The organism is Streptococcus azizii, assembly GCF_001984715.1.
In the GTDB taxonomy this organism is placed as follows: Bacteria; Bacillota; Bacilli; order Lactobacillales; family Streptococcaceae; genus Streptococcus; species Streptococcus azizii.
The window spans coordinates 57,672-173,014 of sequence record NZ_MSPR01000003.1 but is presented as its reverse complement, the minus strand read 5'-3'; the positions used below and the strand labels follow the sequence as shown (position 1 = coordinate 173,014).

Here is a 115,343-nt window from a genome sequence, read left to right as displayed (position 1 = left end):
CATCAGGGTACGCAACCCTTCATCTACGACAAAGACTACATTTCCACCGCGACCACCATCACCGCCCCACGGACCTCCATTGGGGACGTATTTCTCCCGACGAAAGGCGACCATACCATCGCCCCCTTTACCAGCTTTGACCTTAATCTTTGCTGTATCTAAAAACATACTCATCTTTTTACCTATTTCTTCTTTCCGTCTATTTGTTTATACAATCTTTTCGTTTACTTTTAGTACTTGCACCACTAGTCTGGGAGATTGAAACAGTTCGGTGAACTGTTTCAACTGGTCACCCAGAAACACGAAAGTGACCACAGGAGTTCGGTGAACTGTTTCAGCCTGAGCCTATAAATCCGAGAGCGAAGTAGGCAAGGTTGAGATGAAACGAGTGCAACTCGTGTCAATCGCGAGAGGCTCCTTCATCAGTCATTAGACTGTTGAAGGGTTGGAAATCATACTGACGATAGTCAGTAACCATCATAAAATACAGCCCAGCGAGTTTCCATAATCTTTCAGATTATGGAAACTAAAATAGAGAAACGGAGCTTCAAATTACTACTTTTTAATGACAGGTAGTAGGCTGAAAACCTCCACAGGAGTTTTTTACGGGCTTTGTATCTTAGTCTACTGTTAATTTTTATTGAGTATTCGTCAATGACAGCTGTGACATACACTAAATGACTGTATCATAAAAGAAGGGCTAGAGGAATCCTCCCAGCCCCACTGATTACATAATGGCACTGATAGCTGGCAGAATCAATCCAGCTAAGGTTGCCAAAACCATCACCACTACAATGATAAGGGTTATTTTCTCAAATGTATTTTTCTTATGTTTCTCTTCACCAAAGGCCATGACTTCTCCTTTTATACCTGTCTTTTCAATTTCCTTCCCATTCTATCATGAATGGCAGAAATTTTCAACGCTTACCTTCCCCATCCAGTTTTTCTTTTACATTCTGAGCGACTTTATAAGGGATGCCTGCTTCGGCAATCTCTTGCACACTGGATTTTTGGATGGTGGTTAGCGATTTAAAATGCTTCAAGAGGACTTGCTTCCGTTTAGGACCTAGACCTTCAATCCCATCTAACTTGGACGAGAAAGAATTTTTCGACCGCACTTGGCGGTGGAAGGTGATGGCAAAGCGATGCACCTCGTCTTGAATCCGTTGCAAAAGGAAAAATTCCTGTGAATTGCGCGAAAGAGAGACAAGTCGCAAGGGATTGCCATAGAGCAAATCGTGGGTCTGGTGCCTATCGTTTTTTTGTAGCCCCGCAATGGGGATGCTCATGCCAAGCTCTTCTTCAATCACTTCCTTCGCCACTTTGACCTGCCCCTGACCACCATCAATGATAATCAGGTCTGGCGGGGTTAACCCCTCTTTTTGAACACGACGATAGCGACGATAGAGCACTTCTCTCATCGAGGCATAATCATCTGGTCCTTCTACTGTCTTTATCTTATATTTGCGGTATTCGTTTTTATTTGGAACACCATTTTCAAAGACAACCATTGCTGATACAGGGCTAGTCCCCATGATATTAGAATTATCGAAAGCCTCAATCCGAACAGGTGTCGCAATCCCTAATAGCTGACCGATATTCTCAATAGCTCCCTGTGTCTTTTCTAGATTCTTCTCTAGCAAATGGAATTTCTGCTGCAAACTGACACGCGCATTCTTAGTGGCTAGTTGCACGAGCTGCTTTTTCTCCCCCCGCTGGGGTTTGACAATCTTAGCGTCGACCAAGCTCTTGACCGCCTCATCGTCAATATCCTGCGGAATCAGCACTTCTTTGGGAATGAGATGCTGTTGATTGCGATAAAATTGTCCCAGATAGGTCAAGAAGTCCTCTTCTGCTTCACTGTAATATGGAAACAAATTAACAGTACGCTCAATCAGTTTTCCTTGACGGACAAAAAAGACTTGTACACACATCCAACCTTTTTCGACATAGTAGCCAAATACGTCACGATCCTGCAAATCCTTCGCCATGACCCGTTGTTTGGTCCGAAGAGTGGAAATCGATTGCAAGAGATCGCGATACTCAGCCGCCTTTTCAAATTCCAGATTGCTGGCAGCTGTCTGCATTTTTTCCTGTAGCTGGCGAACAATCTTATCATCATTTCCCGTCAAAAATTGGCTGACTTCGGTTGCCATTTGAGCATAATCCTTACGACTGGGCATCTGTTCACCATGGGCCAGACATTGTCCCAAATGGTAATACAAACAGTATTTATTTTCAGGTAATTTACATTTCCGAAACGGGTAGAGACGCTCCAGAAGTTTCAAGGTCTGGTTAGCAGCACCGACATCTGGATAGGGTCCGAAGTATTGCCCGCCGTCCTTACGAACCTGACGAGTAATCATCAGCCGTGGATGGCGTTCGTTGCTAATCTTGATAAAGGGGTAGGACTTGTCGTCCTTGAGCATGATATTGTATCGTGGCTTATTTTCTTGAATTAAATTAATCTCTAGGAGCAGGGCCTCAATGTTGGATTCTGTCACAATAAACTCAAAATCAGCAATTTCTGACACCAGAGCCGTCGTCTTGGTATCATGACTTCCACGGAAATAAGAGCGGACACGATTGCGGAGGTTTTTGGCTTTTCCAACGTAGATAATAGTCCCGTACTGGTTCTTATGCAGGTAGCACCCAGGGCTATCCGGAAGTAACTCTAGTTTGTGTCTTATCAAATCATTCATCATCCCTATTGTAACAAAAAAAAGTAGGACTAGCCCACTTTTTTGTCGAGAAGAAACTCCCCCTACTCTTTTCACCAAAAACTCCTTTCAAGCGCCATGCTACAGTGATTTGCCATGCTCACCAGTGACGAACATGGTAAAGGTGGCTGTCACGATTTCTTCCTGCTCTTGATTGGTCACCGTCACATCAACCACCTTGGTCGTGCGTCCATCATGGACACATCTACCGTCAATCACAAGGGTATCCCCTAGCTTTCCTGACTTCAGATAGTTGATACTGGATTGGAGGGTCACAGCATCATACCCTGTCGAAAGCGCTACTAGACCACTGATCTGATCACATAGGGTAAAGAGATAACCTCCGTGGGCAAAGCCGTAATAATTCAAGGACTTATCGACCACCTCAGTCGTCACGACGACATGACCCTTTTCAGATGATAGCATTTCAAAATTTTCAAAAACACGAATTTCATGCAGAGATTTATCTTTCATTTTTCTCCTACTATTCCTTTTTCTGCAGTAAGTCTAGCAACTCTTGATAGTTTCTTACTTCATAGGTTGGCTGGATAGGGGTGTGATTCGCCTGAGAGGCTGGATTGTACCAGACTGTGTCTATTCCTGCATCATTACCCCCTTTTACGTCGGCCGTCAGACTATCCCCAATCATCAACGCCCGCTCTTTTGTAAAACCTACAATCCGATTTGCGATTTTCTCATAAAAGAGAGTCTCCGGTTTTTTCGTCCCCATTTGCTCCGAAATGAATACTTCCTTGAAAAAGGAGCGAATCGGTGAATGGAGCAGACGATTCTCCTGAATATAGGTCACACCATTGGTCGCTCCATACAGCTCATAGCCTAACGCTAGTAGCTGCTGCAATAACTCACCTGCCCCAACAAATGCTTGCCCCTGTTGGCTGAGGTATTTCTGGTAAAGGAGGGCCATCTTTTGTCCATCCACTGCCCGTCCAAAATGTGCAAAAGCACGCACAAAGCGCGTATTGATGAGCTCAGTCTTGCTGAGTTTCCCCTGCTCTAACTCCTTCCACATAGACTGGTTCAGCGGTTTATAGTAAGCCTTGAAGGCCTCCCTATTCTCGACACCCGTGACTGCTAACAACTGCGTCAAGGCATGCTCCTCAGCCGCGGCAAAATCTAGCAGAGTATGGTCTAAGTCGAATAAAAGATATTTATAATACAATCTGGTCTTTTCCTTTCTGGGGAGCAACATTTTATACAGTCTTTCAACTTTAAAATAGTAATTACAGTATGCTAAAACTACGGCATATAATATAGATTTTAGAAAATAAATTATTTCCTTTGTTCAAAAGGTCTCATCTGGTAGTATTAGACTGACTTGCCCTCTCTTCTATCAAATCCTTTTCTAGATAGAATAATCTTCAACAGCTCTTAAATCCGGTAGGCAATCGGCGATAAGGCATGTCAACAACCTCATTCTTATCACCTAAAACCTCTTTAATAAAATACAACAGTTCTGCCACATCTTCCGGACGTTCACTTGAATGATAGAAACCATTTTTTGCATTCCAAGGTCCAAAAGGCTTCCCATTCAATCGTGTACGTCTTCCCATTGGAAAAAAATCTAGAATGTTTTGGGGCAACTCGAGTGACGATTTGCCAAAATATTTGAATCTATCAGAAATTATAACAGCTTCCTTCAGATTTTTTTGATGATCGCACCCCCGATCAATGTAGCAGGTATCAAGACGGTTATGCGATTTTTCTGATTGTAAATAATCCCTCATTAAATTGACTTGCATAATTTTTGCCACGAAAATCAAATGATTGTACTTTGGTGTGATAAAACTTCCTTGCTCATCACGCCATCTCTTACCATCCTTTGAATGTCCCGCCACTGCCATAATATAGGCATCTATCTCACTAGCATTGATCTGATGAGCCCAATTCTTCTTTAGATGGCGGCGCAGTTGGAGCATACAGCCACCTTCTGTCAATAATTCTGGGGTCGCTTCATAATCTTTTGTAAAAACACACGGATTAGTACCATAGTCATGTGTCATACGATAACAGTAAATGATTGTCTGTTTCTTCATAAAATCTACCTTTCTTTTGGATATGAAATAGAAAACACAGAACATTATCTCTAGCTTACCTGTTATAAGGCTACCTGTGCCTTACTCGTCAATCATGGTGACTGAGTAACTTCACTCCCTCTTATCATCTGTTCATTCCACTATTTTAACCGGTAGTTAGTTGACTCTACTCCAACCTCTCCCAGTTGGAGTGGGAAGCCTGAACCCACAAACCATCGTGAGGAAACACATGTTTGCGGGTTCTTTTTTATCCCTCAAGAATCGCACGAGCTACTCAAAAATTTCTATGGCGACAACTATCAATTTTAGCAAATCTTTCAAGACAACTGGCACATCTGGCTGATTTTACGAAAACAGGTCAACTGCTACTATCTCATAATTAGCTTAGGCATTGGCATACATAGTATGCTGAGAAGAGAACCTACATCATGATTCGTCACACTTTCCAAGATAGCGTAAGACGGCAACGATAGCTGCTTCTGTACCTGTCCTGAGAGTGGGTTGAATGGCAGGTGCGAATTTGGGATTGTGATTAGCATAGATTTCCTGATCTTCTGTAAATCCTCCAAATCCCCAATAGAGGTAGGGAATATTGAGCGCGCGCGGAATATAGGAAAAATCTTCCGAAGCAGTCATGGGCTGGTAGGCCACTACTCTGTCCTTCCCTAGATAGGTTTCAAAAGCCTCTGTCACCTCAGCAGTAATCTGAGGATCATTATCTGTCAAAGGATAGCGGTCAAACACGTCTATTTTAGGTGTTTTTGTACAACCACCAGCCTGACATTCTGCATGGACAATGCGCTTAATACTGTCTAACACTTGTTGCTGGACCGCTTCATTATAGGCCCTGATATTCACTTGTAAAACTGCCGAATCTGGAATGATGTTGGCTTTCAAGCCTGACTGAAAACTCCCAACAGATACTACCGCAAATTGAAAGGGATCTACTTCTCGAGAAACGATAGTTTGCAATTTCATGACAATAGATGAGCCAATCACGAGCGGATCAATACTCAAGTGGGGCATCGATCCATGCGCCCCTTGACCATAAATCGTGATTTTTAGAGAGGCTGCACTGGACAAAAAAGGTCCAGATAAGGTCCCAATTTTCCCTGCCTTAGGTTCTGTTAGGACATGTTGAGCCAAGGCCAATTCTGGGCGGGGAATTTTCTCAAATAAGCCATCTTCTATCATGGCTTTGGCTCCCGCGGCGATCTCCTCACCTGGTTGGAAGAGAGCGATATACGTTCCTTGCCATTGGTCTGTATGCCTTGCTAAGGCCCAGGCGGCTCCTAAGCCAGCGACTATGTGCATATCATGACCACAGGCGTGCATGACCGGAACTGTGTGACCGTCCCTATCCTCCATCACCACCTGAGAAGCATAGTCCAAGCCAGTCTCCTCCTTGATAGGCAGTCCATCTATATCTGCCCGAAAAAGAATCGTCGGCCCCTTTCCATTTTCAAGGACACCGACAACGCCACCACCAATCAGTTGCGTCTGATAGCCATAACCTTGTAAAATGTCGAAAATAAATTGTGTAGTTTGTGTTTCCTGCATCGATAGTTCTGGGTGGCTATGAAGATACTGGTAGGTTTCTTCTTGCCATTCTTGAATCTGATCCAACGATTGTAACACTTGGTGAATAGACATACATTTTCCTCCTTAATGCCCTATCATTCGCATTCGCGATACGCTACAAACCCTCAACGCCTGCCCTTGTTTCCCCACCTGACCTCACTGTAGTGCTTCTCTCGATTTACTCAGAGGAGCGTTTCACTCGTCAAGACTCCTATTTTTGCGTTGCTCTTAACGTTCTCACATCCTTCTCACAAACGCTCTTTCAACTTCTCCACAAAGAGATAGGCGGCAGGACAGATAAGGGTATTTTTGATGGTTAATTGGTTGATTTGATAAATTTTCTTGCGGTCTGTATGGGGAAATTCACGACAAGCCTTAGGACGAACATCGTAAATACTACAGAGATTATCCTCTCCTAGAAAGGGACAGGGCATGCTCTGAAATACCTTATCTCCGTCCTCGTCAACCTTAAGATAAAGCCCTTCAAAAACAGGCAACTTCATGCGAAAATGTTTCGCAATGCGAGTGATGTCTGCCTCGGTAAATAAGGGGCCTAAACTCCTGCAACAATTCGCACAAGCCGTACAGTCAATCTCCTCAAAAACCTCCCTATGCACCTGCTGGACAATCTTATCCAAATCTTTGGGGGCTCTTTTCTTTAATACAGCTAAAAATTTACGGTGTTCCCCCTGTTTTTGCTGGGCTAATTGCTTGTAATGTTCAATATCCATTCTCATCTGACTCCTGCTCCTCATTATACCACAAACTACATGACCAAAAATATGCTAGAAAAACTACCCTCTCTAAGATTTTTACCATAGGGTCTGCATCAGAGTTTGATGTTTAAAGAGTATTACGTTATGGTAACTTGACCACCTCTATCTTATCTCCACCTAGTAAAATGAGGTATTTTTCGACCTTTTCGACTGGATAAGTCTGTTTCAGTGCATCGGCATAGAGCTGCATTTGACCGCGATAGCGCTCGGCTAACTGACTTGGGTGCTGATACTGATCCGTCTTGTAATCAAAGAGAACAATGCGGTCTGGATAGCGGATATAACCATCAATAATACCACGTAGAACATACTGTTCTTTGGCATGCTGATCCATTTGTAAAACAGCAAAGGGTTGCTCACGACGGACCAGCTTATTTTGTGCTAGTATCTCCTGACCGAGCGGTGTTTGGAAGAAGGCAACGATCTTACTGACATCTACCTTTTTCTTAACAGCTTCTTCTGCCCTCACTTCTACAAGACTAGCAGCCACTTTATCCTCGGTAATCGGCGATACAAGAGGCAGGCGCTGCATCAATTCATGTACTGCTGAACCGATCTGAGCAGGTGTCACCTTCGTCTTGCCACTAAAATCAGGCAGGGAAAATTTCCTTTTGGGAGTATAGGTCTCCATAATTTCAAGACCGTCATCTGCTAAAATCGGCTCATAAAGTTTTTTTATCTGACTCGGCGTCCGAACGCTCGGTAAATTGATAGCTGCACGGTAGTTGCGATTCAGTTTCTCAACAGCCGATAATTGCTCCAGAGCCGCCACAATATCCTCAGACTGACGATTCTCCCTCCTATCATCTGCTGGCAGGTGCGACGGTACAGCCAACTGCCCTATCTGCTCTGGGGTCAAGTCTTCTGCTTCTACAAACGTCTTTTTGAAATACAAGTCCTGTCCTTGAAAGGCTTCTTCAATGGCCAAAACCCAATCCTGAAAATTCGTCATGGATTCCCGTGTAGATTGAGCTAGTACGCCCAAACGAGATTTGCCATCATATTTACTGGCTAATGTTTTCTGGCTGCCTTTTCCGACCAAGTACAGTTTTTGTTCGGCCCGGGTCATGGCAACATAGAGCAAACGCATCTGTTCAGATAGGCTCAAGCGTTTTAATTCTTCTTGATTCAGCTGATAGGGTAGGGTGTTCATCTGAACCCGTACATGGGGTAAGGGAGTGTCAAACCGCTCTTTCATATCGGCCAGATACTGGGCTCCAATCCCGTTTTCTCTACTAAGGACAATCGGGCTGTTGCTTTCCTGACGACTAAAATCCTTATCCATATTCAGGATAAAAACATACTTAAATTCCAAGCCCTTACTCTTATGGATGGTCATGAGCTGAACGGCATCTTGCGGAAGGGCAAGCTCTACATCTGCCAAATCGTTGTCACTAGCGATTAGCTTATCCATCATCGTGATGAAACGCGCTAGGCCCTTAAAGCCCGTCTTTTCAAACTGATTCGCCCGCAAACCAAGAGCATAGAGATTCGCTTGCCGCTTCTCACCATTAGGGAGGGCCCCAACATAATCATAATAAAATTTCTCATTAAAAATCTTCCAAATCAAGTCATAGATAGAGTGGGTCTTGGCATAGAGTCTCCAGTTGACCAGATAGGTCTCAATATGGGCCAATTTCTGCTTTAAAGCTGTAGAAATCAATTTGGGATTGTTCCCCTTAGCCTGCAAAGCCTGCTGAAATTTCTGATAGAAATAGGCCGAATCATCCTGCAAGGCAATCCGTGTCAGTTCATCTTCTGTTAAGTGAAACATCGGCGATTTCAACAGTGCCATCAAGGAGTAGTCATGGAGGGGATTGTTAATAGCCCGCAGGGTGTCCAGCATTACCATGACTTCCAAGGACTTGAGATAGTGTGCTTCGCCACCGTCAGACACCAAGGGGATACCGTGCTGTTCAAAGCTGGTCAAAATCCGCTCATTGCGGGTCCGTGAAGACACGAGTAAGGTAATATCTGAAAAGGCAACCTGTTCTTCATTGTGCAAGCGGATAATTTCCTTGGCAACTAGCTCTACCTCGCCTACACTGACCTCCCCCTGCTCTAACTTTTCTTGCTCATCACTATCCGTATTGTAGATCAAATACTCCATCTGATGATGGGGTTGGCGGATCTTCTGGCGGTCACTGCCTGCGACCAGACGATGGGTCTCATCATAGGTAATCTGCCCCACCGCCTTGTCCATAAGGCGGGTAAAAATGGCATTGGTCGCATCCAGAACCTCACACTGACTGCGGAAGTTTTCTTTGAGAAGAATCAATTTTCCGGCGGTAGGATCGTCCTGATAGCGTTCAAACTTCTCTTGAAAGATGGAGGGATCCGCCTGACGAAAACGGTAGATGGACTGCTTAATATCTCCTACCATAAAGCGATTATGCCCATTTGAGAGCAAGTCCAACATCCGCTCCTGAATGTGGTTGTTGTCCTGGTATTCATCGACCATCACCTCATGATAGGTCGATTGGTAGAGACTACGAATTTCTGGATAATCTGTCAATAGCTGAATAGCAAAATGGCTAATATCCGTAAATTCATAGCTATTTTCCTGCCGCTTCCTCTGAAGGTATTGCTCCGAAAAATCAAGGATAAAGTCCCTCAAAAGATGGAGGAGAGGCACTATCTGAGGCTGGTAGGAAAGGACTGTTTCCAGATGTTTTAGATTGGTCAAGCGCGCCTGTAAGTCTTTAAAGACAGGATATTTTTCGCCTGCCACAGTGACTTCTGCACCAGATGGTAGAATCTCCACGAGCCGTGCAATGACTTCTGGTAATTGCTCTATCCTCCTGCTTCTATCACATGCTTCCAGCAATTCCCTCAACTGACTGATAATGGCTAAATGCTTGGTATAATTAGCCGTAGGCTTTCCAGCCTTCGTTTCTTTTTTATAGTCCGGTAGATCCGTCAGGTCTTGGAGGTCATTTGCAGACCGTTCCATACTATCTAGCAGTCCCTCAAGGGTCGAAGCTGGAAGGCTGGCAAGGCTCGTGAATTGCTCATATCCCTTCAAAAAGGTCGTTTGGAGCCACTTCTTAGGATGACTAGTCGATTGGCTAAAGGTGTGAGACTGATAGACAACCTCCCGAAAGCCCTTCACATCCTTACGATGACTAGAAAAATTACGCACTAATTGTTGGAAACGTATCCGATCCTTCCCATTCATATAGTCGCTAAATAAGTCAGAAAACACTTCTTGCTTGAGCAAGTCCTGCTCATTTTTATCCTGTAATATCCGAAAGGTCGGTGCAATCCCTAAAAGGTAACCATGCGCCACCACCAGCTGTTGGCTAAAGGCATCCATGGTTCCAATAGCAGCATTCGGGAGATTGGTCAACTGTTGTGATAAATGCCGTCTTAGATCCTCATCTTGGCTATCAAGAATCGCCTTGGTCAAGCGTCGTTCGATCCGCTCTCTTAGCTCACCTGCGGCCTTAACCGTGAAGGTCGAGATAAAAAGTTGATCAACCCCAATCCCTCGCTTTATCTTGTCTAAAATCCGCTCCACCATGACAAAGGTCTTTCCAGAACCAGCAGAAGCCGAGACTAAAACGTTTTGCCCATTGGTATAGATGGCTTCTATTTGCTCTGGTGTTCGTTTTTGTACCCTATCTGACTGTGCTTCTTCTTTTTGTAGCCTTGCAATCTCATCTGGGCTTAAAAATGCTTCACCTTTCATCGGCTACTCCTTTCTTCATTCTCTCTAACCATTCCTCTTTCTTACCACCTTTCAGAAGAGGGCGGGCCAATGAAAGATGACGATCAGCTTCAAATCCTGTGATAGCCTTTAACTGCTCCCCTGCCACAGAACGTCCATCTTCAGTATAGGGATTGACGGCAAACTGCCCTGCTAGAATCTTCTTGGCTGCCCGCTGATACAAGAACTGATTATGTGCTAGCATGGTTTCCAAATCCTGCTGGGTAAAGAGGGAGGCTTTTGTCTTAGCATATAGTTGGGAGAGCTGATGGCTCTCTTCTTCCAAAAATAATCCTTTATAGACGAGAGATTTATAGGTATTTGCTAGCACCTGTTCCACTGACTTGGTGTCTGTCAATTTAACAATCGGGTCTAACATGTGCAGATACATAGCTCCAAACACTTTCTCTGGCTGACTACATTCTGGTAATTGCTGAACTGCTGCCAGATAAGTCAGTAGCTGAGGACTAAGCCCGTTGTAAAATTTGTCAATGTGGAACTGGTTACTACTTGATTTGTAATCCACTACCCCGAAAGCCTGATGTGCAGTCAGTCGATCCAAGCGATCGATTTTTCCTACTACTCGCAGAGAGCGCTCCTTCTCCAAGGCTTGCTCCCAAGAAAAAACAGCTTCATTGGCGACAACTTCTGTGACGGCTTCTCTCTGTAAGACCAAGGACGTTGCCCGCGCAATATCTAATAGGACTGTCTCTGAGAACTGACTTTCAGCATCGAATTGATACAGGGCTTCAAAATTCGGCTCCTTACGGGTCTCTGATATGGCTTCTTGTAGCTTGTCGTCAAACGATTGATGACTAGGATTCATCGTCACTCGCTCAAAAATCCTGTGCAGGAAATTCCCATGGCTGCGCGCATCAGGATGAATACTGTCCCGCTCTCTTAGGCGTAGAACGTGTTTAATAAAATACACATACTCATTCTGATAAAAATCCGTCAAGCTAGAAGCCGATAAGACGAGCGACTCCCCTACTGGATACAGTACATCCAGCGTATCAGCCGCTAAGGGACTTGTCTGTATCTCCCCTGTAATAGCTGGAATGACAATCTGCTCTTCCTCCAATTTCTTGCGCAGATAACGGATGGCCACTAGCCAAAAGGTCTCTTCCTCTTTTGTCCACTGCTCCTCAAAGGGCAATCGATTGGCCTCAATGACACGGGCTAGCAAGCTCTTATAATGTGCTAAATCCTCCAGCTGAAAACCTGTTGCTCTCCCCTTTTCTTCTTTTGGGATGCCCATATCCTGCAGGAATTGTAAATAAGGGGATACCCCTGCCTCGGTTTCATTTTCGAGTTGGGGAGTTGATAAGACCAGTTGCAGACTCGCTGCATTCAGTAGCGAAATCATTGCAAAATGATTTTTCTTGGTATTTTCACGGCTGACCACATCAAATCGAGTAAAATGACCTGTTGCTTCATTGATTCGCACCCGCTCTGCATCCGTTAATAGGCTGGTATTCTTGGCTAGCTTTGGAAAATTGGTCTGGGTTAAACCAAGTGCAAAAACATACTTGGCTGTATGGGGTTCAATCAGGTCATAGGATTTCACTCGCACCACATCAACAGTTGCAGGCACTATACGATAGGTACTTGCCAGCATGCCTGCTCGCAAAATAGATAGAAAATCAACTACCGTCAATCTCTCATCGCCAAAAATTTGGTATATATTTTCCAAAAGATGACAAAAATGATTCCAGACCTGTTCATCTTTTTCCTGCTCAAACTCTCCTAATGAGGCCGATAGAGTCTCCATATTGGCCGGCAAGGCACTTGCCTCACAAAAATCACGGAATTTGCCCAATAGGCTCTTGCCCGATTGGGGACGAGCCTTGAAAAAGGTGACTAAGGGTTCTATTATTTTCTCACGAAGATGATTGAGCTCGTCCAAATGGTAGCGATTGCCATTTTTGGCAGTAAATGTCCGTTCAAACTGAGACTGACCCTTGACATCTGCAAACAATAGATACTGTTCAAATATATCTAACTCTTCCTGGGACCAGTTTTGATAGAGACCTGATTTCAAGAGATTGAGCATATCCTCTGTCCGAAAACGATTGCGTTTTAAGCGCTCCAAAGATTCGATCACATGCACCAATGGATGATGGCTCATCTCCTCAGCCCGTCCTAGATAATAAGGAATATCATATTGTTCAAAGGTCTTTCCAAGCTGTAAGTGATAACTATCCACATCGCCCAAAAGAACGACAATATCCTTATATCGAACGCCTTGATGCAGTAATTGTCGAATAGCAAGAGCTACCTGACGGACTTCTTCCTTCTGATTGGTCACCTCCCACAGTTGAACGCCTGTTTTATCCTTAGCCGTTAACTCCACTTTACGACCAGAAAAGTCATAATGCCCCTCGATATTTCTCGAAATTTTGCCGAGGGCATCTAACTGACCTAAAGGTGCTAGATAAGTTGGACTGGTTTGAAAGGTGTGGGCCAAATAGCGGAGAAATTCCACACCAGCCTGATAGATATTCCCTTCAATGTAGGTAGCTTGATAGGCTTTTTGGCTCGCATAGGTGGCAATCACACACTCTGCCACTCGCCCATGCAAGGCAGCAATCAGGGCTTCTTCCTCAGCTGAAAAACGGGTAAAACCGTCCACAACAAGAACAATCTCCGCTAACTCCTGGTCTAGCTGACCGGATTCAATGGCCTTGCGAAATTGGGCTATTTTGGTAGCAACTTGAAAATCTTCCGCTACCATAACCCTATGAAAAGCGGTTAAGATCTTCACCAAGTCGGCCTCTTTATCGGGAGAATCTAGTTGCACCAAGTCTGTAATGGCGATGTTAGACCGCTGCATCTCCTTATACAAGTCAACCAGTTGCTGAATAAAGGCCATGTCTTGTTTTACCTTGCCATAGACCCGAAACTCCGTATCATCCATCTGCGATAAGAGCCTAAAGAATAGCATGACCAGCCCTGTATCATCCAATGTTGTTGTCTGTTCGACCTGATTGAGCGTAAAATAGCGGGCCAGTTGCTCAAAACGGGTCACCATCATCTCAAACGACCCCTTTTCCTTTAAGGTAGATAAGACCTCCCGCTCTTTTTCAAAAGAAAGGGAATTGGGGGCAATATAAAAGACTCGCTTGCCTGCCTGCGTATAACTCCTTGCTAGCTCTGCTAGAAAGGCCGTCAAAGGATACCGAATATCTGCATAATATAATTTCATAGACTCTTCTTTCCATTGCTTACTCTGTAAATCGCGTTACCTCTATTATACCAAAAGTCAGAAAAAGATGTCTTTTTACTAAAGTAGTTGTCTCCTTCAAATAAAACAGGAGATCCTGATACTCTACGAACAGCTCTGCTAACCATATTCTTTTATTGTTTAACAAATATTATTTTATGGGTATTGAATGATTCGTCAATCCAATTTTAAACCTAAAGCACTCTATTAAAAAAAGCGCCTAGAAACCTTTCTAAGCGTTAGACTGAAGAAAAAGTTTATTTTCTTCAAAACGATTATGTTATTATGATACTTTACTTAGGTAGCACGGACGGCAGCAACTCCCTACGGGATTTCATGCCTAGATTTTGAGTCTGAGTCTCAAAATCTCCGAACACCAGAAACATAACGTTTCTGGTGTTTTTTGCTACGGCGTAAAGTAGCGGTTATGAGCTCGCTTCGCTCGCCTTTTCACGAAGAGATAAGAGCACTGATACTATCCTTCGATATTGACATTGACAAATTTTCTCAGAGATACTTTGTCTACAACCTGGCGCCTAGAAACCTTTCTAAGCGTTTTTTACCGTCTAAGAATTAAATCCCAATAATAGGATAAAAAAGGTAAGATAGAGCAAGGGGGCAAGAAGGAGCAGGTAACCCAATAAGAAAATGGTCTTGATTATTTTTGATAGATCGATACGATGAAAAGATTGGATAAAACTGATCCCCAGCAATAGATAGATAACTAGAATAACGACACTAATGAGACGTAGACTAACAAGATAATGAAACATGAAAATTTCCTTTCCATTGAACGGGAGGTCCTATCCACTCTTTTTTAAATACTATTCTATGAAACGTAAAAGGTCACTAGCTCACCTATCATTGAACCCGAGCCAAGAACTCAGAAAGCGCGTTTACATCTCATTGGCTGCAAGACAAGCTCTGTCGATTCCCTATTTTTCTTTACATTTTTTGACATTCTCGTATCTTGATACTCATTACTTCCATAGTTCCATGAGACTATAGAAAGTGGACATAGGGCTTGTGAGAGCAAGTGACCACCGATAGAGTATCAGTCCTCCTTTTCAATCGGTGCAAGACTAGCCAAGAGTTTTTTTAACCCCAGCTCTGGAAAAGTGATTTTCAGCTCTTGACCACTACCGCTACCAGTAACTTCAAGGACAGTTCCCCGCCCCCATTTACGGTGAAGGGCTATATCTCCCACCCTCCAATCTACTTGTGTCCTAGTGCTTGAGGTTGCTGTTCCAAAGGGTAGCTCCTCTCCTAGACTAAGAGGTTGAATCTGAGACTTACGGGACTGAATAGCCTGCTGCAAACTCATGCCTTGACCGAACTTGCTCGTCTGTCCATTGACATAAGAAGCCTTAAATGCTGTATTAGCCGGTCTTGCCAATCCTTGATAATCCAATAAATTACTTGATATTTCTCGGATAAAGCGACTCGGTTGGTTATAGTTGCTCCTCCCAAATAACAGGCGCGAGTTGGCATTGGTGAGATAAAGCTGCTGTTCTGCACGGGTAATCCCAACATAAGCAAGGCGTCGTTCCTCTTCCAGTTCATCCTCATCTTCCGATGCTCGACTGAGCGGAAAGACATTTTCTTCCATACCGATGAGAAAGACTACCGGAAACTCAAGTCCCTTAGCCGCGTGCAAAGTCATCAAGGTTACAGCGGAATTCTCTCGGTTACCATCATCCGTATCTGCAATCAGGGCCAAGTCATTGAGGAAACGGCTCAAGGTTTCTAAGCCCGTCTCTCCTTCCACTGCATTTTCTTCGTCAAAATGTTTGGTCACAGAAAGAAACTCCTGCAGGTTTTCCATACGCGCATTGGCTTCCAAGGTCGCCTGGACCGTCAAAGACTCCATATAGCCTGTCTTAGCCAAGACCCTTTCTACCAAGTCTGTAATAGAGAGCTTATCCAATTCTTCCCGCAGTTGGTAGAGTAGAGAGGACAGATCAAAGACAGCCTGGGCAGCCTTGCCTTTGACACCTGAAAGCATGATGTGCTGACTCGCTTCTAGTAAGGACAGCTCCTGCATTTGGGCAAAGTCACGGATTTTGGTCACCGTGCCTGGCCCTACCCCACGCTTAGGCTCATTGACAATTCGTTCAAAGGATAGATTATCCGCTGGGTTTGCAATCACATTGAGATAGGCTATAATATCACGAATTTCCTTCCGGCTGTAGAACTTCGTTCCTCCAACCATAGTGTAGGGAATATTCGCCTTTAAAAGGGCTTCTTCAATCGTCCTTGATTGAGCATTGGTCCGATACAGTACCGCCACATCACCATAGGCGTAATCTGATCGAATAAGTGCAGCAATCTGGCTCGCAACATAGATGGATTCATCCTGCTCGTCATGCGCACGATAATAGATAATCCGATCTCCTTCGTCATTTTGCGTCCAAAGATTTTTGGGACGACGGTTACGGTTGTTTTGAATCACATCATTGGCTGCCTGCAAAACGGTCTTAGTCGAGCGGTAATTTTCTTCCAATAGCACAACCTTACTATCAGGATAGTCCTTTTCAAAGTCAAGGATATTCTGCATATCCGCTCCACGCCATCCATAGATAGACTGATCAGCATCCCCCACGACACAGATATGTTTAAAACGTGAGGCAAGGAGCTTCACCAGCTGATACTGGGCGTGATTGGTATCTTGATATTCGTCAACATGGATATATTGAAATTTCTGCTGGTAATAGGTCAGTACATCTGGATTCTGATCAAACAAGCGTAGGGTGAGCATAATTAAATCATCAAAGTCCACCGCCTCACTCATGCGCAATTCCTTCTGGTAGGCTGTATAGCACTTAGCCACAATCTGTGTGTAGAGATCCCCTGCTTGACGTTCGTAGGCTACTTCATCAATCAAATCATTTTTAGCATTGGAAATGGTACTTAAAATAGAGCGCTCACTCCACTTTTTCGGATCCAGATTCAAATTTTTCAAAATCCGTTTCATCAAGGTTCGTTGCTCGCTCGGATCTACAATCGTAAAATTGCGATTATAGCCGATATGGTCAGCATCTCGGCGCAAAATCCGCACACACATAGAGTGGAAGGTTGCAATCAAGCAATCCTGAGTGGCAGGATTCAGTGCAAAGACCCGCTCTTTCATCTCCCTTGCTGCTTTATTGGTAAAGGTAATGGCTAAAATATTCCAAGGGTTGACCAGTTTTTCATCAATCAAATAGGCAATCCGATGGGTCAAGACACGGGTCTTACCAGACCCTGCCCCGGCCATAATCAACAAAGGTCCTTCTGTTGTTTGAACAGCTTCCGCCTGCTTGTCATTCATTCCATTTAACAAAGGATTCATCTTCTCTCCTATCCTCTTATCGTTTATCAGTTGTCATTGATGATGTCTTATACTCTTTAAAAATCCAGGCACAAGGACAAACTGCTTTTTCATTTTCCAAGAACTTTCCTTTCTTCATTATACCAAAAATACGGCAAATGAAAAAGCCTAGTAAAAGAACTGGAGGATGGTCCAGTTCTTTTATAGACTCTTTTACCTATTCTGCACCCAAGGCTGCCATTGTGATGTAGTTGTATGGCTTGTTGAAGTGTGGCAAGAAGAAGATATCAAGGAGCGCTAGGCGTTCGATTGTCACTTTTTCTTGAATTGCTAATGAGAACATGTGGATTCCCATAGACATGTCTTCTTTAGAAGCCATCTGTGCTCCAAGAACGACACGTGTATCTTTGTCATAAACAATTTTAAGCGTTACTGGGAAGTTATCATGCTCGATAAATTCTGGTTTTTGGTTATCTGTGAACTCAGTGACAACAGCGTTGTAGCCAAAGCGTTTTGCTTTTTCAAGCGTCAAACCTGTTGAAACCATCTTAAGATCATAGATAGAAATACCATTTGAACCTTGCACACCGATGGACTCTAGCTCTGTTCCACATACATTGTGAGCGGCTACGATACCTGAGCGGACCGCATTTGTTGCAAGCGCGATATAGTTTGTATCACCGATTGAGTTATCATAAACAGTCGCACAGTCACCGATGGCATAAACATCTTTCATGCTGGTTTCTTGTTTTTTATTCACAAGGAAGGCACCATTGCGGAAGAGTTCCAGTTTGCCATCGCCAAGACCGGTATTAGGACGGAAGCCAACTGCTAGGATAACCATATCGACATCAAATGTTTCCTTGTCTGTTACGATACGTTCTACCTTGCCGTCACCCTCGATTGCCTGTACGGTTTGACCAAAGGCCAATTTGATTCCGTGATCTTCAAGATTTTTGCTCATCATATCCGTCAAATCGCGGTCATAGTAACCAGCCAAGCAAGTATCTACCACATCGATTAGGATAACTTCTTTTCCTTTCCGTTCAAAGGCCTCTGCAAGCTCTACCCCGATGTAACCAGCACCAACAACTGCTACCCGCTTGATGTCTTCATCTTTTAATTTTTCAATCACATCTGCTGAATTTTGGTACAATTTAACAAATTGAAGATTTTTAAGAGTCGCTTCAAATTCACGTGACCCTTCTTTGATGGCTGCACCCTTAATCGGTGGCAAGATTGGTTGAGAACCTGTTGCAAAAATCAATTTATCATACGATTCAACGTGCTTACTTCCATCTTCTAAAAGAACGTGAACTTCTTTTTTATCATAGTCTACTGATTCAACTGGTGAATTCATGTATACTTTGGCACCAAGGCTTTCTAATTGCTCCTTATCAGAGTAGAACAAGCCTTCTGGACCAGAGATTTGCTCACCAATCCATAGCGCCATTCCGCATCCAAGGAAAGAAATATTTGAGTTTTGGTCAAATACAACAATCTCGTTATCAGCACCATAGTTTGTTAACATAGTTTTGATACAAGCGGTACCTGCGTGGTTTGCACCAACAACAACGATTTTAGACATAAGTACATCTCACTTTCCTAAAAAATATTTTTTTACAGTTTATATTATACTAAAAATTGGTACCGATTACAAAAATTATGCTCATTATTTATCAGATTTTTTAAGCCTTTAAACGCTATAAACATCAATGTCTGAATAGATAAGGAAAAGCAAAGGTCGCTGCATATAGTTGAACACTCGTTCTAGCTTGGCTAAAGGGAGCAAGCTGAAAATCTCCAGTGGCGGTTTTTATTCATCAAGATACGAGGGCGTTTGACACGAGTGGCACGCGTTTCATTTCCAACCTTCAACAGTCTATTCCTAGACTGTTGACACGAGTTCACTCGTTTCATTTCCAACCTTCAACAGTCTATTCCTAGACTGGGTGACACGAGTTCCACGCGTTCTATTTCCTACCTTCAACAGTCTATTCCTAGACTGGTTGACACGAGTTCCACTCGTTTTATTTCCAACCTTCAACAGTCTATTCCTAGACTGGTTGACACGAGTTCCACTCGTTTTATTTCCAACCTTCAACAGTCTATTCCTAGACTGGGTGACACGAGTTCCACTCGTTTTATTTCCAACCTTCAACAGTCTATTCCTAGACTGGGTGACACGAGTTCCACTCGTTTCATTTCCAACCTTCAACAGTCTATTCCTAGACTGGTGACACGAGTGGCACTCGTTTTATTTCCAACCTTCAACAGTCTATCCCTAGACTGGGTGACACGAGTGGCACGCGTTTCATTTCCAACCTTCAACAGTCTATTCCTAGACTGGGTGACACGAGTTCCACTCGTTTTATTTCCAACCTTCAACAGTCTATTCCTAGACTGTTGAAGCACCTCCTATACAAAATAAACATCGCTTACCATGCAAGTTTTTCAATCCTTGCTTTAAGCGATGTTCTTCTCCTAAGAGCTTTGCTCCTACTCTGTAAAAATCAGAATGACCGTTACAAATTATTTACCAAAAACCTTTTTGATACCTTCAGTAGCACCTTCTACGGCATCTTTTGCTTCCTCTGCAAGCCCTTTTGCTGTATCCGTTGCCTCGTCTGCTAACTCTTTTGCCTTACCAGCTGTTTTTTCGACCAAGCCTTCCACTTCCATTTTCTTATCTCCGACTAGTTTTCCAGCAGTTTCTTTCAAACCACCTGCAACTTGATTGAATGTTGCTGACAATTTTTCTTCTGACATAGGGATATCCTCCTTTTATTTTATAGTTATTATAATAACATAATCTTTACGGCTACTCAAGTATTCTGCTTACAGCCAATAGATTATGGACACTTTATAGCAAAGTGTCCATAATCTTTATTTTTGAGGTAAAAAAAGCGAAATAACTGTATGACCCATCTGTTTAGAGTCAATATTCATATGATAGGCTGCTCCAAATTGTAATCGCAAACGCTGATCTACATTTTTAAGACCGACACCTCCCAATTTGACCAAAAGATTTTCCGTTGTATCTTGAGCTATAAAGCCACGACCATTATCATAGATGGATACAATGAGGAATCCTTTTTCTTCCTTTACAGACACGCGCACCAGTCCCTGACCCTTTATCTCCTTAATGCCATGGTAGATAGCATTTTCAACCAAGGGTTGTAAGACCAGTTTGGGAAGCTGAAAATCATCAAATCGGGCATCTTCCTCAATTTCATAAGCCAACTTATCACCATAACGCTGTTTTTGGATAAAGAGATATTGACGCACATGGTCAAGCTCGTCTTTGAGAGTAATTTGCTCATTCCCCTGATTGAGTGCCAGACGGAAATATCGGGCAAGAGACTTGGTCGTTTCAACTACTTTTTCGCTATGATTAAACTCCGCCATCCAGACAATGGTATCTAAGGTATTATACAGAAAATGGGGATTGATTTGGCTAGAGAGGGCTGCTAGTTCATATTTACGAACATTTTGCTCCTCTTCTTTAACGGCCCGCATCAACTTATCCACTTGATCCAGCATGCGATTAAATTGTTGGGCCAAATCAACCAATTCAGGCGCCCCTTGCTCACTAGCCCTTAGGTCTGCCTGCCCATCTCCAATCGCTAAAATGGTCTGCTGCAAATTGCGTAACGGTTTGAGCCAATGGCGCAAGATACACCAAATCCCCAAGAGACAAATACTCAGGGCAAGGAGACCTGTTCCTATCAGTGACATCAGTATCTGCTGCTGTAGTTGGGACAGTTTCTCCATAGAAGCAACTCCTATCATTAACCAGTCGCTCTGTGGAATCTGATACTGATAAACATAGGAACCATCAGCACTCACATACCCATTTTGAATCAACATATACGGCTCCAAAGCCTGCATTTCCTGTTTGGAAGAATAGACGCTCTTTTCGGGGTGATACACAAATGCATGCTGACTATTGATGATAAAGGTAAAGCCCTTTTCACCTAACTGTAGACTGTCTAAATAACACGACAGGGTATCATAAGCAATATCCAGACGGATAACACCGAGATTCGCACCACGACCATCCACCACCTCCTGAGTGATTGATACGACCCACTTGTCACTGGATTCAGACAAATGCTGGCGAGCTGGAGTCAAGATGGGCATGGCATGTTCCTGAATAGCTGCTTGATACCAAGCCTCTTTCATCATATCACCAGAAGTTTTCATACTAATTGCTTCATCTGTTGCCACCAGATGACCTGATTTGGTGACCAAGACTGCTGATACCAGATCGCGGTCTGTTGATAAAATCGTATCTAGTAATCCTCTAAGAGACGCTTCGTTGTCAGAACTAGCATCTTCGGCATAGGCTCTAACTACTTCATTGGTAGCTAGACCCGTTGTCGTTTCCTTTAGTTTTTCTAGATAAGCCTGCACAAACCGTCCACTTTGCGAGATTGTATCTTGCGTACTTTGCTCGGTCGTTTCTCTGATGAGCCTTGAGCTAGTCTGGTAGTATACTGCACCGACACTCCCTAGAAGCAGCAACATCATGACCACAACATAAACGACTAATTGGACAAAAAGAGAATAGCGCTTCATCCCTGCTCCCCTTTTTTAAATTGTCGCGGGCTCACTCCCACAATCTGCTTAAACCGTTGCGAAAAATAATTCATATCGTCAAATCCGACCCGCTCTGCTATTTCATAAATTTTCAAATCCGTCGTCAATAGTAGTAATTTGGCTTTTTTCATTCGCTCCTGAATCAGATAGTCTTGAAAGGGCATGCCTAGTTCCTTTTTCAATACTACACTGAGGTGCGAAGGGCTGAAGCCTAGATCCTGTGCCAAGGTTTTGAGAGACAGATTCTGTTCTGTTAATCGCTCTTGGATTAGTAGAGCGAGACTAGAGGACTCACTTTGTTGCACTAAATCACTAATCTGCCGACGCTTTTCCTCCTGTTCGAGCTTACTCTTGACCTTGGTCAGCATCGCTTCCACATCCACCTTAGAAAAGGGCTTCAACAGATAATCGTCCGCTCCTAATTTAAGTGCGGAAAGAGCATATTCAAAATCATCGTAGCCCGTCAAAAAGACAATATGGGTCATAGGATAATGTTCCCTGACCAACTGTGCTAGTCGAATACCGTTCATACAGGGCATATTGATATCCGTTAGCAAGATATCTACCGGATCCTTCTGAAATAATTCCCAAGCCTCCACCCCATTTTCAGCCTCTGCAAGGACTTCCATATCTAATTGCTTAAAATCAATCAAGGAGGCAATCCCTCGCCGGACAAGGTACTCATCTTCTACAATCATCATTTTATACATACGATTCTCCTCCCCTTATCTGCTCTTTCTAATCTCTCTTCGAGCTACAAAGGCCGTATAAAACGTCTCTTCATTCAATCGACAAACAAGGCGAATAACTCCGCCTTGTACTGATTATGTTAGCTAGAAAACAGGCATTCTCCCAACATCAAAGTCTGGTATAGTCGTTTAGTTTATACCTAAAGGTAGCCACAGCTGTAATTGACTAAATCTGAAACAGCTGCGTCTCTTTTATTGCTTCGACGAGTGAAAAGCTCCCGTGGAGGTTTTCAGCCTGCCACCTTTCATTAAAAAAGTGGTCGTTTGAAACTCCGTTTCCCTATTTCCAACCTTGCCCACTTCGCTCTCAAATTTCTAGGCTCAGGCTGAAACAGTTCACCGAACTCCTGTGGTCACTTTCGTGTTTCTAGGTGACCAGTTGAAACAGTTCACCGAACTGTTTCAATCTCCCAGATTATTGGAACTCGCTTTGCCGTATTCTAATCCCAGCAGTATGTGATAGTGGACAAATCTTACACATACTCTAAGAGATAGCCGTATCCTTTGCTTTCCATCTCTGCTTTTGGAATAAAGCGAATGGAGAGGCTATTGATACAATAGCGAAGTCCTCCTTTATCCTTGGGACCATCTGTAAAGACATGTCCCAAATGAGAATCACCCACTCTACTTCTCACCTCTGTTCGTACCATATTAAAGCTCCTATCCTCTTTATAGGTTGCCACATCTGGACTAATCGGCTTTGAGAAGCTAGGCCACCCGCAACCAGAATCATACTTATCTCTGGAAGAAAAGAGGGGTTCACCCGTTACAATATCTACATAGATTCCATCCTCAAATTGGTCCCAATAGCGATTGGAGAAAGCACGTTCTGTATCGTTCTGTTGCGTTACGGCATACTCTTGCGCGGTCAGCTTCTTCTTGATTTCTTCATCACTTGGTTTGTGGTATAAGCCTTCATCAATGACAGGATAGCTAGCTTGATTGACATTGATATGGCAGTAACCATTCGGATTTTTCTTGAGATAGTCTTGATGGTAGTCCTCTGCCTCTACAAAGTTTTGTAAGGGGCCTTTTTCAACAGCAAGTGCCTGTTCCAATTTCTTGGCTTGTTCCGCAAAAACTTCATCAATGACAGGTGAATCTTCCTTTTCAGTATAGTAAACTCCTGTGCGATATTGGCTACCACGGTCATTTCCCTGCTTATTCACACTGGTGGGGTCTATGATGCGGAAATAATGAAGTAAGATTTCACGTAGGGATATCTGATTCTTGTCATAGGTCACTTTCACCGTTTCAGCATGACCGGTTTGACCAATCAATTCATACTTGGTGGTATTCCCTTTTCCATTGGCATAACCAGACACAGCTTCGGTTACACCTGAGACCCGTGAGAAGTATTCTTCCACACCCCAGAAACAACCGCCCGCAAGATAAATGTCTCTCAGTTCTTTGTTCATATTGTCTTTTTCAGCCTTTCTTTTCACTTCATTCCGTTTACTCATTGTGACCTCCTTAATGTGAGAGGTAGAGGGTGCTGAGGAAGTCATCAACAATCGATTTCCCACTGCAAAAGCAATCACCACAAGTAATACCCCACCAAGTACAAGAAATAGTTTGAACTTATCTTCCATACCCTACCCCCTACTTGATTTCTGTTAGCTTCTCTTCAATACTGGTCTTGTCCATAAAGCCTGGATGCATTCCTACCAAGACTCCATCACTGCCGATAAAGGCTGAGCTTGGATAGGCACGGACACCGTATTCTTGCAATAATTTTCCACTTGGATCAAGGAGGACTGGTAGGTGTTTGTACCCAAGTCCATTATACCATTTTTTGAAGTCTTCTGTAGACTTTTCCCCCATGTGTCCTGGCGAGACAACCGTCAAAATAACATAATCCTTACCTTCTGTTTGACTCGCAAGCTCCTCTGTATCATGCAGGGTAGAAAGGCAGATGGAACACCACGAAGCCCAGAATTTCAAGTAGACCTTCTTTCCCTTAAAATCAGAGAGCTTATAGGTCTTTCCGTCCACAGCTTCTAAATTAAAATCAGGCGCTAGTTTTCCATCGTTCATTGTCTTACCTTCCTCCTTTTTCATACCATTTGTCTGCTCAGCCTGCTGGCTATCCGACATCTTCTTATCTTTTTCCATCATTGAGCTAGTAGCTGTCTTTTTTCCAAGGTCTCCTTTTGGAGATGAGCAGGCTGCTAACAGTCCTACTGAAAGGAAACTAGCAAGTAGTAACGTTTTGGTTTTCATTGGCTTTTACCTCCTAAATGATACATCTTTTATCCAAATAATTGAGCAAGAATATTTAGATTTCCTAGCATGAGCAATATCCCCATTACAATGATAAGGACGCCACCAATTTTTTTCAAAATCCCCATGTACGGTTTGAGTTTATTGAAAGAGCGTAGAACAAAGGATGAAGCTAGTGCGAGCAGTAAAAAAGGGAGAGCGAGTCCTACTGTGTAGAGCAACATGAAGAAAGCACCTTTCCAAGCACCAACTCCTCCAGATGCCGCAACTGCAAGCACTGAACTAAGAATTGGCCCGACGCAGGGAGTCCAACCAAAACTAAAAGTCAAACCGAGTAAGAAAGCATTGTAAATATCATTTCGTTTTTTATTCTGTTTGAACAAAATACTTTTTTGCTTTTGTAGTCGCGTAATGGTAATCACATCCATTTGATGGATTCCCAAAACGATGACGATGCTTCCTAGAATGTAGCGAAACCAATCGGTATAGAGAACATGCCCGAGAAAACCGGCCCCGTATCCTAGAGTAACAAAGACCACGGAAAGCCCTGCAACGAAGCTGAGAGTCTTTATCATTCCATACCAAGCAATCTCAACTCCTAACCATCTTATCGTTCTAGTTTCATCTGAATCCAACAAAACCCCGACATAAACTGGCAAGAGCGGCAGGATACAGGGAGAAAAAAAGGACAGCAAACCTGCTAGAAATAGCGATAATAAAAATATAATTGAGCTCATTTCATCACTCCTTTACTTTTGTAGCTTTAGTATACCCGTCTTTGAACCCAAAAACTAGAGAATTTGATGTGAAAAAACTTGAATTTCATCAGAATCTGATTCATTCTACAGTAGATTGAAACAAAATTAGGACACTTGCTTGCTATAGAGTTCAATAAGACTATAGTCGATGTCTATATTGTCTCAGTATTTATCCTACTCTTGTTTCAATTTACTAGAGAAACGCACCCTATCATCATAAAAACGAATGATTCCTAGATAGGCAATCTTTGCCTTGACTAGCATCATTCGTTTTGATTGATTTACATATAAACGACTGGACTGTTCCAACAAACAGATCAACAAGGCTTCGTTTTGGGGAGAGAACTCCCTTCCTTAGATAGGTTAATCCATTCTAGCCCCAACTCCACCGACGGTGGAGACAGCAACTACTAGCACACACTACTTATACTCAATAAAAATCAAAAGTAGACTAGGAAACGAAGGCGAAGGTAGAACTCTGTTCCACCCTATTTCAAGGGAACAGGCTGAAAACCTCCACTGGAGCTTTTCACTCACCGAGACGAGTTGACAACGTATCCTTTTGATTTTTAAAGAGTATTAGAAATAAATACCAGATTGAGACCAGTCTTGACAGGGTCATTCCAAAGTAAACTCTTCTGTTGTTTGCCCATCAGGCATGCAGATAGAAAATAGAATCCCGACAACTGCTGGTACCAGCCATGGAAGCGAGGCTTCTGCAAATGGCAGGGCTTGGATGACCTGATGGATACCTTCCAATTTGAACTGATCTGCGATAATCGTCGCAAAGGCAATAATGGTGACAAGGGAAATCGTGAGTTGCATACCTATTTTTGATAAGGGAACCAAGCGATTGACAATCACTAAAAGGACGATAGCAATAGTAATCGGATAAAGAATTTGTAGAACAGGTACTGAGTAGGAAATAATCGCTGATAGACCAATATTCGCAATCCCAAACCCGATCAAGGTAAAGAGGGTTGCATAGACTTTATATCCTAACTGTGGAAACGTTTTTACAAAAAACTCTGAGGTCGATACAATCAGGCCAACTGTGGTCGTAAAGCAGGTCATGGTCACCATAATGGCTAAAAAGATTTGAGCTGTTGAGCCGAAAATAGCCTGTGTTGCTTGCGATAGTACATAAACACCCTTATTAGTCTCAGATGCCATCACCTCAGCTGGTATTGGAAAATGATTCCCTAAGAATCCAAGACCAATATAGAGGGCACTAAATCCTAGAGCCACCACTATTCCAACAATCCAAATAGTAGAGACATATTCTTTTTTCGAGGCAAAGCCAAGCTGGTTCATGGTCTCGACCGCAATGACGCTGAAAGCGACAGAGGCAAGGGCATCGAGTGTATTGTAACCTTCTAGAAATCCTGTTCCAAAAGCCGACGTTACATAGGTAGCAGAGGCTGCTGCAGGACTGCTACTACCGTACTTTGTAGCTCCCAATATTACCAATACCACTATCAATAAGGCAAAGACAGGTGTCAATATTCTCCCCACCAAGTCTAAGATTTTAGATGGATTGAGCGAGATGAGATAGGCTGCAATAAAGTAGACAGCCGTAAAGATGAGTAAGCCCCATTGACTATTCGTAGCTAAAAGCGGAGCAATCCCTACTTCATAGGCTGTGGTAGCTGTCCGTGGAATCGCAAAGAAAGGACCGATGGACAGGTAGAGAGCCACTAAATAGACTGTTGCAAACCACGGCGCAATTTTACGTGAAATTTCATCAACATACCCTTTAGGATTCAAGGTCCCAATAATAAGGGTCAAGACAGCAATCCCTACTCCTGATAAGACAAATCCACTAATGGCAGGCCAAAAATTCTCACCAGATAAAACACCGAGTGTAGGAGGGAAAATCAGATTTCCTGCTCCAAAAAATATGCCAAACAGGAGCAAACCTGTTAAGGAACCCTTTTTAATCATGAAAATCTCCTTTAAATGTAATAGCTTTCATTATACCAAAATCTTGACTCAAGATAAACGTATCCTTACTATTTTTAAAGGTTTTGTAAATTCAGAATCTTCATATAACTTGGCCATTTCCCCCATAGATAACACTTCCAGCGAGAGCCTCTACCCACTATCTACCAGTCAGTACAAAAGGAGAGGGCTAATACCCTTTAAAAATCAACAGTAGGCTAGCTTTCACAATGAAGAATTGTGAAAGGTGAGATAGGAGATTAGCACCGCTAATTTCATTATAATCGAAGCCGAAGGTAGTTGAGAGCTTGCCAAGGCGAGTTGACAAGGTATCCTTTTGATTTCTAAAGAGTATAATGTCTCCATGACAGGATGAGCTAGGTCTCTTCTTCCGAGATATGCTGTTGATCAGAACTATAGGTCCGTATCATCTGCCAACTCCATGCCTGCTTTTTTCCCTTTCAACAATCTCAAACCGTTTAAAATAACGAGAATGGTTGATACTTCATGAAAAAAGACACCTTTCGTCAAATCAAGGATTCCCATAAAATTTAAGACCACTAGGGAAATAATGACCGCTATCGAAAATCCAACATTAAAGCGTGTAATCCTACCGTATTTTAAGCTAAGTTGATGGAGGAGCCATACTCTGGTCAAGTTATTGTGGATAATGATGACATCACTCATCTCCAATGCTACATCTGTTCCACCACCCATGGCAATTCCAATATCTGCATGAGCTAAAATTGGGGCATCGTTGAGACCATCCCCAATCATGGCAACTACTCTCTCCTCCTCTGCATACTCTTTCAGATAGGCAACCTTATCCTCTGGCAAACACTGGGCATGGACGGTTTTTATCCGCAACTGGTCAGCGACACATTGAGCTGTTTGCTCCCTATCCCCTGTCAGCATAACCACTTCGACACCTGCTTGTTGTAGGGCCGTAATTGTTGTACTGGCTTCATCACGTAAGGTGTCGACCAACTCGATAAAACCAACAATTCGACCAGCCTGCGCAATAAACAAGAGGGTTCCATCACTTTCTTTTTTCAAATAATCCTGAGGGTCGACAAAAGATTGGACAAACTGTTGGCTACCAATCGCCATATCCCCCATTTGGATACCATACCCTATCTGCTCTTTTACAGGTCCGACTGACTCAGGAACACCATAGTCTATATCCCTAAAATGAGTCAAGATAGAAGTGGCTAAAGGATGTGTTGACCTGCTTTCCATGTAGAGTAAGGACGGTAGAAGCTCAGGCTTGTCCAAATGATAGTCATGCACTCGAAATGCCCCTCTAGTCAAGGTTCCTGTTTTATCAGCACAGAGAACAGATAGTTGCATCATCGTTTCCAAGACCTGACCATTTTTAATCAACATCCCATTTTTAGCTCCAAAACTCATGGCACTGAGCATGGCAGGGGTAATAGACGCAATCAGGGCGCAGGGACTGGCTACCGTCAATAGAATCATACCACGATAAAAGGCTTCAACCAAGGACTGCTTTTGAACCAAAATCAAGCAAGCTATAAAGACGATGACCCCTATCAAAACTGCTATCACATATGTTTTTTGGAGTCGATGGATGTGTTGATCTCGCTTACTCTGACTGTTACTAGCTGATTGAATCAATGAAACAATTTGAGCATAGCGACTCTCGCTGCTTCCTTTAGTGACCTGATAAGTAGCGGTATCTCCCACGTTCAATGTTCCTGCAAAGACCTGATCTCCCTTTTCTTTCCTAACAGGTAAACTCTCCCCCGTCAATAGACTCTCGTCTACCAGCATCGATTCCTGTGCCTCCCCATCCAGTGCAATCTGCTGTCCTTTGGCCACTACAAGAACCTCCTGAAGCCGTATATCTTCAATAGCTCTTACTTCTACCTGACCATCGCTTCGCAAGACACTAGCCTGCTTGGGGACTTGGGTCATTAAGGTTTCCATAGTTTTCATAGATTTTCGATAAACATAGTCCTCCAAGACCTCAGAAGTCGCAAAGATAAAGAGCAATATAGCGGCTTCACTAAAATAACCAATTACAATCGCTCCAAGGGCTGATAACACCATCAATAAATCCACTTGAAAATCTCCTGTATCAAGCATCTCCTTGATGACATCTTTTCCAATGGGACCTCCTAACAATATAATGGCTAGTAGCAAAAAAGCAGCACTCCCATTTGCTGAGCTATTCTCTAAGAGTAGTCCCATCCCCAGACTGAACGTCCCTATAAGAAAAAGAATTCCCCTTGTCGTTTTCACAATAGCATGCATTGCCTTTCCTCCTTTTGATATATGAAAACAGAAAAAAGAGCACACCTATGGACAGTTTGTACTGTCTCACAGATATGCTCAGTTTGATACTAAACCACTTCTGCTGTCTACACACTTATAGACCCGGCTACGTAAAAATTTTTACTGCTTGTTCATATTATTTATATATGACACCAGTATAGCACATATCACTAGAGGTGTCAATCCTTCCTTCAGAAAAGTTTTTAAAAGCCTATATTTTAAAGATACTGTATCCCAGTGTAGTTTGCTATTATTGTAGTAGATTCAAAAAAGCACCTTGGGATAATACCCAAAGTACTTTATATCAAGGCTTTACAGCCCTTACTCTGTGAAAGAGATTATTTTTTCAAGTTGTAGAAAGAGTTCAAACCTTTGTAAACTGCAACTTCAGCAAGTTGGTCTTCAATACGAAGCAACTGGTTGTATTTTGCAATACGGTCAGTACGTGACAAGGAACCTGTCTTGATTTGACCAGCATTTGTTGCAACAGCAATATCAGCGATTGTTGAATCTTCAGTTTCACCTGAGCGGTGTGATACAACCGCAGTGTAACCAGCTTCTTTTGCCATTTCAATGGCTTCAAATGTCTCAGTCAATGTACCGATTTGGTTCACCTTGATAAGGATTGAGTTAGCAGCTCCTTCTTTGATTCCACGCGCTAGGTAGTCAGTATTTGTAACGAAGAAGTCATCACCAACTAATTGAACACGTTTGCCAAGGCGTTCAGTGAGGGCTTTCCAGCCATCCCAGTCGTTTTCGTCCATACCATCTTCGATAGTGATGATTGGATATTTGTTCACCAATTCCTCTAGGTAATCAATTTGCTCTGCAGAAGTACGTACAGCAGCTCCTTCCCCTTCAAATTTAGTGTAATCATAAACCTTGCGCTCTTTGTCATAGAATTCAGATGAAGCACAGTCAAAACCAATCATGATTCCATTTTCACCAGCTTCGTAACCAGCTGCCTCGATTGCTTCGATGATTGTTTCAACACCGTCTTCTGTTCCTTCAAATTTAGGAGCGAATCCACCTTCATCACCAACAGCTGTTACCAAACCACGAGCCTTGAGAATTTTCTTTAAAGCATGGAATACTTCAGCACCCCAACGAAGTCCTTCTTTGAAAGTTGGTGCACCAACTGGCAAAATCATGAACTCTTGGAAAGCAATTGGAGCATCTGAGTGAGAACCACCATTCACAATGTTCATCATTGGTGTTGGAAGAACTTTTGTATTGAACCCACCGAGGTAGCTGTAAAGTGGAATTTCAAGATAGTCAGCAGCAGCACGTGCTACAGCAATAGAGACACCAAGGATTGCGTTCGCTCCTAATTTACCCTTGTTTGGAGTACCATCAAGAGCAATCATTGCGCGGTCAATCGCTTGTTGATCACGGACATCATATCCAACGATAGCATCTGCAATAACATTATTTACGTTATCAACAGCTTTTTGTGTACCAAGACCAAGGTAACGGGATTTGTCTCCATCACGAAGCTCTACTGCTTCATGCTCACCAGTAGAAGCTCCTGAAGGAACCATACCACGACCGAATGCACCTGATTCAGTGTAAACTTCTACCTCAAGTGTTGGGTTACCGCGTGAGTCTAGGACTTCGCGAGCGTAAACATCAGTAATAATTGACATTTTTTACTCTCCTTTGAGTTAATTTTATTTACTAAACCATGTTACCTCAAAATCGCTTTTTTTTCAAGGAAAAACTCGTTTTTTTCGTACATAGTTCAATGATAGCGTTTCCTCCTCGCCACTTCTAACCAATTTGGAAAATAAAAATCAACATCAGTGCCATCACTAGCTGAAACATCCCGATTAAGCCCATGTAAATCAGAAATTTCGGACCTTCTTGAAGGAATTTTTTAAAATCCAAACGGAGTCCAATCGCAGCCAGTGCAGTAATTTCAAACCAAGAACTAGACAGTTTTGAAGCTGTGCTAAAAAAGACAGGGAGCGAGAAGCTGCTATTGAGGAGACACAGTATCAAAAAAGCTAGAATATACCAAGGAACATTCGTAAACATCGATTTGGCAGTCGTATGTTCAAGGGGGGAAACCTGATTTTTCTTAGCCATTAAGCGCTCAAAGACAAACACCACAAGCACTAGAAAAAGAATACGTGTAATCTTAAACAAGGTAGCGTATTGGGTCACCCTTGGGCTAATGAGGCTAGCCGAAGCTACTACTTGTCCTACAGACTGTAAGATTCCACCAATCATGGCACTATTTGCTAAATCTGAAAAAGCAAGGAGCTGCACCCCAACTACAGGCAGGACAAACATCAAAATAGTTCCTAAGAGATTTATCAAGACAATCGCCTGCCCCTTATCCCTACTATCTGCTCTGATAGCTGGCGCAATCGCTCCAATAGCTGATGAGCCACAGACTGCATTCCCACCTGCAATCATGAAAGATAGTTCATCTTTAAAGCCGAGTCTTCCACCTAAAAAATAGGTGAAGAGAATGACACTAACCATCATGAAAATAATGTAAATCAGACCTGAAAAGCCTAAATCTCCAATCGTCTGAAAGGTCACAGTTAGCCCTAGTAAAGCTACAGACAATTCTAATAGTTTACTTTCTGAAAACTTCGTTCCCTTTTCCAGACGCTTACTCCTACAAACTGTGTTTCCTAGTACAATACCAATGCAAATTGCTAAACTAGCCGCACCGATGCTAGGAAAAAAGGTTGCCAATCCTTTTGCAATGGCTGCTATCAGGATAGACAGGAATAAGCCAGGTAGAATGTGCTGATAGTCTTGTTTCATAAATACCTCTCGCGACTCAAAGAAAATCAACCGTAGATACGCTTTCTTTCACAAGAAGAATGATGGAAGAAAGGAGATAAGGCTAGTATGGCTATCCTTATCACAATCGCAAATCGAACTTCTCTTCGTTATCCATTATCCGAGTATCATTTTACTGTTCAAAGGATATTCATCCAACTTTCATCCTACTATTGTACCACAATTAGTTCTCTTTTTCCGACTATTTCCGAAACTGTACTTTTATGGTATACTATGACTATGAAAGATATCAACGACATTATTATCCAACAAGCTGCCGGTGGTTTGAAAGTCAACCCAGATGAGCAACGAAAATTTTTGCAGACTTTTGAGGAGCGTGTCATTGGCCTGTGCAGCATTGACGAAGCCAATTCTCAAGAATTGGCAAACCATTTCAAAGAAATTCTAGGACAGATTACCCAGAATTACAAGCCTGTCTTTGTCAAAATTTCACCCTTTATTGCTAACCAGAGGCAAATTTTCTATCTAAAAACCGCTCAAGAATTGGGGTGTGAAGCCACCATCGTTTCTGAAGACTGTGCTACTGTCTTTGGTTTGGTGATTCATACTGACCGTCCGAGTCAAAGGGAGGAAAAGGCCCTCTTAACGCAATTTGCTACACTTCTCCACCCCACACCCAGCAAAAGGGAGACAAAATCCTCCTTTTGGAAAAAACTATTTGGGTAGGGCGTATACTCTATAAAATCAACATCTGAATAGGGAATATTCCTCAAACCAATTCAAGCGTTGCCTTATACTCAATAAAAATCAAAAGGATACCTTGTCAAGAGTCTCGGTGAATTGAACACGGGCTAAAAGCTCGGAAAATAGACAAACACTCCTAGAAGTTACACTTCTTCGTCATGTTTCCTAATTTTCAGTCGCTTTTTAGACGCCCTTTGTATCTTGTATAATTGAACACGCCCAAAACAACAAAAAATAGACAGAGAATTGTACTCCTGCCTATTTTTTGTTGTTTTGGGCTATCATACTGTTCAGAAGAAAGGGCCTTGCCTCAATCTCATTGGCAAATAGGCCACACCGAATCTCTCCGTCAATGAGTGGATTCCCTCTTGAAGTCTGCTACTCTTCTGTTTATTTTGACTCTTTTATGGGCTTTACATCCTATTGGGCCGTATCCAACAATTCTAGAACTTTAGCAAGATTTTTTTCGTTGATCTGATAAGGAGCCTGTTCTTGCACAATCGGTTTGGCACAAAAGGCAATTCCAAGACCTGCTGTCTGGATCATTAACAAATCATTGGCACCATCTCCAACCGCAATAGTCTGCGCCAATTCTAAACCGTTTTCCTCCGCCCATTGTTGCAGGCAGGCTTTTTTCGTTTCTTTCGTGACAATATCACCTAGAACACGACCAGTGAGAATCCCTGCTTCTACTTCCAAGCGGTTGGCCTTGACGTAATCAATTTCTAGCTTCTCCGCCAGTCGATCTACCGTTTCATGAAAACCTCCCGATACTACTGCAACCTTGTACCCCCTCTTATGCATCGCTTCGACCAGCTCTCTTGCTCCAGGAGTAAAATGGATCCTTTCTGAAATAGCTTCAAATATACTAGCAGGCAAGCCTTTTAATAGGGCAACTCGCTTCGCAAGCGCCTCTTTAAAATCAAGCTCTCCCCGCATCGCACGCTCAGTAATTGCCGCTACCTCGCTTCCTACACCTGCTTCTTCCCCCAGTAGATCAATTCCTTCCTCCAAAATCAAGGTACTGTCCACATCCATGACTAACAATCCTTTTACCGGCATTTTCCCTCCTTATTTTATCTATCTAAAACAAAAAGCCCTAGGGCTTCTTGTTTAGTAACGAATCGTTTCTCTTGTTTTTTCATACGAACGGACGAAGCGTTCTGTGACACCTGGTTCAACAGCTTCTAAGGCAAATGAAATTTCCTCAAATGCTGCTTGATAATCATAGTCCTTTTCAAAGATTGCTAAGGAGCGATTAAAGGCTTGTTGGATGGACGCATTTGACGAACGATAGCGATTTGAATATTGAAGTAACTGCTCTGTTAGCGCCGCATTTTGAACAATGGTATAAGCTACTTCTTCCAATTCGTTCATATCAAATGAGGCATTTTCTAACAAGCGATTGACAATCTCAATATTGATTCGTTTGTAGTCTAACTCTGCTAACAGGGCCTCTACATGACCACTTGCCCTAAAGAAAACAGATAAGAAATCCTCTGGGATACCCGGTAAACTACGTTTTTCCATGTAGCGTTTCAAGGTATGCAACTGATTGATATAAAGAGTCGCTTTCTTGCGAGCATTTGTCTCAGATGTCTCTTGTGATGTCAAATAATCCGCCAAGACCAGTTGCTCCTCTTCCATTTGTTTAAGAGTTGTAAGAGCATGTTCTAGACGCTCCTCAAGAATCGAATAAGCAACATTTGGGGTTTCTAGCTCTGCAATACTGTCATGCACAACCGTTTCCATTGAGGATAGCTTCGCAACGAGTTTAGAAATTCGAGATAGCTTGCTTTCAACTAAAATGTAGGAATGGTTCAAGCGTTCTGCTTCCTCTGTCAAAACCCCAGTATTCTGAACGACATGTTCAAGGAATTTTGGTAGCTTCTTGCTCATCCTGACAGCTCCCTTATGAGCTTCAATTTCCCGAGTAAAGATTTGGTATAGGTAGTCAATCTTCGCTTGGATTTCGTCAATTTCTACCTCGGCAGCCTCTAAGTCAAATGATACGATGAGGGCTGTTGTTTCACGAATAGCCACTCGGATTTCCTGGAAATGCGCTTCAACATTCCCTTCTGTAAATAGGTATCCTTCCTCCACTAATTTGCGATAACCAGCTTCCAAGTCGTCCAGCTGGTCTGGGAAAGCCTGATTGACTTTCTCAATCAAGGCAGGAAGGCGATCCATAATTTGATTGAGAGCAATCATATGCTCTTCGGTCTTATCCAAAATGCCTGCAGCTTCAATCGGATCACCAGATGAGTTCAACATCACAAATTCAGAAAATTCAACTTCTATATTTTTGAGTTGTTTTTCCAATTCTGGCAAGGTTTCACCATATTGTTCAGCACGCTCACGAACAGATTCTTGCAGACTATCAAAGAGATCCAAGGCATGTTTCACACGACCTGAATTTCTCTCTTCCTGTTCTTTTAAATCTTTTAAACCTTGACGAATAGCAATAATGTCTTCTTCAATCAAATCAATCTGACTTTCAATGCTATCAATCGCACTCTTAGCGCGAACAAAGCGGAAAGAATTATTAAAGGCTTCTGCCTCAAAAATATGATTTTCAATATCCGCAAAGGAATTGAGAGATAGGTCTACCCACTTCTGATTCCATTCTCGGAAAGACACCTGACTTTGTCCAATCAAATGCAGGCTCTTCACTGCCTCTACTTCATCGTTGACAGGTAGGTTGAACAAATCTTCTTTTCGATCTTCCAAGGCAATTAGTAAATTATCATTTCGTTTACGAGCGATAAGACAGATAATATAGGCAATAATTAGGATAACAACAATCGCGACGATTAAAATGATTGTTCCTCTAGACATGTAAATCTCCTTAGATAATAGTTTGTACTGGAAAATATCGCTTTATTATATCATACTTTTTGGCGATATGCACTCGTTTTTAGAAAATTAAACATCAAGTGTCGAATAGACTGCATTTTCTTCAATAAATTCGCGACGAGGTTCCACCTTATCACCCATGAGCATATCAAAAATCTTATCTGCTTCCGCCGCATCATCAACAGATACACGAGCCATTAGTCGATTATCTGGGTTCATGGTTGTTTCCCATAATTGGTGATCATCCATTTCTCCAAGCCCCTTGTATCGCTGAATGGTTGGCTTTGAACGCCCTTGGCTATGGCGCTCAAGTGCTTCCTGTAATTCCTGCTCTTGATTGGCTCCCGGCTGAATGTACTCTTTGACATCACTTCCAACCTTAACCCCATAAATAGGAGGTTGGGCAATATAGACATAGCCAGCTTCCACAATCGGACGCATGTAGCGATAAAAAAGCGTTAGGAGTAAGGTTCTGATATGGGCTCCATCAACGTCGGCATCCGTCATGATAACGAGTTTTTGGTAGCGAGCCTTGGTCACATCAAATTCTGCCCCAAATCCTGTTCCCATAGCAGTGAATAGGCTACGGATCTCCTCGTTTGCCAAGATTTTATCCATGCTGGCTTTTTCAACATTGAGAATTTTTCCGCGGATGGGCAAGATTGCTTGAAACTCCCGATTGCGTCCCGATTTAGCTGAGCCTCCCGCTGAATCTCCCTCAACGATAAAGAGTTCCGTTTGAGCGGGATCATTTGAGGAGCAGTCTGCTAATTTGCCTGGTAGGTTTGATATTTCTAAACCTGATTTCTTACGGGTTACCTCCCGCGCTCGCTTGGCTGCAATCCGAGCCTTACTTGCCAAGATTCCTTTTTCCACTATGCGCCGGGCAATCTGCGGATTCTCTAAGAGAAACTCTGAAAAGGCTTCTGAGAAGAGACGATTTGTAATCTTGACCACCTCACTATTTCCGAGCTTGGTCTTGGTTTGCCCTTCAAACTGTGGCCCAGGATGTTTTACAGAAATAACAGCGGTCAACCCTTCGCGAACATCCTCACCCGTCAAGTTATCCTCGTTTTCTTTGAGGATTTTATTTTTCTTAGCATAGTCATTGATCACGCGGGTTAAGGCTGTACGAAATCCTTGCTCATGCGTCCCACCCTCATGGGTATGGATATTATTCGCAAAGCTGACCACATTTTCATGGTAGCTTGTCGTGTATTGCATAGCTACTTCAACTGTAATATCATCCATTTCCCCATCAGTATAGATCGGTGTTTCAAAGATAACATCCTTATTTTCATTAAGGTATTCGACGTAAGACGCAATCCCACCTTCATAGTGGTATTCCTTACTTTGCTCCAGCCCCTCACGCTTGTCAGTAATGGACAAATGCAGACCGCGATTCAAGAAAGCTAGTTCTTGCACACGCTTGTTCAGTTTAGCAAAATCAAACTCGATCGTTTCAGTGAAAATTTCTGGGTCTGGTGTGAAGTGGACCGTCGTTCCTGTCTTATCTGTCTGGTCAATAATTTCGAGATCCGCCACTACTTCTCCTCGGCGGTATTCTTGGTAATAGACATTCCCATTCTTATAGACCCGCACGTCTAGTTGCGTTGATAGGGCATTGACAACTGATGAACCTACCCCGTGCAAACCACCCGATACCTTGTAGCCTCCACCGCCAAATTTTCCTCCAGCATGTAGCACAGTAAAGACTGTTTCAACTGCCGGGCGACCCGTCTTTTCTTGAATATCAACCGGGATACCACGTCCATTATCAACGACTGTAATGGAATTATCCATCTCAATGTAGAGTTCGATATGGGTCGCAAAACCAGCCAAGGCCTCGTCAATAGAGTTATCTACAATCTCCCAGACCAAATGGTGTAACCCCTCTTTTGAAGTCGACCCGATATACATCCCAGGACGCAAGCGGACTGCTTCAAGACCTTCAAGGACTTGAATTTGACTGGCATCATATTCCTGAGCTTTTTCCTGTAAGTTATTGATTTCTTCTGTCATTCTTCTTCCCTTATCTTCTAAGTCATACAAGTTTCAAAAAACATAGATATTCATGACCTTCCTGCTACTTGATGATGAAGCCATTCATTATCAAACTAGCCAAATCAGTACCTCTCATTATATCATATTTTTTACTATTTTCCTACAAAAAAAGGAGTGAGAACACCCTAAGAGATTTCTTTCACTCCTTCTTTCTTCAAGCCCTATCACTCATACACCATAGCAGCTGCCAAACTCTCTGCATCTCCCCCAAGAAGTGCCACCAGACGGTAGGCAAAAGCTAAGGCTGTTCCTGCTCCTCTGCTCGTCACGATATTACCGTCAACTACAACTGTATCTGTCACATATTGCCCAGAAACAATATTCTCCTCCTGACTAGGATAGCATGTATAGCGACGATTAGCTAGAAGCCCTGCTTTTTCCAAAACAATCGGGGCTGCACAAATGGCTGCCACATACTGATTCCTATTTGCAGTTACTTGTATCGCCTCAATCAAACCGGCATGGTCACGCAAATGGATAGAGCCTGGCATCCCTCCTGGTAAAATAACCATATCATAGTCAGTCAAGTCCCCTGTGAAAACCTTGTCTGCTTGCACCTTGATACCGTGAGAGCCTTCAACTTCTCTGGCTGTCAATCCCACCATATCACATTCTATTGATGCCCGACGCAGAACATCTACTGGGGTTAGGGCTTCGATTTCCTCAAAGCCATTTGCTAGTATCACTGCCACTTTTTTCATAGCACACCTATCTTTCTATACGTTTGATTGTGATTTTCTTATATGCCCGTGACTTAGTATAACGCTGTTCGTTGGACAGGGTGTATTGATAAGTCATCGATAGCATCAAGCCGACACCGATTAGGTTAGAAATGATGGAGGAGCCTCCTTGAGAGATGAATGGCAAGGGAATTCCTGTCAAGGGAAGGACTCCTATAGCCGCTCCGATATTTTCAAAGATATGAAAGAGCAACATCATGATATAACCTGTCGATATGTAAGTATAAAAACGGTTATTGGACTGTAGGGTAATCCGCAACATGCGATAAATCAGCAAGGTATAGAGTCCTATCAAGGTCACGCCACCTACAAACCCAAAGTCTTCCCCAATAACAGTGAAAATCATATCGCTCTCACGAACGGGAACCAGTAGATTAGTTTTATTAAAGCCCAGACCAGTGAGACCACCGCTACCAATAGCGATTAAACTTTGAGCCTGCTGGTAGGTCGTCGATTTGGCATTTTTAAAGGGATCTAGCCAGGCTGCAATACGGTTAATCTTATAGGTATCCATGCCCATATTGTGTAAAAAAGTCGTCCCTCCCGGCGCAATGAACAGAAGTAAGAAGCCCCCTACTAAGACAACCATTGTTAGAAAGGTTGGTAGCAAGATTTTCCACGACACACCCGAGAGCAAGACCATTCCGCTGAAAATAGCTAGGAATACAAGAGAGGTCCCCAAATCTTTTTGGAAATATAGAAGCAATAAAACAGGAAGCGTCCATATCGTCAAATAGCCAATCAGCTGAAAATCTTTTTGAAGGGTCTTTACAGGATGTTTCTTTTGAAAGGTAACAATGCTTCGAGCCATCATGACGATATAGGAAATTTTCATAAATTCAGAGGGCTGAAAAAGGGTCACACCACGAATCGTTACCCAGTTTTTTGCACCTGTAGATGCGACCAAGGTAGGACTATAAAATACCAGGGGTAGGATCATCAGACCGATCCCCAACACATATAAAATCGGGGTCATTTTCCAGAGAAATTTGGTACTAAATAGCATCACTAAAAAGGCAAAACTAATCCCTAGCAGAATCCAAATCAACTGTTGCCCCACAATGGAGGCTACATTGTGAGGATAATCTTGACTGACTGCGATATAAACTGAGACAATTCCAATTAGCAGTAAGAAAAACACGGGTAAAATCAGGGCATAGTCAACACGACTCTCCAAAGAAGGAGTTTTCTTCATCTTTTCGTCCTCATACTTTCAAACAATTCACTTTCCCAGTATAGCAGAAAAAGTGATAATTTTGAAATAAGAAGGTGAAGAAAGTTGGACCAGATCTTCTAAAAGATATACTGAAAATTTCTTCATCATCAACTCCCATTTTCGAGACAAGACCATTAGCCCTAAAATTGTCGTTTCACCTTCTCTTATACTCCACCAGAGCAAGATTAGCTTTCTCATTCCTAAGCTCATAAAAAATGCGCCACTGGACTGGAACTCGCTATTCTGTTTCCGAGCGAGTGAAAAAACAGTCCAATGGACTGGAACTCGCTATCCTATTTCTTGGCAAGTGAAAAAACAGTCCAATGGACTGGAACTTGCTATTTTATTTCTTGGCGAGTGAAAAAACAGTCCACTGGACTGTTTTTTTATTTGAGGCCGTACTTTTTGTTGAAGCGATCCACACGTCCATCTGCCTGAGTGAACTTTTGACGTCCAGTGTAGAAGGGATGTGAGTCTGATGAAATCTCCACACGAATCAATGGATAGGTTTCACCTTCAAATTCGATGGTTTCTTTAGAGTTCTTTGTAGAACCGCTAAGAAACTTGTAACCAGTCGTTGTATCCATAAATACAACTGTGCGATATGCTGGATGGATATCTTTTTTCATTTTAAAAATTCCTTTCTGCCATGGACTCTTTCCGAGCCATAGATAGTTTATAGTCTATCATATTTTCGCTATCTTAGCAAGACTTACCTCCAACTTTTTTAGTGAATGGAAGCTCCTGAAAGGGTATCGATTGTATCCCTATTTCCCAAATGACCTTCGGATGCACCAGAATCTGTATCCGTCTGTAAGTTGGTCATAGTGGCTGTGAATAGGGATAAATCGATGACTTCATAACCGCCCTCTTTCATACTCTCCTCCCCCTACTAATAAGATGCGATCCTGCAAGCCTGGCGTGATAATCATTTTATCATCTTTGGTGATGATTACAGCCTCAAGTCCTTCTTGGGCTAGCACAGTCTGATAGATGGCAGAAATCGAACTTCCAAAGAGGCGAGTAGTCCAAATCTCACCATCCACAGACCGTTTTGAGACAATGGTCAAGCTGGCTACATCGCTGGTGATAGGATAACCTGTCTGGCTATCAAAAATATGATGGTAGGTCTTTCCTTCATAGGTCAAGGTGCGCTCATAGATACCTGAAGTTACCACCGACTCCGCTCCGACTTTCAAAATTGCAACATTGTTTCCGCGTGGAAGTTTTGGATGCTGGATTCCAATCTGCCACAAATCATCTACGTTGTGGCTTGCTGGACCAAAAGTGAGGACATTCCCTCCCAGATTGATGAGTCCCCTTGATACACCTACCCGCTCCAGATGTTCCACAATACGGTCTGCAATATAGCCCTTTGCCAGAGCACCAAGATCAATCGCCATACCTGCTTTTTTCAGATAGACAGACCGTCCTTCCTCATCTAGTTCAATATCCCATGGATGGATAAGGGCTAGCTTTTCCTCAATTTCATCTTGATTTGGAACACGCGCATCCGCAAAGCCAATTCGCCAAGTTTGAACTAGGGGACCGATCGTAATATTTAAATAACTATTTGGCGCACAGCTGTGCATCTTTCCCAATGCAATCAAGTCGAATAAATCCGCTGCAACAGGTACCGCCTGCACTCCTGCATTGAGATTGACTTCCATGAGTTCTGACGTTAAATCATTGGCCGAAAACCGATTCTTATACAAATAAAGAAGTTCTTCTACTTGGTCTAAAATGGGGCTTGCATCCTGGTGCCAAATCTTCAACTCAATCACCGTCCCCATGAGACGAATACTCCGACTATTTGCCTGCATCCGCTGCCACCTGTTGTAATTCTCTGTAGATGATTTCATTTTCTTCCAAAGAGTAAGAATTTGCCCCACTAGCTAACGGGTGTCCACCACCATGATGGCGTTTGGCAATCCCATTGATTGGAAGAAATTTACTCCGCAAGCGTACTCGATAAGAACCATCTGGCTGCTCAACAAAGACGCCCCAGTTTTTAACGGTATTGACCCGACCCGGTACCCCGACGACACTAGCAGTATCAGCATCGGAAACACCATATTCCTTCAGCAATTTTTGACTGAGAACCACACGGGCTGCACCGTTTTCATCCACCTCCAAATGGTCGTAGACATGAGCAATGAGCTTGGCAATAGTGTAGTCTACCGAGTCCATCTGCCGCGAAAGTCCTGCAAAATCAAAGTCATACTGCCGAAGTTGCGCTACAATTTCAAAGGTTTTCGCAGAAGTTGCGGGATAAAGAAAACGCCCCGTATCACCGACAATACCTGCATAAAATAGATAGGCACTATCACGATCCAGTTCCAATCCCATTTCTAAGGCAAAGTGCGCAATCATCTCACTACAAGAACTCGCCTTGGTATCCACCCAGGAAATATCACCGTAAACGTCATCGTTTGGATGATGATCTATCTTGATGAGAAAGTCACCTTGATCGTATCGCTTGTCATCAATCCGCTCCTGATTGGCTGTATCTGTCACGATGACTAAGGCCCCTTGGTAGTCTGCATCCTCGATTGTCTCCATCTGCGCTAGCCAGGCAAGGTTCGGCTCTGTATATCCGGTCACCTTGATGGTCTTTTCAGGGAAATTTTTTTGTAACAGCCGTTGCAAACCCACTTGACTACCTAAGGCGTCTGGATCTGGCCTCATGTGGCGGTGAATCAGAATCGTTTGATACTCTTTTATCTTATCCAAAATCATTTCTAACATGCTAGATACTCCTTTTTCTCATTCTATCATAAAAGTAGCACTTTTGAAAATTTAGAGAATATGGTATACTAATGCTATTATCTATTTTTGGAGGAAATTATGGCACTGGCAAAAATTGTCTACGCTAGTATGACAGGCAATACCGAAGAAATTGCAGATATTGTCGCAACGAAACTCGAAGAGCTCGGTCTTGAAGTGCACAATGATGAATGTACGACCGTTGAAACCGAAGAAATTTTAGACGCAGATATTATCATCGTAGCAACCTATACCTATTCTTACGGTGGGGATGGTGAACTACCCGATGAAATTGTCGATTTTTATACGGACCTAGCTGACTACGACTTAACAGGTAAAATCTACGGTGTCTGTGGGTCAGGCGATACCTTCTACGAAGATTTCTGTAAATCAGTAGATGATTTTGACCTCATGCTCGCTTCACGTGGCGCAACCAAGGGGGCAGAAAATGTCAAAGTGGATTTGGCCGCTGAAGAAGATGATATCATCAATCTTGAAAAATTCGCAACCGACCTCGTTGCTGCTTTAGAAGCCTAGTCGGTCATCTATCAAAAAGGAGTGAGACGCATCAATCTGAATGCGTCTCACTCCTTTCTTTACTAAAAGATACAAAGCCCGTGAAAAACTCAAAGCGAAAATAGGAAATACGACGAAGAAACCAGAGTTTCTAGGAGTATTTATCTTTTTCGCACAGAGTTTAGGGCGTGTTCATTTAAGATGTGAGGACGTTAAGAAAATGTAAAGAAAAATAGGGAATTGGGGCAGATGACTTAGTTCATCAAGCCAATTCATCTTTTTTCTCACATTTTTAGTCCGAACTCAATTCCATAAGATGTGAGGACGTCAAAAAACCGACTGAAAAATAGGAGATTGACGACGTGTTCGTTGAACACGAGGAAATCTATCCCATGCCCCAGCTTCAGGTCCTATACTGACATAAGCATCAAATACTAATACTCTTTAAAAATCAAAAGGATACGTCGTCAAGAGTCTCGGTGAGTGAAAAGCTCCAGTGGAGGTTTTCAGCCTGTTCCCTTGAAATAGGGTGGAACAGAGTTCTACCTTCGCCTTCGTTTCCTAGTCTACTTTTGATTTTTATTGAGTATAAGTTGAATATCTATATTTTTGATTGTAGCACCTGTGAAACAAAAACGGATTCTGACCACATTTTCACTGTACTCTGTTAAAGTCAATTCACCAATAGATAGAACTCTATCGAGTCGCTACATATTCTAAATCTGCACCGTGTGTGGCAAGAAAGCTCCCTAGTTCCTGTTCGGATATCTGACGCATATAGAGATTAGAACGAATGGTTTCGTCCTCCTCACGACAGGTTGAGAGAACAAGGTATCGATCGCTTGCCTTTATTTCTATATTTGGATTTTTGGTCTGGGCAATAGCATAAATATTGCGTAGCTGAGTTAGAAAGTCTTCATCATCTGCAAAGGTGGTGCGATAAAAAGCCGTTTCTTCTGGTACAATCACAAGACCCACAGCTTCATAATACAACTTTCTCTCAGGTGTTTCTACTACCAAATACTTGTGTTGATCAAAATAGTCCTGCTTATCATAAAAATTAACATCATTGAACATGCGGTGATCAGGAACAGCGCTTCCACGTGCGTGACCAAATAACCAAGTTAAGCGGTCTGTAAAATCCTTCCGATTATCTGTATCCATAAAGACCGTCCCCATATAAGGCTCATAGCCCCCATCAAAAGTCTTATCCAGATAAGTAGCATTGTCACCTGTCTGAACCACGGGTTCATCTAGCATGGTACCTGGAGCGTAGATATAGGCTACCGTTTCTGGATTTACCTCTAGTAAAGGCGTGAACCGTTGCTTGAGCGCCTCTCTTTCGACTGCTGCAAGACGAGTAGCATCTGACAATGATTTAGCATCAAGACTGGTACTACTTGATGGAATAATATCTGGCTTAGCTGTTCTACCACTGAAATTTTTTACTGTCAGAAAAATAGCGAACATGACTAAAAGGAGGGCAATCGCCAAACCTATCCAGCCTTTCATAGGAGATGTTTTATTTCTCATCATGATTCCTCTATAAAAATAAGAGTGGAAGAAAACTTCAAGGTTCCTCAAAGAGTTCTTCCACCCCCCTAAAAATCTAGTTGTTTTAGCTTAAAACTCACCTTATTCCTCTGCCAAAGAATAGGCAGAAAGCAAAGGCTAGATTCTAGCTTCAAACTCACGAAGTGCTATCGATTATTTTGCAACACTTGTTTTTGGCAATACTTTCTTTTCAGCAACTGGAGCTGAGTTAGCAGAACCATTGGCATTACCAGAACCATTCGTTTCCTTCTTAGTCTCTTTAGCATCTTTAGTATATGCCATTACTTGAACTTCATAAACTTCCCCATTTTCACCTGGAACAGCAACAAACCCTAGTCCTAGGAAAGTATAACCAGAAATTTCCTTTGCTTCTGCTTGGAAACCTTCTACCGCTTCTGCAATCTCCTCATCTGTTTCATTATCAACATAAACTGTGACTTTCTTTGTTACAACTCCAGCTTCACTTGATGTAGAAGTTGATGAAGCAGCTTCCGTTGATGAACTAGCTTCTGTTGATGAACTAGCTCCTGTTGATGAAGCAACCTCTGAGCTAGAACTACTAGATGCTGGAGCAACATCATCAGCAGAAACACCAAACGACGCTGGAATTACTGCTAAACCTGCTGTTGCCAATGCTACAAGTGACAATAATTTAATTTTCTTATTCATAATAAACCCCTTTTAACGTTAATGTAATTGAAAGAAAGATTAGTTGAATCCTCCTTCTCTCCCATTCTACCCTCTATATGCAATTTTGTCAAGAATATTATAATAAAATTGCCATTATTTTATTACCTATTTTACAATTCATCTGCTATTTTATTGATTTTACGTAGACGGTGGTTGAGCCCACTTTTGGTAATCGGTTTTGACAGACTATCGGCTAGCTGCTGAATCGAATAATCAGGGTGTTGAATCCTCAGTTGAGCAACTTCTTGCAAGTCAGACGGTAATTGATCCAATCCGATGGTCTCCATAATCTTGGAAATATTATGAATCGTTTTCATACTGGCAGTCACAGTCCGAGCAATATTAGCCGCTTCTGCATTGATGGTCCGGTTGAGATCATTTCGTGTCTCTCGTAGTAGCTTCACATTCTCAAATTCAGTCTTAGCTTCTTCTGCACCAACAATCAAAAGAAAATCCATAATATCTTCTGCTCGTTGCAAGTAGGTGATACTGCCCTTGGAGCGCTCGATCACCTTACCATCCAATAGAAATTTTTGCAGGAGATGGGCCAAATCATGTGCATGATCCTCGTAGATTGAAGCGATTTCTAATTGATATTTCCCCGTTTCTGGATCCTTGACCGAACCACTGGCTAGAAAGGCACCTCGTAAATAGGACTGACTCCAACTATCGTTGTTCAAAATCGCAGGTGCAGTACCTGGCTCCATGCCAAAAAAGCTATCCGCTAGGTAAAGGTCATCCAAAATCTCACTGACACCTTTCTTCAAAAACACAGTATAAACACGGTTTTTCCGCAAATTGGTCTTTTGGTGATGACGGATCTCAGCTTTAACCCGGTAAAACCGATAGAGCATTTCATAGAGATGACGAGCAATTTTAGCATTTTCACTGCTGATAGATAGGGTGAGGCCTGCCGATGCTAAGCCTAAACTTCCCGATAGCTTAATCATCGCAGCCAATTCACTTTTTTCAGCCTGCCCTCGACTGATGATTTCTTCTTTTACTTGCACACTGAAACTCATGTTTTCACCTGCAAAATTTTCAACAGTTCTTCGACGACTAAATCACCATCATGAAAAGCTCCACCATTTTCAAGTCTTAAGAAATTAGAGGAGATGACTCTCTGAGCTTGCGATTGCAATCCGACAAAGTCATGCTTTACTTGAACCAAATATTCGTCGAACTGATGGGTGTTCATATATTCTTGAGGAACAGGTTCGATATTGACCAGAACCGTATCAATAAATGGTTGTCCTAGATGCTTGTTCAAGACTCGCACATGATCTGCATCACTGAAAAATTCAGTTTCCCCTCTCTGCGTCATGATATTGCAGACATAGGTTACATCCGCCTTGGTATCTTTCAAGGCCTGACCGATTTCTGAAATCATGAGATTGGGTAAAATAGAGGTAAAGAGAGAACCTGGGCCAAGGACAATCATATCACTTTCCAAGATACTCTCCACCACCTTCCGACTGGCTGTTGGTTCATCTTGATTATAGGAATTTGTCACGTAAACGTGATCAACCATACCCTTGTAGCCTGCGATCTTGCTTTCACCAACCACCTCATGGCCGTCTGTAAACACAGCGTGGAGGGTTAAGGCATTCTCACTTGAAGGATAAATTTTTCCAGTTGTATGAAAAAACTTAGATAAGAGTTGCATAGCGTGATAGGTCGACCCCTGCATCTCAGAAATGCCTGCTATAATCAGATTACCCAAAGGATGACCTGCCAACGCGCCATCGGTCTCTGCAAAACGGTACTGAAAGATGCGCTCATAGAGCTTGGGCATATCAGACATGGCTAGTAGGACATTGCGTAAATCACCCGGCGGTGTCATCTGCAAGGCCTGACGGATTTCCCCTGACGATCCGCCATCATCTGCCACCGTCACGATAGCAGTAATATCTACATCCTTGTCACGCAAGCTCTTGAGAATAACAGGAATGCCTGTGCCACCGCCAATGACGGCAATTTTAGGTTTTCTCATGAACGATTGACCGTCTCCTTTCGTCTATCTTTATCCCGATGGCTAAGATTGACCGTCCATCCTGTTTCCAAATCATCAGCGAGGCGCTTGGCAAAAGCTACGCTACGGTGCTGACCACCTGTACAACCAACTGCAATGGTTAAGACAGACTTGCCCTCCTTTTGATAGCCTGGTAAAATCGGCTCAATCAAGTCTAACAAATGACCATAGAAGGCCTCGGATTCCTCATGCTCCATGACATAACTGAACACTGGATCATCCAGGCCTGTCAAGTTTCGCAATTCAAGTTGGTAATAGGGATTGGGCAAAAAACGCACATCAAAGACCAAGTCCGCATCAAGTGGCAGGCCATATTTAAAACCAAACGAAATCACTTCCACCCTGAAAGAGGTCTGGTTTGTCAAGCTAGCAAACTGGTCTGAAATTTCCTTACGGAGATTGCGGGGCGTCAGCTCCGTCGTATCGATCACATTTTGACTCATATTTTTGAGTGGAGCAAGCAATTCTCTTTCTAGCTGGATTCCGTCAAGAACTCGTCCATCTGCCGCCAGTGGGTGCGAGCGCCGAGTTTCTTTATAGCGAGCCACTAATTCACTATCGGTTGCATCCAAAAAGAGAATTTTAAAGTCCACATCGTCGGCTGCTTCTATTTCATCTAAAACCTGCCGAATTTCTGCAAAAAAGGAACGACTACGCATATCAACAACAAGCGCCACCTTATCATTGTCTTGACTGTAGCGAATCAATTCTAAAAATTTAGGTAAGAGGGCTGGTGGCATGTTGTCAACTGTAAAATATCCCAAGTCTTCAAAAGACTGGATAGCGACGGTCTTTCCAGCACCTGACATTCCTGTAACAATCACAAGATGAATTTTTCCAGACATCGCTTCCCTCTCTAGCTTTCTACTACTGCAATCACTTCTATTTCAACTTTCACATCGCGTGGCAAACGAGCTACTTCAACTGCTGACCTAGCCGGAAATTCCGCTGTAAACGCTGTTTTATAGACTTCATTAAAAGCTACAAAGTCGTTCATATCGCTCAAGAAACATGTTGTTTTGACCACATGGTCAAAATCGGTGCCAGCTTCCCTCAAAATCGCTCGGATATTAGCCAAAACTTGCTCAGTTTGCTCTTCAATCGTTATCCCGACAATCTCTCCAGTTTCCGGAGACAGGGGGATCTGACCTGATGCAAATAATAAATTTCCAACAATTTTTCCTTGGACATAAGGACCGATTGCCGCTGGGGCTTTCTCTGTGTGAATGGTTCTCATACTCATACCTCTTTCATTTTTATTTATTATAGCACATTTTTAGGAATAGGGAGTAGCTAGACTTGCAGGCGACCTTCTGACTTTCTAATCGTTCGCTCATGGACAACTGTTCCTTATTTTTAATGCTCAACTTAGGGCTTCTATGACCACTTTCTTGTTTCTAGGTGACCAGTAGAAATAGTTCCCCGAACCGCTTCACTCCACTGGATTATTTTACTTCCCTGACTATTTCTATCCCCAAGAAGCTATTAACCAATTATCCTATTGATTTTTAAAGAAGATAGGATGTTGGCACCAACTCTCTGTCCATAAAACAGATAAAAAACGAACAAAGACTGGATGTCTGTTCTTCACCCATCCATCTTTGTTCATTTTTAGTGTTATCTTGACAAATCTTTGCCCTAAGCAGTTTAAGGTTTGATACGATGTAGCATCCTTGGGAATGGGATAGCTTCTCGAATGTGCTTGGTACCTGCAACAAAGGTCACCATCCGTTCAATACCAATACCAAATCCTGCATGGGGAACAGAACCATATTTACGGAGGTCAAGGTAAAATTCGTACTCTGACTTGTCCATTCCAAGGGCCTCCATCTTAGCGACAAGAGCATCGTAGTCATCCTCACGGACAGAGCCACCAATGATTTCTCCATAGCCTTCTGGTGCGAGGAGATCCGCACATAGGACACGGTCTGAATTTCCTGGAACTGGCTTCATATAAAAGGCCTTGAAGCTAGCTGGATAGTTGATAACAAAGGTCGGCACACCGAAGTAGTTTGAAATCCATGTCTCATGAGGAGAACCGAAGTCATCGCCGTGTTCCAAATGCTCGTAATCCGTGTCTTCATCCGCTTCGTGCTTTTGAAGAAGGCTGATGGCATCGTCATAGGAGACACGCTTGAAAGGTTCTGCGATATATCTCTTCAACAGTTCTGTGTCGCGCTCCAAGGTTTCAAGAGCTTGTGGCGCTCGGTCTAACACACCTTGAATCAAAGCCTTGACATAGGCTTCTTGTAAGTCAAGCGATTCTTCATGGGTTAAGAAAGAATACTCAGCGTCCATCATCCAAAACTCGGTTAAATGACGGCGGGTTTTGGATTTTTCCGCACGAAATACTGGGCCAAAGTCAAAGACGCGACCAAGTGCCATAGCTCCTGCTTCTAAGTACAGCTGACCGGATTGACTCAAGTAGGCAGGGGTTCCAAAATAATCTGTTTCAAAGAGTTCTGTTGAATCTTCGGCTGCATTTCCAGACAGAATCGGGCTATCAAACTTGATGAAACCCTGTTGGTCAAAAAATTCATAGGTGGCATAGATAATGGCATTCCGAATCTGTTGAATAGCGACCTGCTTACGTGAGCGCAACCAGAGGTGACGATTGTCCATAAGGAAGTCCGTCCCGTGTTCCTTCGGTGTAATCGGATAATCCTGAGAGTGACCGATTACTTCTAGGTCTGTCACATCCAACTCATAGCCAAATTTAGAGCGCTCATCTGCTTTGACAATCCCTGTCACAAAAACAGATGTTTCTTGACTGAGCTTTTTAATGGTGTCAAATTTGACTCCTCCCTCTTCCTCGCCAAAGGTTTCGATGAAATTGGGCTTAAAGGCAACTGCCTGAAAAAAGGCTGTTCCATCGCGAAGCTGTAAGAAAGCTAGCTTGCCCTTGCCGGATTTATTAGCTACCCAGGCCCCAATGGTCACTTCTTGACCGACATAATCCTTCACTTGGTGAATTGTAATCAATTTTCTAGACATTCGTTTTCTCTTTTCTATTAGTTTCATTTGTCTGAGAGACAACCTCCATATCATTAGCATCTGAACCAATGATAACGGCTGCATGGTATCTTTCATATGTAGTAGTTGCGCTCACCAGGGGCCTCACTATCTTTACCACCAGTAGCTAAAGCTGTCCAATAATAAGAGCGATAACCTCGTCAGGTGTCCCTGCATTAAAAGCGAAATGAGCCGGTTTTTGTTGTCCACGTTCCAAGCCTTCATCTCCATCAGAGGCACTGCTCAGAGGTTCATCACCACTAATCTCTTAGTCGGTTCAAGGCTCATCTCATGACCAAATGCGCCAAGGTTTGATATAAAAAGCCTTGAAACTGGTCAATCGTTTCTACCAATATGAAAGTGGTCACTCCTACCAACTTTCTATTCCTTTTCCATAAATGCTTTAAGGCGCGCAACTGCTTCTTTAAGAGTACCTAGGTCTGTAGCGTAACTGAGGCGGACATTTTCTGGTGCACCAAATCCCGCTCCCGTGACCAAGGCAACCCCTGCCTCTTCCAAGATGGCTGTCGTGAAATCCGTCACATCTGTGAACCCTTTCATTTCCATGGCTTTCTTGACATTTGGGAAGAGATAAAACGCTCCTTGTGGCTTAACCACTTCAAATCCTGGTACTTGGGCAAGCAAGGGATAAATAGTATTGAGGCGTTCTTCAAAGGCTTGGCGCATCTCTTCCACCCTATCCTGCTCTCCGATTAAGGCTTCAATCGCAGCATACTGAGCTACTGCTGTTGGATTAGAAGTTGTCTGTCCTGCAATTTTACTCATGGCAGAGATAATCTCTGCTTCACCAACTGCATAGCCAATCCGCCAACCTGTCATAGCATAGGTTTTAGATACTCCATTGATGACCACTGTCTGCTTACGAATAGCGTCAGATAGGCTTGAAATCGGCGTGAAAGTATGCCCATTATAGACCAGACGACCATAAATATCATCTGCCAAAATCAGAATATCGTGTTCAACTGCCCAATTTCCGATTGCCAGAAGCTCATCTCTGCTATAAATCATCCCCGTCGGATTAGAAGGTGAATTGAGCACCAAAACCTTTGTTTTATCAGTACGGGCTGCTTCTAATTGGTCCACCCTAACCTTGAAATCACTCGTCTCTGTTGCCTCTACAAAGACTGGACTTCCTTCTGCCATTTTGATTTGATCGGCATAGCTAACCCAATAGGGAGTCGGAATCAGCACCTCATCGAGCGGATCAAGTACGCTCATAAAAAAGGTATAGAGTGAAAACTTTGCGCCTGTGGCTACCGTTACTTGATTGGGGGCAACAGCATATCCATAAAATCTTTCAAAATACTGGCTAATCGCCGCCTTCAGCTCTGGCAAACCACTTGTAACGGTGTAAAAGCTAGCTTGACCGCTTTTGATCGAGCGAATTGCCGCCTCTTGAATATTCTCTGGCGTACTAAAGTCTGGCTCTCCCAAGGTTAAGGATAAAATATCTTTTCCTGCCGCTTTTAAATCTTTTGCACGCGCCCCCGCAGCCAGGGTCACACTTTCTTCCATTTCAAGCACTCGTTGTGATAACTTCATATTCCCTCCTTACTCAGCAACCTGCCATCTTCAAAAGCGATAGTATAGTAGGTTTTCCCCGACTTAACTTCCCAAATCGGTTGATCATTAGAATAGCCGAAAGCTACTTTAACAATATTGCTAGCCCCATTTTCTTTGGCAATAGCTTTAGCCTCTTCTTGAGAAATCCCATCTGTCGCCTTGTAAACGAGGAGTTCAGAAGATTCCTCAGGTATCAGGAGGAGTAGCTCTTCATCTGCTTGATTTCTCCCCATAACACTATAATAACTTGTCTCACCATTGTAACGCTCTATCTTGGAAATAAGGGCTAGGCCTGCATGCTGCATTGCAATTTGCTCAGCCTGCTTCTGCCCTGCCAGAAACGGACGTGCAGAGATTTCCAAAACATATAAGATAGAAAAAACAATGACAGATACTAACACAAACACTCCGATGAGAGATTGCTTGCCAAATGTCATCCTAGATTTACTGATGCGATTTCTCATTTTTGCCATAATAAAGTCATTATACTATAGTTTAGCTCAGAATGCTATTCTTTCTGATATTTTACTTGAACTTTTTCAACTTTTGCAACCCTTCCTGTACTAGCCAGCCATCTGAAAGACCTTCTCCTTGCAGTTGAGTCCAATTCTTGCTACACTATTTCTATGAAAGAAAATGTAAAAAAAGCCTTAGAAACCAACCGAGAAGCCCTGCATAGTCTGGTCGTCCTCCACCGAGCCTCCAACATCATTTCCAAACAAGAAATTGAAATCATGAAAAAACACAATCTGACCATGGGACAATTTGGAGTGTTAGAAGCTCTATACAACAAGGGAAATTTACGAATCCAGGAATTGATCGATAAACTACTCAGCACATCTGGCAATATGACAGTGGTCATCCGAAATATGATCAGAGATGGCTATATTATCAAAGTGCCTGATGAGCAAGATAAGCGTGCCTGCCTTATCAGTTTGACTGATGCGGGACGAGAAATCATCGAAGCCATTCTCCCTGAACACTATGACAATATTGGACGAATTTTTAGCATCCTCAGCCTTGAAGAACAGGAACATTTAAATGCTATTTTAAAAAAATTTAGGGGATTGGACAAAAATATTGCTAATTAGTGATATTTTTGGTATGCTATCCGTATCGCTTTTAAAGACCTACTTGGAACTCTCTCTAAAAGCACATTAGAATTATAAAGGAGGCCACTACTCATGGCAAATGTATTATTTTTAGTCGGTTCACTTCGTGATGGTTCTTTCAATCACCAAATGGCACAAAAAGCCGAGCAACTGCTTGAAGGAAAAGCAACCGTCACTTACTTGGACTACAGCCAAGTTCCTGTCTTTAACCAAGATCTGGAGACCCCTGTCCTTCCTGCTGTTGCAGCAGCCCGGAAAGCCGTTGAGGAAGCTGATGCTATTTGGATTTTCTCACCTGTTTACAACTATAGCATTCCTGGTCCAGTGAAAAATATTCTTGACTGGCTCAGCCGCGCTCTTGATTTATCAAATCCTAAGGGTCCTTCTATTTTGCAGGATAAATTAGTCACTGTATCTGCTGTTGCAAACGGTGGACACGAACCTCTGTTTGCTGCCTACAAGGCTCTTCTACCGTTTATCCGTACACAAGTAGTGGGGGAATTTACAGGCTCTCCTATCAACCCAGAAGCCTGGGGAACTGGACAATTAGTCCTGTCAGACGAAACCATTGCACAACTAGACAAACAGGCTACAGCCCTTCTAGCAGCAGTTTAAGACAAAACCTCTCAGCTACCTTTATAAAATACGATGAGTGAAAACCTCCACTGGAGCTTTTCACTCGTCGTATTTCCTATTTCGCTTTGAGTTTTTACGGGCTTTGTGTCTTGTGTAATTGAGTTCAGCCTAAAACCTCGGAAAAAAGATAGGCAGCTGTTTCGGCTTTAGCTGATTACAGCTGAGAATCCCTTTGGGATATAGAAATAGTCAGGGGAGTGACTATTTCTACCTGAGCCTAGAAACTAAGAAGCGAAGATAGTCAGGGGAGTAAAATAATCCAGTGGATTATTTTAGCCCGAACCTAGAAATTAAAAAGTGAGGGAATTTGTTACTGAGTCTAAAAACGAAAGAGCGAAGTTAATTAGGTGTTCAAACGTTTCTTCGTCAGATTTCCTATTTCCTAGCTCAGGCTTCTGTGGTCACTTTCTTGTTTCTAGGTGACCGTTGAAACAGTTTCCCAAACTGTTTCAATCCCATTTTCGCTTTGAGTTTTTACGGGCTTTGTATCTTTTCTTAAAAAAGATTTTTGACGGATATTGCTAAAAAACCAACCTTATGGCTATAGCTGCCTCAGATTGGTTGATGACAAAATAAACATCCGTTAGTGACAAGGCAAAGCTCAAAAACCGTTCCCTATGTCCAGTTATGTGTGGCATAGGGTTTTTATTTATACTCTTCTATATATTCTTCATTCTTATCTGCTATCAGGATCGATGGCCACACTAGGCTGGCAGAGACTTTCTCACAAACACGATTTTCTTTTCTTCTGATAATGCTTCTCGATAGCTGAATCCGTCAAAGGTCAGCTGCCGAATCGCATCGAGGGTCTGAATGTCTCGCTCTGCCATAAGAGATACTAGACGTCCCCTCCCTTTCTTGGAAATGGTAGAATGGATTTTCAGCTGCCCCTCTCTCTCTTCCATAAAAACAATCTGCACCATACGCTTTTGAAGAATCGGTGAAAAGACCTGTTCAAATTCGGACGAAGCTAGAGAAATAATCAAGTCCTCATCTACTACTTGTTCATCATACCGGTCACGCCAAAACTGCTTGAGCGATTGTCCCTCCACCTTAAGTTGCCCTTGGAAATCCAAGCGATGCGGAGAAATCAGAGTAAAGGGGGTAATCAAACCATAAAATCCTGTTGCGATGAAGACATGCTGCTCTAGATAATTTCGCTCCGCCTCTGTTAAGTCCCTGCGTTTCATATAGCGGTACATGAGGCCGTCATACAGTGTCCAAGCAGGATAGGACTTGGCCTGCTGATGGTCAATGCGATACCAGCGATCAGCTTCTAGCTCTGCCCTATCTTCTTTCACTTTATAAAATTTTTTTAAGTCTACCACCGACATCTGCCGTAAGGCCTCTAAAATAGCACGACTTTTTTCAGATAAGGGGGTAAAGGGGTGATTTTCTAAATTAGTATTTAATTCTTTTGCATTTGGAAGTAAGATTCTCATACTTAGATTATACCAGTTTCGATTGCCGTTTGGCAATTTCCTAGTTCACCAGACAAAGACACTACAAAAAGTCCTAAAACCACTACTTATGAGAAATAGGGTTTTAGGACTTCTTTTACCTAGGGGAGACCTGCTGAACCTTTCTTTACGGCTCCTCTTTCCGTCTTGGCTACTCCTTAATCCTTAGACTCGTTTTTGGAGGCTAACGTTGAAATATCTTGGTTATTGACAAGGAGAGCAACCTGTTCTCTAAACATCTGGAAGCGTCCTGCCAGCAGATGCTCTTTCAAATCAGCCAAAGACTGGAATTCACTAAGTCGGTAAGGAAGGCTAGGATCCATCTTTTCAAAGAAATAGACCTTTCCATCTTTTTCATAGACCAAGCCGACATGCATGCTAACAACCGCGCCCTCTACATTTTGCACAGCTGACAACAGGCGGAGCTTATCAGAGAATTGGACACCTGCCTCCTTCCAAGCCTTGGTCAAATCATCCACAGACTGGTAGCTTTCATTATCATTAAATAATAGGCTATATAACTGACTGTCTGCCCTAGTCAAGTCAGGAACTTCTTGCTTCAAGGCTTGAAATTCTGGATGTTCTGGAAGGTCTGTCACCTTATTGGTATCATAGCTCAACAGGGGACGTAAGAGCAGAAAGGCTGTCTGGCGACAGTTCAAGTCTTTGGGGAAGTGACTGAGTTTTTCCTTTAATTCCGCTTCTCCCATCGTAGTAGTAAATTGGTTAGCGTCTTGCCCTAGTTTCTTGGTGGTCCAATCGTTAGCTACTTCCTCATACGACTTATTGGCCTGATGATAGCTGTCTATGAAAGGAGCTAGGGTCTGCCAAGCCTCCTTGGGAACCCCCTGTTCTTGTAGATCTTTTTGCAAATCTGCCGCACTTTTTTCTGTTACAACATTATGATAGCGGTAGCTAGGTGTAGCTGTTTGTTTTGTCTCAGTCTTTGTGGTGGCTTGACAGCCAACTAAAACAAAGGCACAAAGAGCAATCAAGGGTTTAAATGGCATTCTCATATCTTCGGTCTAACTCCTTCAAGTTTTTTCTCTCTTTATCATATCAAATAGGTCTCATCATTTCCTATGCTTCATCTGATTTTCCTCTATTTTTACTAAGACAAAAAAAGAAGAGGAGGACTGCATAATACTCAATAAAATCAACCGTAGACTAGGAAAGGAAAAAGCGAGGATACATACTTCTAGCGAGAAAGAGGAGTTTGCTTTTTATAGAGTATTATTTTCCTATCTCTTGCTTTTTTGTTTTTAAAATGCTATTATCTAGTTACGATAACTAGATGATAAGGAGTGAAGAATGAAAGTTTTACCAAATTGGGAGCAATTACCTGATTTAGAGTTGTATCTGGATCAAGTGTTGCTCTACGTTAACCAGCAGACCCAGCCCTTTTTAGCCAGCCACGAAAAACCTCTTACCGCTTCGATGATCAATAACTATGTCAAGCATGGCTATATCCCAAAGCCAAATAAAAAAAAATACAATCGCATGCATCTTGCCCGTCTCATCATTTTAAGCATCTGTAAGCCGATTTTCCCCATTGCAGATATTAAGGAAACCATCGATGTCTTGAAAGAGAAACAAGAGGCTTCTAACCTCTACAATGCCTTTGTCACGTGTTTTGCAGGAAACGAAACTAGCGATCAGCCACTCATCTTGCAAAAAGCCTGTCAGACTATTCAGACCTATCAAGAGACACTCACACTCATTTCAGAATTAAAAGGAGAGCACCATGAACCAACGCTTTAAACTATCCCTCCCTCTCTCATTTGGTGAGGAGGTGGGAAATGCCGTCACCCATGCTATCAGTGCCTTTTTAATGTTAACACTACTGCCTTTTTCAGCTATTTATAGCTATGAAGAAACCGGGTTGATGCAGGCAATCGGTGTCTCAATTTTCATCATCAGCCTATTTCTCATGTTTCTATCCTCCACCATTTACCACTCCATGGCCTACGGCTCTACCCACAAATACATCTTACGCATCATCGATCATAGCATGATCTACATTGCGATTGCTGGTAGCTACACGCCTGTCCTATTGACCCTCATGTCTAGCTGGAAGGGTTACCTCGTCTTAGCCATCCAATGGTTCACAACCATTTTGGGGATTCTCTATAAAATTTTTGCAAAAAAAGTCAATGAGCGCTTCAGTCTCATCCTTTACCTCATCATGGGCTGGCTAGTCATTTTTATCCTGCCACAACTCATCAGCCAAACAGGACCGACCTTCTGGTCTCTTATGCTAGCCGGGGGAGTCTCCTATAGTATTGGCGCTATCTTCTACGCCAAGAAAAGGCCTTATTTTCATATGATTTGGCATTTATTTATCATACTTGCCAGCCTCCTGCAATATGTAGCCATTGTCTTTTATATGGTCTGATAGCCTCATTTAGGTTTACCGAATGGTAGCCACAGCCATTATCAGCCAAATAGTTACAGGCTATACTAGAGTAGGGCAAAGCGAGCGACCATCCTGAAGCCAGGCAAGATGATACTGCCGTGGTAGAGGAGATTTTTATCGCGTATCAGCAACCTGCAACCCCTTTCCTTGCACTAAAGGGCGATACAACACTTGTCTCTCATCTCAAAAGACGCTATACTATTCCTTAGGGGGATAGAACTATGACCAGTAAATATCAACAGATTGTTCAGGATATTCTTGCAGGAATTGAGGAGCGCCACTTTACACGAGGGCAAAAACTCCCTTCTATCCGCAAGCTCAGTGAGCAGTATCAATGCAGTAAAGATACCGTTCAAAAAGCCATGCTCGAATTGAAATACCAGAATCGGATTTATGCAGTAGAAAAAAGTGGGTATTATATTCTGGAGGATCAAGATTTTCAAGACAAGACTATCTCACTCAATCCTGACGATTTCTTGCAACTACCTTACGAAGATTTCCGAACCTGTGTCCATGAAAGCCTGATTGGTCGAGAAAATTATCTCTTTAATTACTATCACCAACAAGAGGGATTAGAAGAACTCATCATCTCCTTCCATCAGCTCCTTACAACTTATCATGTCTATTGTAAAAAAGACCAGTTGGTCATCACAGCAGGAAGCCAGCAAGCTCTGTATATCCTAACCCAGATGCAACTGACTACTGATAAGCAAGAGATATTGATTGAAGAACCTACCTACCATCGAATGAAACACCTGTTGGAACAGCAAGCACTTCCCTATCAGACCATCGAACGAACCTTGTCAGGGATTGATTTAGAGCAGCTAGAACAGGCATTCAGAAGCGGGAAGATTAAATATTTCTATACCATTCCCCGTCTCCACAACCCCCTAGGAACAACTTATGATTCCGACACCCAGCAGGCTATCCTCCAATTAGCAGAACAATACGATGTCTATGTGATTGAAGATGATTATATGGCAGACTTCGATAGCAAAAAGACCCTGCCGCTTCACTACCTTGATTGCCACAACCGTGTCATCTATATCAAATCGTTTACCCCCACTCTCTTTCCTGCACTACGCTTAGGGGGAATCGTCCTTCCCCACTACTTACGCAAGTGTTTCTTGCAACATAAAAGCCTGATTGATTACGATACCAATCTCATCATGCAGAAGGCCCTATCACTTTATATTGACAATGGCATGTTTGCTCGTAATACACGCCACCTCCATCAGCTAAAAGAGACACAGGAAACGGAGATGAGGGAGAAGGTATCCCAGTACCAATTCCCCTATGCTTACCACCTTACCCCAGATATACTGACCATTCAACTGCCTAAAGGGAAGATAGGACCCCGCCTCAAGTATGGTACAAGAAGTGGGAAGATTATCACAGGAATATCCTATGACTACTTCCAACTTCCCTATAGCAATAATTTTGGTAACGATCTGGACGCTCTCAACACAGCATTAGAAGAACCCAGCTAGAACTCAGCTGGGTTCTTCTAATGCTGTGTTGAGAGCGAAGTGGGCATGGTTGGAAATAGGGAAACGGAGTTTCTCACGACCACTTTTTTGATGAAAGGTGGTAGGCTGAAAACCTCCACTGGAGCTTTTCACTCGTCGAAGTAATAAAAGAGACGCAGCTGTTTCAAATTTAGTCAATTACAGCTGTGGCTACCTTTAGGTATAAACTAAATGACTATAAAAAGGATAAGGACGCACAGCATCCTCCCACACTCTCTATATTACGTGAGTGCAGGCACCCAACTCTCTTCACTCCCTTCGCATAAATAGGTAGCTACCTTCTATGTTATCAGAGGGGCGAAATCCCTGTCTTGTCCAAAATTTTCTGGCTTTTGTATGATGGAGATGGACGGGGAGTGAAATACGGCTTGCTTGATAGTTTTTTTGCAGATAGTCAATAGATAGTTTCGCCGCCTGTGTCCCATAACCCCGCCCCTGGTAGGCTTCATCAATTAGAAAGTTAATAATCTGGGGATTTTCCTTCCCCACATACATCGAAACAAAGCCAATCAGTTGATCTTGATGGTAAATAGCAAAGGCTTCCATAACCTCCCTATAGAGCCAGGCCTCTGCTAGCGAATATAGGACAGAATCTACAAAATCCTCCTGCTCGACACCTGTCGTCAAGCCAATACAGGCTTCAAAGTTTTCTTCATCAATGTTTCGTAATGTAATCATACCTCTCCTCCAATACCTACTACCACCATTCATTGAGACGAGCACCGATTGCTTTGATCTGCTCCACACTCCCCAGGTCATAGACATATAGAAAGCCCTCATCGCGCAGGAGTTTTGCAGCCTGAGCAGACGATATGCTATCTGAACCATACAGATAGATAGGCACTTCGTAAACTACAGCTGGAAATTCCCCCTTTCTCAACGTCGTTAAGGAGTAGTGTTCTGCAATACTTACATGACCTAGTTGGTATTCGAGAAAGGAGCGAACATCGTAACATTTAGCTCCATTTTTAACAGCTGCAACTACTTGGTCAAAACGAATCCGGTAGGTCTGCGCGTCTTTGCTCGCATCCGACCACTTGATATTCGTTTCCACAGGACCGAGCGACTGCTGGTGTACGACCTTCTTCTCCTCCTTCTCCGTAACGTTTCTCAGATACCGATAGGTGAAGAGGCTGACTACACCGATAACCAATAGTAGGATTGTACTTCCTTTTCTCATCTATCTCCTCGCTATGACTAGCTAGAAAAAGCCATCAACCGAATGGAGTAGCTCTTTCTTGTTTATTACTAGATTTCATACCCCATTAGAAGACCATTTTCTTCTGCATAAAAGCTACAGAGTCCAGAAGTTGGCAAGGCTTCGATCAGGGCATTGGGGTACATGTTGCGTACCAAATCAGAGAATTGCTGGCAGAATTTTTCATTATTACGATGAGCAATGACAATACGACCACCCTTATAGCCTGCTTTTAGAATTTCATCAAAAGCTGTCGTGACAGATTTTTTATGTCCACGCGCTTTTTGTAATAATTCTAGCTTGCCATCACTACTAGCTTCTCCAACCATACGGATATTCAGAAGGCCAACAACTGCTCCAACCAGCTTGCTCAACCGCCCATTTTTTACTAGATTGTTCACCTTAGCAAGAACAAAGAGTAACTTGGTCCTCTTTTGATACTCACTAATAGCTGATACCACACCATCATAATCCAAGCCTGAAGCAATTAAACGATTGATTTCTCCTACTAGCAAGTCCATTTCTCCACCAGCAGATAGTGTGTCAATCAAGTGAATGTTGACATCTGGATGCTCTTCTAAAAACATCTCTTTTGCAACACGAGCGCTATTATAACTACCAGACAAGGAACCTGTCAAGGTCAATACTATGACATTATCAGCACCAGCATAGGCAGCTTCATAGGCTTGTGGGCTTGGACAGGCCGAACCTGCTGCATCTGATGAAGCATACATAACTGTCATCATCTGGTCAATATCAAGACCTGCATCATCGAGGAAATGTTGGTTCTCAATGCGTACGGTTAACGGAACGATTTCAAACAGGGTGTCCGGCGCAGGATTCGCTAGTTCTTTGTAATCGCATCCTGAATCTGCAACGATTTTCCATTTGGCCATAAATGTGTTTCCATTCTATTTCTATTAAGTAGTCGGGCTAAGATTTTTATTTGACAAGCAAACTATCTTGCTTTACAATTATATCATGAAACGATGCGAAGTGAAAGCATTTTCTTTCGGCTGTCACAGCTAGTTCTGGATTGGTCAATGACTGCTACTTCTCCTTCGTCCCTTAGTTTATTTTAGGAAAGACATACTATGCAAAAACGAACCATTTCGCCTAAATCTTTGAAGAATTTATCTCAATCTAATAAAGAAATCAATCAATTAACCCGCGAATCAATAGAAACAGCCCTGCTCTTTCTATTGGAAAAAAAGGACATGCGCCAAATTTCCATTTCTGAATTGGTTAAAAAAGCAGGTGTTTCCCGTAATGCTTTTTATCGAAATTACAAATCAAAAGAGGAAATCCTAGAATTGGCCTACGAACGGACCTCGCAACAGCTTATGGACAAGTGGCATCAACTCCAAAAGAAAGTCCACCAAGATGGGTTACAGCAGAGCTTTTCAGACTTTATCCAGCAGCAAAAAGACAAGGTGGAAGATACAAAAACCTTCTCCAATATCAGCCAATGGATCAAGGACAAGACGAGAACCAAATAACCCGTAACCGAATCAAACAACAATAATACTGTTTGATTTTTAAAGAGTATGAGGAAATTTTTACAGAGCATACCTACCTAAAAAAGAAACCGAGACGGAAGGGCTGTTTTCAGACAGTTCCCCATCTCGGTTTCTTTTTGACTCTACACAATTCGCCGGACTGGACTAGACTCGCCCTCCTGTTTCAAGGCTCGGGTTTCTGTGGTCACTTTCGTGTTTTTGGGTGACCAGCTGAAACAGTTCACCAAACTGTTTCACTCCCCCAACTGCCTCGTCCGTTTAAGAGCTGCTTTGATGGCGGATATAATAGCGTAGCGGAAGCCCTCTTTTTCAAGTTTGAGGACACCAGCAATGGTAGCTCCACCTGGAGAAGTCACTTCTTGACGTAGTTGGGCGGGATGCTTCTGACTTTCTAAGACCATCTGGGCGGAACCGAGGAGGGTCTGGGCGGCCAGATATTTAGCATCCTCAGCCTTCAAACCATGTGCTATTCCTGCTTCCATCATCGCTTCAATCCATTGATAGACAAAAGCTGGCCCACATCCTGCAAGGGCTGTTGCTGCATCTAGCAACTCTTCATCAACCTGTTTCACTTGACCTGATTGGGATAGGACTTGTTCTGTGAGAGGGGCCAAGGCTGGATTGGTCAAGGCATAGGTCGTCATCCCTTGACCAATCGCAACTGGGGTATTGGGCATGATGCGTACAACTTGGCTCGCAGGTAAATATTGAGCCAGTTGCTTCAAGCTGACACCAGCTGCCATTGAAATCCAAATAGTAGACGGGGACTGGCGTATCACGTCTCCTAGCCTCTCCAAAAGAGGAGGGAGGAGATGGGGTTTGACTCCCAGAAAGAGGATGTCTGCCTCCTGAACGAGGTCCTGATTAGAGAGAATGCGCCCACCAGTTTGCTCTTGTAAAGAGGCTGCACGACCTTGATTGTGATTACTGAGAAGCACTTCTATTCCTGCTACCTTAGCAACTGCAAGAGCAATCGCTGAACCCATATTCCCCAGACCGATAAATCCAACTTTCATAACGCTTCCTTTCTAGCGGACCTGCCCCGCACCTGTAATAATATACTTATACGTTGTCATCTCACGCAAGCCCATCGGACCACGTGCGTGCATTTTTTGAGTGGAAATCCCTAGTTCACACCCTAGGCCAAATTCACCACCATCTGTAAAACGGGTAGAAGCATTTACATAGACAGCCGCTGAATCAACCATTTGAGTAAAGTAGGCTGCTGTATCGGCATCTTCTGTCACAATAGCTTCGCTATGACCAGTTGAATGCTCCGCTATGTGGGATACAGCCCTTGCCACATCCTCAACAACCTTCACCGCTAAAATATAGTCTAAAAACTCCGTGTCAAAATCCTCTGCTGTGGCTAATGGTGCCTGCTGCAAATAAGAAAGAGCGACCCCATCTGCCCTAAATTCTACTTGACCAGCCAGCCTCTCTTCCAGCAAGGGTAAGAATTGGGCAGCTATATCCTGATGGACCAGAAGGACCTCTGCTGCATTACAAACAGATGGACGGCTGGTCTTTGCATTGACAACGATCGCAAGCGCCTGTTCCACATCTGCGGCCTGATCCACATAGACATGACAAATCCCCGTTCCCGTTTCAATCACTGGCACGGTAGCTTGTGCAACCACCGCTTGAATCAAGCCTGCACCACCACGCGGTATCAACAAATCAATCTTGCCTTTTGCCGTCATGAGTTCCTGCGCTGATGTTCGGCTTGTATCTTGCACCAATTCAATCACTTCAGGCGCAATGCCTGCCGTAGCGAGACCAGCCTTCAGCGAGGCAACAATGGCTTGGTTAGAATAAAAAGCCTCCTTGCCTCCACGCAGGATGACCGCATTCCCACTCTTGATGGCAAGGGCTGCCGCATCAGAAGTCACATTGGGACGGCTCTCATAAATCATCCCAATAACACCAAAGGGAGTAGCCTTTTTCTGAATGTGCAATCCATTTTCTGCCTGGTAATCATCCAGTAGTATACCGACAGGATCTGGAAGATGGATTAAGGCACGCATGCCATCTGCCATCGCCTGTATCCGTTCTGCCGTTAGGAGTAAACGATCCTGCATAACAGGACTGATTTTTCCTTGTGCCTGCTCCATATCGCGGGCATTGGCTTGTAAAATCCTTGCACTATCTGCTTCTAATTGTTCAGCCATTGCGCTGAGCGCTTGATTTTTTTGCGCTGTGCTGGCTAGATTGATGGCAGACTTATGCGCTAGTAGACTGTCTAATAAGGCCTGTGTTGTCATCCTGTTTCCTTTCTATAAGCTGACCCAATCATTCCGATGGATAAAAATACCTGCTGCTTTTTCCGTAGCTAATTGCTGCTGTAAGTCCTCAGAAGAGAGCTTGACCCGCCCTTTTCCAATGATACGGTGTTCTTCCTGACTATAGACCGATACAATGTCGCCTGCTTGGAAAGTCCCTTCTAAATCTTTGATACCAGCGACTAATAAGCTCCGTCCCTGACTCGTCATCGCCCTAGCTGCCCCCTTATCAACCTCAACAGAGGCTTCCGTCCTCGCATAAAAGGCCATCCATTGCTTACGCTGATTCATCACCTGCCTGTCTGCAAGAAAAAGGGTTCCTTTGTTACTCTGATGAACAGCTTGGAGGAGGGCTGTGTCGTCTTTTGAAGAACAAATAAAGACTGGTACGCCTGACTTGGTCGCAATCTGGGCCGCCTGTAACTTGGTCGTCATCCCACCTGTAGCATTGGAAGAACCTGCTCCTGCTGCCATGACAAACAAGTCCTCGCTAATCTCTGCGATTTCTGCTAAATGCTGGGCCTTGGGATCTGTGGCAGGATTGGCTGTATAAAGACCATCCACATCTGTCAACAAGACCAGTAAATCAGCTTTTAAGAGCGAAGCGACCTGGGCAGACAAGGTGTCATTATCTCCGACCCTAATCTCTTCAATGGCAATCGTATCGTTTTCATTGATAATAGGAATAGCCTGCTGGCGCAGTAAAACCTGCAAGGCTTGCGAAGCATTCTGGTAACGGCGCGCATCCGCAAAATCGTCCTGAGTTAACAGAACCTGAGCCGATACAATCCCATCTTTCATTAAATTTTGCGTATATTCTTCGATTAAAAGGCCCTGCCCAACTGCAGCACTGGCCTGTTTTTCAGCAATCTTTGTCGGACGTTTATCAAAGCCCAAGCGACGAAAACCCGCTGCAATCGATCCTGATGTCACTAGAACTAATTGATAGCCCTGCTGATGGAGTTGGGCCAGTTGATTGGTAATACGGGCAATCTTTATCCTATCCAAACGACCGTTTTCCTGGGTCAGGGAACTGGTCCCTACTTTAAATACAATTAGCTTATCTTTCATCGAATCTTCTCATTTCCTAACTAGATATGAAAAAGTATAGCATATTTCCTGTATTTTGACCATTGATTTTACTATTTGATGTGAGGATTCCTAAAAATTCCTAAAAATGAAAAGAGTTGGGACCAAAGCCACCATCTCTATTGAAGAGAGTCATAACCACCCGTTTTCACGGGTGGTCATGACTGAGGACTAGCCTAGCCTTCTTCAAAAAAGTGTTCCATTTTCGCTAACATATCTTCAGGGCTGACCTGCTCCAGCTGATAGCTTTCTCCCAAGAACTGTTTTACCTGCTGTCCATACTGCCTATCAATCAAGCGATTATCCAATAAGAGGACACAGGACTTTTGTCCTGCAAAACGGTTGCTCCGTCCTATGGCCTGCTTGAGCTTCAACATCATCATGGGCAACTGGTAATCATAGAAAGGATTTCGTCCTGCTTCCTTGAGATGACGATTGACTTTACGAACAAAGCGATCTTGAGGATTTTCAAAGGGCAGGCGTGGAATCACTTGAATCAGCTGGGGCTGACTAGCAAAGTCCACCCCCTCCCAAAAAGCTCCTGTCCCCAGTAAGATTGGCACTTCTCCTTTGTCAAAGCGACGCTTGATGGCAAACTCTGTCCCATGTCTATGCTGGGCTAGATGGGGAATACCCGCTTCCTCCAAGATTCGTGACAATTCTAAGAGCAAATGGACCGAGGTCAACAAGACCAATAGCGGTCGTTTTAGGGTCAATAACTCCTGTAGATATTGGCCAATAATGAGCGCATGCTCCTTCCTGTTTAAGGCTAGTAAATCAGGTAGTTCATCGGGAAGGATGATCTGTTGATTCTTTATTGGCTGAGTGGGAAGCCTATCAAGAATCACATCCTCAAAGCCGAGTAAGTCTGCTACAGTTACCTTTTTACTAATCTCAAGAGTGGCACTAATACACAGTACCCTAGTCGTGGATAAAAAACGAGCCACATCCATCATGCCCTTCTGACTAGCCCGTAAAAATACCAAACGTTTGTCAGCAATACGGCGCTCTTCCAGCCAATATTCCCAGTCCTGCCTGAGCAAGCAGACCCAATCTTGGAAGTCACGATCACTTAATTCTTCCAAATTTTGCCTAAGGAGCAATAAGTCTTCTACAGCCAATTCCCGCCTACCGCTTGTATAAAATTGCTCCAGCAGATGCATTAATTCAAACATACAGGCCTCTAATAAGCGCCTCTCCAGAAGATTGGTAGACTTATCCAATTTACTTTGGAACAAGGCAGAGGCTTCTGAAATTGATAATTCCTGACTAGCGGATTCTTCTGCTACGAGAATCAATTTTTGCGCTTCATCAATAATCAAGAGACGATTCTGCATCCAACTCTCTTCTTGCACATGTTTCAAAAAATAAGCATGGTTCGTTAGGGTAACGGAGCTAGAAGAAGCCGCCTGCTGGACTCTTTTCCAAAAATCCCAGTCACCGAATAAGGATTGGTCCTGAATACGCCCATCATGCTGCAACTCATCAAAATAGGATTGGTAGCGATACTTTTGCTTGAGTTCATCCATATCTCCAGTCTCCGTCTCACAAAGCCAGACCAATAAGTGCATCTTATAGCGATTCAAGAGACGATTCTCGTCCTGGCGCTCCAAGGTTCGCCAAAAGGTATCTAGCTTAATATAGTGAGAAGGAGACTTGATGGAGGCGAACGAAAGCTGAAAAACCTCTGATAGACGTTTCCCTTCATTGTCCATAATCTGTTGCTGCAGGACCTTGGTCGGGACAATCACAAGGAGTGGCTGGCTTGTCCAAGCTAAGGCAGACAGTAAGTAGGCATAGGTCTTGCCAATCCCTGCCTGCGCTTGGATAAAATGCACGCGCGCCTCCTCATTCTGCAAGCCCTCATTGATCCGCTGGGCGAGCGCCAACTGTTGAGGGCGCATATCCAAGCCTAAAAGAGCGAGATTCTTGTCAAAATCTTGCGACAGATGATTCGGCTGCTGAGGCTGAACTGGTCTCTTTAAGCAAAGACCATTGACTAAAACGATGTCGTCTGGCAAATAGCTCGGTAGGGTGGGATAGAGTTCATCAATAACTAGACGAGATTCATAGAGTAAATGATCGGCAAACTCGAGAATATGCCCCACTGTCTGCCGAGGTAATTGCTGGATTTTTTCTTGAATTTTCAATAGCAACCTTGCCGTGGCAGTCGCATCTGAAATAGCAGTGTGAGCCTGCTCCAATCCAAGTCCTAACTCCCTTGCAAGACTAGCTAGGCTGTACTTATCCAAGGTTGGAAAAAACAACTGTGCCAATTCCACCGTGTCAACCCGCGGCGCATGTAAGTCATAGCCTTCAAAAAACAGAGCCTCTGTCAATAAATTGGCATCAAAAGATACATTATGGGCAACAAATATCGCCCCCTCTAATAAGTCATAGATTTCTTTTGCCACCTCTCCAAAATCAGGAGCATGGGCCAGTTGCTGGTCGGTGATGCCTGTCAGCTCACAGATCTGCTGTTCCAATTTTTCATGAGGATTGATATCTGTTGCGTAACTTTCAACAATTTGACCTGCTTCCACAATGACAATCCCAATCTGAATAATCTTAGCATAACTACCGTTACCAGTTGCTTCTAGGTCTACAATAGCATACCGATTTGCTTGTCTTTTCTCTATCATAACAGTAAAATTATACCATATTTCCTTAAAAATCTGTCAGCCTGCCAGCATTCCCGAAAAGAAAAAACAGACAAATACCTCATTTTTTGCTAGACTAGAAGGAGATTGAATAGACAGAGGAGAAACTTGATGAAACTACACAAAACCCTTAACCCTATCGCCTATGAAAACACCTATTATCTGGAAAACGATTCCCATCTCCTTGTCATCGATCCAGGTAGTGACTGGGAGGCCATTCGACTGACGATTAAAAAACTGAACAAACCCATCTCTGCTATCCTCTTGACCCATACCCACTACGACCATATCATGAGTTTGGACCTAGTGCGAGAACACTTTGGAGCACCCCCTGTCTATGTGGCGGCCAGTGAGGCTAGCTGGCTCTATACCCCTAAAATGAACCTTTCTGGCCTTGCACGTCACGACGATCTGGACAATCTTGTCTGCCGACCGGCTGAACACACCTTCCAATATGAAAAAGACTATGATTTGGACGGATTTCACTTTTCTGTCCTTGAAACACCCGGACATTCTATCGGTGGGGTTTCCTTTGTCTTTCCAAATCAGGAACTCGTCCTTACAGGAGATGCTCTGTTCAGAGAATCAGTCGGACGTACCGATTTGCCAACCAGTAACCTTGACGACCTACTAGCAGGAATCAAGACCAAACTCTTTGCTTTACCTGGCCATTATCAGGTCTATCCTGGCCATGGACAGGCAACGACCATTTCCCATGAAAAGGTCTTTAATCCATTTTTAAAAAGTTAACATCAAAAACCGAACAAAGATTGTAAATCTTCGTTCGGTTTTTGAATCTATTTTCTCAGGGAGAGGGCAGGTAGCACTTCCTATTCCCCATAAAATCTTTTTTTATACTCTTTAAAAATCAAAAGGATACGTTGTCAACTCGTCTCGGTGAATTGAACTCGGACTACAACTCGCTGACAAAAAGATAAATACTCCTAGCTTCAAAGGTATAGTATACCTTTGAAGGCGGGAAATAGGGGTTTGCCTTAGCAAACGTCCTTTACTTCTTCGTCGTATTTCCTATTTTGTCTAGGAGTTGTTTTACGTCCTCGTATCTTGACGAGTGAAAAGCTCCAGTGGAGGTTTTCAGCCTGTTCCTTTGAAATAGTTATCAACTATTTCAACTACCTTCGCCTTCGATTATAAGGAAATTAGCGGTGCTAATCTCATTTCCAACCTTTCACAATTCTTAATTGTGAAAGCTAGTCTACTTTTGATTTTTATTGAGTATTATATCCCACTCTTTGGGTAGTCGTTTCGTTAAATCTTCAAGAAGCGTCTCATAGAAATCACAGATCCCATCGCACCAATCACAATTCCCACGAGAAAGAGGGTGGCAATCATGGCTGGGACAAAGACAGTAATACTAATCAAGGAAAGGTTCTGTGATGCTAAAGAAGCATTGACAGAGGTATAGAGCATCTGGTAGGCAAAATAGACTAGGGCAGACGGCACAATCGCCCCGAGCAAGCCAACCCAAGCTCCTTCAAGCAAGAATGGTCCACGAATGTAGCCATTTTTTGCCCCGACCAAGCGCATAATTTGAATCTCACGGCTACGTGAAATAATGGTAATCCGAATAGTATTGGAAATGAGAAAGACCGCTGTAAAGAGTAAGAGTCCTGTCGCTGCAAATCCCCAGGTCTTGACCACATTATTCAGCTTGAAAATTCGTTCGGTTTCAACTTCACCATCACGAACTTCTGTTACACCATCAATTTTAGCAATTTCTGCACCTACAGACTTGACATACTGAGGTTCTGTCGTCTCAATAATATAGGCATCATAAAGTGGGTTGGCATCTCCCTTAAAGAGATTCCAGGTTTCACCTAGGGTTGCGGTCAACTGTTCCAGCTGCTCTTCCTTACTTGAATAATCAACACTCTTAACATTGTTCAAGGCAAGAATTTGTTTATAGATGGACTGATAGTCAGGATTTTCAACTGTCTGTCCCTGATCGTTGACAATGGTTTGGGCATTATCTGTCGAATTCGCACGCAAGTAGACATTGATGCGAACATTATTGGTCAAATCGGCTGTCAACTTAGTTGCATTTAAAATAACCGAAGCAAACACGCCAACCAAGGTCAAGGTGATTGCCACTGATGAGATAGCAGCAATCGTCATCCAGCCATTTCGTTTGAGACTCTTCAAAGACTCAATAAAATGTCTAAAAAATCGTCTAATCATCGTATCCGTACTCTCCTTCTACTTCATCACGTACCACTCGACCGTCTTCAATTGCGATAACGCGATGGCGAAGTGTATTTACGATTTGGCTATTGTGGGTCGCCATTAAAATCGTAGTTCCTTGGAGGTTGATCCGCTCCAAAAGATTCATGATTTCCCACGAGTTTTCAGGGTCTAAATTCCCTGTTGGCTCATCGGCAATCAAGACTTTAGGATTGTTGGCAATGGCACGCGCAATCGCAATCCGTTGCTGCTCACCACCAGACAATTCATTGGGAAATGAACGAATCTTATGCTTTAAACCAACCAGATCCAAAACTTCCATGACACGTTTTTTAATCGTCCGTGGTTTTTCACCAATAACCTCCATGGCATAGGCAATGTTTTCAAAGACCGTTTTTTTCGGAAGCAATTTGTAGTCTTGGAAAACGACACCTACGCTACGGCGAAGGAGAGGAACATCCCTCTTCTTGATTTTTCCAAGGTCAAAAGCCCCAACCTTGAGCGACCCCTTGTCTAATTTTTCTTCACGATATAAGAGTTTGATAAAGGTTGATTTCCCAGCTCCAGAAGGTCCTACAATATAGGCAAATTCTCCTGACTCAACAGTTACAGACACACCTCTCAGTGCAGTTGTTCCGTTTCCGTATTTCTTGGAAACGTCTTTCATTTCAATAATTCCCATAAGGTATTCTGTCTCGGACAGTCCTTTCTTTTTATTTTAGCTAATCCGCCATTTGAGATAGGCATCGATAAATCCTTCAATATCCCCATCCATGACCTTGTCCACCTGTGCGACCTCATAGCCTGTGCGATGGTCCTTCACCATGGTATAGGGGGTAAAAACGTAGGAGCGAATCTGACTACCCCATGTAATCTCCTTCTTATCTCCTTTGAGCGAATCAACCTCTGCTGCCTTCTTTTCTTGCTCTAATTGGTAGAGCTTGGCTTGTAGCAATTTTAAGGCCCGATCCCTATTCCCATACTGGGTTCGATCAACGGTTGATTGGGTCACGATTCCTGTCGGAATATGGGTCAAACGAACCCCTGTTGACACCTTATTGACATTCTGTCCACCTGCACCGCCACTACGGAAAGTATCCATTTTGATATCATCATCCCGAATCTCAATTTCGATGGTATCATCCAATTCTGGCATGACTTCAACTGAGGTAAAGGAGGTGTGTCGACGTTTGGCTGAATCAAACGGCGAAATACGCACCAAACGATGTACGCCCATTTCCGACTTGAGTAAACCGTAGGCATTAGGACCTACAAAGCTCAGTGTAACAGACTTAATCCCTGCTTCATCTCCAGCCTGATAGTCTAGCGTTTCCACCTTGAATCCCTTGGCATTGCCAAAACGGGTATACATGCGCAACAACATCTCACCCCAATCCTGAGCCTCTGTTCCACCTGATCCTGGATGAATTTCCAAGATGGCATTATTACTATCATACGGCTCTGATAAGAGGAGGGTTAATTCATAGCTGGTCATCAACTTGTCCAACTCCAGCAACTGTTCTTCCAATTCCTCTTTGACAGATTCGTCTTCTACTAGAAATTCCATCAAAATCGTTACTTCATCGAGTAAGTCCACCATCTGGTGAAAATTCTGGTAGGTTGCTTTTAATTCATTTAACTCCTGAGATGTTTTCTGAGCTGCCAAATTATCATTCCAAAAGTCTGGCTCGGTCATCTTGTTTTCCAAGATAGCGATATCTTCTTCCAAACTTTCTAGGTCAAAGAGACCTCCTAAATGAGTTTAATTTGACCTCTAGCTCTTCTATCTTTTGTCGAATTTCTGCTATATCCATAAGTACCTCATTTTTTGTATTCTTGTTATTATACCATATCTAGGGCTATTTGGCGAATGATAGGAAGGCCGCCCGCTCCTCCATCACTTCTGGATGATCGCTCCTTACATTTTCGATAAAGGCAATCAACTCCTCATTGGGATGTCGGACAAGCTGGCTAAGAGCCCAGATAGCCGTCGCCATGTGGATAGGATTTTGCCTCTTATCGATAATTTCCAAGAGCTTGGGAATACTTGAACGATCATGGGCGTTGGCCAAGGCGATGATGGCATTTCTTTGGAGAATGTTTTTCCCGCGCCAGCTGCCTGCAATCATACCAAATTTTTCCTTAAATTGTCCATTTGACAGCTCCAAGAATGGAATCAGTTCAGGCTCTGCCAAATCTGGATCAATCGCTACAACTGGTGGACTATCGATTCCCTTATTGTAAGGACAACAAATTTGACAGATATCACACCCATAGATGACCGTCTTAATTTTCCTACGGAACTCGAGATCCATCATGCCCTTATCCTGAGTCTGAAACGATAGACACCTCCTCGCATTCATGGTGCCATCGCCAAGTAAACAAGAAGTCGGACAAGCTGTGATGCAACGATTGCAGTCACCACAGTCATAATCAACTGGCTGATCGGGTTCTATTTCCAAGTTCGTAATCAATTCTCCCAAAAACATGTAGGAGCCAAATTCTTTGGAAATCACTAGACCATTTTTGCCGATGAAGCCAATTCCTGCCCGCTTGGCGACTGCTGTATCCACCAAAGCACCTGTATCGACCATCCCTTTATATTCAAAGTCTACCGTCAACTCCTCAATTCCACGCGCCAGGCGTTCCAATTTATCCTGTAGGATGTAATGGTAATCCAATCCCCAAGAGTTAGGGGTTATCTTCCCACGTTTATACTGAGTTTTCTGCGGTTTCTCTGGTAGTCTGCGTGGATAAGCCACTGCAATGGAGATAATCGTCTTAGCAGAAGCAAGGCTCAACCTCGGCTTTATACGCTCTTCAATATCCTTGTGTTCAAAGCCTGATGTTCGACCTTCTTCGGCTGCTGCCCGCAAGGATTTTTCCAAATAAGTAAAATCATCTGCTGTTGTAAAACCGATTTTTGAAATCCCCATCTCCTTTGACAAGGCAATAATTTGTTCTTTTAGATTCATTTCTTTCATTGTAACAAAAATGATACACTTTGCAAAATCTAAATGAGGAAGAGTAGCCCAGCTACTATCGTAGTGCCTATCAAGGCTAGTTGATTGACCCGTGCATAGGCCTTTTCATGCCAGATACTGGTCAATACATACATGATATTGATACCGATTGCCCCTCCGAAGCTGTTGGCAAGTAAATCGGTCAGATCTGCAACGCCGATACCCAGAGCATACTGCACAAGCTCATAGCTCAGACTGACCAATACCATCACTGCCAGATTTTTTCCCCATGTCGCATGTTTATTCAGCATTTCCATATACATCCCGAAAGGAATGAAACAAAGAATATTCAAGCCAACCTCTCGGTAATCCAATACTCCATTGTAGACCGCTGTTCCTGCAAAGGGAATCAAATTGATGCTATGAATGGGAGAATATTGTGCTATTTGGAGGGTTGAAAATACATCTAATTTAAATAAAATAATCCAGGTTAGACATACGAGATAAACTCCAAATAACAGCATGGTCATCTTTCGTGACTGCATCTACCTTTCCTCCTTTACAAGCATTGTACTATTATATCAAAAAATAGCATTGAAAACGTTACACCTTGATGACAAATCGGCTCTCTTATTACAGATTGTTTACAGGGGTTGTGGACATAGGCGGCAGCAAACAAAAAGAGGGAGGAATCTGTTGTTCCACCCTATCCATACTGTATTAACGACTGTAAGAGGCTGCTACTATAGCTATATTGATTTTCTCAAGATTAGCACGTCTAGTGGCTCCCATGATGAGGAACCAGTCAATCAACTGCCAAATACCTAGTGTCAACCATGACAGGAGCAATTTCGCCACACCGATTCCGATCTGACCGATATAGAAACGGTCTGCACCTAGGCCACCGAGTAAGATTGAAAAAATCAAGGCCGTCGTTGGACTTTTAAGCTCTGTTGACAATATATAAGCCGTTTGAGATTCATCTAACGCGTCCAACTGTTGACGCAACATGGGAATAGCTTCCGCTGGAAAATTACTAGCATTCGCAGCAATATAAGAATCTGAAAATACTGACATTCACATCTCCTTTATCATTCAAAAAATAGTTTCCTATTTATGATAATACAAAGGCAGTTATTTGTAAAGTCCTATTTTCACTAGGTAGGTGGAGGCAAAAATACTATTCACCTGCCTCCTCTTTGTCGCTCCTTGCCAGTTCTTCTACTTCTGGAGCCTCAACAACTGGAGGTCTATCTTCTGAACTGACATCTTCCACCAGCATATCTGCTACTTCTGACCCTGATGGGGTAACGACTGTGGTGTTTTCTTCTGAAACGACCTCATCTACAGCTGTATCTACTAGCTCTGACCCTGATGGAGCAGCGACTGTAGTGACTGCTTCTGAAACGACCTCGTCTACAGCCGTATCTACTACCTCTGACCCTAATGGGGTAACGGCTGTAGTAACTGCTTCTGAAACGACCTCATCTACAGCCGTATCTACTACCTCTGACCCTAATGGGGTAACGGCTGTAGTAACTGCTTCTGAAACGACCTCATCTACAGCCGTATCTACTACCTCTGACCCTAATGGGGTAACGGCTGTAGTAACTGCTTCTGAAACGACCTCATCTACAGCCGTATCTACTACCTCTGACCCTAATGGGGTAACGGCTGTAGTAACTGCTTCTGAAACGACCTCATCTACAGCCGTATCTACTACCTCTGACCCTGCTGGGGTAACGACTGTGGTGACTACTTCTGAAACGACCTCATCTACAGCCGTATCCTCCGCAGCGGTAGCTGATTTGGCACGCGCTTGCTGAAACATTTTTGCTTGATTGATCTGCCACATCAAGCGTTCAAAATTCGCCTGCTTACAAGCTCTCATAATGAAGAAACAGTCGATCAATTTCCAAACATAAACACCGAATAAAAGGAAAAAGCCAACCACAATAAATAGCGTTATATAACCGATAATCGTCAAGGCGAGCTTTGCGATACCAAGCTCCTTATTACCGATGTAAAAGCGATCCACTCCTAACTCCCCAAGGAAAATAGAAAATAACAAGGCAGTGACAGGGCTTTTGATGTCCGTCATCAATAACATCGTAATCGCTTCTTCATCCAAACGATCCAGTTCCTCTTTTAGAATCGGCAAGGTTTCAGATGGAAAAGCGTTCATATTCGCCATTAAAAAGGATTGGGTATAGTTCATATTTTATCTCCTAACTAATCGAAAAACGGTTACCGCTTCTCTGTTCTACTCATTTTTTTCATTCTACCATTTTCTAGTGCCGATTGTCCAGCTGTAATCAGCTATTCTCACGCCGTACGCATAAAGAAAATGCATGTAACTGTTTTCTAGCTACATGCATTTTTTCAAAAATAGTTTCGCGACATTTACATAATTGCTTTGATTTATCCTATTTATCCTCGTTTTCACATATATTGCAACAAAATGTCATGATAAAAATATAACTTTTTATGAAAAATCGTTATCTGAGAGCGAGATTTTCTCCATGCGTTTGTCGTGAGCTATTCTGCTCTTGGATACTTGACCCGCACATCTTGGTTGGTATAAAACTAATCCAGTAGCGTGAGGCTGGTCACCTAGAAAGAAGAAAGTGACCATAGAAGCCCGAGCTAAGAAATTAGAAAGCGAGGATTAGCCAGTGGATGAGTTTTTGCAATCTCAAAACACCGCTAAATGGCATTCTTATCTATTCCTAATTTTCGTTGAACAAATTTGACCAGTTCTACAATAATAATCATAGAGAAACTTCCGATAAGGACAACAGCCCATTGGCTAAGGTCCAGATGGGTCACATGGAAGATGGCTTCCAGTGGCTCAATCACAATCGTGGCTGCTAGGAGAACAAAGGAGACGAGGATAGACCAGTTAAAGGTCTTAGACTTGAATGGACCAACTGTCAAAATAGACTGGTAGACAGACTTGACATTATAGGCATGGAAGAGCTGAATCAAGCCGAGGGTTGCAAATGCCATGGTCAAAGCGTCTGCATGAATAGCTTTATCCCCCGCATGGACTGGATTGGCAATCGCATAACCATACACTGCAAGAACTAGGGCGCCTTGCAATACCCCTTGATAAATAATAGAACTCAATACACCGCCTGAGAAGAAACTGGAGTTGCGGCCACGAGGTTTATGTCCCATGACACCAGGCTCAGCCGGCTCGACACCGAGAGCGATAGCTGGGAAGGTATCCGTTACCAGGTTGATCCACAAGAGGTGGACAGGTTTAAGAACATCCCATCCAAAGAGGGTTGCAAGGAAAATGGTCAAGACCTCAGCAGTATTCGCTGAAAGGAGGTATTGAATGGTTTTTTGGATATTGGAAAATACCTTGCGTCCTTCTTCAACAGCTACGATAATCGTTGCAAAGTTATCGTCTGCAAGCACCATATCAGACGCGCCTTTTGAAACTTCTGTCCCTGTAATTCCCATACCGATACCGATGTCGGCTGTTTTAAGGGCTGGCGCATCATTGACACCATCTCCTGTCATGGCAACGACCTTGCCTTGATTTTGCCAGGCTTTGACAATCCGCACCTTATGTTCAGGTGATACACGCGCATAAACGGAGTACTGACCGACAACCTGTTCAAATTCTTCATCTGACAAGCTGTTCAATTCAGCACCTGTCAAGACATGCCCCTCTGTATCGTGTGCGTCAATGATTCCAAGACGTTTTGCGATAGCTTCAGCTGTATCTTGGTGATCACCTGTAATCATGATTGGACGAATCCCTGCTTCTTTTGCTATACGCACCGCCTCTGCTGCTTCTGCACGTTCAGGGTCAATCATCCCAATCAGACCAGTAAAGATCAAGTCGCTCTCAAGCGTTTCAGTCGTGATTTCTTCTGGAATACTATCAATAATTTTATAAGCACCTGCAAGGACACGGAGGGCCTGATGGGCCATGTCTGAATTGGTGGCTTGGATAGCTGCTGCTACCTCGTCTGTAATAGGAAGAATAGAACCTGCAACATCTACCATTCTGGCACGCTGCAAGAGCTGGTCTGGTGCCCCCTTGACGGCTACGAAGAATTTCCCATCCGGCAATGGGTGAACTGTTGACATGAGCTTACGATCAGAGTCAAATGGTAGCTCCGCCACACGAGGATATTGATCCAAAAATGCTTTCACATCGTATTCTTTATCCAATGCGTATTGAATAAAAGCTGTTTCTGTCGGATCACCAATGAGTTTTCCATCCGCATCAATCTTGGTATCATTGGCAAGAACGACCGCACCTAGGAGTGGTAAATCCAGACCTGCTTCAATCGCTTCCTTGGCATCCACCAAATGATTGTTATAATAAACCTTTTCAACGGTCATCTTGTTCATGGTCAAGGTACCCGTCTTATCAGAAGCAATAATCTCTGTCGAACCGAGTGTCTCTACTGCTGGCAACTTTCTAACAATGGAATGACGTTTTGCTAGAACTTGTGTCCCCAAGGACAGGACGATTGTTACAATCGCTGGCAAGCCTTCTGGAATGGCTGCAACAGCAAGGGCTACTGATGTTAACAGCCCTGTCAATGGATGTTCACCGCGGATAAACACTGCAACGGCAAAGGTAATCGCTGCAATCACCAAAATCACATAAGTCAAGACTTTAGACAAATTGTTCAAGTTTTGCTTCAAAGGTGTATCCGTTTCATCCGCCTCCTGAAGCATACCTGCAATATGACCGACCTCCGTAAACATACCAGTATTCACGACCACACCTAGTCCACGACCATAGGTCACATTGGAATTCTGGAAGGCCATATTGACACGATCCCCGATTCCTGCGTCTTCTGCTACTAGCACACGAACATCTTTTTCAACTGGCACAGACTCCCCTGTCAGCGCAGCTTCTTCAATTTTTAATGAATTGGCTTCCAGCAAACGCATATCGGCTGGTACGACATCTCCTGCTTCAAGGCTAACAATGTCTCCTGGGACTAATTCTTTTGAGTCAATCTCTGTCATATGACCGTCACGTAAGACGCGTGCAGCGGGACTTGACATCGACTTGAGCGCCTCGATTGCTTCTTCAGCCTTCCCTTCTTGATAGACCCCAAAGATCGCATTGATGATGACCACGGCCAAAATAATTATCGCATCTGCAATATCTTCACCACCTGATGTCACAACCGATAGAATGGCTGCAATCAGCAGGATGATAATCATCAAGTCCTTGAACTGCTCTAGAAATTTAGTGAGGAGTGAGCGTTTTTCCCCCTCTTCTAATTCATTGCGACCATAGGTTTCTAGCCGTTTCTTCGCTTCGCTACTCGTCAAACCTTGCTCGCTGGCATCTAGCTCACGCAAGACAAGGTCCGCCTCTTGGGTGTAAACAGCACGACGCTTTTGTTCTGTTGACATGTTCTTCTCCTTTTCGTCCCTTTTTAAAAACACAAAAAGAGACTTGTTTTCTTCAAACAAGTCTCGCTATTTCATACAAGGCCGGAAATTTCTTTCGGATTGACGACCTTGTAACGGATACTTCCGTCAGCTACTCCCTTGATATGCTGACTATTATAGCAAATTCCTATCCCCTTTGCAAGGATTTTTTCCCTAGAAATTCCCCCATCGAATCCTCAAATGATACTGAGCCAAGTCTTGCCCCGTTTGGGGAATTTGGAGTGTATAGTCGATCGTTACTTGATTGCTCTCTCGTTGGTAGGTATCTGTCACTACGTTGAGGTGCTGAATGCCGACTGGTGTGACAATTTGCGTTCTGGTTATTGCTGCATCCATAAACTGCATGACGGACTTGGGTTCAGAAAAGCGAGTCATACTGCACTGTTGCTCACCGACTTTTAAGACAACGCGCTCCTTGTCATCGTTGTGGTAGGTCAAGTATAGGAAATCTCCCTTTTCCACTACTTCCACATCGCGGACTTCCTCTACGACTTCTACTTCCCCCTCAAAACATATCTTATTTTGAATGGCTATCTTCATCTTTCTTCCCTCCTAGTTGGGATTACAGAGGAACGCAGCAAGGTCACACCGGTATAAGAAGCAATAAATATGACCAAAACCTTTAAATTATTGACGTCCAAGCTACTCAAAAACTTGGCGGCTATCAAGACCCCGCAGACACCTCCGACAATGATTCCAAGGACTCCAGACCAATTCACACGCCCTGACTGGATAAACTGCTTGGCCCCTGCCGTCATAATCATAGCAGCATTTAACATCATCACAGGAAGAGCAACGGCTGGGCTGATTCCCATGAGTGAAAAGAAAATCAACTCTGGTGCATAATTGCCCAATCCCATACTCATCAGCATACCGACGATAAAGTCAAAGATGATGCCTGCAATTAGCTTCCAGCCCGACAAGCCACGGATATCTGCTGTCAAATCAGCCCCAGGATTCGTCACCATACGATAGACCATAAACAGCGCTGCAATAATCAGTAACACTCCCAAAATCCGCTGCACCTTCTGAGTGTTCCAAGACTGGGTCACACGCGCCCCAACAAAGGCTCCCGAAAAGGCAGCCGCGGCCATGGCAACCAAGGTCAGTAAGTCCACTTGAACAATGGTAATAAAGAGCAGCGCCTCTACCAAGACGGGAATGATGTGGGCTGTTGTCATGGTCGCAGGAATCTTCCTATCATCTTGGACCAGCCTTGTCGCCTTTAATAGCGTTGTCGTTGTCGCAAAGGTCCCGATGCCTAAAGTATCCAACAAATCGGTGATAAAACCGATACCAAACCCCGTCCAAAAGCGTTCTTTCAGAGAAATCTGCTGCTGTTTGGCATAAGAAAAAATCGTCCAAGCAATCCATAAGATAAGCCCTATCAATAGAGCTTGAATAAGGTGTAAAATCATCTGTTCTGTCATAAATCTTATTATAATATGAAACCCTTCTTTCGTAAATACATTTTGACCCAAAAAGTAGCAAATGGTTCACAAAAGCACAAATTACCGTTTTTTGATATAATGAGGGAATGAGTGAAAAAGTATTTCGTGACCCTGTTCATAATTACATTCATGTCGATCATGAACTCGTCTACAATCTGATCAATACAAAAGAGTTTCAACGGCTACGGCGCATCAAGCAGCTAGGAACCACTTCCTATACCTTTCATGGTGGCGAGCATAGCCGCTTTTCACACTGCCTTGGAGCCTATGAAATTGCACGACAAATTGTTTCCACCTTTGAGAACAAATACACAGAAACCTGGGACTGTAGCGATTCGCTTTTGACCATGGTCGCAGCTCTCCTACACGATGTAGGACACGGTGCCTATTCCCATACCTTCGAGCGACTGTTTGACACCGACCACGAAGATATGACTTGTCAAATCATCACCAGTACCGGTACGGAAATCAATAGCCTATTGCAACAGGTATCCCCTGATTTTCCTGAAAAAGTGGCCAGTGTCATCCGTCACACCTACCCCAATAAACAGGTTGTCCAGTTGATTTCTAGCCAGATTGATGTGGACCGTATGGACTATCTTTTGCGTGACTCCTACTTTACAGGGACCAACTATGGGCAATTTGACCTCACACGCATTTTACGAGTTATTCGTCCTACAGAAAATGGCATTGCGTTTAAAGAATCGGGCATGCACGCGGTAGAAGACTATGTACTCAGTCGCTACCAAATGTATATGCAAGTCTATTTCCACCCAGCCAGTCGCTCGATGGAGGTCCTGTTGCAAAATCTTCTCAAACGAGCAAAGGTACTCTATCAAGACCAGCAACCGTTCTTTAAAACAGCTTCTCCCCGCCTCATTCCATTCTTTGAGCAGTGCTTTGACCTGACAGACTATCTAGCTTTAGATGACGGGGTCATGAATACCTATTTCCAATCTTGGATCGATGGTCCCGATAAGATTTTATCCGATTTGGCTCAGCGCTATATCAACCGCAGGGTCCTAAAATCCATTACTTTTGATTCCAAAGACGAAGCCCATCTTTCCGTTTTAGAAGCCATTGTCAATCAAGTCGGCTTTGAACCTAGCTACTATACCGCCATCCATCACAATTTTGACCTGCCCTATGACATTTATCGACCAAATGCCAAGAAAAAGCGGACCCAAATTGAGATGATGCGCAAGGATGGTAGCCTCATAGAGCTATCACAGCTCTCCCCTATTGTCCACTCTTTAGCGGGAACAGTTCACGGTGACAGCCGTTTTTACTTCCCTAAAGAAATGCTGAAAGAAACGGGAATCTTTGCTCCGCAAAGCACTATCTTTTTGAGTTATATCTACAACGATCAATTTATTTATGGAGAATCTGATGAATATTAAACTTGTAGCCATTGACATTGATGGCACCCTATTAAATAGCAAGCATGAAATCACTCCTGAAGTCTATCAAGCCATTCAAGATGCCAAACAAGCAGGGGTAAAGATTGTCATTGCTACTGGACGCCCAATCTCCGGTGTCAAAAGCATTTTAAGCCAATTAAACCTCTTAGACGAGGGAGATTATGTTATCACCTTTAACGGTGGATTGGTTCAGGAAACAGCAACAGAGCATGACATCATCAACGAAGGCTTGAGCTATGCTGACTACCTCGAATGGGAATATCTAGCACGCCAATTAGACCTTCCAATGCACGCAAGTTTGAAAGACGGTATGTATACGGCTAACCGCAACATAGGAAAATACACTATCTATGAAGCCCAGCTAGTTGATTCACCCGTTTTTTATCGCACACCAGAGGAAATGGCAGACAAGGATATTATCAAGATCATGTTGGTTGATGAGCCTGAAAAACTGGATGCTGCTATGACACAAATTCCCACACCCCTTGTCGAACGTTTCAATGTTGCTAAGTCAGCCCCCTTTTACCTAGAAGTAACCCCAAAACATGTCAACAAGGGAGAAGCTATTCAGCAGCTCAGTGCCTTCCTCGGTTTGACCATGGAGCAAACCATGGCAATCGGCGACCAAGAAAACGATCGGTCGATGCTAGAGGTGGTAGGGACAGCTGTCGTGATGGAAAATGGTCATCCAGCTATTAAGAAAATTGCGACCCATATCACCAAGTCAAACGACGAAAATGGGGTTGCACATGCTATTAGAGAGTGGGTGTTGGACTAATGTATACATACAAACTAGGGATTTCCGCAAGAGAGCACGATGACTTTGTCAAACGACACCCGCAAAATAACCTCTTACAGAGTAGCTCTTGGGCCAAGGTGAAGGATAACTGGGGCAATGAGCGCCTGGGTGTTTACCAAGACCAAACACTTGTTGCTGTCGCCTCTATCCTCATCCAACCTCTTCCTCTGGGCTGGACCATGATGTATATTCCTCGTGGTCCGATCATGGACTATAGCAATGAGGAGCTGATCGCTTTTGTCATGCAGACCCTTAAAAAAATTGCTAAAAAACATCGTGCTGTATTTGTAAAGTTCGATCCGTCCATCTATTTCCAACAGCACCTCGTTGAGCAAGAAGCAACTGATTTACCACAAGCCCAAGAGACCATTCAAGGGCTAGAACAAGCCGGTTGCAAATGGAAAGGACGAACCTCCTCTCTAGAAGAGACCATCCAGCCTAGATTCCAAGCCAATATCTACGCTGAATATTTTACTACAGAGGCCCTTCCAAAAAGAGTCCGTCAACTCATCCAAGTGGCTGAGAAGAAAGGGGCTGTCATCGAAATAGGGGGGACCGAGCTCATCTCTGACTTTGCGGCACTGATGGCCAAAACCGAAGTACGTAAAAATATCCATTTGCGCAATCAAGAGTATTATGAAAAACTCTTGTCCATCTATGGAGAGGATGCCTATATCACAATGGCAAGCCTCAACGTCAAAGCTAGATACGACAAACAAGTGCAGGAACTGGCAAAACATGAAGCTATGAGAAGTACCTTCACCAAAGACACCCGTCAGACCAAAGTAGCTGCTACTTTAAAAGAAATCGACCGCCTGCAGGATGAACTGACCTTCTTGAAAGGCTACCTTGATCAAGGATTGGAACGCGTACCGCTAGCTGCTACCCTATCCTTAAATTTTGGTGATAGCTCTGAAAATATCTATGCAGGCATGGACGATGACTTTAAGCAATACCAACCCGCCCTGGCTACTTGGTACAAAACAGCTCAACATGCTTTTGAACTAGGGGTAAAACAGCAGAATATGGGAGGAATTGAAAACCAGCTAGACGGTGGTTTGTACCACTTCAAATCTAAATTTAATCCCATGATTGAAGAATTTATCGGAGAATTCGATCTCCCCGTCAGCCCCTTCTACAAGATGTTCAGCTGGGCCTACCAACTACGTAAAACAGCAAGGAATCGACGCTCATGACATTGACCATTCTCAGTCCCAAAGAATATCAAGACTTCCTCAAACAATCCAAGCAAGTCTCCTTCCTTCAAACCCTCGAAATGGCAGCGCTTCTCACCAAACGAGGGATGACGACTCAATTTGTCGGCTTGAAAAAAGGGGAGCAGCTAACCGTCGCCGCCCTCCTTTATAGCCTGCCTATGACAGGTGGACTTCACATGGAAATCAATTCTGGCCCTGTGACTAGTCAGCTAGAGGAATTGCCTGAATTTTATCGCGCATTGCAGCAATATGCTAAAAAAAATAATGCCTTTCGCCTCATCATCAAACCCTATCAGACCTATCAGCTATTTGATAGCCACGGTCAACCAACTTCCGAAGAGGCAAAAGAACTCATCCATCACTTCACTGATTTAGGCTATGCATTTGATGGACTTCAAACAGGCTATCCAGGAGGGGAACCTGATTGGCATTATACCAAAGATTTAAGTCAACTGACTCAGGAGAACCTCCTTGATTCTTTTAGCAAAAAAGGAAAAAGTCTGGCAAAGAAAGCTAATTCCTTTGGAATCAAGATTCGTCCCTTGACTCGTGAAGAACTCCCTGTCTTTAAATCCATCACAGAAGCAACCTCTGAGCGCAGAGAATACCAGGATAAGACTCTGGAGTACTACCAAGATTTTTATGATGCCTTTGGAACCACTGCTGACTTCCTGCTGGCCTCCATCAATTTTCGCGATTATTTGACAAATTTAGAAGAGCAAAGAGCCAAATTAGAACAGCACTTAGCGATTATCGAACAGGACCTAAGTGCCAATCCACGTTCCAAGAAAAAACAAAATGAACACCGTGAGATCTCCAGTCAGATTGCATCCTTCCAGACACGGGAAGCCGAGGCCAAAGAATTGCTTGACCAGTATGGTCAAGGGGATATTCCTCTAGCTGCCAGCCTATTTATTTACACAGATCAGGAACTAGTCTATCTATTCAGTGGCTCTCTCACTGAGTTTAATAAATTCTACGCTCCTCTTCTCTTACAAGAATACGCTATGCGTAAGGCCATTACACTTGGAATTCCTTTTTATACCCTACTGGGAATTACAGGACTCTTTGATGGTAGCGACGGCGTCTTGCGCTTCAAGCAACAGTTCAACGGAAGCATTGTTCGTAAAATGGGAACCTTCCGTTACTACCCACACCCGCTCAAGGCTAAATTCTTAACCCTGATAAAAAAATTGTTGAGACGATAAAAAGAGTGTAGAGATGCCAGTTTCGATGGAACTGGCTTCTCTCACTCTTTTATGTTCTTATACTCTGCCAACATGTACCCCAGCAACAACAAGTCACTTTTGATGTTTGACGAGTATGATACTCAATAAAAATCAACAGTAGACTAGCTTTCACAATTAAGAATTGTGAAAGGTTGGAAATGAGATTAGCACCGCTAATTTCCTTATAATCGAAGGCGAAGATAGTTGAAATAAGAAAAGATACAAAGGGCGTGTAAAAAGCGAATGAAAATTAGGAAACATGACGAAGAAGTGTACCTTCTAGGAATGTTTATCTATTTTCCGAGCTTTTAGCCCGTGTTCAATTAAGATGTGAGGACGTTAAAAGGTCTAAGTGAAAATAGGAATTCTGACGTAGAGTCTAGAAACTCTAGGAAGAATTATCTTTTTCACACAGACCTTAGTCCGAACTCAGTTCAATTCCCCGAGACTCTTGACAACGTATCCTTTTGATTTTGAAAGAGTATTAGTCTGTAAAGCGACCTGTGTAATCAATATTCACATCAAAGGCAGGACGTCCTGGTAATAGTTGAGCTGTTGAGGTATACTGCCATGCCGCTGCTCCAGCATGTAAGCCCATGGCTTTTGCTTGGTCAAAACTCATGGTTTGATAAGGATACTGTGCCACCCAGAAATTTCCAATTCCGAATTGGCCCGTCTGAATTGGTCCAGCATATCCTAAAGTATTGACATCAATCCAACTAGCCCCTGTATAGTGAACCAAATTATTGTAGCCCAGACGGCGCATCTCTGCCTCCCAGTCTTTCATGTTGGCATTGATATTTTTGCGTGTCTTATGCTCCTCAATGTCATTGACCATGACTGTATTTTTGGCAAGGCCTAGTGTCTGTGCAAAGTTGATAAAATAACGTGCTTCTGCTTGAGCTGATTGACGATCTGTAAAGTGTGAATAATGATAAACAGACACTTTTAATCCTGCTGCTTGAGCATTTTTTATTTGGCTCTGGGCATAAGGATTTTGATAGCTCGTCCCTTCTGTTAATTTGACAACTACTCCAGAGATGCCTTTCTCCAGTAAGGTGCGATAATCCGCTACAGACAGAGCACCGTTGTGACTACTCACATCAACAAAAGCCTTATCAGCCTTACGTGTATAATAGACTTTGGCGGTAGTCCCTCCTAGACCGTATTGTTGCTTTCCACTAACCATATAAAGGTGGGCATTATAAATCCCTGTTTCATATTGATGATGGGATAATCTCACGGTAACACGGTAGGTACCATCTGGCTGTTTCACCGCTTCATACCATTGAAGGTCATTTTGATCTTTTGTAGAACCCCAGACTGGAATCTTTACAGACTCCACTCCTTGAGGGGCAAATATATCTGAGACAATGACATCAAATAGACCGTAGGTATTGTTGATATTTTCAATTCTAATCTTTGCCCTTGGCGTAGTATCTGTAATCGTTACCTCTGTTTGGCTAGAAGTCACTCCAACTGTTTGACCATTTTTTTGTTTGATATAGAGATGAACCTGATACAGTCCTACATCATAGCCATGATTGCTAGCAGATACTTGAACTTTGTAGGTTCCATTTGCCTGCTTCGTCGCTGTATACCATCGAAGATCATCTTGACCATTCTTATTAGACCAGACTGGGACTAAGACAGCATCAACACCATCTGGACTGGCGACATTACTCACTACCACATCAAAGGTGCCAATGCGATTATTTTGATTTTGAATCGCAATCGTTCCAGACAAGCGAATGTGAGGGAGATTGGTTTTTCCCATCGCTATGCCTGCAGCTTCTCCATTCGCTAATTGATAATAGAGATGGACATGGTAGTCACCCGTATCATTCTTATGATTCTTATTGTCGACTGTCAAGCGATAGCTTCCATTTGACTGTCTGACCAATGGATACCACTTCAAATCGTCTTGGCCGTACTTATCCGACCAAACTGCAACCTGGATACCTTTAATCTGTGATGAAGCTGGAACATTGGTAACTGTTACATCAAATGTACCATTTGTTGCAGGGGTCAATGTCAGATTTCCTACTAATGGAACCGAAGGGGGAGGAGGCGGGGTAGGTGCTACAGGGGCAGAATTTTCGCCCAATCCATAGAAGGCTACTCCTTCTTGAATCCAACCTCGAGTACCTAAAACCTTATACTCATTGACATCTTTGGTATATAGGTGGCGTCTCACTCCAGGGTGATACAAGCGATAAATCGGTAGGTTTCCATAGGAACGATAGGCCTCCCCTTCTTGAATCCAACCGCGGGTTCCCAACACCTTATACTCGTTAGTATCTTTTGTATATAGATGAATTCTCAGTCCTGGATGATACAAACGATACACGGGATCGCCTTGTTGGGTCGCAATCTTCCAGGCCTCACCTTCTTGAATCCAGCCACGCGTCCCCAAGACCTTGTATTCGTTCAAATCCTTCGTATATAGATGAACCTGCAATCCTGGATGATAGAGACGGTAAACAGAGGTCACTGCATTTGCTACCTCATCTTTCACCTTCGGCTGATTTTTTGGAGCCGAAGATGCTCTCCGAAAGGCACTGCCTGTTTGAGTAGAGCTACTTGGAGCAGTGGACGATGGACTTGTAGTCTGTGAAGTGGAACTACTCAAGCCTGAATCTACTGTAGAAGGATTGGCTTGACTGCTAGATGAAATACTGCTATCTGCATGACTCGATTCTGAGTTGGCATCTAGTGACGGACTCGTTGAGCTAGAGTCTGGAGTATGAGACCATTGAAATACATAGGGAGTCAGGGTCTCTGTTTGTCCTGCCTGATTCACCACTTGGACTTGTAGATAAAAATCTTGGGCTGCTACAGGGAAGGAGTCGCGCGGTAAGAGTAACTCATAGTCTCCATCACTATTTTTCTCAAATGCTGGGAGTTTTACCGAATCACTCTTATCCTCTTTTGTCCATAGACTTGCAGTGATGTCTACATACCCATCTGGTAATGGAGATAGGATGGCCCTTACTGTCCCTTCCTTCTCCAAGACCTGTAATTTACCTAGCTCAGTAAAGCCATCGACCACTGTCAATGGCTTTACTTCTGCAACTATCTGATCAGCCAACACTGGGCTAGCCCAGCAACAACACAACACTCCTGACAGATACACAAGAGATTTTATTTTCATTTTTTCTCCAATCCAATCTTGCATAAAAGAGGTCGAGAACACGTTCACAACCTCTTCCCTATCATTTCTTAGAAATCAAGCAAGGCAAGAAAACTCTCCGCTTCAAGTGACGCACCACCTACAAGAGCTCCATCCACATCTGGGCAAGCCATGTATTCTGCCACATTTTCTGGTTTTACAGAACCGCCGTACTGCACACGTACCTTGTCTGCTACTGCTTGACCGAAGTCTGCCGCCACAACATCGCGAACTGCTTTACACATCTTTTGTGCATCTTCTTGGGTCGCAGATTTTCCAGTACCGATAGCCCAGATTGGCTCGTAAGCGATAACGAGTGAAGCCACCTGCTCTGCTGACAAATCTTTCAGCGCTGCAGATACTTGCGCTCCCACAAAGTCTACGGCTTTCCCTGCTTCGTACGTTTCAAGTGATTCACCACAGCAAATGATTGGAACTAGACCGTTGCGGAAAATCGCATGAGCCTTTTTATTGATGTCTCCATCTGTTTCATGGAAATAGTCACGACGCTCTGAGTGACCGATCACCACGTAGTCAACGCCCATTTCTGAGAGAACTTTTGGAGAAGTTTCACCTGTGAAAGCACCTGCATCTTCAAAGTAACAGTTTTGAGCTGCCACTTTCAAGTCTGAATCTTTTGCGAACCATAGTAGAGCATTCAGGTCAACAGCTGGTGCTGCAATCGCTGCTTCTACTCGCTCAGCAGACGGTAATTTTCCTGCAATAGCCTCAACAAATGCTTGCGCTTCTTGAGGGTTTTTATTCATTTTCCAGTTTCCTGCAATAATTGGTTTCCGTGACATTTCACACACCTCTTCTAATTTTATTTTCAGTGTATATTTTATCACAAATTACCAAAGAAATAAAGTCTTGAACGTAAAAAGAAAACCTTACTTTCGCAAGGTTTTCGATGTCTGCTTCTAATTGTTATTTCTGGGAACGTAACCGAATTATGCTTCGATTTCTGTAACCATACCTGAACCAACAGTACGTCCACCTTCACGGATAGAGAAAGTAGTACCTTGTTCAACGGCGATTGGGTGGATCAATTCAACATCGATAGTCACGTTGTCACCAGGCATTACCATTTCAGTACCTGCTGGCAATTTAATTGAACCAGTTACGTCAGTTGTACGGAAGTAGAACTGTGGACGGTAGTTATCGAAGAATGGAGTGTGACGTCCACCTTCATCTTTAGTAAGGATGTAAACTTCACCTTTGAATTTAGTGTGTGGGTTGATTGAACCTGGTTTAGCGATAACTTGTCCACGTTCAATTTCATCACGTTGCACACCACGAAGAAGAACCCCAACGTTGTCTCCTGCAAGACCTTCATCCAATTGTTTACGGAACATTTCTACACCAGTAACAACTGCTTTAGAAGTTTCTTCTTTGATACCAACGATTTCGATTTCATCATTGACACGAACAGTACCACGGTCGATACGTCCTGATGCAACTGTACCACGTCCAGTGATTGAGAATACATCTTCGACTGGAAGAAGCAATGGTTTGTCAGTGTCGCGTTCTGGTTCTGGAATGTACTCATCAACAGTGTTCATCAATTCCATGATGATGTCTTCAAAGGCTGTGTCACCTTCAAGAGCTTTAAGAGCTGAACCTTGGATAACTGGAAGGTCATCACCTGGGAAATCGTACTCTGAAAGAAGGTCGCGGATTTCCATTTCAACCAATTCAAGCAACTCTTCATCGTCAACCAAGTCAACCTTGTTCATGAAAACGATCAAGTGTTTTACACCAACCTGACGTGAAAGAAGGATGTGCTCACGAGTTTGTGGCATTGGTCCGTCAGTTGATGCTACTACAAGGATAGCTCCGTCCATTTGAGCGGCACCAGTGATCATGTTTTTAACGTAGTCCGCGTGTCCTGGAGCGTCGATGTGAGCATAGTGACGTTTTTCAGTTTCATACTCAACGTGCGCAGTGTTGATGGTGATTCCGCGTTCGCGCTCTTCTGGAGCAGCATCGATAGAAGCGTAATCTTTTGGTTGGTTAACTGATGAAGGCAAGCGACGTGCCAATACAGTTGTGATAGCTGCTGTCAATGTAGTTTTACCGTGGTCAACGTGTCCAATGGTACCAATGTTAACGTGTGGTTTACTACGATCGTATTTTTCTTTTGCCATTTTGGTAAAAGCCTCCAATAAAATATATTTTATAGATAGACAGTAGGCAATACGGTCTAACTTTACCTTACTATTCTATCAAATTGTAGCAGAAATGCAAGTATTTTCTAACTTTTTTACGATTTATTCACATAGTGGGCTAATAATACAGCCGATTCAAAATAGCACCCCTCCCCTTCCGAGACCATCCTCTACTGATTCTCCAACAGCTACAGTCTTTTCGGCTCCATTTTGTATCGTTTGATATTTCCTTAATAATAGTCGCTCGCAAGCTCCGTTTCCCAACTGTCATCCCTTATATCTGTGGAGCTTGAGATTTCAACAGTCCCGTCCTAGACAATCAAACAGTGATTGTCTAGCCTACTACTAGGGTAGGAAAGCGTTTTTTGAATCTCCCTCCGTCTGCTATTTATTTTGTAGGTAGCGAGTGACCCATACATCCAATGTTAAAACAAAAGTGCTGTATAAGGCGAACTTCAAAACAAAAAGCAGGAAGAATCGGACTCCCTAGCCAGACTCCTTCCTGCTTTTTCTCTTACCCTGAATTGCGAAGTCCGGTCGCAACTCCGTTTATGGTAATATGGACAAGACTTTCTTGATCCGCACTCAATTCACCACGACGCAAGCGGTTAATCAACTCAATTTGAATATAATTCAACACGTTGAAATAAGGCATGCGATAAGCCAGACTAGCTTTCAAAAATGGCAATTCAGCTAGTAATTCCTCATTTTGTTCGATTTCCAAAATCACATTCTTGGTTAGTTGCCACTCATCCAAAATGGTGTAAAAGATAGAGCGCACTTCCTCATCCTCACACATTTTCGCATATTCAAAGGCGATATTCATGTTGGACTTGGATAAGACCATATCTACATTTGATAGAAGGGAACGGAAGAACGGCCAGCTTTCGTACATTTTTTGCAGTTTTGCTAGATTGCCTGGGTCTTTGTCAATAAAACGTTTGAAACTAGAGCCGACCCCGTACCAGCCCGGTAGCATGATCCTATTTTGCGACCATGAAAATACCCACGGAATCGCACGTAGACCACCGATTTCCGTAATGGTCTTACGGGCTGCTGGACGCGAGCCGATATTGAGACTGGACACCTCACGAATCGGACTTGCCGCAAAGAAGTAATCATAGAAATTAGGATTCTTAAAGACCAAGTCTCGGTAGATATGGTAGCTATCTTCAACAATACCATTCATAACTTCACGATAGCCACCAATTTCATCGACATCAGTGATCATCTGGGTCACCATACGCTCCAAGGTTGCAGATACCAACATCTCCAGATTATAGTAAGCCGCATCCTTATTCCCATATTTGTTCCAAATGACCTCGCCCTGCTCTGTCAAGCGGATGCGATCTTTGATGGATCCGAATGGCTGAGATGTAATCGCATCGTAAGATGGGCCACCACCACGACCAACTGTACCGCCACGACCGTGGAAGAAAGTGATTTTCACCCCATGCTCTTGACCGATTTGAGTCAGTTCATTCTGAGCCTTATAGAGAGTCCAACTGGAAGATAGGTAGCCTCCATCTTTATTGGAATCAGAATACCCCAACATGATTTCTTGGTAGTTGTTGTTGCCTGCAATCCATGATTTAGCAACATCTAGTTGCAAGTAATTGCGCAGGGTAGCAGGAGCATTATCCAAATCTTCGATCGTTTCAAAAAGCGGTACGATCTGCACACGCGCCCGCTCGGCATCTACCAGACCAACTTCTTTTAATAGCAAGGCTAGCTCCAACAGGTCAGATACATGCTCTGAATGCGAAATAATATGCTGCTTGATGACCTCCTCACCTAGCTTGTCTTTCAATTCGCGCGCTGCCGCAAAAATAGCCAATTCCTTCTCCAGTTGTTCGGATTTTGGAAGGTGAGTCGCAGATAAGATGCGGGGATCCTCCACCAACTCCGTGAGGAGAATCTGACATTTTTCCTCTTCTGATAAGCTACTATAATCATCCACAATTCTCGCAGAAGCCAGCAACTCAGCCACGCTGGCTTCATGAACGCTCGAATCTTGTCGCATATCAATACTTGCCAAATAGAATCCAAAGGCTTCAATAGCCTCCAATAACTCTGTCAAATCTCCTTTTAAGAGTGCGCTTCCCTTGTTCTCTTCCAAGGATTCTTTAATGGCCATAATATCAGCCTTAAATTCGCGAACATTGGCATAGCGGTCATCGCTTTTCTGATCATGGATCAGATAATCACGAGTCTGGGCTAGTTTCATTTGGATATAGTGAAAGGCTCTCCGATACGGTTCATGCTCTCGATATTCCGAGGTATCTGTGGATAGATTAGCAAGGGCCTGTACAGCTGGACTAACTGCCACAATTTTGGTAGATAGCGAAAAGTTACGGTACAATTTTTCCAGCTGCTCGTGATAATAATTCATCACCACTTCGCACTGGGTAAAGGCTGATAGTTTCAAGGTTTCAGCCGTCACAAATGGGTTCCCATCACGATCTCCCCCAATCCACATTCCCATAGTAATCGGACGCGGATTGAGCAATTCAATCCCCCGTTCAGCCGCAAGATTCTTGTACTCACGTTGCAATTTAGTAACTGCTTTGATAAAGGAGCTATTGTAGTAATCCATGACATTTGTGATTTCATTGGTCACCTTGAGTTTTTTCTCGCGAATCATCTCGGTCTGCATAATGATTTCCACATAACACCGCAGCTCCTCCAACCACTTGGTCCGATTCATCAGACCCAGTTTGACATCACGATAACGGCGCAGTAATTCATGAATATGCTTGGTCAAATCCAGCATTGACTGGCGCTGCACCTGAGTAGGATGAGCCGTTAGGACGGGCACTACATTCAGATTTTCTAAAATTTCAGCTGCGTCTTCGCGCTCTGCTACCACGTCGATCGTTGTAGATATTTTTCCAAGATAATCATGCCCTAGATTGTTTTGATGATTGATTTCATAAGCCAAGTCAACATCTTCTGAAATGTTAATCAAGAGTGGCAAGACTGCGAAATAACGGGCAATCACTGCCAATTCATCATTGGTCAGTTGGCTGATAATATCCATCAACTGGCTATAGTCGTCCTGTCTTGAGAGGCGACCAAGCTCGACAATCTTATCAAAGGTTTCCTCTGACATCAGCTGACGGGCTACATCTTGTAAAATATCCGTCAAAATCCCTACTTCTTCTTTAATGGTTTCCTTATTCGTGTAGTTTTCTAATTTTTGAATCGCCATACTTCTTTTTCTCCTCCTGCATATCCCATCGTTTTTCTAAACCATTGTTCGCTCAATCTCTTCTTGAATCAAGTCACGTTTTTCATTAGCATCAATATTTAATACAAAAGCTATCCCAATGGAAATGATCAGCAAACTATTTCCACCTTGGGAAATAAAGGGAAAGGTTACTCCTGTTGCTGGAATCAAGCCAGCAATGCCCCCAATATTAACAAAGGTTTGAACAAGCAACATCCCTGCAACACCAAAAGCCATCATGGCATTGAAAGAATTTCTAGCCCGAATCCCGACCACGAGAATCCGCAAAATCAAGAAGAACAAGAGAGCTAAAATCAGGCTTGCACCAAAAAATCCGAGTTCTTCGATGACAATCGAAAAGGCAAAGTCTGTGTGAGCCTCCGGTAAGTATCCATTTTTTTCAATCGAATTTCCCAGTCCTCTCCCAAACCAGCCACCATTGCTCATGGCATAGTAGGAATTGGTCAGTTGGAGGCCTGATTCTGTCGCATTTTCAAAAGGATTGAAATAGGCCGCAAAACGTCTAGCAATATAACCAAAGACTGGAATCTTAGCCACAACCTCGACACCCAGCAATCGGATGGAGCCAAGGAGCAAGGCTGAAGACGATACAAGGGCGATAAGCGATGTCGAAAACCAACGGTAACCTATCCCACTACTCGTGACCAAAATCATGATAATCAAGGCCACGATGACCGCATTTCCCAAATCAGGAAGCGAGGCGACCAAGCCGAGAAAAATCAGACTAACCACTCGCCAATCGTTGAGTTTGTTGGGAATCCATCGCCCCTTGGTCAAGGCCTGATAGTCATATGTACGAATCTCTCCTTGAATCTTGGCAAACTGGTGAGCCAGATACCAGACAATCAGTAACTTCAGATATTCAGCTGGTTGCAGTCCGATAAGACCGCCCGGTCCAAAACGAATCCAGCCATGAGCTCCATTGACGGGTGTAAAAAAATGGGAAATAATCAGTAAGAACCCCTCGATGAACAGCATAAGAGAAATCAAGCCCGACCTACGTAAAAAGCTCAGTTTCATCCTATAAATAACATAGATTCCAACTAAACTAATCACCCAAAAGGCAGCTTGGGAAATCAACAGTTTAAAAGGATTCCCATTATTTTGAACCTGTAAGGCACTGGTTGTTGAATAAATCATAATCAGCCCAACGACAGACAAGATTAAATACGGAATTAAAATAGAATAGTTCAGCAAATGCTGTTTATCAATTTTCATCTATTCTCCTAAGCATTTTCTAGAGTATTGCTCCCATTATACCATATTTCCCTAGCCAATACGGAAAAATCTGACAATTTTAGAGAAAAGCATGTCATACTCCATAAAAATCAAACTCTGACTAGGAAAGGAAGTTGAAAGATATAAAGCCCTTTAAAAACTCAAAGCGAAAATAGAAAATAGAAAATCTGACGAAGAAATGTTTGAACACTTTGTCAATCTCCTATTGTCATTTGATGAGTGACGAGTATTGGAAAAAAATAAAAATTCCCAGCAGACACGCCATACTCTCCTTATTCTCTCAAGCAAAACAGTTGTGTTTCACTGGTCGCGATAAGGGAAAGATAGTATGTCTACTGGGGGTAGAGTTCCTGTTATTTCATCGTAGGAAATAGAAGGACATCACGAATCGTAGTTGTATCGGTCAGGAGCATGCAGAGACGGTCAATTCCAATACCGAGTCCACCTGTTGGGGGCATCCCATATTCGAGGGCTTCCACATAGTCATAATCGATACCGGTTGCCTCATCATCTCCCAATTCTTTAGCCTTGGCTTGGGCCTTAAATCGTTCTAATTGGTCGATTGGATCGTTTAATTCAGTAAAGGCATTCCCATACTCTTTGGTCATGATAAAGAGTTCAAAACGATCGGTAAAGCGAGGATCCTCGTCATTTTTCTTAGCAAGTGGGGATACAGCAACAGGGTGGCCATAGACAAAGGTAGGCTGAATCAGGGTATCTTCCACAAATTCTTCAAAGAAGGCATTGATAATGTGACCAACCTCTGTATGATGTTTTTCAACAGGTACCTGATGCTTAGTGGCTAGAGCTTTTGCTTCCTCAAGGGTCATGGGCTGCCAGAAATCCACACCGGTTTGTTCCTTAATGGCATCGACCATGTGAACACGCTTGAACGGTAGGTGAATGTCAATCTCTGTCCCTTGATAGATGACTGGACCGTCTCCGACAACAGCCTTTGCAGTATGCTGGATAATCCCTTCTGTCAGATCCATAATATCAAGATAATCTGCGTAGGCTTGATACACTTCAATAGAGGTAAACTCTGGATTGTGAGTGGCATCCATTCCCTCATTGCGGAAGATGCGCCCGATTTCATAGACCCGTTCCATACCACCGACAATCAGGCGTTTCAAATGCAATTCTGTCGCAATTCGCAAGACCATGTCAATATTCTGGGCATTGTGATGGGTGATAAATGGACGGGCAGCGGCACCTCCAGCTTCATTGTGGAGGACAGGAGTTTCCACTTCCAAAAATCCAAGTCCATCTAGGTATCGGCGGATTTCTGAGATGATTTTACTCCGTGTGACGAAGCGTTCAAAGCTCTCACGGTTGGAAATCAAATCCAAGTAGCGCTTGCGATAAATCGTTTCAGTATCTGTCAGACCATGGAATTTTTCCGGCAGTGGACGAAGGGCTTTTGATAAGTGAGTTACCTGACGAGCATGAATAGATAACTCACCCATGTTGGTCCGCATCACGTCTCCCTCAACCCCGATAAAGTCTCCTAGGTCAGCCTTGTTAAAAATCTCGTAGTTTTCTTCACCAACATCATCCTTACGAACATAGATTTGGATTTGACCTTCACGGTCTTGGAGGTGGGCAAAACCAACCTTCCCTTTTCCACGCTTGGTCATCATTCTACCTGCAATGATAGCACTAGCTCCTAATTCTGCCAAGTCCTCCTTGGATTTATCTTCGTATTGTGCCTTTAAGACTGCTGAATTAGTCGTGCGTTCAAAGCGTTTCCCAAATGGATCAATCCCTTTTTCGCTCAGAGCTAGCATTTTCTCACGGCGAACGATTTGCTGGTCATTTAATGCTTCAAAATGTTCATTTGACATAGTCGTTTCATTCCTCCAAAATCTATCTCTCCTATTCTAGCATAAAACATAAAAAAAATCAGCTAGAATAGCTAATTTTTAGACTGAAGAAAACGTCTATTTTCTTCAAAACGATTATTTTATTATGCTACTTTACTTAGGTAGCACGGACGGCAGCAACTCCCTACGGGATTTCATGCCTAGATTTTGAGCCTGATTCTCAAAATCTCCGAACACCAGAAACGTAACGTTTCTGGTGTTTTTTGCTACGGCGTAAAGTAGCCGTTATGGGCTCGCTTCGCTCGCCTTTTCACGAAGAGATAAGAGCACTGATACTATCCTTCGATGTTGACATTGACAAATTTTCTCAGAGATACTTTGTCTACAACCTGAAAATCAGCTAGAATAGCTAATTTTTCTACCAACTTACCCCCACAAGCAGCCTGCTTTAGAGCAGGCGATTATCTTTATACTCATTACAACACTTTGCTTATAGAAACTTTCTATTCTGATCTAGCGATCAAATCAGCAAATCTTGCCCCTACAAAATCTGCTAGGATTTGACTATCGATGCGAATAGAGCGCCCAATCTCCCCAGCCGAGACAATCATCTGCCCCAATTCTAAGGCTGACTGGTCAATGTAGATGGGAAAGGAATGTTTATGATGAATGCCGACAGGATTGTTGGCTCCATGGACATAGCCTGTTGTCTTTGCTAGATCTTTCTGCGGAATCATCGTGACTTTTTTATTGCCTGAAACCTTGGCCAAGGCTTTCTCTGATAAATGCTCTGTAATCGGCACAATGCCGATGATAGGCCCCGTCTTATCTCCCAGCAAGGCTAAGGTCTTATAAATCTGATCGGCTGCTACATCTGCTGGTAGCTTCCCTTCAAGAGGATTGATTGCAAGGCTATCATGCACAATGCCTGCCTTGTCTAAGATTTGATCCACTAGGGTTTTCTTGATTTTCTTCTTCCCCATTATTTATACTTTTCCTCTAGCCTGCTCATCCACAATCCGAGCCAAATACCTAATCCAAAGAGGACCAAGGCAAGAAGCCACGTTCCAATTCCTGTGCCAGCATAAGAAATGGATTCTTCATTTCCTGCCTGCGGAATGAGAATCAAAAGGGTGCTGGATAGAACAATACCAATGATGAAATGGTAGACACGAGAATGGTAGTGTTTGAGCGCAAAGTCCATCGCTTTTGAAAAGGCTAATATAGCAAGAATACCACCGATTCCAATGGGCAAAAAGGTTCCCAACAGATCAAGCGATTTAAAACCACTGAGCATCGGAGTATAGATACCCAAGATAAGGAGCAAGTTCGATGGGCTGAGGCCTGGAACTAAGATTCCCAAGGCAATCAAAGCACCCGCTAAGATAAAACTAGCAAAACTAACAGGCAGGGTGCCAACAAGGTCGTTTAGAAAGTAAAGAACCAGACCAGAAATGACAAAGGTTCCACACAGCCAAGCAAGATCGACCCCATCACGCTTACTATAGTGGCTGGATTCCTTGATGAGACTAGGAATGGTTCCAACAATCGCACCTGCAAAGCCCCAAAGAACAATGACTTGATAGTGTTGCAAGAGGTAGTCAACTGGATAAGAAAAGAGAGCAATTCCTAAAATACCACCGATTCCCACTGGGATGAAAAAGAGAACATTCTCGATAAAATCCTCCCGAATATGCGCAAGAAAACGAATCATTCGCTCGTAAATTCCTAAAATTGCAGCCAAGACACCGCCTGAGACCCCCGGCAAAATAAAACCTAGAGCGATGATCATTCCCTTTACTATTCTTGCAATCCAAGATGCCATAAGTTCCTCCATAAATAAAGTATGATTGCACCATTCACATTCTCTCAGCACCAATGCTGCCCACATAGAAAGCCTAATGCAATCTGAAGCAAACGATAATGAGTAGTGAATGTGCTATCGTCAAAACGACTCCATTATACCATATTTTGAAGAAAACAGTCAGCACTTATTTATTTGATAAGAAAAAGCGTGCATTGGTCGGGATTAAAATACCTAAAACAACAAGGACAACCAAGAGGGTCAAACCTCCTGCTGTTCCATTTACGGTAAAAGAATACCAGTAGGCCGACATGCCCTCAGGAGCGTAGCTCCCCCAAAAGATGACACCCGCAATATAGTGAATGAGATAGCGGACAAATACAGCAAGACTAGCTGCTAAAAAGGCATAGCCCATCGCTTGTCTCTGCTCTTCTTCCTTCAAGGCTTTTTGAAACTGGGAAGCCATGCAACCTGCCAGCCCCATTGCGATGAAGGCCAAGACATATTCTAGGAATACTTGAGAAAAAGATAGGTAGTACACCTTACCGAGGGCAAAGTGGAGCAAGCCCCAAATCAAGCCGGATAATAGGCCATATTGTGTACCCCGTCGCAAAGAAATCAGCACTAGGGGAATAGCACCAAAAGAAGGATTGAACCACCCCATAAAATCAGGAATGAGCGATAAGGTCATCGCAAGTGCAGCAAAGAGAGCTGCTTCAACAAGGGCATTGAGACGTTTAGACATAAAGAAAACTCCTTTTTATTCACAAAAGGAGCTACTGGTCTTTAAGAGTACGAGTCATTGACAAGTACCGTTTCAAACACAATCCCTACGCTAGTGTTAACTAGATCAGGTTCGAGGATTTCGCAGATGCGATCTCAGCCGAAGCACTCCTTTGTGATAGATATTTATTTCCTGTAGTATAGCATATTATTCTGGGATTGTAAACAATTTTTGATAAACTTCATTAGGATCTTTAAGAGTCGTAATCAAATTGAGATCTAAATGATGGGCAAAGCCATTGAGAGAACCCACAGAGGTATATTGGTGTAGATCATAATCCAAGCCTGTATCGGGAGCCGCATTGTAATAGCCTGAATTGCTGCCATACGTCGGAATCCAAAGAGCCGTAAACTTATCGACGGAAATCTGGTGCTCTTCCATGAAGTAGGTTCCAATGTAAATACCGATATTTTTAACCCCTAAATTTTCCAATTCTTGGCGGAAGGCTTCGACACCAGCATTCATATCATCCATGGTCTTGTCCTCAACATCTAGCCAATAATAGGTCGGTTTATAAGGATTCAAGGCCTTGTAGAAGGACCTTGCCTCCTCTCTCATGGACTCCACACTATTTCCTGTGACGTAAGCATATACGGCCACAGGAATACCACGCGCTTGAAACTCCTTAATATGAGTCTGGTAGTGCTTATCAAGCCCATTTTCATCAGAGGCGCTATTATCCTTTCGGGTATGAGAACCACTCTGCACACGAACAATGGCTCCTGATATGTTGGAGGAAAGTGTGTCATAATCAATATCTGACGGTCGTTGCCAACCAGATACATCAATGATGGGCTTCATCTCTAAGGCATTCGTAATATGGACGGAACTAGCATGGTAGGTCTGTGTAGTTCTTGTCCTTTCCTCAAGTTGTTGACTCGCTGCTTGTTCGTCTTTTTCTTGTTGCTGATTCATCGCTCTTGTCGCTAAGATAAGGCCTGAAAAAAAGAGGAAAAACAAGAGGACAAAGATTGGGTGTATTTTCTTTCTCATTGTTCCTATTCTACCTTAAATAGAAGGAAAAATCAAAAAAATAAGCCAAAAGCTGACGAATATATCTTGACAGTAAGAAAAGAATCCGTTACCCTAGAAGAGGAAAAAAAGAGAGAGTACCATGTATGAAGTCAACGAGACAAATCAGCCAGATTGTCATGCTTGCAGCCCTTTCAATCGCGCTGCGCCTTGCCTTTGGCGCCTTACCAAACATCAAACCCATTTCTGCTATCTTTTTCGTTAGCCTGTGCTTTTTACCCCTCAGCAATAGTCTCTGGATAATGGCCTTGACCATGCTCGGGAGCAGTCTTTTATTTGGCTTTGGCCTGATTGTCTTTTGGCAGATAGCTAGCTTTGCACTTGTGATGTTGGTATGGCGTAGCCTGATGATCCCCCTTATCCACAGAGGGAGACTACCACTAGGAATACAGAGCCTACTTGCGGGAGCTATCCTATTTCTCTACGGTTTTGCAATCAGCCTTCCAATGGCTTGGCAATTTGGGGTAAACCCAATTCCTCTTTGGCTGAACGGTCTATCGTTTGATATACTGCATAGTATCTCAACTGTTTTATTCTACCCCATTATTTATTCTATCTTTAGGAGATATTACCCTTATGAAAAAATGGATTTTTAGCATCTTAGCTGCTATTGCAGGTCTCTTTTTGGTCGCTTGCCAACCGCAAACAGCTTCCAAAACAGAGCAAACCTATACCGCAACCTTGAAGGTCACATTTTCGGACGATAAGGTCGTTGAAGAAACTGTCTCTTTCAAAAAAGATGATTCTGTGATGGATATTTTAGAAGACTATCACAAAATTGAAGAAAAAGATGGTCTGATAACTGCTATTGACGACGTTCGTCAAACACCAGAAAAAAATACCTATTGGATGTATGATGTCAACGATGAACTAGCCCCAAAAGGCGCAAAAGACATGTATATCTCAGATGGAGATACCATCACCTTCTACCTTCAAACCTTCCAATAAGCTCAGATACAGCATTCAATCATACGCCTAGGCATATGATGGAATAGATACCCCCCTATAGCTTTTCAGTCATCGAGACGGAGAGCGCGGCAGCATATTGATTTTTTCCCTTTCATACTCTATAAAAATCAAACTTTATCATCATAAGAGAGCCTCATGGCGCATATTGCCATGAGGCTCTTTTCATCCCTGATACTCAATAAAAAATGGAGACAGACTTTTTCTGCTGATTGCATACAAGCTCTCCAAGAATGACTAGGCGACATCATTCATAACGAAGCGCTTCAATTGGATCGAGCTTAGAAGCCTTATTGGCTGGTAAAACTCCAAAGAGGACACCTACTGCTGCAGAGAATGCCAGACTGCCAAGCACTACTGGAATGGAAATAACCGCCGTAATTTCTCCTCCTAGCGCCTTCGTCACATTGATGAGGGTGACAACCAGTTGGGCAATTCCAAGACCAAGGAGACCTCCAAGGCTAGTCAAAACCATAGCTTCAATCAAAAATTGCAAGAGGATATTACCACGGGTCGCACCGAGGGCTTTTCGCAGACCAATCTCACGCGTACGCTCTGTGACAGATACCAACATGATATTCATGACACCGATACCACCGACCAGCAGTGAGATTCCTGCCACTGAACCGATGAATAAGGTAATCCCTGATAGCTGAGTGTTAAAGGTTTCTAAAAATTGAGAAAAATCTTGAATGTCGTATTTGGCCTCTTTGAGGCGAGTAGCCCTGGTCAAGTAAGCTGCCGCTGCTTTCCCTACTTCTGAAGAACGTGAGACATCTGCTACATGCACATAAACTTGAGCGTTTTCAGAAGCGCCTGTCTCTGCGGCCACTTGGGTATTGGTCATCAGGGCTGCTCCACCAGCACCAAAACCAAGGATCCCACCTTCACCCTCCTCCTTATAGACACCGACGACTAGGTAGGCTTTATTGGCTAAGCTGACAGTCTGGTTAAGGGCAGATTGTGCATCACCAAATAATTTTTCAGCTGTCTTTTTATCAAGCATAATAATGCGCGCAAATTTAGAGTAATCATTTGCCGTAAATTTACGGCCGGCTAATAGGGTGATTTCTTTAATATCGAAGTAAGACTGACTGACCCCTGTAATAGCGACTCCTTCTACCTTTTTGGCACCGACATTGATTTCTCCGTTGTTACTGTTGGTCGTGTAGTAGTTGCTGACACCATCCACCTCAAGTAGGCCCCTCAAAATCCCATCCGTCAAGGTTGGCTCTGGTTCGTCAGTCGTTTGTGATTCCGAATACTGAGTGGTCAGACCATCTTGAAAGGAGTCCGTAGTAGTATTAGAAAAATAGAGTTGCACATTATTACGGTCACCTGCTAAGGCATCAGACAAACTTCTTTTAAAGCCTTCTCCTAGGGCCACAATAATCACCACAGAAGCAATCCCGATGATGATACCAAGCATGGTTAGGAGCGAACGCATCTTGTGGGCAAGGACAGACTTTAAGGCAAATTTAATATTTTCCATTTAGTTCTCCTCCCTGCGAATATCTTCTGTAATAATACCATCACGGAGGACGATACGGCGTTTGGCATAGGCTGCGATTTCTGGCTCATGGGTTACCATGATGATGGTCTTGCCTTCACGATTTAACTCTGTTAAAAGTTCCATAATCTGATCCCCTGTCTTAGTATCCAAAGCTCCTGTTGGCTCATCCGCTAAGATAATGGACGGATTATTAACTAAGGCACGCGCAATCGCAACCCGTTGCTTCTGACCACCTGATAACTCAGACGGTAAATGCGTCACCCGATTGCCCAACTCAACCTTTTCTAAAAATTGTTGAGATAAGACCTTGCGTTTGTTAGCAGGAACTCCTGCATAAATCAAGGGTAATTCCACATTCTGCAATGCATTTAACTTAGAGAGAAGAAAGAACTGCTGAAAGACAAAACCGATTTGCTTGTTGCGAACATGGGCTACCTTGTTTTCCGAAATCTGGCTGACTTCTGCATCTTCTAAGATGTACTCTCCTGCTGTCGGACGATCCAATAGACCGATGATGTTCATCAGAGTTGACTTCCCTGATCCTGACGGTCCCATGATAGCAAGAAACTCCCCCTCTTCTACTTCTAGGTCAATATCTTTTAAAACGCGTAACTCCTGGTCTCCGTTTTTGTAGCTCTTATTGATCTTGGTTAGCTTGATGAGTCGTTTCTTCATTAGCTTCTACCTCTTTTCCATCTTGTAAGCTATCGTTTGGATTGGAGATGACCTGGTCGTCTACTTTTAGACCTCCTGTTACTTCTTGGTACATGGCATCTGAATTTCCGAGAGTGACCTCAACTTTTTTAGCTTTTCCATCCGTAATTGTCCACACGAAACGCTTATCATCTTCTGACACAACTGCACCAACTGGCACAAGGATTGCCTTGCTGTTATTGACAACTTCAATATTGACAGAAAATCCTTGTTTCAATTCTCCAACTTCACTTGTAATAGCCACCTTGAATGGATACTTAGAGCTAGCTGTCCCACTTCCTGAACCCGAGAGACCTGTTGAAGCCTGACCTTTTTCAGGATAGTTTGAAATATAAGAAATTTTTCCAGTCCATACTTTATCAGGATATACTTTAGAAGTAATCTTCACTTCTTGCTCCGCCGAGATATTAGCCAAGTCATATTCTGAAAGTTCACCTGTCACTTGCAAACTACCTTGGTTGACAATGTGGACAATCGTCTGACTGGTGCTTGTATTTGATTTTGAAACAGATTTGTTTACTTCTACAACAGTCCCTACGACATTGCTTGTCACAGTTGCTTCATTCAAGGCCGATTGTGCCTTATCTACTGCTGCTTGTGCGTCAGCGTAGGCATCATTCAAATCTTGCATTTGCATATCTACCGTCCGTTGCGCATTGGCAGTTGATTTGTTATCAACTGCATCGTCACCTGTCAAATCAACCGTCTGACCATTGGTACGTAGATCCTCAATTTGACGACCCACCTTATTGCGCGCCCGGACAGCTGTATCATACGCCGCCTGCAATTCTCCTGTATCATACTGGACAAGCGGGGTGCCAACCTGTACCTGATCCCCTGGAGAAACCAATACAGCATTCAAGTCCCCTTTTGAAACATCATAATAAACATATTGTTCATCAGCAGCAGCTACTGTTCCTGACAGGAGCGTCGAAGAGGCAATGGACCCTTCTTTAACGGAGGTATAGGTAAAACTTTGAGCCTCGACTGACGGTTCTGTCTTGCCGCCTCCAAAGAGCAAGGCTCCCCCGACCAGGGCAACTGCCGCTACCCCTAAAGCAGAAAACAAAATAATTTTGCTTTTCTTTGTCTGTAACATATCTTTTCTCCTTCTATGATGAGCAATTATTGTATTATATATACAATACAACAATGCAGGCAAAAATGCAAGCACCATCTGATACTATTTTACAAAAAATACATATCCAAATTCCTTACATTTTTGTAAGATTGAAGAAGCGTAGCCGATTTTTGCAGGAAGATAAAAAAAGCGCTACAATAGAAGAGAAGTTAACATCAGAAAGGGTAAGCTATGAAAAAATTTGATATGATTGCTATCGGTGGAGGGTCCGGTGGTATTGCTAGTATGAACCGTGCCGCAGAATATGGAGCTAAGGTGGCAGTCATTGAAGAGAAATTCCTCGGTGGAACTTGTGTGAATGTCGGTTGTGTCCCCAAGAAAATTATGTGGTATGGAGCTCAGATTGCAGAAGCCTTTCATCACTACGGACCTGAGTATGGCTTTTCCGCAGATAACATCCATTTTGATTTTGAAACCCTAAAGAAAAATCGCGATGCCTACATCAAACGGTCACGCACCTCTTATCAGGCAACCTTTGAGCGAAATAAGGTTGAAGTCATCAAGGGATTTGCTCGCTTTGTTGATGCCCATACCGTAGAAGTGAACGGAGAGACCATCTATGCCGATAAAATTGTTATTGCAACAGGGGCCATACCTGTCCTACCAACTATTCCTGGAGGCGAATACGCTAGTAGCTCAGACCATGTTTTTTCCTGGGAAAAACTCCCTCAATCTGTAGCGGTTATCGGTGCTGGCTATATCGCTGTTGAAATGGCTGGTCTCCTCCATTCGCTCGGTGTTCAGACGGATCTATTTGTCCGTCGCGATCGTCCTTTACGGCGTTTTGATAACTATATCACTGATGCACTAATAGCCGAGATGGAGCGGACCAACCTTGCCCTACATCCCTATAAAATTCCCAAACAGATTCAAAAAAATACCGATGGCAGTTTGACCATCTACTTTGAAGACGGCAGCCAACACACTGCTGAAAAAATACTCTGGGCTGTCGGTCGAAGAGCTAATATTGAGCAATTAAACCTAGAAGCTATCGGATTGAAAACGACAGCCTCTGGACATATCGCAGTCAATGAATTTCAAGAAACCAACATCCCTCATATCTATGCTCTAGGTGATGTATCAGGTGAAAAAGAATTGACCCCAGTTGCGATTAAGGCTGGTCGAACTCTGGCTGAGCGCCTCTTTAATGGTAAAACCGATGCCAAGATGGATTATAGCTTCATTCCGACAGTTGTCTTTTCACATCCTGCCATCGGTACCATCGGCTATACGCAAGAAGAGGCTGAAAAAACATTTGGAGCTGACAAGATTAAGGTCTATACTTCTGCCTTTACCTCAATGTATACAGCTCTTGGAAACCATAGACAAGCTGCCAAGTTCAAACTGGTGACGACTGGACCAGCAGAAACAATCATCGGACTTCATGGCATTGGCTACGGTGTTGATGAAATCATCCAAGGATTTGCTGTCGCGATTAAAATGGGAGCTACCAAAGCCGACTTTGATGCAACCGTTGCCATTCATCCAACAGGTGCAGAAGAATTTGTTACCATGCGGTAACCCAAGATACGAGGGCGTTAAACAACTCCTAGACAAAATAGGAAATGCGACGAAGAAGTCTCTGCTTCTAGGAGCATTTATCTTTTTGTCAGTGAGTTGTAGCCCAAGTTCAATTACAAGATACAAAGGGCGTGTAAAAAGCGACTGAAAATTAGGAAACATGACGAAGAAGTGTAACTTCTAGGAATGTTTATCCCAAAGGGATTCTCATCTGTAATTGGCTAAAGCCAAAACAGCTGCCTATCCACTAAAGGGATTCTCATCTGTAATCGGCTAAAGCCGAAACAGCTGCCTATCTTTTTTCCGAGGTTTTAGGCTGAACTCAATTACACAAGATGTGAGGACGTTAAGAAAATGTAAAGAAAAATAGGGAATCGGAGTAGATGACTCAGACAACAGCTAACCTCGCTCTTTCGTTTTTAGGCTCAGGCTTCTATGGTCACTTTCTTGTTTTTCGGTGACCAGTTGAAACAGTTCACCGAACTGTTTCAATCTCATCTGTAAGCAGCTAAAGCCGAAACAGCTGCCTATCTTTTTTCCGAGGTTTTAGGCTGAACTCAATTACACAAGATGTGAGGACGTTAAGAAAATGTAAAGAAAAATAGGGATTTGGGCAGGTGACTCCGACAACAGCTAACCTCGCTCTTTCGTTTTTAGGCCCAGGCTTCTGTAGTCACTTTCTTGTTTTTCGGTGACCAGTTGAAACAGTTCACCGAACTGTTTCAATCTCATCTGTAATTGGCTAAAGCCGAAACAGCTGCCTATCCCCTAAAGGGATGCTCATCTGTAATCAGCTAAAGCTGAAACAGCTGCCTATCCACTAAAGGGATTCTCATCTGTAATCGGCTAAAGCCGAAACAGCTGCCTATCTTTTTTCCGAGGTTTTAGGCTGAACTCAATTACACAAGATGTGAGGACGTTAAAAGGTCTAAGTGAAAATAGGAAATTTGCCTAGCCCCCCAGTGGAGGTTTTCAGCCTATTCCCTAAAGGTAGCCGTAGTCACAAGCCATATTGGAATCTGGTAAGATTAGACTTCCCCAGATTCTACTTTAATGTTGGAGAATATACCACAATAAGTCTCAGAAGCTGTGACAGCCGATGGAATAGCATTGACTTTCTAAGGTATTCTCATTATAATTTTGTTAACCATAAAAAATAAAAAGGATAACAAATGACGCGCACATCGACGATATCTCTTGTTTCTATTGCCATCGGAACTGCCTTAATTGCAGCTCTTTCACAGCTCAGTCTATCTATTGGTCCCGTTCCATTTACCTTGCAAACCTTGGCCATCGGTTTAGTTGCTAGCCTCTACAAGCCCAAAGATGCTATTGCGAGCGTAGCTCTATACCTCATTCTAGGAGGCATTGGCTTACCTGTTTTTGCAGGTTTTTCTGGTAGCTTAGCCACTCTCACAGGTCCTACCTCTGGCTTCCTTTGGGGATTTCTACTGTATGCAGCCCTCACATCCAAAACTACCCAAGCAGGGTCTAGACCTATACGGGTCTTTCTCGCTTGTCTGTTAGGTAGTACAGCTTGTTCTTTACTAGGATTTTTTACCTTTACAGTCATCACTGGTGCGAGTGTGGGCGCTGCCTTTGGATGGACAGTTCTACCATTCATCCTCCCCGATCTAGCCAAAATTGCACTCGTCACACTTTGCCACCATCTATTGCAACCGATCACAAAAAAAGAGGCCTATTTTCAGTAGGCTTCTTGCATTTATTTATTAGAAAAGGCATCTAGTAGGACTTGAAATTCTTCATTAGATAAGGTAATGCCCTTTCCCATCTTACTGTGGTCAGGACTCCAAGTCCGAATATCGTACTTGGCAGGAGCCCCATTGAAACTCACCCGATTCAATTCCTTGGTCCATCCTTTCTCGCTTTCAGATAAAACGAGTAGCTTTTCTTCGATTTCAAATGTAAATTCTGCCATCTTTTCCTCCTCAATACTCTATTCGCAAAACTATTGTAAAATGTATAAAAACTTGTCTTTTTTTCTAAATTCCGATATGATAATGGTATCAGTCTCTGGAGCAGTTTACCATGAAAAAGTTTCTATCTTTCCTCTTTTATCAGCTCAATATCTTTTTGGGAAATCACCAAGTCCATCATGATACAAAAGAGCTGGAGAACTTCCCTTATCTTGATAAGATTCAACTAGCCCTCTATAAAAAGGCAGCTGTCCATATCATCTATGCCAACAAGAGTTTTACGGGCGAGATTATCGACTTTGCCCCTGACAAAAACCGAATAATTGTCAAAAACTTTAGCCGAAACATCACGACTATCATCACTCTAGATGCTATTCAGCGAGTCTCCCTCGTACCAGATAGCATTCGTCAATCTCAAAAACAATAAGTCAATGCCTAATGAACACACATTAGGCATTTTTTTATACTCCTTGATAAGATAGTACATACAGCACCAAGTACGTATACTCTTTAAAAATCAAAAGAATAGGTCGTCAAGAGTTTCGGAAAATTGAACACAGCAAATTTCCTATTTCCCAGCTTAGGCTTCTGTGGTCACTTTCTTGTTTCAACTGGTTAATCCTCGCCCTCCTACTTCTTAGCTCGCTTCAACAGTCTAAGGATAGACTGTTGAAGGTTGGAAATAAAACGAGTATTACTCATCAAACGTCCTCACATCTTAATTGAACACGGGCTAAAAGCTCGGAAAAAAGATAGGCTTTCTTGTGTTCATCGAACACTGCGGCATCCTCCTATTTTTCAGTCGCTTTTTATACGCCCTTTGTATCTTGTAATTGAACTCGAGCTACAACTCACTGAAAAAAAGACCAATCTCATTGGTTGCAAGACAACCTGCTTCGATTGTCTATTTTTTCTAGGAGTTGTTTAACGCTCTTGTATCTTTGTTACGCACGGATGGTGACCGATTTTCCATCTTCCTGATAGAGGTTAATCAGTCCTGATTTGCAGGCGCGTACCATATCTCCTGGATAGACTTCCTGCGGTAGACGAATCGTAAGGAGTTCCATTGGGCGATTGGCGCGTTCGATAGGATTTCCATCTGAGTCACGCAAGTCAGTAATAGTGGTTTCAAAATGACGGAACCCTGGTCCGTAAAACTCGACCTCATCCCCCTCATTGATAACGTTACGCTGACGAATCGTTGCCGTCATCGTCTCCTTATCAAAGGCGACAACTTCTGCAATAAACTTATACTCTGGAATTTTGCGACGAGCTCCGAATAGTTGCTCGTTTTCCGTCGGTGGCTTGTAGTAGAATCCTGTCGCTAATTCACGCTGAGCAACCTTCCATAGCTCATCTATCAAGTCTTGCTTAATCGCTTCAAATTTCTCTGGACTTTCTAAGTAGGCATCGACTGCTGCTTTATAACAGTTGGTCACAGTAGACACATAGTGAACAGACTTCATCCGCCCCTCAATTTTCAAACTGTCAACACCATTTTCAATCATATCTGGGATATGCTCAATCATGCACATATCCACCGCTGACATCGAAAATTCTTCTGGCACCTGTCCCTTGATACTTCTACGTTCTTCTCCAAACGGTAGGTCATAAAGATTATATTTCCAGCGACAGGATTGAGAACAGCCCCCACGATTGGCATCGCGATTACTCATATGATTGGACAGTACGCAACGACCGGAATAAGAAATGCACATAGCCCCGTGAACAAAAGCCTCAATCTCAACGCTGGTGCGCTTGCGAATCTCAGCCAATTCTTCCATGGTTACTTCACGTGCCAAAACAACCCGTGTTAAGCCCAGTTCTTTCCAAAACTCAAAGGTCTCATAATTGGTAGAAGAGGCCTGCGTAGATAGGTGGATTTCAAGCCCTGGAGCCTCTGTCGCACAAATCATAATTAAGGCTGGATCTGAGACAATAACAGCATCAAGCCCCATATCTCTCAATTCGCGAAACCATGCCCCCGCTCCCACTTCATTGCCCTCGTGGGTAACCATGTTGGCTGCCACATAGACCTTGGCGCCACGTTCATGAGCATAGTCAATGCCTTCTTTCATCTCTTCCATGGAGAAATTTCCAGCTCGACTGCGCAAGCCATAAGCCTGACCCCCAACAAATACAGCATCTGCCCCATAATCAATGGCTACTTTTAATTTTTCCAAAGTTCCAGCAGGCGACAAGACCTCTGGACGTTTTATTGTTCTTTCTGTCATCTTCTATCCTATTTTACCTTATCCCTATCGTATTCATAGAAACCTGTATCCAGCCCTCGCTCTTTTGGGTGCCATTTGCGAACCTGTTCATCCAGCAAGACGGCTCGATCATAGGTCAATTCTCCAGCTTCTGCCAAACCCCTTGCCTCAACAAAGAGTTTAACAATTTCTACAAAATTATCACCTGGACAGTAAATTCCATCTAATTTCCAATGCAGGTAGTCATGCTCGATTAACTCATTTAATTTCATCATCATATCAATATCATTATTGATGAAAATATGAGTCCCATGCTTGTCCTCGTAAATGGAATAGTGGCTCTCGGGATCACTCGGCTCGGCCAAAAACAGTCCACGCTGTCGCGATAGATCTGTCTCATCTGCCTTTGTAAAGTGATAGTAATTCTGCAACAGCGTCCGCTTAGAATGGTGAATAACAGACGCACCATAAACTAATATTTCCGCTGGAATTTCAAGATTTTTGGCAATATCAAAGAGTTCTTCTGCTGGAATTTCTCTCGCCAGCACTGCACCGACAGCACCATGATCCTTCCAGAAATTGATCTGGCGACTAGACGTGACAAAAACAGATGTGTCATAGATGAGCTTAAAATGGTAGCCATCGCGCTTATTGATATAGAAGACTCCCGTATCTCCCACCACCAAATAATCCACCTGAATTTCTTTCATCAATTCCATGAAAGGCTGAATAGTATCCATCATGTCTTGATGCATGAGGGCATTGGCCGCAACCGTTAATTCCTTTCCAGCCTCGTGCGTCAAGCGAGCAATCTCCCTCAACTCATCATAGGTAAAGGAGTGCGGAAGCCGCAAGGCATAGTTCTCTTCTCCTACGTAAATCCTGTCTACTCCTGCTTCTAATAGCTGTTTGACTTGTTCAATACTTTCAGCAGTCGCTGTAATAACAATTTTTTCCATAAAATTTATTATATCACAATCTGCGACATTCTTCACCCTTTCCCTTGATTTTAAGATTCAAACTTTTCTCATTTTTTTGTAATGAAAATGTAATAATTCTGTTACAGAAAGCTAGCATTGTTATGATAATCTTAATAGGCACAAAGGAGACGATATGGCACTTAGACAATATCGGCCTGACGACAACCAGTATGACGAATCTATCCCGAAAGAGAAACAACAGGCCACCTATCACGCATATCACGCAAGGAATCAAAACGAGGAACGAATCAAAGAATTATTCTTCTTTTTGAATATTGCTATTTTTAGTATCATTACTGTGATTGCTGCTTACTGCTACCTTTCAAATCATATCCCTGTCTTTTTAGCTTTCATTTTGGCAATCGCAACAGGACTAATCGGTTTGAAATTGGTACGATTTTTCATAAAGGGAAAACTATCTAAAAGAAAACATTGAGCCGAGAAAAAATAAACTCGGCTCTATTTTTGTCCATAGCAAAAAATCCGCCGTTGCGGATTTTTTATTGTTCTTCTAACTCTGGCAGGTTAATTTCAATATCTTCTGTTGTGACAGAAACTTCTTCTACGATGTCATTCGTTGAAGGAAGGGTCCTAGTCTTTTCTTTGATAGATTCAAGCAAATCTCCCGTCGTTACGTTTTGTTCCGCAATCTTTTCCTTGATTTGCTCAAATTTTTCAAGAGACTGTGACTTTACAAATTGCGCTTTCTCTTTTCCAGATTGTAGGAAATGATCCACTGTCAACTCACCAGATGCCAGTTGATCTTTGACCGTTTCGTATCTGCCAACCGCTTGTTGACCTAAATCCTGTACCCTTTGGATTAGTTCAGCATTGATTTCTTCATGATTTCCCTTGTAATCGTTAGCAAAGTTCACCACCCTTTGCTTGACTGCTCGACCAGTCTTGGTGGCAAGGAAGGCAGCCGCAGCGGCTCCACCTGCTGCACCTAATAAAATACTGGTGAAAATACTAGACTTTTTAACCATGTTTTTCTCCTTTCTTTCCTAAAATAGAAGATAGTTTACTAACAACAGCTAGGGCACCACCAACTTTAACGGTCCGTTGACCTGCTGTACGCGCTCTAACTGTCAAATCGCGAGCAGAGCTATTGAGATCAGATACTGATTCTGATAAATCGGCTACTGCTACAAATAATGGGTCCAATGTAGCAACCTTGCCATTTACATCTTCGACAAGGACATTTGTCTTGGCTAACAGTTCATTCGTTTGGTAAAGTGTCACATTGACGTCGCTCGTCAAAACAGCCAAACTCTGCTGTGCTTCATCTACCACATTGGATAGTTTCTTCAGCAAGAGAATAATGTAAACTGCAACAGCAGCAAGGGCTACTGCAATAATAAAAACAGATACTTCAATCAACATAAAAATCTCCTTTTCTTATACAGTCTTTTAGTTTGCTTTTAGTACTAGGCAACGAGCTGCAGGCTGCTTCAACAGTCTAATGACTGTTGAAGGTTGGAAATCATACTGATGATAGTCAGTAACAATCGTAGAGTACGGCAAAGCGAGTTCCAATAATCTGGGAGAGTGAAACAGTTCGGTGAACTGTTTCAGCCTGAGCCTAGAAATTTGAGAGCGAAGTGGCAAGGTTGGAAATAGGGAAACGGAGTTTCTAACGACCACTTTTTTAATGAAAGGTGGTAGGCTGAAAACCTCCACTGGAGCTTTTCACTCGTCGAAGTAATAAAAGAGACGCAGCTGTTTCAGATTTAGTCAATTACAGCTGTGGCTACCTTTAGGTATAAACTAAATGACTATACTACATGAACATCAACAACCAAACTAGGAAGCGACCTTTGTATCTTGATAGTAAGGTAGGTCTTTCCTACGTCGGTATATTCCTAGGGCAAGGGCAAGAACCACCAGCAGGGCAGAGAACCACTGGGAAACGCGTAAACCGAAGAGCATTAGGCTATCTGTCCGCATCCCCTCAATGACAAAGCGACCAGCTCCATACCAGACAAGGTAAAAGAGCGTAATCTCCCCTTGCTTGAGTAGCCTTTTGCGTCTACGTAGTACACAAATGAGGACAAAGCCAAGCAAGTTCCACAAGGACTCATATAAAAATGTTGGTGTCCGGTAGCTTCCATCAATATACATTTGCTTGCGGATAAAGGCTGGCAGGTAGTCGAGGTGGGCAACACTGGCTCCGTAGGCTTCCTGGTTGAAAAAATTTCCCCAACGCCCAATCGCTTGGGCAATCATGACAGACGGAGCTGCGACATCTAGAAAATCCCACGGATCAATAAAGCGGTGACGGGTAAAGGCGAGCAGGACGACAAAGCCCATCAAGAGACCACCATAGATAGCAATCCCCCCTTCCCAGATGGCAAAAATAGACAGGAGATTGTCCTTGTAAAGATCCCAGGAAAAAACGACGTAATATATTCTTGCTCCGAGAATGGCAAGGGGAAAGGCAAGCAAAATGAAATCGAAAATATCATCCGCTAAAATTTTTTTCCGCGGAGCTTCTTTTGAAGCTAGAAAAACTGCCAAGATTAAACCTGTAATGATACACAAGGCATACCAGCGAATGTCAAGAGGCCCTAATTTTACAGCAACTGGATCAATCATAGGCTACTCCTTGTTACTTTCAATCAATCTACCGAGGCGCTTCTCAAATTCCTTGGTTGCGTCAAAGCCCATTTGCTTTGAGCGGTAGTTCATCGCTGCTGCTTCAATCACGACAGAGATATTACGCCCTGTTTTTACTGGTATCCGAATCTGTGGAATAGTGATTCCCGCAATTTCAATAGCATCACCACTATTTCCCAAGCGATCAAAGACCTTGCCTGTTTCATAGTTTTCAAGATAGATGGCAAGCTGCACTTCTGATGATTCTTTCACAGCACTTGCCCCATATAGACTCATGATATCAATGATTCCTACACCACGAATTTCAAGCAAGTGTCGTAAAATTTCAGCAGGCTCTCCCCAGAGGGTTACATCATCTTTGGCATAGACGTCCACACGGTCATCCGCAACGATTCGATGACCGCGTTTGACCAACTCAAGACCTGTCTCACTCTTACCGATTCCTGAATCCCCCTGGATCAACACTCCCATCCCATAGATATCCATGAGTACCCCATGAACACTGGTACGTTGCGCTAAACGTGAGTCCAAATAAGAGGACAATTCCCCCGCCAAGCGGCTCGTTGCAGTCTGACTTTGGAAAACAGCAATTCCTTTTTCCTCAGCTGCCTGAAGCATCTCCTCAGGGACTTCCAAACCACGTGCCACAATCACTACTGGTGTTTCTGGTTGAAACATTCTCCGCAAGACCTGATAACGATTGTGCGATGTCATCGCCATTAAATAAGACCATTCCTTCATTCCCATCAGCTGGATCCGCTCTGGAGCGTAGTAGTCAAAATAGCCCGTCATCTCAAGCCCTGGACGTGTAATGTCCGATGTCGTAATCTCTTTTTCGAGCAATGCTTCTGTACTGTAGGCAATGTCTACACGTACATTGTCGATCAACTCTTTGACAAAAACTCCCATGTCATACCTTCTATTTACAGCATCGGTCGTTTCCGATACGATAAACCCTCTCATTTCTTTACAAACTATTATACCACAAGATAGGAGGAGAATACAAAAAAGGAAGCAGTGAGTGAACTTCAAAGAATCCACTCCTACTTCTCTACCACTTATGTTTGTGAATCTTCTCTGCATCTTTTACCTTGCGAGGGCCTGTTCCGTAACGTTCTGCATAAACATCTTCTTTAAAAGGAAGTAGGATGGTAGCTAGGATATAGCCTGCAATCGCAAGTAAACCTAGACGCCCCAACAAACAGATGACGACAAAGATAAGCCGTGTCGTAGTCAAATCCCAGTGAAAGCGATTGGCTAACCCAGCCAATACACCGGAGATGAGTTTATTGTTTTTCTGCTTATAAAATCCGAATGGCATGTTGCACTCCTTTCACGATAATCTGACTCGTCACTGTTTTTATATGAA

At 43.2% G+C, this 115,343-nt stretch carries 103 protein-coding genes and 2 riboswitches (2 of these 105 cut by a window edge); of the genes, 19 read left to right on the top strand and 84 right to left on the bottom strand.

Features of this window, described 5'->3' with window-relative positions:
- The 25 genes from obgE to BVE84_RS02950 all read right to left on the bottom strand — a co-directional run.
- Window positions 1–174, bottom strand: the beginning of a protein-coding gene (obgE, locus tag BVE84_RS03070; protein WP_076995619.1) for a GTPase ObgE. The gene continues 1,140 nt to the left of window position 1, outside the view; only the first 174 of its 1,314 coding nucleotides appear in the window; its start codon is at window positions 172–174; its stop codon lies off the left edge, out of view.
- A gap of 553 nt (window positions 175–727) precedes the next feature.
- Entirely contained in the window at window positions 728–853 is a 126-nt protein-coding gene (locus tag BVE84_RS03065) for a DUF4044 domain-containing protein (protein ID WP_076995618.1), read from the bottom strand.
- Window positions 854–917: 64 nt separating this feature from the next.
- On the bottom strand, window positions 918–2,702 hold the full coding sequence (uvrC, locus tag BVE84_RS03060) for an excinuclease ABC subunit UvrC (protein ID WP_076995628.1): 1,785 nt from the start codon (window positions 2,700–2,702) through the stop codon (window positions 918–920).
- 99 nt (window positions 2,703–2,801) lie between these two features.
- The gene (locus BVE84_RS03055; protein WP_076995617.1) at window positions 2,802–3,194 is read right to left on the bottom strand and encodes a PaaI family thioesterase; all 393 of its coding nucleotides are present in this window, start codon (window positions 3,192–3,194) and stop codon (window positions 2,802–2,804) included.
- Window positions 3,195–3,204: 10 nt separating this feature from the next.
- The gene (pynA, locus tag BVE84_RS03050) at window positions 3,205–3,900 is read right to left on the bottom strand and encodes a pyrimidine 5'-nucleotidase PynA (RefSeq protein ID WP_076995616.1); all 696 of its coding nucleotides are present in this window, start codon (window positions 3,898–3,900) and stop codon (window positions 3,205–3,207) included.
- 199 nt (window positions 3,901–4,099) lie between these two features.
- Window positions 4,100–4,774: an Nmad2 family putative nucleotide modification protein gene (locus tag BVE84_RS03045; protein ID WP_179098458.1), complete on the bottom strand. Its 675-nt coding sequence runs from the start codon at window positions 4,772–4,774 to the stop codon at window positions 4,100–4,102.
- A 426-nt stretch (window positions 4,775–5,200) separates the two neighbouring features.
- Window positions 5,201–6,427, bottom strand: a complete 1,227-nt coding sequence (locus BVE84_RS03040) for an amidohydrolase (protein ID WP_076995615.1) — start codon at window positions 6,425–6,427, stop codon at window positions 5,201–5,203.
- A 176-nt stretch (window positions 6,428–6,603) separates the two neighbouring features.
- A complete protein-coding gene (locus tag BVE84_RS03035) occupies window positions 6,604–7,092 on the bottom strand; it encodes a YkgJ family cysteine cluster protein (protein ID WP_076995614.1) in 489 nt (162 codons plus the stop codon).
- 121 nt (window positions 7,093–7,213) lie between these two features.
- Window positions 7,214–10,822, bottom strand: coding sequence for a helicase-exonuclease AddAB subunit AddA (gene addA / locus BVE84_RS03030; RefSeq protein WP_076995613.1), 3,609 nt, complete (start codon window positions 10,820–10,822; stop codon window positions 7,214–7,216).
- Window positions 10,812–14,045: an ATP-dependent nuclease subunit B gene (gene rexB, locus BVE84_RS03025; protein ID WP_076995612.1), complete on the bottom strand. Its 3,234-nt coding sequence runs from the start codon at window positions 14,043–14,045 to the stop codon at window positions 10,812–10,814. The genes addA and rexB overlap by 11 nt, the downstream gene beginning before the upstream one ends.
- Before the next feature lie 584 nt (window positions 14,046–14,629).
- Complete coding sequence (locus BVE84_RS03020; RefSeq protein ID WP_076995611.1) at window positions 14,630–14,836, bottom strand: hypothetical protein; 207 nt, start codon at window positions 14,834–14,836, stop codon at window positions 14,630–14,632.
- A gap of 281 nt (window positions 14,837–15,117) precedes the next feature.
- Entirely contained in the window at window positions 15,118–17,394 is a 2,277-nt protein-coding gene (pcrA, locus tag BVE84_RS03015) for a DNA helicase PcrA (RefSeq protein WP_076995610.1), read from the bottom strand.
- 196 nt (window positions 17,395–17,590) lie between these two features.
- Window positions 17,591–18,961 (bottom strand): H2O-forming NADH oxidase, encoded by a 1,371-nt coding sequence (gene nox / locus BVE84_RS03010; RefSeq protein WP_076995609.1) that lies wholly within the window; start codon window positions 18,959–18,961, stop codon window positions 17,591–17,593.
- Between the two features lie 300 nt (window positions 18,962–19,261).
- A complete protein-coding gene (locus tag BVE84_RS03005) occupies window positions 19,262–19,591 on the bottom strand; it encodes a hypothetical protein (protein WP_076995608.1) in 330 nt (109 codons plus the stop codon).
- The gene (locus BVE84_RS10840) at window positions 19,588–19,761 is read right to left on the bottom strand and encodes a hypothetical protein (RefSeq protein ID WP_158071996.1); all 174 of its coding nucleotides are present in this window, start codon (window positions 19,759–19,761) and stop codon (window positions 19,588–19,590) included. The genes BVE84_RS03005 and BVE84_RS10840 overlap by 4 nt, the downstream gene beginning before the upstream one ends.
- Before the next feature lie 144 nt (window positions 19,762–19,905).
- The gene (locus BVE84_RS03000) at window positions 19,906–20,142 is read right to left on the bottom strand and encodes a CsbD family protein (protein ID WP_076995607.1); all 237 of its coding nucleotides are present in this window, start codon (window positions 20,140–20,142) and stop codon (window positions 19,906–19,908) included.
- A gap of 117 nt (window positions 20,143–20,259) precedes the next feature.
- Window positions 20,260–21,954 (bottom strand): cache domain-containing sensor histidine kinase, encoded by a 1,695-nt coding sequence (locus BVE84_RS02995; protein ID WP_076995606.1) that lies wholly within the window; start codon window positions 21,952–21,954, stop codon window positions 20,260–20,262.
- Window positions 21,951–22,685 carry a response regulator transcription factor gene (locus BVE84_RS02990; protein ID WP_076995605.1) on the bottom strand — a complete coding sequence of 245 codons (735 nt, stop codon included), beginning with the start codon at window positions 22,683–22,685 and terminating at the stop codon, window positions 21,951–21,953. Before BVE84_RS02990 ends, BVE84_RS02995 begins: the two co-directional genes overlap by 4 nt.
- Before the next feature lie 512 nt (window positions 22,686–23,197).
- Window positions 23,198–24,316, bottom strand: a complete 1,119-nt coding sequence (gene msrB, locus BVE84_RS02985; protein WP_076995604.1) for a peptide-methionine (R)-S-oxide reductase MsrB — start codon at window positions 24,314–24,316, stop codon at window positions 23,198–23,200.
- 10 nt (window positions 24,317–24,326) lie between these two features.
- Window positions 24,327–24,947 (bottom strand): redoxin family protein, encoded by a 621-nt coding sequence (locus tag BVE84_RS02980; protein WP_076995603.1) that lies wholly within the window; start codon window positions 24,945–24,947, stop codon window positions 24,327–24,329.
- 29 nt (window positions 24,948–24,976) lie between these two features.
- Window positions 24,977–25,684 carry a thiol-disulfide oxidoreductase-associated membrane protein CcdA2 gene (ccdA2, locus tag BVE84_RS02975; RefSeq protein ID WP_076995602.1) on the bottom strand — a complete coding sequence of 236 codons (708 nt, stop codon included), beginning with the start codon at window positions 25,682–25,684 and terminating at the stop codon, window positions 24,977–24,979.
- 639 nt (window positions 25,685–26,323) lie between these two features.
- Window positions 26,324–27,649 (bottom strand): branched-chain amino acid transport system II carrier protein, encoded by a 1,326-nt coding sequence (brnQ, locus tag BVE84_RS02970; RefSeq protein WP_076995601.1) that lies wholly within the window; start codon window positions 27,647–27,649, stop codon window positions 26,324–26,326.
- A 411-nt stretch (window positions 27,650–28,060) separates the two neighbouring features.
- Window positions 28,061–29,923 carry a heavy metal translocating P-type ATPase gene (locus tag BVE84_RS02960; protein ID WP_076995599.1) on the bottom strand — a complete coding sequence of 621 codons (1,863 nt, stop codon included), beginning with the start codon at window positions 29,921–29,923 and terminating at the stop codon, window positions 28,061–28,063.
- A 59-nt stretch (window positions 29,924–29,982) separates the two neighbouring features.
- Window positions 29,983–30,089: riboswitch (NiCo riboswitch) on the bottom strand.
- A gap of 193 nt (window positions 30,090–30,282) precedes the next feature.
- Window positions 30,283–31,590 (bottom strand): surface-displayed alpha-enolase, encoded by a 1,308-nt coding sequence (gene eno / locus BVE84_RS02955; RefSeq protein ID WP_076995598.1) that lies wholly within the window; start codon window positions 31,588–31,590, stop codon window positions 30,283–30,285.
- Window positions 31,591–31,714: 124 nt separating this feature from the next.
- Window positions 31,715–32,725, bottom strand: a complete 1,011-nt coding sequence (locus BVE84_RS02950; protein WP_076995597.1) for a YeiH family protein — start codon at window positions 32,723–32,725, stop codon at window positions 31,715–31,717.
- A gap of 258 nt (window positions 32,726–32,983) precedes the next feature.
- Here BVE84_RS02950 and BVE84_RS02945 point away from each other — a divergent pair, with 258 nt between their 5' ends.
- Window positions 32,984–33,430 (top strand): DUF1694 domain-containing protein, encoded by a 447-nt coding sequence (locus BVE84_RS02945; RefSeq protein ID WP_076995626.1) that lies wholly within the window; start codon window positions 32,984–32,986, stop codon window positions 33,428–33,430.
- A 438-nt stretch (window positions 33,431–33,868) separates the two neighbouring features.
- On the opposite strand, the gene serB is transcribed toward BVE84_RS02945, so the two are convergent.
- From serB to BVE84_RS02900, 9 genes are all read right to left on the bottom strand, one after another.
- Window positions 33,869–34,510 carry a phosphoserine phosphatase SerB gene (gene serB, locus BVE84_RS02940; protein WP_076995596.1) on the bottom strand — a complete coding sequence of 214 codons (642 nt, stop codon included), beginning with the start codon at window positions 34,508–34,510 and terminating at the stop codon, window positions 33,869–33,871.
- A 51-nt stretch (window positions 34,511–34,561) separates the two neighbouring features.
- Window positions 34,562–36,286, bottom strand: a complete 1,725-nt coding sequence (ezrA, locus tag BVE84_RS02935; protein ID WP_076995595.1) for a septation ring formation regulator EzrA — start codon at window positions 36,284–36,286, stop codon at window positions 34,562–34,564.
- Window positions 36,287–36,373: 87 nt separating this feature from the next.
- Window positions 36,374–38,326, bottom strand: a complete 1,953-nt coding sequence (gene gyrB / locus BVE84_RS02930) for a DNA topoisomerase (ATP-hydrolyzing) subunit B (protein WP_076995594.1) — start codon at window positions 38,324–38,326, stop codon at window positions 36,374–36,376.
- A gap of 206 nt (window positions 38,327–38,532) precedes the next feature.
- Window positions 38,533–39,069: a DJ-1 family glyoxalase III gene (locus BVE84_RS02925; protein WP_076995593.1), complete on the bottom strand. Its 537-nt coding sequence runs from the start codon at window positions 39,067–39,069 to the stop codon at window positions 38,533–38,535.
- 7 nt (window positions 39,070–39,076) lie between these two features.
- Complete coding sequence (locus BVE84_RS02920) at window positions 39,077–40,303, bottom strand: FtsW/RodA/SpoVE family cell cycle protein (protein WP_076995592.1); 1,227 nt, start codon at window positions 40,301–40,303, stop codon at window positions 39,077–39,079.
- Window positions 40,304–40,710: 407 nt separating this feature from the next.
- Window positions 40,711–40,953: a type B 50S ribosomal protein L31 gene (locus BVE84_RS02910; protein WP_076995590.1), complete on the bottom strand. Its 243-nt coding sequence runs from the start codon at window positions 40,951–40,953 to the stop codon at window positions 40,711–40,713.
- 98 nt (window positions 40,954–41,051) lie between these two features.
- Entirely contained in the window at window positions 41,052–41,201 is a 150-nt protein-coding gene (locus BVE84_RS10835; RefSeq protein WP_158071995.1) for a hypothetical protein, read from the bottom strand.
- Window positions 41,182–42,147 carry an FAD:protein FMN transferase gene (locus BVE84_RS02905; protein ID WP_076995589.1) on the bottom strand — a complete coding sequence of 322 codons (966 nt, stop codon included), beginning with the start codon at window positions 42,145–42,147 and terminating at the stop codon, window positions 41,182–41,184. The genes BVE84_RS10835 and BVE84_RS02905 overlap by 20 nt, the downstream gene beginning before the upstream one ends.
- Window positions 42,134–43,072, bottom strand: coding sequence for a DHH family phosphoesterase (locus BVE84_RS02900; RefSeq protein WP_076995588.1), 939 nt, complete (start codon window positions 43,070–43,072; stop codon window positions 42,134–42,136). Before BVE84_RS02900 ends, BVE84_RS02905 begins: the two co-directional genes overlap by 14 nt.
- Before the next feature lie 99 nt (window positions 43,073–43,171).
- Here BVE84_RS02900 and BVE84_RS02895 point away from each other — a divergent pair, with 99 nt between their 5' ends.
- Entirely contained in the window at window positions 43,172–43,627 is a 456-nt protein-coding gene (locus BVE84_RS02895; RefSeq protein WP_076995587.1) for a flavodoxin, read from the top strand.
- A 675-nt stretch (window positions 43,628–44,302) separates the two neighbouring features.
- Here BVE84_RS02895 and srtB read toward each other — a convergent pair.
- The 9 genes from srtB to BVE84_RS02850 all read right to left on the bottom strand — a co-directional run bounded on the left by srtB (window position 44,303) and on the right by BVE84_RS02850 (window position 52,951).
- Window positions 44,303–45,142: a class B sortase, LPKTxAVK-specific gene (gene srtB, locus BVE84_RS02890; RefSeq protein WP_076995586.1), complete on the bottom strand. Its 840-nt coding sequence runs from the start codon at window positions 45,140–45,142 to the stop codon at window positions 44,303–44,305.
- Between the two features lie 171 nt (window positions 45,143–45,313).
- A complete protein-coding gene (locus tag BVE84_RS02885) occupies window positions 45,314–45,829 on the bottom strand; it encodes a hypothetical protein (RefSeq protein WP_076995585.1) in 516 nt (171 codons plus the stop codon).
- Window positions 45,830–45,960: 131 nt separating this feature from the next.
- A complete protein-coding gene (whiA, locus tag BVE84_RS02880; protein ID WP_076995584.1) occupies window positions 45,961–46,872 on the bottom strand; it encodes a DNA-binding protein WhiA in 912 nt (303 codons plus the stop codon).
- Entirely contained in the window at window positions 46,869–47,843 is a 975-nt protein-coding gene (locus tag BVE84_RS02875) for a YvcK family protein (RefSeq protein WP_076995583.1), read from the bottom strand. The genes whiA and BVE84_RS02875 overlap by 4 nt, the downstream gene beginning before the upstream one ends.
- Complete coding sequence (gene rapZ, locus BVE84_RS02870; protein ID WP_076995582.1) at window positions 47,840–48,727, bottom strand: RNase adapter RapZ; 888 nt, start codon at window positions 48,725–48,727, stop codon at window positions 47,840–47,842. The genes BVE84_RS02875 and rapZ overlap by 4 nt, the downstream gene beginning before the upstream one ends.
- Before the next feature lie 11 nt (window positions 48,728–48,738).
- Window positions 48,739–49,119 carry a RidA family protein gene (locus tag BVE84_RS02865; protein WP_076995581.1) on the bottom strand — a complete coding sequence of 127 codons (381 nt, stop codon included), beginning with the start codon at window positions 49,117–49,119 and terminating at the stop codon, window positions 48,739–48,741.
- A gap of 410 nt (window positions 49,120–49,529) precedes the next feature.
- Window positions 49,530–50,876, bottom strand: coding sequence for an asparagine--tRNA ligase (gene asnS, locus BVE84_RS02860; protein WP_076995580.1), 1,347 nt, complete (start codon window positions 50,874–50,876; stop codon window positions 49,530–49,532).
- Window positions 50,877–51,275: 399 nt separating this feature from the next.
- Complete coding sequence (locus BVE84_RS02855) at window positions 51,276–52,457, bottom strand: pyridoxal phosphate-dependent aminotransferase (protein ID WP_076995579.1); 1,182 nt, start codon at window positions 52,455–52,457, stop codon at window positions 51,276–51,278.
- Window positions 52,454–52,951, bottom strand: coding sequence for a cell wall elongation regulator TseB-like domain-containing protein (locus BVE84_RS02850; RefSeq protein WP_135017445.1), 498 nt, complete (start codon window positions 52,949–52,951; stop codon window positions 52,454–52,456). Before BVE84_RS02850 ends, BVE84_RS02855 begins: the two co-directional genes overlap by 4 nt.
- Before the next feature lie 153 nt (window positions 52,952–53,104).
- Here BVE84_RS02850 and BVE84_RS02845 point away from each other — a divergent pair, with 153 nt between their 5' ends.
- Together BVE84_RS02845 and BVE84_RS02840 are read left to right on the top strand one after the other, a co-directional pair.
- Entirely contained in the window at window positions 53,105–53,569 is a 465-nt protein-coding gene (locus BVE84_RS02845) for a MarR family winged helix-turn-helix transcriptional regulator (RefSeq protein ID WP_076995578.1), read from the top strand.
- A gap of 93 nt (window positions 53,570–53,662) precedes the next feature.
- Complete coding sequence (locus tag BVE84_RS02840; protein WP_076995577.1) at window positions 53,663–54,205, top strand: NADPH-dependent FMN reductase; 543 nt, start codon at window positions 53,663–53,665, stop codon at window positions 54,203–54,205.
- Between the two features lie 725 nt (window positions 54,206–54,930).
- On the opposite strand, the gene yaaA is transcribed toward BVE84_RS02840, so the two are convergent.
- Complete coding sequence (gene yaaA, locus BVE84_RS02835; RefSeq protein WP_076995576.1) at window positions 54,931–55,668, bottom strand: peroxide stress protein YaaA; 738 nt, start codon at window positions 55,666–55,668, stop codon at window positions 54,931–54,933.
- Between the two features lie 176 nt (window positions 55,669–55,844).
- Window positions 55,845–56,702: a DUF4300 family protein gene (locus tag BVE84_RS02830; RefSeq protein ID WP_083708190.1), complete on the bottom strand. Its 858-nt coding sequence runs from the start codon at window positions 56,700–56,702 to the stop codon at window positions 55,845–55,847.
- Between the two features lie 295 nt (window positions 56,703–56,997).
- Here BVE84_RS02830 and BVE84_RS02825 point away from each other — a divergent pair, with 295 nt between their 5' ends.
- From BVE84_RS02825 to BVE84_RS02815, 3 genes are all read left to right on the top strand, one after another.
- Entirely contained in the window at window positions 56,998–57,447 is a 450-nt protein-coding gene (locus tag BVE84_RS02825) for a DUF1836 domain-containing protein (RefSeq protein ID WP_076995574.1), read from the top strand.
- Window positions 57,431–58,081 (top strand): PAQR family membrane homeostasis protein TrhA, encoded by a 651-nt coding sequence (trhA, locus tag BVE84_RS02820; RefSeq protein WP_076995573.1) that lies wholly within the window; start codon window positions 57,431–57,433, stop codon window positions 58,079–58,081. Before BVE84_RS02825 ends, trhA begins: the two co-directional genes overlap by 17 nt.
- Window positions 58,082–58,323: 242 nt before the next feature.
- Complete coding sequence (locus BVE84_RS02815) at window positions 58,324–59,592, top strand: aminotransferase-like domain-containing protein (protein ID WP_076995572.1); 1,269 nt, start codon at window positions 58,324–58,326, stop codon at window positions 59,590–59,592.
- A gap of 288 nt (window positions 59,593–59,880) precedes the next feature.
- On the opposite strand, the gene BVE84_RS02810 is transcribed toward BVE84_RS02815, so the two are convergent.
- The 3 genes from BVE84_RS02810 to BVE84_RS02800 all read right to left on the bottom strand — a co-directional run bounded on the left by BVE84_RS02810 (window position 59,881) and on the right by BVE84_RS02800 (window position 61,725).
- Window positions 59,881–60,309, bottom strand: a complete 429-nt coding sequence (locus BVE84_RS02810) for a GNAT family N-acetyltransferase (protein WP_076995571.1) — start codon at window positions 60,307–60,309, stop codon at window positions 59,881–59,883.
- Between the two features lie 19 nt (window positions 60,310–60,328).
- A complete protein-coding gene (locus tag BVE84_RS02805) occupies window positions 60,329–60,811 on the bottom strand; it encodes a rhodanese-like domain-containing protein (RefSeq protein ID WP_076995570.1) in 483 nt (160 codons plus the stop codon).
- 68 nt (window positions 60,812–60,879) lie between these two features.
- Entirely contained in the window at window positions 60,880–61,725 is an 846-nt protein-coding gene (locus BVE84_RS02800; RefSeq protein ID WP_076995569.1) for a DegV family protein, read from the bottom strand.
- 198 nt (window positions 61,726–61,923) lie between these two features.
- Here BVE84_RS02800 and BVE84_RS11320 point away from each other — a divergent pair, with 198 nt between their 5' ends.
- Entirely contained in the window at window positions 61,924–62,328 is a 405-nt protein-coding gene (locus BVE84_RS11320; protein WP_076995568.1) for a TetR/AcrR family transcriptional regulator, read from the top strand.
- Window positions 62,329–62,582: 254 nt separating this feature from the next.
- Here the strand turns inward: BVE84_RS11320 and proC are convergent, their stop codons facing one another.
- From proC to BVE84_RS02775, 4 genes are all read right to left on the bottom strand, one after another.
- Complete coding sequence (gene proC, locus BVE84_RS02790; RefSeq protein ID WP_076995567.1) at window positions 62,583–63,365, bottom strand: pyrroline-5-carboxylate reductase; 783 nt, start codon at window positions 63,363–63,365, stop codon at window positions 62,583–62,585.
- Between the two features lie 12 nt (window positions 63,366–63,377).
- Window positions 63,378–64,613 carry a glutamate-5-semialdehyde dehydrogenase gene (locus tag BVE84_RS02785; RefSeq protein WP_076995566.1) on the bottom strand — a complete coding sequence of 412 codons (1,236 nt, stop codon included), beginning with the start codon at window positions 64,611–64,613 and terminating at the stop codon, window positions 63,378–63,380.
- Between the two features lie 12 nt (window positions 64,614–64,625).
- The gene (proB, locus tag BVE84_RS02780; RefSeq protein WP_076995565.1) at window positions 64,626–65,702 is read right to left on the bottom strand and encodes a glutamate 5-kinase; all 1,077 of its coding nucleotides are present in this window, start codon (window positions 65,700–65,702) and stop codon (window positions 64,626–64,628) included.
- Window positions 65,703–65,896: 194 nt separating this feature from the next.
- Complete coding sequence (locus tag BVE84_RS02775; protein ID WP_076995564.1) at window positions 65,897–68,362, bottom strand: bifunctional DnaQ family exonuclease/ATP-dependent helicase; 2,466 nt, start codon at window positions 68,360–68,362, stop codon at window positions 65,897–65,899.
- 129 nt (window positions 68,363–68,491) lie between these two features.
- Here BVE84_RS02775 and BVE84_RS02770 point away from each other — a divergent pair, with 129 nt between their 5' ends.
- Complete coding sequence (locus BVE84_RS02770) at window positions 68,492–69,130, top strand: MBL fold metallo-hydrolase (RefSeq protein ID WP_076995563.1); 639 nt, start codon at window positions 68,492–68,494, stop codon at window positions 69,128–69,130.
- A gap of 519 nt (window positions 69,131–69,649) precedes the next feature.
- On the opposite strand, the gene ftsX is transcribed toward BVE84_RS02770, so the two are convergent.
- The 10 genes from ftsX to BVE84_RS02720 all read right to left on the bottom strand — a co-directional run bounded on the left by ftsX (window position 69,650) and on the right by BVE84_RS02720 (window position 80,414).
- Window positions 69,650–70,579 carry a permease-like cell division protein FtsX gene (gene ftsX, locus BVE84_RS02765; RefSeq protein ID WP_076995562.1) on the bottom strand — a complete coding sequence of 310 codons (930 nt, stop codon included), beginning with the start codon at window positions 70,577–70,579 and terminating at the stop codon, window positions 69,650–69,652.
- Window positions 70,572–71,264: a cell division ATP-binding protein FtsE gene (gene ftsE / locus BVE84_RS02760; protein ID WP_076995561.1), complete on the bottom strand. Its 693-nt coding sequence runs from the start codon at window positions 71,262–71,264 to the stop codon at window positions 70,572–70,574. The genes ftsX and ftsE overlap by 8 nt, the downstream gene beginning before the upstream one ends.
- A gap of 36 nt (window positions 71,265–71,300) precedes the next feature.
- Window positions 71,301–72,396, bottom strand: a protein-coding gene (gene prfB / locus BVE84_RS02755) for a peptide chain release factor 2 (RefSeq protein WP_135017444.1) whose coding sequence is annotated in 2 segments (ribosomal slippage) — window positions 71,301–72,323 and window positions 72,325–72,396 — 1,095 coding nt in all. Because the reading frame shifts where the segments join, the coding sequence is not laid out codon by codon here.
- Window positions 72,397–72,441: 45 nt separating this feature from the next.
- Window positions 72,442–73,557 (bottom strand): tRNA epoxyqueuosine(34) reductase QueG, encoded by a 1,116-nt coding sequence (gene queG, locus BVE84_RS02750; protein ID WP_076995624.1) that lies wholly within the window; start codon window positions 73,555–73,557, stop codon window positions 72,442–72,444.
- Between the two features lie 38 nt (window positions 73,558–73,595).
- Complete coding sequence (locus tag BVE84_RS02745) at window positions 73,596–74,090, bottom strand: VanZ family protein (RefSeq protein ID WP_076995559.1); 495 nt, start codon at window positions 74,088–74,090, stop codon at window positions 73,596–73,598.
- A 175-nt stretch (window positions 74,091–74,265) separates the two neighbouring features.
- A complete protein-coding gene (locus tag BVE84_RS02740; RefSeq protein ID WP_076995558.1) occupies window positions 74,266–74,622 on the bottom strand; it encodes a TM2 domain-containing protein in 357 nt (118 codons plus the stop codon).
- 103 nt (window positions 74,623–74,725) lie between these two features.
- Window positions 74,726–75,763, bottom strand: a complete 1,038-nt coding sequence (locus tag BVE84_RS02735) for a TM2 domain-containing protein (RefSeq protein ID WP_076995557.1) — start codon at window positions 75,761–75,763, stop codon at window positions 74,726–74,728.
- A 488-nt stretch (window positions 75,764–76,251) separates the two neighbouring features.
- A complete protein-coding gene (locus tag BVE84_RS02730; RefSeq protein WP_076995556.1) occupies window positions 76,252–78,945 on the bottom strand; it encodes a cation-translocating P-type ATPase in 2,694 nt (897 codons plus the stop codon).
- Between the two features lie 192 nt (window positions 78,946–79,137).
- A complete protein-coding gene (locus BVE84_RS02725; RefSeq protein ID WP_076995555.1) occupies window positions 79,138–79,524 on the bottom strand; it encodes a YwiB family protein in 387 nt (128 codons plus the stop codon).
- Window positions 79,521–80,414: a sulfite exporter TauE/SafE family protein gene (locus BVE84_RS02720; RefSeq protein WP_076995554.1), complete on the bottom strand. Its 894-nt coding sequence runs from the start codon at window positions 80,412–80,414 to the stop codon at window positions 79,521–79,523. Before BVE84_RS02720 ends, BVE84_RS02725 begins: the two co-directional genes overlap by 4 nt.
- 107 nt (window positions 80,415–80,521) lie before the next feature.
- Between BVE84_RS02720 and BVE84_RS02715 the strand changes: the two genes are divergently transcribed.
- The 4 genes from BVE84_RS02715 to BVE84_RS02700 are packed head-to-tail and all read left to right on the top strand — an operon-like array spanning window position 80,522 to window position 85,080.
- Entirely contained in the window at window positions 80,522–81,835 is a 1,314-nt protein-coding gene (locus BVE84_RS02715; protein ID WP_076995553.1) for an HD domain-containing protein, read from the top strand.
- Window positions 81,825–82,634: a sugar-phosphatase gene (gene yidA, locus BVE84_RS02710; protein ID WP_076995552.1), complete on the top strand. Its 810-nt coding sequence runs from the start codon at window positions 81,825–81,827 to the stop codon at window positions 82,632–82,634. The genes BVE84_RS02715 and yidA overlap by 11 nt, the downstream gene beginning before the upstream one ends.
- Window positions 82,634–83,851 (top strand): aminoacyltransferase, encoded by a 1,218-nt coding sequence (locus BVE84_RS02705; protein WP_076995551.1) that lies wholly within the window; start codon window positions 82,634–82,636, stop codon window positions 83,849–83,851. The genes yidA and BVE84_RS02705 overlap by 1 nt, the downstream gene beginning before the upstream one ends.
- The gene (locus BVE84_RS02700; protein WP_076995550.1) at window positions 83,848–85,080 is read left to right on the top strand and encodes an aminoacyltransferase; all 1,233 of its coding nucleotides are present in this window, start codon (window positions 83,848–83,850) and stop codon (window positions 85,078–85,080) included. The genes BVE84_RS02705 and BVE84_RS02700 overlap by 4 nt, the downstream gene beginning before the upstream one ends.
- A 505-nt stretch (window positions 85,081–85,585) precedes the next feature.
- Here BVE84_RS02700 and BVE84_RS02695 read toward each other — a convergent pair.
- From BVE84_RS02695 to BVE84_RS02650, 10 genes are all read right to left on the bottom strand, one after another.
- The gene (locus BVE84_RS02695; RefSeq protein ID WP_228062187.1) at window positions 85,586–88,255 is read right to left on the bottom strand and encodes a GBS Bsp-like repeat-containing protein; all 2,670 of its coding nucleotides are present in this window, start codon (window positions 88,253–88,255) and stop codon (window positions 85,586–85,588) included.
- A 68-nt stretch (window positions 88,256–88,323) separates the two neighbouring features.
- A complete protein-coding gene (tpiA, locus tag BVE84_RS02690; RefSeq protein WP_076995548.1) occupies window positions 88,324–89,076 on the bottom strand; it encodes a triose-phosphate isomerase in 753 nt (250 codons plus the stop codon).
- A gap of 147 nt (window positions 89,077–89,223) precedes the next feature.
- Window positions 89,224–90,420 carry an elongation factor Tu gene (gene tuf, locus BVE84_RS02685; protein ID WP_076995547.1) on the bottom strand — a complete coding sequence of 399 codons (1,197 nt, stop codon included), beginning with the start codon at window positions 90,418–90,420 and terminating at the stop codon, window positions 89,224–89,226.
- Window positions 90,421–90,955: 535 nt separating this feature from the next.
- Window positions 90,956–93,652 (bottom strand): phosphoenolpyruvate carboxylase, encoded by a 2,697-nt coding sequence (ppc, locus tag BVE84_RS02680; protein WP_076995546.1) that lies wholly within the window; start codon window positions 93,650–93,652, stop codon window positions 90,956–90,958.
- Window positions 93,653–93,688: 36 nt separating this feature from the next.
- Window positions 93,689–94,909: a cell division peptidoglycan polymerase FtsW gene (gene ftsW / locus BVE84_RS02675; protein ID WP_076995545.1), complete on the bottom strand. Its 1,221-nt coding sequence runs from the start codon at window positions 94,907–94,909 to the stop codon at window positions 93,689–93,691.
- A gap of 374 nt (window positions 94,910–95,283) precedes the next feature.
- Entirely contained in the window at window positions 95,284–96,774 is a 1,491-nt protein-coding gene (lysS, locus tag BVE84_RS02670) for a lysine--tRNA ligase (RefSeq protein WP_076995544.1), read from the bottom strand.
- Between the two features lie 482 nt (window positions 96,775–97,256).
- Entirely contained in the window at window positions 97,257–97,736 is a 480-nt protein-coding gene (locus BVE84_RS02665; protein ID WP_076995543.1) for an aminoacyl-tRNA deacylase, read from the bottom strand.
- A complete protein-coding gene (locus tag BVE84_RS02660; protein ID WP_076995542.1) occupies window positions 97,736–98,578 on the bottom strand; it encodes a DUF368 domain-containing protein in 843 nt (280 codons plus the stop codon). The genes BVE84_RS02665 and BVE84_RS02660 overlap by 1 nt, the downstream gene beginning before the upstream one ends.
- A 166-nt stretch (window positions 98,579–98,744) precedes the next feature.
- A complete protein-coding gene (thiT, locus tag BVE84_RS02655) occupies window positions 98,745–99,302 on the bottom strand; it encodes an energy-coupled thiamine transporter ThiT (protein WP_076995541.1) in 558 nt (185 codons plus the stop codon).
- Between the two features lie 65 nt (window positions 99,303–99,367).
- Window positions 99,368–99,463: riboswitch (TPP riboswitch) on the bottom strand.
- 25 nt (window positions 99,464–99,488) lie between these two features.
- Window positions 99,489–100,334 (bottom strand): glycoside hydrolase family 25 protein, encoded by an 846-nt coding sequence (locus BVE84_RS02650; protein WP_076995540.1) that lies wholly within the window; start codon window positions 100,332–100,334, stop codon window positions 99,489–99,491.
- Window positions 100,335–100,459: 125 nt separating this feature from the next.
- On the opposite strand from BVE84_RS02650, the gene BVE84_RS02645 reads away from it, so the two are divergent.
- Window positions 100,460–100,969: a hypothetical protein gene (locus tag BVE84_RS02645; RefSeq protein ID WP_076995539.1), complete on the top strand. Its 510-nt coding sequence runs from the start codon at window positions 100,460–100,462 to the stop codon at window positions 100,967–100,969.
- Window positions 100,950–101,321: a DUF4430 domain-containing protein gene (locus tag BVE84_RS02640; protein ID WP_076995538.1), complete on the top strand. Its 372-nt coding sequence runs from the start codon at window positions 100,950–100,952 to the stop codon at window positions 101,319–101,321. Before BVE84_RS02645 ends, BVE84_RS02640 begins: the two co-directional genes overlap by 20 nt.
- Before the next feature lie 265 nt (window positions 101,322–101,586).
- Here the strand turns inward: BVE84_RS02640 and BVE84_RS02635 are convergent, their stop codons facing one another.
- The 3 genes from BVE84_RS02635 to BVE84_RS02625 are packed head-to-tail and all read right to left on the bottom strand — an operon-like array spanning window position 101,587 to window position 104,665.
- Complete coding sequence (locus BVE84_RS02635) at window positions 101,587–102,831, bottom strand: ABC transporter permease (protein WP_076995537.1); 1,245 nt, start codon at window positions 102,829–102,831, stop codon at window positions 101,587–101,589.
- A complete protein-coding gene (locus tag BVE84_RS02630) occupies window positions 102,832–103,527 on the bottom strand; it encodes an ABC transporter ATP-binding protein (RefSeq protein ID WP_076995536.1) in 696 nt (231 codons plus the stop codon).
- Entirely contained in the window at window positions 103,490–104,665 is a 1,176-nt protein-coding gene (locus BVE84_RS02625) for an efflux RND transporter periplasmic adaptor subunit (protein ID WP_076995535.1), read from the bottom strand. The genes BVE84_RS02630 and BVE84_RS02625 overlap by 38 nt, the downstream gene beginning before the upstream one ends.
- Before the next feature lie 213 nt (window positions 104,666–104,878).
- On the opposite strand from BVE84_RS02625, the gene gorA reads away from it, so the two are divergent.
- Window positions 104,879–106,228, top strand: coding sequence for a glutathione-disulfide reductase (gene gorA / locus BVE84_RS02620; protein WP_076995534.1), 1,350 nt, complete (start codon window positions 104,879–104,881; stop codon window positions 106,226–106,228).
- Window positions 106,229–107,400: 1,172 nt separating this feature from the next.
- On the top strand, window positions 107,401–107,940 hold the full coding sequence (locus BVE84_RS02615; protein ID WP_076995533.1) for a biotin transporter BioY: 540 nt from the start codon (window positions 107,401–107,403) through the stop codon (window positions 107,938–107,940).
- Between the two features lie 11 nt (window positions 107,941–107,951).
- Here the strand turns inward: BVE84_RS02615 and BVE84_RS02610 are convergent, their stop codons facing one another.
- On the bottom strand, window positions 107,952–108,167 hold the full coding sequence (locus tag BVE84_RS02610) for a YdbC family protein (protein ID WP_076995532.1): 216 nt from the start codon (window positions 108,165–108,167) through the stop codon (window positions 107,952–107,954).
- A gap of 110 nt (window positions 108,168–108,277) precedes the next feature.
- On the opposite strand from BVE84_RS02610, the gene BVE84_RS02605 reads away from it, so the two are divergent.
- Complete coding sequence (locus tag BVE84_RS02605; protein ID WP_076995531.1) at window positions 108,278–108,592, top strand: hypothetical protein; 315 nt, start codon at window positions 108,278–108,280, stop codon at window positions 108,590–108,592.
- A gap of 517 nt (window positions 108,593–109,109) precedes the next feature.
- Here BVE84_RS02605 and BVE84_RS02600 read toward each other — a convergent pair.
- Both BVE84_RS02600 and BVE84_RS02595 read right to left on the bottom strand, forming a co-directional pair.
- Complete coding sequence (locus tag BVE84_RS02600) at window positions 109,110–110,399, bottom strand: peptidase U32 family protein (RefSeq protein ID WP_076995530.1); 1,290 nt, start codon at window positions 110,397–110,399, stop codon at window positions 109,110–109,112.
- 8 nt (window positions 110,400–110,407) lie between these two features.
- Window positions 110,408–111,337 (bottom strand): peptidase U32 family protein, encoded by a 930-nt coding sequence (locus tag BVE84_RS02595; protein WP_076995529.1) that lies wholly within the window; start codon window positions 111,335–111,337, stop codon window positions 110,408–110,410.
- A 154-nt stretch (window positions 111,338–111,491) separates the two neighbouring features.
- Here BVE84_RS02595 and BVE84_RS02590 point away from each other — a divergent pair, with 154 nt between their 5' ends.
- Window positions 111,492–111,794: a DUF3270 domain-containing protein gene (locus tag BVE84_RS02590; protein WP_076995528.1), complete on the top strand. Its 303-nt coding sequence runs from the start codon at window positions 111,492–111,494 to the stop codon at window positions 111,792–111,794.
- A 64-nt stretch (window positions 111,795–111,858) separates the two neighbouring features.
- On the opposite strand, the gene BVE84_RS02585 is transcribed toward BVE84_RS02590, so the two are convergent.
- The 6 genes from BVE84_RS02585 to BVE84_RS02560 form a co-directional block, all read right to left on the bottom strand.
- Window positions 111,859–112,344, bottom strand: coding sequence for a YtxH domain-containing protein (locus tag BVE84_RS02585; RefSeq protein WP_076995527.1), 486 nt, complete (start codon window positions 112,342–112,344; stop codon window positions 111,859–111,861).
- Window positions 112,337–112,741, bottom strand: coding sequence for a DUF948 domain-containing protein (locus tag BVE84_RS02580; RefSeq protein ID WP_076995526.1), 405 nt, complete (start codon window positions 112,739–112,741; stop codon window positions 112,337–112,339). Before BVE84_RS02580 ends, BVE84_RS02585 begins: the two co-directional genes overlap by 8 nt.
- Window positions 112,742–113,161: 420 nt before the next feature.
- Window positions 113,162–113,950 (bottom strand): prolipoprotein diacylglyceryl transferase, encoded by a 789-nt coding sequence (lgt, locus tag BVE84_RS02575; RefSeq protein ID WP_076995623.1) that lies wholly within the window; start codon window positions 113,948–113,950, stop codon window positions 113,162–113,164.
- 6 nt (window positions 113,951–113,956) lie between these two features.
- A complete protein-coding gene (gene hprK, locus BVE84_RS02570) occupies window positions 113,957–114,883 on the bottom strand; it encodes an HPr(Ser) kinase/phosphatase (RefSeq protein ID WP_076995525.1) in 927 nt (308 codons plus the stop codon).
- 142 nt (window positions 114,884–115,025) lie between these two features.
- A complete protein-coding gene (locus BVE84_RS02565; protein ID WP_076995524.1) occupies window positions 115,026–115,295 on the bottom strand; it encodes a PspC domain-containing protein in 270 nt (89 codons plus the stop codon).
- Window positions 115,276–115,343, bottom strand: the 3' end of a protein-coding gene (locus BVE84_RS02560) for a hypothetical protein (RefSeq protein WP_076995523.1). Its footprint extends 703 nt past the window's final position; 68 of the gene's 771 nt are visible here — the last part of the coding sequence; the start codon falls outside the window, past its right edge; it ends in the stop codon at window positions 115,276–115,278. Before BVE84_RS02560 ends, BVE84_RS02565 begins: the two co-directional genes overlap by 20 nt.

What these genes read in the sequence shown, in the direction of transcription:
- BVE84_RS02855 (WP_076995579.1), bottom strand. Translation starts at nt 52,457, where the DNA reads ATGAAGTTATCACAACGAGTGCTTGAAATGGAAGAAAGTGTGACCCTG.
- BVE84_RS03065 (WP_076995618.1), bottom strand. Translation starts at nt 853, where the DNA reads ATGGCCTTTGGTGAAGAGAAACATAAGAAAAATACATTTGAGAAAATA.
- ppc (WP_076995546.1), bottom strand. Translation starts at nt 93,652, where the DNA reads ATGGCGATTCAAAAATTAGAAAACTACACGAATAAGGAAACCATTAAA.
- queG (WP_076995624.1), bottom strand. Translation starts at nt 73,557, where the DNA reads ATGAATCTAAAAGAACAAATTATTGCCTTGTCAAAGGAGATGGGGATT.
- BVE84_RS02840 (WP_076995577.1), top strand. Translation starts at nt 53,663, where the DNA reads ATGGCAAATGTATTATTTTTAGTCGGTTCACTTCGTGATGGTTCTTTC.
- tpiA (WP_076995548.1), bottom strand. Translation starts at nt 89,076, where the DNA reads ATGTCACGGAAACCAATTATTGCAGGAAACTGGAAAATGAATAAAAAC.
- BVE84_RS02605 (WP_076995531.1), top strand. Translation starts at nt 108,278, where the DNA reads ATGAAAAAGTTTCTATCTTTCCTCTTTTATCAGCTCAATATCTTTTTG.
- msrB (WP_076995604.1), bottom strand. Translation starts at nt 24,316, where the DNA reads ATGGAAGATAAGTTCAAACTATTTCTTGTACTTGGTGGGGTATTACTT.
- BVE84_RS02845 (WP_076995578.1), top strand. Translation starts at nt 53,105, where the DNA reads ATGAAAGAAAATGTAAAAAAAGCCTTAGAAACCAACCGAGAAGCCCTG.
- BVE84_RS02850 (WP_135017445.1), bottom strand. Translation starts at nt 52,951, where the DNA reads ATGGCAAAAATGAGAAATCGCATCAGTAAATCTAGGATGACATTTGGC.
- trhA (WP_076995573.1), top strand. Translation starts at nt 57,431, where the DNA reads ATGAACCAACGCTTTAAACTATCCCTCCCTCTCTCATTTGGTGAGGAG.
- BVE84_RS02895 (WP_076995587.1), top strand. Translation starts at nt 43,172, where the DNA reads ATGGCACTGGCAAAAATTGTCTACGCTAGTATGACAGGCAATACCGAA.
- BVE84_RS03035 (WP_076995614.1), bottom strand. Translation starts at nt 7,092, where the DNA reads ATGAGAATGGATATTGAACATTACAAGCAATTAGCCCAGCAAAAACAG.
- BVE84_RS02590 (WP_076995528.1), top strand. Translation starts at nt 111,492, where the DNA reads ATGGCACTTAGACAATATCGGCCTGACGACAACCAGTATGACGAATCT.
- yidA (WP_076995552.1), top strand. Translation starts at nt 81,825, where the DNA reads ATGAATATTAAACTTGTAGCCATTGACATTGATGGCACCCTATTAAAT.
- eno (WP_076995598.1), bottom strand. Translation starts at nt 31,590, where the DNA reads ATGTCAATTATTACTGATGTTTACGCTCGCGAAGTCCTAGACTCACGC.
- BVE84_RS02805 (WP_076995570.1), bottom strand. Translation starts at nt 60,811, where the DNA reads ATGAGAAAAGGAAGTACAATCCTACTATTGGTTATCGGTGTAGTCAGC.
- BVE84_RS02995 (WP_076995606.1), bottom strand. Translation starts at nt 21,954, where the DNA reads ATGAAGCGCTATTCTCTTTTTGTCCAATTAGTCGTTTATGTTGTGGTC.
- BVE84_RS02715 (WP_076995553.1), top strand. Translation starts at nt 80,522, where the DNA reads ATGAGTGAAAAAGTATTTCGTGACCCTGTTCATAATTACATTCATGTC.
- BVE84_RS02865 (WP_076995581.1), bottom strand. Translation starts at nt 49,119, where the DNA reads ATGAGAACCATTCACACAGAGAAAGCCCCAGCGGCAATCGGTCCTTAT.
- BVE84_RS02785 (WP_076995566.1), bottom strand. Translation starts at nt 64,613, where the DNA reads ATGACAACACAGGCCTTATTAGACAGTCTACTAGCGCATAAGTCTGCC.
- BVE84_RS02645 (WP_076995539.1), top strand. Translation starts at nt 100,460, where the DNA reads ATGAAGTCAACGAGACAAATCAGCCAGATTGTCATGCTTGCAGCCCTT.
- BVE84_RS02825 (WP_076995574.1), top strand. Translation starts at nt 56,998, where the DNA reads ATGAAAGTTTTACCAAATTGGGAGCAATTACCTGATTTAGAGTTGTAT.
- brnQ (WP_076995601.1), bottom strand. Translation starts at nt 27,649, where the DNA reads ATGATTAAAAAGGGTTCCTTAACAGGTTTGCTCCTGTTTGGCATATTT.
- BVE84_RS03000 (WP_076995607.1), bottom strand. Translation starts at nt 20,142, where the DNA reads ATGTCAGAAGAAAAATTGTCAGCAACATTCAATCAAGTTGCAGGTGGT.
- BVE84_RS11320 (WP_076995568.1), top strand. Translation starts at nt 61,924, where the DNA reads ATGCAAAAACGAACCATTTCGCCTAAATCTTTGAAGAATTTATCTCAA.
- BVE84_RS10835 (WP_158071995.1), bottom strand. Translation starts at nt 41,201, where the DNA reads ATGAAAGAGGGCGGTTATGAAGTCATCGATTTATCCCTATTCACAGCC.
- BVE84_RS02615 (WP_076995533.1), top strand. Translation starts at nt 107,401, where the DNA reads ATGACGCGCACATCGACGATATCTCTTGTTTCTATTGCCATCGGAACT.
- rexB (WP_076995612.1), bottom strand. Translation starts at nt 14,045, where the DNA reads ATGAAATTATATTATGCAGATATTCGGTATCCTTTGACGGCCTTTCTA.
- rapZ (WP_076995582.1), bottom strand. Translation starts at nt 48,727, where the DNA reads ATGTCTGGAAAAATTCATCTTGTGATTGTTACAGGAATGTCAGGTGCT.
- BVE84_RS02600 (WP_076995530.1), bottom strand. Translation starts at nt 110,399, where the DNA reads ATGACAGAAAGAACAATAAAACGTCCAGAGGTCTTGTCGCCTGCTGGA.
- BVE84_RS02960 (WP_076995599.1), bottom strand. Translation starts at nt 29,923, where the DNA reads ATGCATGCTATTGTGAAAACGACAAGGGGAATTCTTTTTCTTATAGGG.
- BVE84_RS02565 (WP_076995524.1), bottom strand. Translation starts at nt 115,295, where the DNA reads ATGCCATTCGGATTTTATAAGCAGAAAAACAATAAACTCATCTCCGGT.
- BVE84_RS02735 (WP_076995557.1), bottom strand. Translation starts at nt 75,763, where the DNA reads ATGAACTATACCCAATCCTTTTTAATGGCGAATATGAACGCTTTTCCA.
- BVE84_RS02585 (WP_076995527.1), bottom strand. Translation starts at nt 112,344, where the DNA reads ATGGTTAAAAAGTCTAGTATTTTCACCAGTATTTTATTAGGTGCAGCA.
- BVE84_RS02595 (WP_076995529.1), bottom strand. Translation starts at nt 111,337, where the DNA reads ATGGAAAAAATTGTTATTACAGCGACTGCTGAAAGTATTGAACAAGTC.
- ezrA (WP_076995595.1), bottom strand. Translation starts at nt 36,286, where the DNA reads ATGTCTAGAGGAACAATCATTTTAATCGTCGCGATTGTTGTTATCCTA.
- BVE84_RS02885 (WP_076995585.1), bottom strand. Translation starts at nt 45,829, where the DNA reads ATGAATAAGAAAATTAAATTATTGTCACTTGTAGCATTGGCAACAGCA.
- gorA (WP_076995534.1), top strand. Translation starts at nt 104,879, where the DNA reads ATGAAAAAATTTGATATGATTGCTATCGGTGGAGGGTCCGGTGGTATT.
- BVE84_RS02725 (WP_076995555.1), bottom strand. Translation starts at nt 79,524, where the DNA reads ATGAAGATAGCCATTCAAAATAAGATATGTTTTGAGGGGGAAGTAGAA.
- BVE84_RS02695 (WP_228062187.1), bottom strand. Translation starts at nt 88,255, where the DNA reads ATGAAAATAAAATCTCTTGTGTATCTGTCAGGAGTGTTGTGTTGTTGC.
- tuf (WP_076995547.1), bottom strand. Translation starts at nt 90,420, where the DNA reads ATGGCAAAAGAAAAATACGATCGTAGTAAACCACACGTTAACATTGGT.
- ftsE (WP_076995561.1), bottom strand. Translation starts at nt 71,264, where the DNA reads ATGGGAATTATTGAAATGAAAGACGTTTCCAAGAAATACGGAAACGGA.
- BVE84_RS02650 (WP_076995540.1), bottom strand. Translation starts at nt 100,334, where the DNA reads ATGAGAAAGAAAATACACCCAATCTTTGTCCTCTTGTTTTTCCTCTTT.
- BVE84_RS02625 (WP_076995535.1), bottom strand. Translation starts at nt 104,665, where the DNA reads ATGTTACAGACAAAGAAAAGCAAAATTATTTTGTTTTCTGCTTTAGGG.
- BVE84_RS03045 (WP_179098458.1), bottom strand. Translation starts at nt 4,774, where the DNA reads ATGAAGAAACAGACAATCATTTACTGTTATCGTATGACACATGACTAT.
- BVE84_RS02830 (WP_083708190.1), bottom strand. Translation starts at nt 56,702, where the DNA reads ATGAGAATGCCATTTAAACCCTTGATTGCTCTTTGTGCCTTTGTTTTA.
- BVE84_RS03040 (WP_076995615.1), bottom strand. Translation starts at nt 6,427, where the DNA reads ATGTCTATTCACCAAGTGTTACAATCGTTGGATCAGATTCAAGAATGG.
- BVE84_RS02730 (WP_076995556.1), bottom strand. Translation starts at nt 78,945, where the DNA reads ATGTCAACAGAACAAAAGCGTCGTGCTGTTTACACCCAAGAGGCGGAC.
- nox (WP_076995609.1), bottom strand. Translation starts at nt 18,961, where the DNA reads ATGTCTAAAATCGTTGTTGTTGGTGCAAACCACGCAGGTACCGCTTGT.
- BVE84_RS02945 (WP_076995626.1), top strand. Translation starts at nt 32,984, where the DNA reads ATGAAAGATATCAACGACATTATTATCCAACAAGCTGCCGGTGGTTTG.
- BVE84_RS02990 (WP_076995605.1), bottom strand. Translation starts at nt 22,685, where the DNA reads ATGTATAAAATGATGATTGTAGAAGATGAGTACCTTGTCCGGCGAGGG.
- BVE84_RS02905 (WP_076995589.1), bottom strand. Translation starts at nt 42,147, where the DNA reads ATGCAGGCAAATAGTCGGAGTATTCGTCTCATGGGGACGGTGATTGAG.
- BVE84_RS02810 (WP_076995571.1), bottom strand. Translation starts at nt 60,309, where the DNA reads ATGATTACATTACGAAACATTGATGAAGAAAACTTTGAAGCCTGTATT.
- ftsW (WP_076995545.1), bottom strand. Translation starts at nt 94,909, where the DNA reads ATGAAAATTGATAAACAGCATTTGCTGAACTATTCTATTTTAATTCCG.
- whiA (WP_076995584.1), bottom strand. Translation starts at nt 46,872, where the DNA reads ATGAGTTTCAGTGTGCAAGTAAAAGAAGAAATCATCAGTCGAGGGCAG.
- gyrB (WP_076995594.1), bottom strand. Translation starts at nt 38,326, where the DNA reads ATGACAGAAGAAATCAATAACTTACAGGAAAAAGCTCAGGAATATGAT.
- BVE84_RS03020 (WP_076995611.1), bottom strand. Translation starts at nt 14,836, where the DNA reads ATGTTTCATTATCTTGTTAGTCTACGTCTCATTAGTGTCGTTATTCTA.
- BVE84_RS02800 (WP_076995569.1), bottom strand. Translation starts at nt 61,725, where the DNA reads ATGGCCAAATGGAAAATCGTTGCAGATTCAGGATGCGATTACAAAGAA.
- BVE84_RS02610 (WP_076995532.1), bottom strand. Translation starts at nt 108,167, where the DNA reads ATGGCAGAATTTACATTTGAAATCGAAGAAAAGCTACTCGTTTTATCT.
- BVE84_RS02635 (WP_076995537.1), bottom strand. Translation starts at nt 102,831, where the DNA reads ATGGAAAATATTAAATTTGCCTTAAAGTCTGTCCTTGCCCACAAGATG.
- ccdA2 (WP_076995602.1), bottom strand. Translation starts at nt 25,684, where the DNA reads ATGAGCTCAATTATATTTTTATTATCGCTATTTCTAGCAGGTTTGCTG.
- proB (WP_076995565.1), bottom strand. Translation starts at nt 65,702, where the DNA reads ATGAAAGATAAGCTAATTGTATTTAAAGTAGGGACCAGTTCCCTGACC.
- yaaA (WP_076995576.1), bottom strand. Translation starts at nt 55,668, where the DNA reads ATGAGAATCTTACTTCCAAATGCAAAAGAATTAAATACTAATTTAGAA.
- BVE84_RS02920 (WP_076995592.1), bottom strand. Translation starts at nt 40,303, where the DNA reads ATGAAGAAAACTCCTTCTTTGGAGAGTCGTGTTGACTATGCCCTGATT.
- BVE84_RS02700 (WP_076995550.1), top strand. Translation starts at nt 83,848, where the DNA reads ATGACATTGACCATTCTCAGTCCCAAAGAATATCAAGACTTCCTCAAA.
- lysS (WP_076995544.1), bottom strand. Translation starts at nt 96,774, where the DNA reads ATGTCAAATGAACATTTTGAAGCATTAAATGACCAGCAAATCGTTCGC.
- BVE84_RS02910 (WP_076995590.1), bottom strand. Translation starts at nt 40,953, where the DNA reads ATGAAAAAAGATATCCATCCAGCATATCGCACAGTTGTATTTATGGAT.
- pcrA (WP_076995610.1), bottom strand. Translation starts at nt 17,394, where the DNA reads ATGAATCCTTTGTTAAATGGAATGAATGACAAGCAGGCGGAAGCTGTT.
- BVE84_RS02925 (WP_076995593.1), bottom strand. Translation starts at nt 39,069, where the DNA reads ATGAAAAAAGTGGCAGTGATACTAGCAAATGGCTTTGAGGAAATCGAA.
- BVE84_RS02740 (WP_076995558.1), bottom strand. Translation starts at nt 74,622, where the DNA reads ATGTCAGTATTTTCAGATTCTTATATTGCTGCGAATGCTAGTAATTTT.
- thiT (WP_076995541.1), bottom strand. Translation starts at nt 99,302, where the DNA reads ATGTCTAAACGTCTCAATGCCCTTGTTGAAGCAGCTCTCTTTGCTGCA.
- BVE84_RS02815 (WP_076995572.1), top strand. Translation starts at nt 58,324, where the DNA reads ATGACCAGTAAATATCAACAGATTGTTCAGGATATTCTTGCAGGAATT.
- BVE84_RS02950 (WP_076995597.1), bottom strand. Translation starts at nt 32,725, where the DNA reads ATGAAACAAGACTATCAGCACATTCTACCTGGCTTATTCCTGTCTATC.
- BVE84_RS02630 (WP_076995536.1), bottom strand. Translation starts at nt 103,527, where the DNA reads ATGAAGAAACGACTCATCAAGCTAACCAAGATCAATAAGAGCTACAAA.
- BVE84_RS02640 (WP_076995538.1), top strand. Translation starts at nt 100,950, where the DNA reads ATGAAAAAATGGATTTTTAGCATCTTAGCTGCTATTGCAGGTCTCTTT.
- BVE84_RS02665 (WP_076995543.1), bottom strand. Translation starts at nt 97,736, where the DNA reads ATGGGGAAGAAGAAAATCAAGAAAACCCTAGTGGATCAAATCTTAGAC.
- BVE84_RS02775 (WP_076995564.1), bottom strand. Translation starts at nt 68,362, where the DNA reads ATGATAGAGAAAAGACAAGCAAATCGGTATGCTATTGTAGACCTAGAA.
- addA (WP_076995613.1), bottom strand. Translation starts at nt 10,822, where the DNA reads ATGAAAGGTGAAGCATTTTTAAGCCCAGATGAGATTGCAAGGCTACAA.
- BVE84_RS02900 (WP_076995588.1), bottom strand. Translation starts at nt 43,072, where the DNA reads ATGTTAGAAATGATTTTGGATAAGATAAAAGAGTATCAAACGATTCTG.
- BVE84_RS02660 (WP_076995542.1), bottom strand. Translation starts at nt 98,578, where the DNA reads ATGGCATCTTGGATTGCAAGAATAGTAAAGGGAATGATCATCGCTCTA.
- asnS (WP_076995580.1), bottom strand. Translation starts at nt 50,876, where the DNA reads ATGTCTAGAAAATTGATTACAATTCACCAAGTGAAGGATTATGTCGGT.
- BVE84_RS02580 (WP_076995526.1), bottom strand. Translation starts at nt 112,741, where the DNA reads ATGTTGATTGAAGTATCTGTTTTTATTATTGCAGTAGCCCTTGCTGCT.
- srtB (WP_076995586.1), bottom strand. Translation starts at nt 45,142, where the DNA reads ATGATGAGAAATAAAACATCTCCTATGAAAGGCTGGATAGGTTTGGCG.
- BVE84_RS02770 (WP_076995563.1), top strand. Translation starts at nt 68,492, where the DNA reads ATGAAACTACACAAAACCCTTAACCCTATCGCCTATGAAAACACCTAT.
- BVE84_RS02720 (WP_076995554.1), bottom strand. Translation starts at nt 80,414, where the DNA reads ATGACAGAACAGATGATTTTACACCTTATTCAAGCTCTATTGATAGGG.
- ftsX (WP_076995562.1), bottom strand. Translation starts at nt 70,579, where the DNA reads ATGATTAGACGATTTTTTAGACATTTTATTGAGTCTTTGAAGAGTCTC.
- hprK (WP_076995525.1), bottom strand. Translation starts at nt 114,883, where the DNA reads ATGGGAGTTTTTGTCAAAGAGTTGATCGACAATGTACGTGTAGACATT.
- serB (WP_076995596.1), bottom strand. Translation starts at nt 34,510, where the DNA reads ATGCCGGTAAAAGGATTGTTAGTCATGGATGTGGACAGTACCTTGATT.
- uvrC (WP_076995628.1), bottom strand. Translation starts at nt 2,702, where the DNA reads ATGAATGATTTGATAAGACACAAACTAGAGTTACTTCCGGATAGCCCT.
- proC (WP_076995567.1), bottom strand. Translation starts at nt 63,365, where the DNA reads ATGAAAGTTGGATTTATCGGTCTGGGGAATATGGGTTCAGCGATTGCT.
- BVE84_RS02980 (WP_076995603.1), bottom strand. Translation starts at nt 24,947, where the DNA reads ATGAAAACCAAAACGTTACTACTTGCTAGTTTCCTTTCAGTAGGACTG.
- BVE84_RS02745 (WP_076995559.1), bottom strand. Translation starts at nt 74,090, where the DNA reads ATGCAGTCACGAAAGATGACCATGCTGTTATTTGGAGTTTATCTCGTA.
- BVE84_RS03055 (WP_076995617.1), bottom strand. Translation starts at nt 3,194, where the DNA reads ATGAAAGATAAATCTCTGCATGAAATTCGTGTTTTTGAAAATTTTGAA.
- BVE84_RS02705 (WP_076995551.1), top strand. Translation starts at nt 82,634, where the DNA reads ATGTATACATACAAACTAGGGATTTCCGCAAGAGAGCACGATGACTTT.
- BVE84_RS02875 (WP_076995583.1), bottom strand. Translation starts at nt 47,843, where the DNA reads ATGAGAAAACCTAAAATTGCCGTCATTGGCGGTGGCACAGGCATTCCT.